At 68.1% G+C, this 115,343-nt stretch carries 98 protein-coding genes and 7 pseudogenes (2 of these 105 running past the window's edge); 62 read left to right on the top strand and 43 right to left on the bottom strand.

Annotated elements, in window-relative coordinates; translation table 11 throughout:
* From AB0M88_RS05440 to AB0M88_RS05420, 5 genes are all read left to right on the top strand, one after another.
* A protein-coding gene (locus AB0M88_RS05440; protein ID WP_364095726.1) for an FAD-dependent oxidoreductase crosses the window boundary here: on the top strand, positions 1 to 734 show its 3' portion. The gene continues 673 nt to the left of window position 1, outside the view; only the last 734 of its 1,407 coding nucleotides appear in the window; the start codon falls outside the window, past its left edge; it ends in the stop codon at positions 732 to 734.
* Positions 735 to 857: 123 nt separating this feature from the next.
* Positions 858 to 2,558 carry an AMP-binding protein gene (locus AB0M88_RS05435; protein WP_364095723.1) on the top strand — a complete coding sequence of 567 codons (1,701 nt, stop codon included), beginning with the start codon at positions 858 to 860 and terminating at the stop codon, positions 2,556 to 2,558.
* Positions 2,559 to 2,620: 62 nt separating this feature from the next.
* On the top strand, positions 2,621 to 2,962 hold the full coding sequence (locus AB0M88_RS05430; protein WP_364095720.1) for a DUF202 domain-containing protein: 342 nt from the start codon (positions 2,621 to 2,623) through the stop codon (positions 2,960 to 2,962).
* Positions 2,963 to 3,016: 54 nt separating this feature from the next.
* Positions 3,017 to 4,873 (top strand): sulfatase, encoded by a 1,857-nt coding sequence (locus tag AB0M88_RS05425; protein ID WP_364095718.1) that lies wholly within the window; start codon positions 3,017 to 3,019, stop codon positions 4,871 to 4,873.
* Complete coding sequence (locus AB0M88_RS05420) at positions 4,831 to 5,562, top strand: hypothetical protein (RefSeq protein WP_364095715.1); 732 nt, start codon at positions 4,831 to 4,833, stop codon at positions 5,560 to 5,562. Before AB0M88_RS05425 ends, AB0M88_RS05420 begins: the two co-directional genes overlap by 43 nt.
* Here the strand turns inward: AB0M88_RS05420 and AB0M88_RS05415 are convergent.
* The 5 genes from AB0M88_RS05415 to AB0M88_RS05395 all read right to left on the bottom strand — a co-directional run bounded on the left by AB0M88_RS05415 (position 5,547) and on the right by AB0M88_RS05395 (position 11,324).
* The gene (locus tag AB0M88_RS05415) at positions 5,547 to 7,085 is read right to left on the bottom strand and encodes a DUF4038 domain-containing protein (protein ID WP_364095712.1); all 1,539 of its coding nucleotides are present in this window, start codon (positions 7,083 to 7,085) and stop codon (positions 5,547 to 5,549) included. The two genes, AB0M88_RS05420 and AB0M88_RS05415, sit on opposite strands and share 16 nt — an antisense overlap.
* 222 nt (positions 7,086 to 7,307) lie before the next feature.
* Complete coding sequence (locus AB0M88_RS05410) at positions 7,308 to 8,201, bottom strand: carbohydrate ABC transporter permease (protein WP_364095709.1); 894 nt, start codon at positions 8,199 to 8,201, stop codon at positions 7,308 to 7,310.
* Positions 8,198 to 9,109 (bottom strand): sugar ABC transporter permease, encoded by a 912-nt coding sequence (locus AB0M88_RS05405; RefSeq protein WP_364095707.1) that lies wholly within the window; start codon positions 9,107 to 9,109, stop codon positions 8,198 to 8,200. The genes AB0M88_RS05410 and AB0M88_RS05405 overlap by 4 nt, the downstream gene beginning before the upstream one ends.
* An 8-nt stretch (positions 9,110 to 9,117) precedes the next feature.
* Positions 9,118 to 10,419, bottom strand: coding sequence for an extracellular solute-binding protein (locus AB0M88_RS05400; RefSeq protein WP_364095704.1), 1,302 nt, complete (start codon positions 10,417 to 10,419; stop codon positions 9,118 to 9,120).
* Entirely contained in the window at positions 10,416 to 11,324 is a 909-nt protein-coding gene (locus AB0M88_RS05395) for a nucleoside hydrolase (RefSeq protein WP_364095701.1), read from the bottom strand. Before AB0M88_RS05395 ends, AB0M88_RS05400 begins: the two co-directional genes overlap by 4 nt.
* Positions 11,325 to 11,600: 276 nt before the next feature.
* Here AB0M88_RS05395 and AB0M88_RS05390 point away from each other — a divergent pair, with 276 nt between their 5' ends.
* On the top strand, positions 11,601 to 12,635 hold the full coding sequence (locus AB0M88_RS05390; RefSeq protein ID WP_364095699.1) for a LacI family DNA-binding transcriptional regulator: 1,035 nt from the start codon (positions 11,601 to 11,603) through the stop codon (positions 12,633 to 12,635).
* Here the strand turns inward: AB0M88_RS05390 and AB0M88_RS05385 are convergent.
* The 3 genes and pseudogenes from AB0M88_RS05385 to AB0M88_RS05375 all read right to left on the bottom strand — a co-directional run.
* Positions 12,581 to 13,582 (bottom strand): sugar-binding transcriptional regulator, encoded by a 1,002-nt coding sequence (locus AB0M88_RS05385; RefSeq protein ID WP_364095696.1) that lies wholly within the window; start codon positions 13,580 to 13,582, stop codon positions 12,581 to 12,583. The genes AB0M88_RS05390 and AB0M88_RS05385 overlap by 55 nt on opposite strands.
* A 94-nt stretch (positions 13,583 to 13,676) precedes the next feature.
* A complete protein-coding gene (locus AB0M88_RS05380; protein WP_364095693.1) occupies positions 13,677 to 14,240 on the bottom strand; it encodes a nucleoside hydrolase-like domain-containing protein in 564 nt (187 codons plus the stop codon).
* A 72-nt stretch (positions 14,241 to 14,312) separates the two neighbouring features.
* Positions 14,313 to 14,685: pseudogene (locus tag AB0M88_RS05375) on the bottom strand (nucleoside hydrolase-like domain-containing protein); the annotation flags it as partial.
* 392 nt (positions 14,686 to 15,077) lie between these two features.
* Between AB0M88_RS05375 and AB0M88_RS05370 the strand changes: the two are divergent.
* The 14 genes from AB0M88_RS05370 (at position 15,078) to AB0M88_RS05305 (ending at position 34,918) form a co-directional block, all read left to right on the top strand.
* Complete coding sequence (locus AB0M88_RS05370; RefSeq protein WP_364095690.1) at positions 15,078 to 15,719, top strand: DUF2291 domain-containing protein; 642 nt, start codon at positions 15,078 to 15,080, stop codon at positions 15,717 to 15,719.
* Positions 15,716 to 17,230, top strand: a complete 1,515-nt coding sequence (locus tag AB0M88_RS05365; protein ID WP_364095687.1) for a sugar ABC transporter ATP-binding protein — start codon at positions 15,716 to 15,718, stop codon at positions 17,228 to 17,230. Before AB0M88_RS05370 ends, AB0M88_RS05365 begins: the two co-directional genes overlap by 4 nt.
* Positions 17,230 to 18,315 carry an ABC transporter permease gene (locus AB0M88_RS05360; RefSeq protein WP_364095684.1) on the top strand — a complete coding sequence of 362 codons (1,086 nt, stop codon included), beginning with the start codon at positions 17,230 to 17,232 and terminating at the stop codon, positions 18,313 to 18,315. Before AB0M88_RS05365 ends, AB0M88_RS05360 begins: the two co-directional genes overlap by 1 nt.
* Before the next feature lie 39 nt (positions 18,316 to 18,354).
* Positions 18,355 to 19,338: a D-ribose ABC transporter substrate-binding protein gene (locus AB0M88_RS05355; protein WP_364095682.1), complete on the top strand. Its 984-nt coding sequence runs from the start codon at positions 18,355 to 18,357 to the stop codon at positions 19,336 to 19,338.
* Positions 19,339 to 19,407: 69 nt separating this feature from the next.
* On the top strand, positions 19,408 to 20,289 hold the full coding sequence (locus tag AB0M88_RS05350; RefSeq protein WP_364095679.1) for a transketolase: 882 nt from the start codon (positions 19,408 to 19,410) through the stop codon (positions 20,287 to 20,289).
* Positions 20,286 to 21,248: a transketolase C-terminal domain-containing protein gene (locus AB0M88_RS05345; protein WP_364095676.1), complete on the top strand. Its 963-nt coding sequence runs from the start codon at positions 20,286 to 20,288 to the stop codon at positions 21,246 to 21,248. Before AB0M88_RS05350 ends, AB0M88_RS05345 begins: the two co-directional genes overlap by 4 nt.
* Complete coding sequence (locus tag AB0M88_RS05340) at positions 21,241 to 22,620, top strand: FGGY family carbohydrate kinase (RefSeq protein WP_364095673.1); 1,380 nt, start codon at positions 21,241 to 21,243, stop codon at positions 22,618 to 22,620. The genes AB0M88_RS05345 and AB0M88_RS05340 overlap by 8 nt, the downstream gene beginning before the upstream one ends.
* Position 22,621: 1 nt before the next feature.
* A complete protein-coding gene (locus tag AB0M88_RS05335; protein WP_364095670.1) occupies positions 22,622 to 23,605 on the top strand; it encodes a TIM barrel protein in 984 nt (327 codons plus the stop codon).
* The gene (locus AB0M88_RS05330; protein ID WP_364095667.1) at positions 23,602 to 25,227 is read left to right on the top strand and encodes a nucleoside hydrolase-like domain-containing protein; all 1,626 of its coding nucleotides are present in this window, start codon (positions 23,602 to 23,604) and stop codon (positions 25,225 to 25,227) included. Before AB0M88_RS05335 ends, AB0M88_RS05330 begins: the two co-directional genes overlap by 4 nt.
* Positions 25,228 to 25,363: 136 nt before the next feature.
* Positions 25,364 to 25,510, top strand: a complete 147-nt coding sequence (locus tag AB0M88_RS05325; RefSeq protein ID WP_364095664.1) for a zinc ribbon domain-containing protein — start codon at positions 25,364 to 25,366, stop codon at positions 25,508 to 25,510.
* On the top strand, positions 25,511 to 25,834 hold the full coding sequence (locus tag AB0M88_RS05320) for a hypothetical protein (RefSeq protein WP_364095661.1): 324 nt from the start codon (positions 25,511 to 25,513) through the stop codon (positions 25,832 to 25,834).
* A 1,074-nt stretch (positions 25,835 to 26,908) separates the two neighbouring features.
* Positions 26,909 to 29,611, top strand: coding sequence for a hypothetical protein (locus tag AB0M88_RS05315; RefSeq protein ID WP_364095659.1), 2,703 nt, complete (start codon positions 26,909 to 26,911; stop codon positions 29,609 to 29,611).
* Positions 29,612 to 30,163: 552 nt separating this feature from the next.
* Complete coding sequence (locus tag AB0M88_RS05310; RefSeq protein WP_364095656.1) at positions 30,164 to 34,000, top strand: hypothetical protein; 3,837 nt, start codon at positions 30,164 to 30,166, stop codon at positions 33,998 to 34,000.
* 183 nt (positions 34,001 to 34,183) lie between these two features.
* Positions 34,184 to 34,918 carry a hypothetical protein gene (locus tag AB0M88_RS05305; RefSeq protein ID WP_364095654.1) on the top strand — a complete coding sequence of 245 codons (735 nt, stop codon included), beginning with the start codon at positions 34,184 to 34,186 and terminating at the stop codon, positions 34,916 to 34,918.
* Between the two features lie 244 nt (positions 34,919 to 35,162).
* Here AB0M88_RS05305 and AB0M88_RS05300 read toward each other — a convergent pair whose 3' ends face one another.
* The 4 genes from AB0M88_RS05300 to AB0M88_RS05285 form a co-directional block, all read right to left on the bottom strand.
* Positions 35,163 to 36,281 (bottom strand): hypothetical protein, encoded by a 1,119-nt coding sequence (locus tag AB0M88_RS05300; RefSeq protein ID WP_364095651.1) that lies wholly within the window; start codon positions 36,279 to 36,281, stop codon positions 35,163 to 35,165.
* A 102-nt stretch (positions 36,282 to 36,383) separates the two neighbouring features.
* On the bottom strand, positions 36,384 to 40,322 hold the full coding sequence (locus tag AB0M88_RS05295; protein WP_364095648.1) for a restriction endonuclease: 3,939 nt from the start codon (positions 40,320 to 40,322) through the stop codon (positions 36,384 to 36,386).
* A 584-nt stretch (positions 40,323 to 40,906) separates the two neighbouring features.
* Entirely contained in the window at positions 40,907 to 41,743 is an 837-nt protein-coding gene (locus AB0M88_RS05290; protein WP_364095646.1) for a TIGR02391 family protein, read from the bottom strand.
* Positions 41,740 to 45,993 (bottom strand): AAA domain-containing protein, encoded by a 4,254-nt coding sequence (locus AB0M88_RS05285; protein WP_364095644.1) that lies wholly within the window; start codon positions 45,991 to 45,993, stop codon positions 41,740 to 41,742. Before AB0M88_RS05285 ends, AB0M88_RS05290 begins: the two co-directional genes overlap by 4 nt.
* 1,937 nt (positions 45,994 to 47,930) lie before the next feature.
* Between AB0M88_RS05285 and AB0M88_RS05280 the strand changes: the two genes are divergently transcribed.
* Together AB0M88_RS05280 and AB0M88_RS05275 are read left to right on the top strand one after the other, a co-directional pair.
* The gene (locus AB0M88_RS05280) at positions 47,931 to 48,107 is read left to right on the top strand and encodes a hypothetical protein (protein ID WP_364095749.1); all 177 of its coding nucleotides are present in this window, start codon (positions 47,931 to 47,933) and stop codon (positions 48,105 to 48,107) included.
* Between the two features lie 94 nt (positions 48,108 to 48,201).
* Positions 48,202 to 52,008 (top strand): hypothetical protein, encoded by a 3,807-nt coding sequence (locus AB0M88_RS05275; RefSeq protein ID WP_364095641.1) that lies wholly within the window; start codon positions 48,202 to 48,204, stop codon positions 52,006 to 52,008.
* Here AB0M88_RS05275 and AB0M88_RS05270 read toward each other — a convergent pair.
* Positions 52,005 to 52,586, bottom strand: a complete 582-nt coding sequence (locus AB0M88_RS05270) for a phosphoesterase PA-phosphatase (RefSeq protein ID WP_364095638.1) — start codon at positions 52,584 to 52,586, stop codon at positions 52,005 to 52,007. The genes AB0M88_RS05275 and AB0M88_RS05270 overlap by 4 nt on opposite strands.
* Positions 52,583 to 53,326 (bottom strand): polyprenyl diphosphate synthase, encoded by a 744-nt coding sequence (uppS, locus tag AB0M88_RS05265; RefSeq protein ID WP_364095635.1) that lies wholly within the window; start codon positions 53,324 to 53,326, stop codon positions 52,583 to 52,585. The genes AB0M88_RS05270 and uppS overlap by 4 nt, the downstream gene beginning before the upstream one ends.
* 237 nt (positions 53,327 to 53,563) lie before the next feature.
* Between uppS and AB0M88_RS05260 the strand changes: the two genes are divergently transcribed.
* Positions 53,564 to 54,019, top strand: coding sequence for a hypothetical protein (locus tag AB0M88_RS05260; protein ID WP_364095633.1), 456 nt, complete (start codon positions 53,564 to 53,566; stop codon positions 54,017 to 54,019).
* Between the two features lie 3 nt (positions 54,020 to 54,022).
* Positions 54,023 to 56,095, top strand: a complete 2,073-nt coding sequence (locus AB0M88_RS05255; protein ID WP_364095630.1) for an NACHT domain-containing protein — start codon at positions 54,023 to 54,025, stop codon at positions 56,093 to 56,095.
* 67 nt (positions 56,096 to 56,162) lie between these two features.
* On the opposite strand, the gene AB0M88_RS05250 is transcribed toward AB0M88_RS05255, so the two are convergent.
* Positions 56,163 to 56,300 carry a hypothetical protein gene (locus AB0M88_RS05250; protein ID WP_364095627.1) on the bottom strand — a complete coding sequence of 46 codons (138 nt, stop codon included), beginning with the start codon at positions 56,298 to 56,300 and terminating at the stop codon, positions 56,163 to 56,165.
* A gap of 82 nt (positions 56,301 to 56,382) precedes the next feature.
* Between AB0M88_RS05250 and AB0M88_RS05245 the strand changes: the two genes are divergently transcribed.
* Complete coding sequence (locus tag AB0M88_RS05245) at positions 56,383 to 58,002, top strand: recombinase family protein (RefSeq protein ID WP_364095625.1); 1,620 nt, start codon at positions 56,383 to 56,385, stop codon at positions 58,000 to 58,002.
* A gap of 268 nt (positions 58,003 to 58,270) precedes the next feature.
* On the opposite strand, the gene AB0M88_RS05240 is transcribed toward AB0M88_RS05245, so the two are convergent.
* Together AB0M88_RS05240 and AB0M88_RS05235 are read right to left on the bottom strand one after the other, a co-directional pair.
* Positions 58,271 to 61,483: a hypothetical protein gene (locus AB0M88_RS05240; protein ID WP_364095622.1), complete on the bottom strand. Its 3,213-nt coding sequence runs from the start codon at positions 61,481 to 61,483 to the stop codon at positions 58,271 to 58,273.
* A 292-nt stretch (positions 61,484 to 61,775) separates the two neighbouring features.
* A complete protein-coding gene (locus AB0M88_RS05235) occupies positions 61,776 to 62,195 on the bottom strand; it encodes a hypothetical protein (RefSeq protein ID WP_364095619.1) in 420 nt (139 codons plus the stop codon).
* Between the two features lie 66 nt (positions 62,196 to 62,261).
* Between AB0M88_RS05235 and AB0M88_RS05230 the strand changes: the two genes are divergently transcribed.
* On the top strand, positions 62,262 to 62,873 hold the full coding sequence (locus AB0M88_RS05230) for a TetR/AcrR family transcriptional regulator (protein ID WP_364095616.1): 612 nt from the start codon (positions 62,262 to 62,264) through the stop codon (positions 62,871 to 62,873).
* 308 nt (positions 62,874 to 63,181) lie between these two features.
* Positions 63,182 to 63,817 (top strand): hypothetical protein, encoded by a 636-nt coding sequence (locus tag AB0M88_RS05225; protein WP_364095614.1) that lies wholly within the window; start codon positions 63,182 to 63,184, stop codon positions 63,815 to 63,817.
* Positions 63,818 to 63,955: 138 nt separating this feature from the next.
* Here the strand turns inward: AB0M88_RS05225 and AB0M88_RS05220 are convergent, their stop codons facing one another.
* The 5 genes and pseudogenes from AB0M88_RS05220 to AB0M88_RS05200 form a co-directional block, all read right to left on the bottom strand.
* A complete protein-coding gene (locus tag AB0M88_RS05220) occupies positions 63,956 to 64,759 on the bottom strand; it encodes a hypothetical protein (RefSeq protein ID WP_364095611.1) in 804 nt (267 codons plus the stop codon).
* An 81-nt stretch (positions 64,760 to 64,840) separates the two neighbouring features.
* A complete protein-coding gene (locus tag AB0M88_RS05215) occupies positions 64,841 to 64,987 on the bottom strand; it encodes a hypothetical protein (protein WP_364095608.1) in 147 nt (48 codons plus the stop codon).
* A gap of 16 nt (positions 64,988 to 65,003) precedes the next feature.
* On the bottom strand, positions 65,004 to 65,774 hold the full coding sequence (locus AB0M88_RS05210; RefSeq protein ID WP_364095755.1) for a hypothetical protein: 771 nt from the start codon (positions 65,772 to 65,774) through the stop codon (positions 65,004 to 65,006).
* 184 nt (positions 65,775 to 65,958) lie between these two features.
* Positions 65,959 to 66,419, bottom strand: a pseudogene (locus AB0M88_RS05205) (MFS transporter); the annotation flags it as partial.
* Between the two features lie 71 nt (positions 66,420 to 66,490).
* Positions 66,491 to 66,643, bottom strand: a complete 153-nt coding sequence (locus tag AB0M88_RS05200; RefSeq protein ID WP_364095606.1) for a DUF4396 domain-containing protein — start codon at positions 66,641 to 66,643, stop codon at positions 66,491 to 66,493.
* Positions 66,644 to 66,731: 88 nt separating this feature from the next.
* Here AB0M88_RS05200 and AB0M88_RS05195 point away from each other — a divergent pair.
* Positions 66,732 to 67,016 (top strand): annotated as a pseudogene (locus tag AB0M88_RS05195) (NifU family protein); the annotation flags it as partial.
* Between the two features lie 263 nt (positions 67,017 to 67,279).
* Here the strand turns inward: AB0M88_RS05195 and AB0M88_RS05190 are convergent.
* The gene (locus tag AB0M88_RS05190) at positions 67,280 to 68,119 is read right to left on the bottom strand and encodes a M23 family metallopeptidase (protein WP_364095603.1); all 840 of its coding nucleotides are present in this window, start codon (positions 68,117 to 68,119) and stop codon (positions 67,280 to 67,282) included.
* On the opposite strand from AB0M88_RS05190, the gene AB0M88_RS05185 reads away from it, so the two are divergent.
* On the top strand, positions 68,118 to 68,708 hold the full coding sequence (locus AB0M88_RS05185) for a winged helix-turn-helix domain-containing protein (protein ID WP_364095600.1): 591 nt from the start codon (positions 68,118 to 68,120) through the stop codon (positions 68,706 to 68,708). The genes AB0M88_RS05190 and AB0M88_RS05185 overlap by 2 nt on opposite strands.
* A gap of 26 nt (positions 68,709 to 68,734) precedes the next feature.
* Here AB0M88_RS05185 and AB0M88_RS05180 read toward each other — a convergent pair whose 3' ends face one another.
* Entirely contained in the window at positions 68,735 to 69,022 is a 288-nt protein-coding gene (locus AB0M88_RS05180; protein ID WP_364095597.1) for a hypothetical protein, read from the bottom strand.
* 644 nt (positions 69,023 to 69,666) lie between these two features.
* On the opposite strand from AB0M88_RS05180, the gene AB0M88_RS05175 reads away from it, so the two are divergent.
* The 6 genes from AB0M88_RS05175 (at position 69,667) to AB0M88_RS05150 (ending at position 73,347) form a co-directional block, all read left to right on the top strand.
* Positions 69,667 to 69,987, top strand: a complete 321-nt coding sequence (locus tag AB0M88_RS05175; RefSeq protein ID WP_364095595.1) for an STAS domain-containing protein — start codon at positions 69,667 to 69,669, stop codon at positions 69,985 to 69,987.
* Complete coding sequence (locus tag AB0M88_RS05170) at positions 69,984 to 70,373, top strand: STAS domain-containing protein (protein ID WP_364095592.1); 390 nt, start codon at positions 69,984 to 69,986, stop codon at positions 70,371 to 70,373. Before AB0M88_RS05175 ends, AB0M88_RS05170 begins: the two co-directional genes overlap by 4 nt.
* Before the next feature lie 4 nt (positions 70,374 to 70,377).
* Entirely contained in the window at positions 70,378 to 70,680 is a 303-nt protein-coding gene (locus tag AB0M88_RS05165) for a hypothetical protein (RefSeq protein ID WP_364095589.1), read from the top strand.
* A 228-nt stretch (positions 70,681 to 70,908) separates the two neighbouring features.
* Positions 70,909 to 72,513, top strand: a complete 1,605-nt coding sequence (locus tag AB0M88_RS05160; RefSeq protein ID WP_364095587.1) for a chloride channel protein — start codon at positions 70,909 to 70,911, stop codon at positions 72,511 to 72,513.
* Positions 72,514 to 72,850: 337 nt separating this feature from the next.
* Positions 72,851 to 73,222, top strand: a complete 372-nt coding sequence (locus AB0M88_RS05155) for a MarR family transcriptional regulator (protein ID WP_364095585.1) — start codon at positions 72,851 to 72,853, stop codon at positions 73,220 to 73,222.
* Entirely contained in the window at positions 73,219 to 73,347 is a 129-nt protein-coding gene (locus AB0M88_RS05150; RefSeq protein WP_364095582.1) for a hypothetical protein, read from the top strand. The genes AB0M88_RS05155 and AB0M88_RS05150 overlap by 4 nt, the downstream gene beginning before the upstream one ends.
* A 36-nt stretch (positions 73,348 to 73,383) precedes the next feature.
* On the opposite strand, the gene AB0M88_RS05145 is transcribed toward AB0M88_RS05150, so the two are convergent.
* Positions 73,384 to 73,647 (bottom strand): hypothetical protein, encoded by a 264-nt coding sequence (locus AB0M88_RS05145; protein ID WP_364095579.1) that lies wholly within the window; start codon positions 73,645 to 73,647, stop codon positions 73,384 to 73,386.
* A 620-nt stretch (positions 73,648 to 74,267) separates the two neighbouring features.
* Here AB0M88_RS05145 and AB0M88_RS05140 point away from each other — a divergent pair.
* The gene (locus AB0M88_RS05140) at positions 74,268 to 74,651 is read left to right on the top strand and encodes a hypothetical protein (protein ID WP_364095576.1); all 384 of its coding nucleotides are present in this window, start codon (positions 74,268 to 74,270) and stop codon (positions 74,649 to 74,651) included.
* A gap of 235 nt (positions 74,652 to 74,886) precedes the next feature.
* Here the strand turns inward: AB0M88_RS05140 and gnd are convergent, their stop codons facing one another.
* The 3 genes from gnd to AB0M88_RS05125 all read right to left on the bottom strand — a co-directional run bounded on the left by gnd (position 74,887) and on the right by AB0M88_RS05125 (position 77,887).
* The gene (gnd, locus tag AB0M88_RS05135; RefSeq protein ID WP_364095574.1) at positions 74,887 to 75,906 is read right to left on the bottom strand and encodes a phosphogluconate dehydrogenase (NAD(+)-dependent, decarboxylating); all 1,020 of its coding nucleotides are present in this window, start codon (positions 75,904 to 75,906) and stop codon (positions 74,887 to 74,889) included.
* A gap of 105 nt (positions 75,907 to 76,011) precedes the next feature.
* A complete protein-coding gene (locus AB0M88_RS05130) occupies positions 76,012 to 77,229 on the bottom strand; it encodes a helix-turn-helix domain-containing protein (protein ID WP_364095572.1) in 1,218 nt (405 codons plus the stop codon).
* A 457-nt stretch (positions 77,230 to 77,686) separates the two neighbouring features.
* Positions 77,687 to 77,887 carry a hypothetical protein gene (locus AB0M88_RS05125; RefSeq protein WP_364095569.1) on the bottom strand — a complete coding sequence of 67 codons (201 nt, stop codon included), beginning with the start codon at positions 77,885 to 77,887 and terminating at the stop codon, positions 77,687 to 77,689.
* A gap of 280 nt (positions 77,888 to 78,167) precedes the next feature.
* Between AB0M88_RS05125 and AB0M88_RS05120 the strand changes: the two genes are divergently transcribed.
* From AB0M88_RS05120 to AB0M88_RS05100, 5 genes and pseudogenes are all read left to right on the top strand, one after another.
* A complete protein-coding gene (locus tag AB0M88_RS05120) occupies positions 78,168 to 78,506 on the top strand; it encodes an STAS domain-containing protein (RefSeq protein ID WP_364095566.1) in 339 nt (112 codons plus the stop codon).
* Between the two features lie 31 nt (positions 78,507 to 78,537).
* The gene (locus AB0M88_RS05115; protein ID WP_364095564.1) at positions 78,538 to 78,816 is read left to right on the top strand and encodes a hypothetical protein; all 279 of its coding nucleotides are present in this window, start codon (positions 78,538 to 78,540) and stop codon (positions 78,814 to 78,816) included.
* A gap of 231 nt (positions 78,817 to 79,047) precedes the next feature.
* Positions 79,048 to 79,353 (top strand): annotated as a pseudogene (locus AB0M88_RS05110) (ATP-binding cassette domain-containing protein); the annotation flags it as partial.
* Between the two features lie 38 nt (positions 79,354 to 79,391).
* Positions 79,392 to 79,667 carry a hypothetical protein gene (locus AB0M88_RS05105; protein ID WP_364095752.1) on the top strand — a complete coding sequence of 92 codons (276 nt, stop codon included), beginning with the start codon at positions 79,392 to 79,394 and terminating at the stop codon, positions 79,665 to 79,667.
* A gap of 75 nt (positions 79,668 to 79,742) precedes the next feature.
* Complete coding sequence (locus AB0M88_RS05100; RefSeq protein ID WP_364095561.1) at positions 79,743 to 80,045, top strand: hypothetical protein; 303 nt, start codon at positions 79,743 to 79,745, stop codon at positions 80,043 to 80,045.
* Between the two features lie 151 nt (positions 80,046 to 80,196).
* On the opposite strand, the gene AB0M88_RS05095 is transcribed toward AB0M88_RS05100, so the two are convergent.
* From AB0M88_RS05095 to AB0M88_RS05080, 4 genes are all read right to left on the bottom strand, one after another.
* On the bottom strand, positions 80,197 to 80,430 hold the full coding sequence (locus AB0M88_RS05095; protein WP_364095558.1) for an STAS domain-containing protein: 234 nt from the start codon (positions 80,428 to 80,430) through the stop codon (positions 80,197 to 80,199).
* On the bottom strand, positions 80,427 to 80,750 hold the full coding sequence (locus AB0M88_RS05090; protein ID WP_364095555.1) for an STAS domain-containing protein: 324 nt from the start codon (positions 80,748 to 80,750) through the stop codon (positions 80,427 to 80,429). Before AB0M88_RS05090 ends, AB0M88_RS05095 begins: the two co-directional genes overlap by 4 nt.
* 246 nt (positions 80,751 to 80,996) lie before the next feature.
* A complete protein-coding gene (nhaA, locus tag AB0M88_RS05085; protein ID WP_364095746.1) occupies positions 80,997 to 82,310 on the bottom strand; it encodes a Na+/H+ antiporter NhaA in 1,314 nt (437 codons plus the stop codon).
* 134 nt (positions 82,311 to 82,444) lie between these two features.
* On the bottom strand, positions 82,445 to 83,917 hold the full coding sequence (locus AB0M88_RS05080) for a serine/threonine-protein kinase (protein WP_364095552.1): 1,473 nt from the start codon (positions 83,915 to 83,917) through the stop codon (positions 82,445 to 82,447).
* 273 nt (positions 83,918 to 84,190) lie between these two features.
* Between AB0M88_RS05080 and AB0M88_RS05075 the strand changes: the two genes are divergently transcribed.
* The 3 genes from AB0M88_RS05075 (at position 84,191) to AB0M88_RS05065 (ending at position 86,460) form a co-directional block, all read left to right on the top strand.
* Entirely contained in the window at positions 84,191 to 84,724 is a 534-nt protein-coding gene (locus tag AB0M88_RS05075; RefSeq protein ID WP_364095549.1) for a BON domain-containing protein, read from the top strand.
* 107 nt (positions 84,725 to 84,831) lie between these two features.
* Positions 84,832 to 85,896, top strand: a complete 1,065-nt coding sequence (locus AB0M88_RS05070) for a permease (protein WP_364095546.1) — start codon at positions 84,832 to 84,834, stop codon at positions 85,894 to 85,896.
* A gap of 129 nt (positions 85,897 to 86,025) precedes the next feature.
* A complete protein-coding gene (locus AB0M88_RS05065) occupies positions 86,026 to 86,460 on the top strand; it encodes a hypothetical protein (RefSeq protein WP_364095543.1) in 435 nt (144 codons plus the stop codon).
* A gap of 350 nt (positions 86,461 to 86,810) precedes the next feature.
* Here AB0M88_RS05065 and AB0M88_RS05060 read toward each other — a convergent pair whose 3' ends face one another.
* Together AB0M88_RS05060 and AB0M88_RS05055 are read right to left on the bottom strand one after the other, a co-directional pair.
* The gene (locus AB0M88_RS05060; protein ID WP_364095540.1) at positions 86,811 to 87,101 is read right to left on the bottom strand and encodes a hypothetical protein; all 291 of its coding nucleotides are present in this window, start codon (positions 87,099 to 87,101) and stop codon (positions 86,811 to 86,813) included.
* Between the two features lie 30 nt (positions 87,102 to 87,131).
* Positions 87,132 to 87,542: a hypothetical protein gene (locus tag AB0M88_RS05055; protein ID WP_364095538.1), complete on the bottom strand. Its 411-nt coding sequence runs from the start codon at positions 87,540 to 87,542 to the stop codon at positions 87,132 to 87,134.
* A 78-nt stretch (positions 87,543 to 87,620) separates the two neighbouring features.
* On the opposite strand from AB0M88_RS05055, the gene AB0M88_RS05050 reads away from it, so the two are divergent.
* The 4 genes and pseudogenes from AB0M88_RS05050 to AB0M88_RS05035 all read left to right on the top strand — a co-directional run.
* On the top strand, positions 87,621 to 88,205 hold the full coding sequence (locus AB0M88_RS05050; protein ID WP_364095535.1) for a hypothetical protein: 585 nt from the start codon (positions 87,621 to 87,623) through the stop codon (positions 88,203 to 88,205).
* Positions 88,206 to 88,315: 110 nt separating this feature from the next.
* A complete protein-coding gene (locus tag AB0M88_RS05045; RefSeq protein ID WP_364095532.1) occupies positions 88,316 to 89,011 on the top strand; it encodes a hypothetical protein in 696 nt (231 codons plus the stop codon).
* Positions 89,012 to 89,035: 24 nt separating this feature from the next.
* Positions 89,036 to 91,318: an MMPL family transporter gene (locus AB0M88_RS05040; RefSeq protein ID WP_364095530.1), complete on the top strand. Its 2,283-nt coding sequence runs from the start codon at positions 89,036 to 89,038 to the stop codon at positions 91,316 to 91,318.
* 283 nt (positions 91,319 to 91,601) lie between these two features.
* A pseudogene (locus AB0M88_RS05035) lies at positions 91,602 to 92,687 on the top strand (sigma-70 family RNA polymerase sigma factor); the annotation flags it as partial.
* 207 nt (positions 92,688 to 92,894) lie between these two features.
* Here the strand turns inward: AB0M88_RS05035 and AB0M88_RS05030 are convergent.
* Positions 92,895 to 93,290: a hypothetical protein gene (locus AB0M88_RS05030; RefSeq protein ID WP_364095527.1), complete on the bottom strand. Its 396-nt coding sequence runs from the start codon at positions 93,288 to 93,290 to the stop codon at positions 92,895 to 92,897.
* A 139-nt stretch (positions 93,291 to 93,429) separates the two neighbouring features.
* Here AB0M88_RS05030 and AB0M88_RS05025 point away from each other — a divergent pair, with 139 nt between their 5' ends.
* Complete coding sequence (locus tag AB0M88_RS05025; RefSeq protein WP_364095524.1) at positions 93,430 to 93,708, top strand: BON domain-containing protein; 279 nt, start codon at positions 93,430 to 93,432, stop codon at positions 93,706 to 93,708.
* 34 nt (positions 93,709 to 93,742) lie between these two features.
* On the opposite strand, the gene AB0M88_RS05020 is transcribed toward AB0M88_RS05025, so the two are convergent.
* Both AB0M88_RS05020 and AB0M88_RS05015 read right to left on the bottom strand, forming a co-directional pair.
* The gene (locus AB0M88_RS05020) at positions 93,743 to 94,225 is read right to left on the bottom strand and encodes a hypothetical protein (RefSeq protein WP_364095522.1); all 483 of its coding nucleotides are present in this window, start codon (positions 94,223 to 94,225) and stop codon (positions 93,743 to 93,745) included.
* A 420-nt stretch (positions 94,226 to 94,645) separates the two neighbouring features.
* On the bottom strand, positions 94,646 to 94,843 hold the full coding sequence (locus AB0M88_RS05015; protein ID WP_364095520.1) for a hypothetical protein: 198 nt from the start codon (positions 94,841 to 94,843) through the stop codon (positions 94,646 to 94,648).
* A gap of 282 nt (positions 94,844 to 95,125) precedes the next feature.
* Here AB0M88_RS05015 and AB0M88_RS05010 point away from each other — a divergent pair, with 282 nt between their 5' ends.
* On the top strand, positions 95,126 to 95,704 hold the full coding sequence (locus tag AB0M88_RS05010) for a Rho termination factor N-terminal domain-containing protein (RefSeq protein WP_364095517.1): 579 nt from the start codon (positions 95,126 to 95,128) through the stop codon (positions 95,702 to 95,704).
* A gap of 18 nt (positions 95,705 to 95,722) precedes the next feature.
* On the opposite strand, the gene AB0M88_RS05005 is transcribed toward AB0M88_RS05010, so the two are convergent.
* Entirely contained in the window at positions 95,723 to 95,977 is a 255-nt protein-coding gene (locus AB0M88_RS05005) for a hypothetical protein (protein ID WP_364095514.1), read from the bottom strand.
* Positions 95,978 to 96,036: 59 nt separating this feature from the next.
* Here AB0M88_RS05005 and AB0M88_RS05000 point away from each other — a divergent pair, with 59 nt between their 5' ends.
* Positions 96,037 to 96,678: a sodium/calcium exchanger protein gene (locus AB0M88_RS05000; protein ID WP_364095511.1), complete on the top strand. Its 642-nt coding sequence runs from the start codon at positions 96,037 to 96,039 to the stop codon at positions 96,676 to 96,678.
* Between the two features lie 9 nt (positions 96,679 to 96,687).
* Complete coding sequence (locus AB0M88_RS04995; RefSeq protein WP_364095509.1) at positions 96,688 to 97,050, top strand: hypothetical protein; 363 nt, start codon at positions 96,688 to 96,690, stop codon at positions 97,048 to 97,050.
* Positions 97,051 to 97,061: 11 nt separating this feature from the next.
* Here the strand turns inward: AB0M88_RS04995 and AB0M88_RS04990 are convergent, their stop codons facing one another.
* Positions 97,062 to 98,450, bottom strand: a complete 1,389-nt coding sequence (locus tag AB0M88_RS04990; protein ID WP_364095506.1) for a sugar porter family MFS transporter — start codon at positions 98,448 to 98,450, stop codon at positions 97,062 to 97,064.
* A gap of 55 nt (positions 98,451 to 98,505) precedes the next feature.
* Positions 98,506 to 99,090 carry a copper chaperone PCu(A)C gene (locus AB0M88_RS04985; RefSeq protein ID WP_364095503.1) on the bottom strand — a complete coding sequence of 195 codons (585 nt, stop codon included), beginning with the start codon at positions 99,088 to 99,090 and terminating at the stop codon, positions 98,506 to 98,508.
* 105 nt (positions 99,091 to 99,195) lie between these two features.
* Here AB0M88_RS04985 and AB0M88_RS04980 point away from each other — a divergent pair, with 105 nt between their 5' ends.
* The 6 genes and pseudogenes from AB0M88_RS04980 to AB0M88_RS04955 all read left to right on the top strand — a co-directional run bounded on the left by AB0M88_RS04980 (position 99,196) and on the right by AB0M88_RS04955 (position 105,385).
* A complete protein-coding gene (locus tag AB0M88_RS04980) occupies positions 99,196 to 99,651 on the top strand; it encodes an SPW repeat protein (protein WP_364095500.1) in 456 nt (151 codons plus the stop codon).
* Positions 99,652 to 100,055: 404 nt separating this feature from the next.
* Positions 100,056 to 101,111: pseudogene (locus AB0M88_RS04975) on the top strand (SigB/SigF/SigG family RNA polymerase sigma factor); the annotation flags it as partial.
* Between the two features lie 97 nt (positions 101,112 to 101,208).
* Positions 101,209 to 102,582 carry a DUF2254 family protein gene (locus AB0M88_RS04970; protein ID WP_364095498.1) on the top strand — a complete coding sequence of 458 codons (1,374 nt, stop codon included), beginning with the start codon at positions 101,209 to 101,211 and terminating at the stop codon, positions 102,580 to 102,582.
* 13 nt (positions 102,583 to 102,595) lie between these two features.
* Positions 102,596 to 103,612: a trypsin-like peptidase domain-containing protein gene (locus AB0M88_RS04965; protein ID WP_364095495.1), complete on the top strand. Its 1,017-nt coding sequence runs from the start codon at positions 102,596 to 102,598 to the stop codon at positions 103,610 to 103,612.
* Positions 103,613 to 103,848: 236 nt separating this feature from the next.
* A pseudogene (locus AB0M88_RS04960) lies at positions 103,849 to 104,922 on the top strand (SigB/SigF/SigG family RNA polymerase sigma factor); the annotation flags it as partial.
* 94 nt (positions 104,923 to 105,016) lie between these two features.
* Positions 105,017 to 105,385, top strand: a complete 369-nt coding sequence (locus tag AB0M88_RS04955) for a hypothetical protein (RefSeq protein WP_364095492.1) — start codon at positions 105,017 to 105,019, stop codon at positions 105,383 to 105,385.
* Positions 105,386 to 105,406: 21 nt separating this feature from the next.
* Here the strand turns inward: AB0M88_RS04955 and AB0M88_RS04950 are convergent, their stop codons facing one another.
* The 3 genes from AB0M88_RS04950 to AB0M88_RS04940 are packed head-to-tail and all read right to left on the bottom strand — an operon-like array spanning position 105,407 to position 108,931.
* Positions 105,407 to 107,197, bottom strand: a complete 1,791-nt coding sequence (locus tag AB0M88_RS04950) for a glycoside hydrolase family 15 protein (protein ID WP_364095490.1) — start codon at positions 107,195 to 107,197, stop codon at positions 105,407 to 105,409.
* Positions 107,194 to 108,192: an SDR family oxidoreductase gene (locus AB0M88_RS04945; RefSeq protein WP_364095487.1), complete on the bottom strand. Its 999-nt coding sequence runs from the start codon at positions 108,190 to 108,192 to the stop codon at positions 107,194 to 107,196. The genes AB0M88_RS04950 and AB0M88_RS04945 overlap by 4 nt, the downstream gene beginning before the upstream one ends.
* Positions 108,193 to 108,244: 52 nt before the next feature.
* Positions 108,245 to 108,931: a DUF4396 domain-containing protein gene (locus AB0M88_RS04940; RefSeq protein ID WP_364095484.1), complete on the bottom strand. Its 687-nt coding sequence runs from the start codon at positions 108,929 to 108,931 to the stop codon at positions 108,245 to 108,247.
* 161 nt (positions 108,932 to 109,092) lie between these two features.
* Here AB0M88_RS04940 and AB0M88_RS04935 point away from each other — a divergent pair, with 161 nt between their 5' ends.
* The 4 genes from AB0M88_RS04935 to coxB all read left to right on the top strand — a co-directional run.
* Positions 109,093 to 110,856 carry a thiamine pyrophosphate-dependent enzyme gene (locus tag AB0M88_RS04935; protein ID WP_364095483.1) on the top strand — a complete coding sequence of 588 codons (1,764 nt, stop codon included), beginning with the start codon at positions 109,093 to 109,095 and terminating at the stop codon, positions 110,854 to 110,856.
* The gene (locus AB0M88_RS04930; RefSeq protein ID WP_364095480.1) at positions 110,853 to 113,939 is read left to right on the top strand and encodes an FAD-linked oxidase C-terminal domain-containing protein; all 3,087 of its coding nucleotides are present in this window, start codon (positions 110,853 to 110,855) and stop codon (positions 113,937 to 113,939) included. Before AB0M88_RS04935 ends, AB0M88_RS04930 begins: the two co-directional genes overlap by 4 nt.
* Positions 113,927 to 115,006 (top strand): enolase C-terminal domain-like protein, encoded by a 1,080-nt coding sequence (locus tag AB0M88_RS04925; protein ID WP_364095477.1) that lies wholly within the window; start codon positions 113,927 to 113,929, stop codon positions 115,004 to 115,006. Before AB0M88_RS04930 ends, AB0M88_RS04925 begins: the two co-directional genes overlap by 13 nt.
* 129 nt (positions 115,007 to 115,135) lie before the next feature.
* Positions 115,136 to 115,343: the 5' portion of a cytochrome c oxidase subunit II gene (coxB, locus tag AB0M88_RS04920; RefSeq protein WP_364095474.1), read on the top strand. 785 nt of this gene lie beyond the right edge of the window; the window shows 208 of its 993 coding nt (coding positions 1–208); the start codon lies at positions 115,136 to 115,138; the stop codon falls past the right edge of the window.

Raw genomic sequence — 115,343 nt, 5'->3', positions numbered from 1 at the left:
AGCCCGGCGTACCGCCCTGGAACGCGGTGCAAGCTCTCTGCAGCCCTGAGGCCGGCGGGGATCTCGGCGGGGCGGCGATGGTTGCGGTGGAGGACGACCGCTGGATCATCCTGATGGGCGGCTACGGCGACTGCCGTCCCGGTCACACGGCCGAGGACTTTCTGCGCCGCTGCCGGGAGGAGTTCCCGGAGCAGTTCGGCCGCGTCGCCGAGCAGGAACTGCTGGAGCTGAAGACCTATCACCAGGCGGACAGCCGGCGCCGCGATTTCTTCCGGACTCGTAAGTTCCCGGCCCGCCTGGTCGTGGTCGGTGACGCCGTCGCGTCCTTCAACCCGATCTACGGGCAAGGCATGTCGGTGGCGGCCCTGCACGCCTCGTGTCTGTCGATGTACCTGCGGTCCGGTCCGGCGCTCGACTCCCCGGCCCGGCACTTCTTCGAACTTCAGCGAGTCGTCGATGACGCCGCCTGGGACCTGTCCACCTCGGGCGACCTGGCCCGCAAATCGGTGCCCGGTCCCCGGCCCAGCGGTTTTCCGCTCATGCATTGGCTGTCCAACCGAATCACCTCGGCGATGGCCACGGACGCCGTGGTGGCCCGGGTCTTCTTCGAGGTCACCTTCATGACCCGGCATCCCGCCGAGCTCGCCCGGCCGGTGCTGCTAGCGCGCGCGTTGCGGGCCGGGCTGCGCCGGCGCCCGGCTCCCGCCCCAACGCTGGCCGACATGCCTGTATGACATCGCCGCCCGAAGTCATGACGAACGGTGAGCGGGAGGCCGGCGAAGCTCAGTAGTTACGTTCAAGCGAGGCCGCTTTGTTTCACGAATATGCGACAGCGGCCGTTCGCCCCTCTCACGCAAATGGTCGAGAAGGTCGAACATTCTTTTCGCGCCAAGACTGGAAGAATGGGGTTACGAGTGTTCCGGAATGCATTCGACGGTGTCCGTGCGCACGATTCGGCCATCACCCGGCACCGGCGTGAGGGTTCTTGGCGTGCTGGCAGTCTGCTGACCGACCTGTGGAAGTGGCGCGACCAGACGCCGAGTGCTCCGGCAATCGTGGCATACCGGTCCGGGGAGCGGGTCCAACTGTCCTATGCGGAGTTCGCTGAATGGGTGGAGCGGTTCGCTGCGGGCTTGGCGGAGCTTGGGGTAGGCCCGGGCACCGTGATTGCCATCCAGCTCCCGAACTGGTGGGAGGCCAACGCGTTGGTACTGGCGGCAATCCGCGTCGGCGCTGTCGTAGCACCTCTGGTTCCGACGCTTGGCGAGCGAGAGCAGGAACGGATCCTGCGGCGTATCGGCGCGGCCGTATGCGTGACGCCGGAGGAGTGGAACGGCACGGACTACGCCAGCCGGATGGCTGGGCTCGCGGCACGGCTGCCACAACTGAAGCAGCGGATGATATTCGGCCGGGCTCGACGGCCCGGCGAGATCAGCTTTGCCGACCATTTCGTGCACAGTGACTGGCGGCCCCGGCAGGCAACCACGTTGGCCGCGATCGACGTCGACCCGGACCGCGCGGCCGTGGTGCTGTTTACGTCGGGAACGACGGGCAACCCTCAAGGAGCCGTCCACTCGCTGAACACCCTGTATGCGCTCGGCGCTGATTTCGTGCGGGTTTGGGGACACGGCTGCGCCGACCGGTACTTCACGCCGCACTGGTCTCTTCACCTGGCCGGAATGGTCTGCGGCATCGTCTACCCACTGCTCGTCGGTGGCTGTTGCGTAATGATCGACGCCTGGACACCGGAGACGGCCCCGGCCATGCTGGCGGCCGAGGAGATCACCTACCTGGGCGGGGCGCCGGTCTTCTTGACCGCTCTGATGACCGAGCTGCACTGGCAGGAACGGGCGATCCCCAGCGTGCGGATCGTCTTCGCCTTCGGAACGACCGTCCCACCGCAGCTCGTGACCAAGGTGGCCGACACGTTCGGCGTAGCGCTGGGCGCGGCCTGGGGAATGACGGAGGCCGGCTACATTTTCACGCGTCCGTCTGATCCCGCCGACTGGGCAGCACACAGCGTTGGCCGTCCGAGCCTGGGCACGGAGATCCAACTGCGCGCGACCGAGCCGATCACCGAGACCCAGCCCGGGCGCCTGATGATCCGAGGCGCCGGGGTATGCGTGGCGATACTGGATCGGGACGAAGGAGGCATTACCCTCACCCGCGCCCGAAGCGACGGTTGGTACGACACCGGCGACCTCGCCATCCCCGACGGCCGCGGCGGAATCCGGCTGATGGGCCGCGCCGCTGACCGCATCGGCGGCGTGCTCATGGTCCCGGCCACCGATGTGGAGGCTGCGCTGCGCGACCATCCGGCAGTGGCCGACGTCGCGTTGGTCGGCGTGCCCGACCCGGACGGCACGGAACAGGTCTGCGCGGTCATCGTGCCGACCGGCGAGTCACCGCGACTCGGAGAACTGCGAGACTTCCTCACCGGAGTCGGCATGACCGAGTGGTATCTGCCCACCCGCTCGGTAACACGCACAGAACTGCCCTACAACGCCATGGGCAAGGTGAACAAGGTGCTCCTGAAGAAACAGCTGACGGCACCGTGACCCCTGCTATGGTTCGAAGCCCTGCGGGCCGCCGCGCAGCATCGCATCGATAGCCGCTCGTTGTGCCTCGGACATGGTCGAGGCGCAGTGGGCCGCCGAGCGCCGAGGCCGAGCGTACGACGCTCGCCTGGTCGCGCACCGCGCTGTCACTGGTCGGCCTCAACCTCATCGTGGCCCGCAGCCTCGCGGCTCAGTTCGGGGCGATCGTGGCTGTCGTCGCGCTTGCCGGGACCTTCCTGGCGATCGCGGCGATGCACAGAGCGCACCGGCGATACCGGCACTGGACGGTGACCACCGGTCGGCCGTACCGGCCCGGCGCCGGCAACGTCGCCATGACGGCGATCGTCGCCGCACTCGGTATCGCCGTCCTGACCACATTGGTCAGCGTCTTGACCGGCCGATGACCGGCCTGCCCATCGACCCTCGCGGTCGCCTACAGCGTAAGGAAGACAGCTTCGATGACCACAACCCACCGTCGGCCGAACATCGTCATGATCCTCACGGACGACCACGCGTCACACGCGATCAGCGCCTACGGATCAGTGGTCGACCGCACGCCCCGGATCGACGAGATCGGCACGGAAGGGTGGCGGTTCGACAACTGCTTCGCCATCAACTCGCTGTGTTCGCCCAGCCGCGCCTCGATCCTGACCGGCACGTACAGCCACATCAACGGCGTGACCACGCTGGTCACGCCGATCGACGCGACCCAGCCGACCTTCATCAGCCAGCTGAAGGCAGCCGGATACCGCACAGCGATGATCGGCAAGTGGCACATGGGCGACGGCGACGGACACAACCCGCAGGGATTCGACTACTGGGATGTCCTCATCGAACAGGGCGAATACTTCAACCCGAACTTCCTGTCCGAGGAAGGGCTACGCCAGGTACCCGGATACACCACCGACCTGATCACCGACATGGCCCTCAACTGGGTCGAGAGTCTTCCCGGCGACGACCCGTGGTGCGTCCTGATCTACCACAAGTCACCACACCGCCCGTGGCTGCCCGACGAGAAACACGCGGACATGTACCGCGATCCCATTCCCCTTCCCAAGACGTTCGACGACAACTACGAAACGCGGTCCTCCTCGGCGCGCCGGGCCGCCATGCGCATGGTCGAGAACCTCAACAGCGAAAATCTGAAGCAGACACCGCCCGAGAACCTCACGTACGAAGAGCTGGCGCTCTGGAAGTATCAGCGTTTCATGGAGGACTGCCTCGCCTGTGTCGCCTCCGTGGACGACAACGTCGGCCGGGTCATCGACTGGCTGCGCGAGCGCGGCGACTTCGACGACACGCTCCTGATGTACGCCTCCGACCAAGGCTTCTTTCTCGGCGACCACGGCTGGTTCGACAAACGTTTCATGTACGAGGAGTCGCTGCGCATGCCCCTGATGCTGAGCTATCCGCGCCGGCTCGCCGCCGGGAAGGCCTTCGACGCCATCGTGACCAATGTGGATCTCGCGCAGACCATCCTCGACGCCGCCGGCGTCGAGCACCACCCGCGGATGCAGGGCGCCAGCTTCTTCCCCGATCTGCTGGCCGGCACCGCCGACCCGCGCCCGGGCATGTACTACCGCTACTGGGAACACGACGATGTCTTCCACAAGGCGCCCGCGCACTACGGCTACCGCACCGACAGCCACAAAATCATCTACTTCTACAACGACGGCCTCGGAAGGACTGGTCCATGCGACACCGGCATAGCGGTCGCTCGAACCCGGTCGTCCTCGGCTACGACGAACGGGTTCATGGCCGGGCGCCGTCCGGGCCTGGCGCACAATATGAGTGTCACCCCGAAGTTCGCGCGGAGTTCGGCGAGCCGGACAAGTAGGTCATCGCCGAGATCCGTGGCTGGCTTCGCGGCCAGGGGGACCGCTGACCGCCGTCACGCAGCTCCTGCCAGCTCGGTTCGGCCATGGTGTCAGCGTCACAGGCCACTCACGAGAAAGACCCATCAGCGAGGGGTGAGCGCGCGACCAAGCCTCATCGGGCCCGACTTGTCCGGCGCAGAAGGTGACTGCAATCTGCGAGCGCTTCCCCGGTTGGAGCCCTCTCACCGAGACTTCGGACATCGATGCAATGCGATGTTTGGCAGTATGGGCGACGAACAAGGCGGTCCCGACGCGGGGCCCGCAGCGGCGGATCGGTGTCCGGACGTGACGCACGGCTGGCGAGGGTTGCCGATCGTGCTGTGGCGGCGGGTCTTGAGGCGTGGTGGACACAGTTCACAAATCCGGCGACGGGCCAGGGCGAGGGCTCGTACGGGATGCACATCTTTCTCCCGTCCGGGCAGCGTTCCCGCGGCGTAAGCCTCAACGGTGGCGATGAAGCCGACGTCCTGCTGAAGTTCCCGTTCGAGCGCTGGACGGCCCTGCAGGGCTACGAGGCGATCCTCGATCCCGACGAACAACGGATCCTCGCGGAGATCACCCTTCGGGGAACCAGCTTGAGCCGGATTCCCGGCGCGGTCGTCGGGCCGCCGGAGAAGGACGAGCCGATCGGTGACCATGCGGCCGGACTGCGCCTGACGTTCAAGCTCGGCCCCGCACCAGGGCCGAGCAGCCTCACCCTCGCCGGCGGCACGGGAGGGTTGACCGTTGAACTGCGCTCCCGGGCACCGGCCGAGATCAGAGCGTTGCACGGCTCATCGAGCAGCGGCGGAGCGACGTTGATCATCCACGGAGTGCCGACGTGCGGTCATGACGAGGCACGCACGTTGCTCGAGGATCTGTCGGCCGCGGTGTTCATCGAGCTTGACCGTAGTTACGGCCTGGCCGGCACACTTCACCGCAGCGTCGCCGATGACGTAATGAAGTCCGAATACGACCAGGAAGCCATCAGCAGCCGCCCGCCGCGGTTACCGGCAGCGCGATACGGGCGCGACGCGGCATCGCTGTATCTCTACGCGCGTAGCGTGCGGTCCCAAGCGCCGTTGCTGGAATATCTCGGCTACTACCAGGTCATCGAGTACGGCGCGGCGGCTCAGTCGTCGAAGTGAGTGAAGATGACGACGCGTGGGCGCCGTTCCGGGTCTTCCGGGATGACGTTGCCGGGGTTGAGCTGTCCACGCGCAGTGACCAGGCCGGTGGCCGGGTCGACGATGCGGTATGCCGGGGGAGTGCCGTTGTCGTGCATCATGCGCAGCAGCTGGCCGCGATCCTGGTAGGCGATGTGCAGCTTGCTCGGCACTCGGAGGCCACGGGGATTGATGAAGGTCTCCCAGTCCGGCTCCATATCGGTGATGGGTAGCCCGTCGAGAATTTTGCCGATCATGCCGATGTAGGTCGAGCCCTCGTAGGCGAGGGCCGTCTGCCAGTCGCCTTCGGGCGCGAGGAAGTACACGGCGTGGCCGGGTTCGCCGGCGCGCCGTACCCATTGCCAGATGTTGGCGGCGCCGTAGACGACGCCCATGGTGCCGCCGGCGCAGAGGTTGCTCCAGGCCTCGTGTCCTTGCCACCAGCCTGCGGCGAGGTCGGCTGTTCTGGTCTGCTCGTAGGACGGCTCGCCGTTGGCGACGGCCTTGACGGGCCGCTCCCGCCACATGTCGGCGACCCGTTCGGGCACGTGTTCGCCGCCGTGGCCGGTCTGGCACCACTGGAAGTCCAGCCAGTCGGCGCCCTGGTGGGCGTTGGCGCGGGCGTGGGGGCGGTAGTGGATGCCGGTGGGTTGTTGGTAGCAGTCCCAGGCGTGAACCTCGCGGCCGCCGGCCTCGATCTGGGGTTCGTCGCCGGATCCGTCTGCCCCGACTAGGTAGATGGCGGGGCGGGCGCCGTAGCGGGCGACGAGGTAGCGGCAGTAGCGGGCGTATTCGTCGGGCGGGACGACGGTGCCGGCGACATCGAGGCCTTTCCATCCGAAGCCTTGGAAGACCGGTTGCAGGACGGGCACCAGGCCGTGTTCGGCGAGGATGCCGAGCAGCCGGTCGAGGTACTGGAAGTAGCCGGGATTCAGGTCGTTGAGCCGGCCGACGGGCAGGTCCTCGAAACCGATGTCGAAGCCTTCGTCGGCTCGGCGGTCGCGTGGCCCGATAGCGTGCATGTCGGGTTGTACGGACATGAGCAGGACGGCGTTGAAACCCTTGGCCGCGCGGTCTCGGGCGTAGACGCGGACCTCTTCCTCGGTCGCCCGCCACGGCAGCGCCCACGCGGTGTCGGCGACGAGCAGTGCCGGCGTGTCGTCGGCGTGCACGAGGCTGCGGCCACCGGGGGACATGCGCCAGAACCCGTGCCGATGGAAGGGACCGGTGCCCTCGGCGGGCGCGCTGTCGATGCGGCCGGACACTGCGTGCAGACCCGGATCGGGCACATTGGCGACGGTGCGCCAGCGCCAGGTGCCGTGGCCGGTCGGGGAGGCGAAGCGGACGCGCCAGGTCCGGCCGCCGTCGTAGAACGCCGGCCGGCGCAGGACCATCCCGTCGGTGTGAGTGAATTCCGCCCACACCTCAATCGAGGTGTACGGGTCGGGAACGGCGGTCTCGGCGGTCAGCGTGAACTCGGCTTCCCGCCACGCACGGATCTTCATATCAGGAGGCCCTTATAAGGTCGCGGGGCGGCTTCAACGACGCCGCTCGGCGCCATGCCGTCGTGGTCGAGGAGGAAGCCCGCGACCGGTGGAGAGCGCCGGGGACAGGCCCCACGCTGAGGATGAGGCCACGGCAATGTGCGCGATCTGCTCGGCTCGACCGGCGTGCGCGCGCAGCCGCGCGAACACCGGCATGGTGATGTGATCAGCGGTCAGCATCGCTCAGCCCTTCGAGGCGCCGGCGGTGAGGCCGCCGACGATCCAGCGCTGCAGGAAGGTGTACGCGATAAGGATGGGCACGACGGCGATGAGGATGCCGGCGGCCAGTCCGGTGCTGTTGTTGGAGAATTGCCCCTGAAAGTTGAGGAGGCCGACCGGGATGGTCTTGTGCGCGTCGGAGTTGAGCAGGATCAGCGCGAACAGGAACTCGTTCCAGGTCGCGACGGCGTCGAGGATCAGGACCGTGACCAGGGCCGGCGCCGAGAGCGGCAGCACGATGGTGAGGAAGATCCGCCACGGTCCGGCGCCGTCGATCTTGGCGGCCTCGATGATCTCGTCCGGCAGTTGCCGGAAGAACGATTGCAGGACCAGCACTTCGAACGGGATGCCGAAGGCCAGGTAGGGGCCGACGAGTCCGAGCAGGTTGTCGGTGATGCCGAGGCTGCGGGCCATCACGAAGACCGGGACGATCGTGATGTAGATCGGGATGGTCAGGCCGAGGAAGACGGTGTACATGATGGCGGCGCCGAACCGGATGCGCAGCTTCGCCAGGGCGTAGGCGAGCATGGCGGAGATGAAGACGCCGACGGGCACTTTCATGATCAGCAGTAGCGCGCTGTTGCGGTAGGTGGTGGCGAAGTTGCCGATGTCCCAGGCGTCGGCGAAGTTCTTCCACGTGAAGGTGGCCGGCCACGACAGCGGGCCGTGCGAGACGAAGTCGGCCAGCGGTCGGAAGGCGGTGACGACGAGCAGCACCAGCGGGGAGATCCACAGCAGGGCGACCAGGGTCATCACCACGGTGGTGCCGATGCCGCCCTTGCGCTTGCTGCGGCCGGTCGGGGCGGTCCCGGCAATCGTCGCCGCGGGCAGCGCGGCGGTGGGAACGACGGAGGTCATACCGCATGCTCCTTCGTCTGGGAACGGACATAGGGGATGCTGACCAGGATGGCCACCACGGTGATCACCACCGCGATGGCGGTGCCGTAGCCGGCCTGGTTGTACTGGAAGACGTTGAAGTACATCCAGGTGCCGATGACCTGGGTGGCGGTGCCGGGGCCGCCGTACGTCATGGCGTAAATCAGGTCGAAGACCTTGAATGAATCGATCACGGACAGCGCGATGACGACGTAGTGCGCCGCTTTGAGGCCGGGCATCGTGATGTGCCAGAACTGCTGCCATCGGCTTGCACCGTCGACGGTTGCCGCCTCGTACAGGTCGGGGCTGATGCTTTGTAGCGCGGCCAGGTAGAGCAGCATCGGGAAGCCGATGCGCAGCCAGATCGCGGCCACCATGGTGGCGCCCAATGCGGTCGAGTTCTGCCCGAGCCATGGCTGGGCCAGGCTGTTCAGGCCGATGGCACGCAGGGCGGCGTTGATTGCGCCGTACTGCGGGTTGTAGAGCCAGCCCCAGATCGAGGCCACCGACACCAGTGGGAGCACCGCCGGGGTGTAGAAGATCAGCCGCAGGACGGGCCTGCCGCGCACCTTGCCGTTGAGCACCACGGCCAGGGCCAGGCCGAGTACGACGGGTAGCGCGACGGTGACCACGGCCCAGATCAGGTTGTTGACGGCGGCTTGCCGGACGACCGGGTCGCTGACCATGTTCTTGTAGTTTTCGAGGCCGACCACCTGGTAGGCGGCGCTGAGCCCGTCCCAGTTGGTGAAGCTGAACCACAGTGACGACAACGCCGGGTAGACCAGGAACACGATGTAGACGATGAGTGCCGGTAGGGCGAAGACCCAGGCCATCGGGCCGCCGTGCCGGGCTTTGCGGGGGCGTAGGGCCGCGCGGCTCGCTGTGCTCATCGCGCGGCTCAGCTCTTGTTCCAGGCCTTGATGACGTCCTGCATCTTCTTGGCCGCGTCGGCCGGCGACGTCTTGCCCTGCAGCACGTCGCTCTGGATCGCGAAGTACTGGTCGGCTTGCTTCTTGGGCAAGGCCTGGTCCTGGATGGTGTAGAACGGCTGCTTGCCGGGTCCCTGCGACCATGCGTACGACAGCGGCAGCGTGGCCTGGTCGGGTTCCGCGCCAGCGATGACGGAGGAGGTCACCTTCATGGCCTTCTGGCTCTCTGGCTTGACCAGGAAGTCGATCAGCGCCGCCGCCATGTCGGGGTTGCCAGCCTTCGCGTTGATCATGTAGCCCTCGACGAAGCCGGAGTGCCGCACCGGATTCTGCCCGGTGGGCGCGGCGAAGACGCCGAAGTCGGCGGACTTCTTGTTGCCGGCCTGGATGCCCTGCGCCTCGGTCCATTGTCCGGTGAGCGTGTAGGCGGCCTTGCCCTGCACGTACCAGAGCTCCACGTCGGCCGGGTCGAGGCCGACCGCGCCGTCCGGCAGCCACTTCTGGTCCTGCCACTTCTTGAAGTTGGTGAACGCGGTGACGACCTCGGGCCGGTTCCAGTTCTCGGCCCCGGTGAGCAGCTTGTCGTGCAGGTCGGGGCCGGCGCTGGTCTCCAGCAGGTACTCGAACAGGCGCATGATGTCCCACCCGTATTTGCCCCCCAGGCCAGCCGGGGTGATGCCGGCCTTCACCAGCTTGGCGTTGGCCTCCTCGAGCTCCGCGTACGACGTGGGCGGAGCGGCGATCCCGGCCTTGGTGAACGCGGCCTTGCTGTACCAGATGCCGATGCCGGAGTTGATGTACGGCACCCCGCTCTTGACGCCGTCGAAGGTCATGCCCTGGATCGCGGCCGGGCTGATCTTGGAGTCCCAGCCGTACTTCTGGTAGTACCGGCTCAGGTCCATGGCCTGCTTGGCCTTGACGAACGGCGCGCCGATCTGGCCGCCCCAGATCCGCCAGACGTCCGGACCGCTGCCGCCGAGCAGCTCGGTGCGCAGCTTGTCGGGATAGACCGCGGCACCGGAGCCGGGCAGCGAGTCGACCGTGGTGGTCGTGCCGTTCTGGGTGTCGAACTGCTTGACCGTGGCCTTGACCAGATCGATGGTCGAGTTGTCTTCGTAGGTGAACAGCCGCAACGTCTTCGAGCCGTTGCCGGAGCCGCCGGTCGAGGTGGTATTCGAGCTGGTGCCGGTGCAGGCGGCCAGCCCGGCGGCGAGAGCGGCTCCGCCGCCCAGGGTGAAGAATCGGCGTCGGCTGAGGGAGTAGTCGGTCATCTCGTCTCCTTGGTCGGCTGTTTCCCGCCGAAGCGGCGGATCTTGGCGAACATGTCCTCGAGAAGGAACCGGACGTCGACATGCTCGACGACCCGGATGGGGTTGCCGGTGCCCGGCAGGTAGTGACCGTCCGGCCCGAAGCGCGCAGCCGGCACGATGCGGAACTGGGCGCCACGGGGGTAGAGCATCAGTGAGATGGCGGGCGAGTCGCCCAGCGATCGGGACTCGATCGGTTCGGGGTGGTGGGTGGCGTTCCACTCGATCAGCTGCCGGATCAGGTAATCGGCGAGCGGTGACGTGCCGCCGATCTTCTCCTCGAGCTCGGCGTAGCCCACCGAGACCTGGGAGTAGACGTTGGAGGGCACCTGCCAGACCGTCATTCCCGAGCCGAAGACCACGTTGGCGGCGGCGACGTCGTTGCCCAGGTTGAACTCCAGGCCCGGGGACGCCAGGGCGACGTCCCCGTAGCCGACGCCGCCGATCCAGATCACCACGACGTCGCGGTGGACGATCTCGGGGTCGAGCAGGATGGCCGACGCCATGTCGGTCAACGGCCCGAGGAACGCGACATAGAGCTTGTCGCCTCCGGACGCGAGCTTGCTCTCGTCGATGATCAGTCGAGCGCCGGGGCTGTCTCGGGGTGTCGACTCATCGGTGATCGCTAGAGCCGCTCCGTTGGCCACGACGACATCGGAGCCGAGGTCGAGATAGCGCAGGAGAAGGTCGATCTCCTCGCGGGACTCCGCCATGCTGCGGTCGCTGCGACGGTCACCGAAGTGCGCCGCGACGAGTCCTCGGACGTCCAACGTCGGCGAGAGGAGGGCGTGCACGACGGCGAACTGATCGTCCGCCTCGTTCTTCGCGTCGGTATCGATGATGACCCGACGCCGGGCAACAGCGGACATCAGCACTCCTCAACTGATCAGACTCGCGTAGGTGATGGCCATGCGCGAATGCATATCTATTCATCGGTTGGCTGCACGTCGGCCAAGGTCTAGATCGTGGACCCGGCCGGCCGCTGATGGGGAGCGACAAATCACCGAGTGTGTTATCGATAACCTACGCGAGAGGTTATCGATAACATGGGTGGATGAACAGAGACTTGCATGTAACACCTTGGTAACGAGAAGTACTCAAGTTGGCCTGCGTTACTCATGCGTTCAGGACGGAAGAGGGGTCGCATGTCAGAGACCGGAGCGCGGCCCAAGATGGTGGACGTCGGTCGCCTGGCCGGCGTATCGGCGCAGACCGTCTCGCGGTACTTCACCGGCAAGGGGTATGTCGGCGCCGAGACGCGCCGGCGGATCGAGTTCGCGATCGCCCAGCTCAACTATCAGTTCAACGGGTCGGCGAGAAACTTGAGGGTGAACGCGACCCGGACCATCGGGGTCCTCACCACCGGTCCGTCGGTCTACGGCACCTGGTCGGTCATTCAGGGCCTGAACGAGGCGGCCCACGACGCCGGCTACGCACTGTTCACGAGCTGGGTCGAGTTCGACCCGAGCGACGCGAGCACCACCCAGGAGATCCACGAGGCGCTCAACCGGTTCCTCTCGGCCCGGGTCGACGGCATCCTCGTCTCCACGCCCCACCTGGGCATCGAGGACACCCTGGAGCGGGTCTGGGAGACGGTGCCGGTCGTCATCCTTTCCGGACGGGCCTGGCCCAACGCGGACTCGGCGACGGTGGACTCCTACGAGGCCGGACTCCTGGCGACCAGACACTTGATCGAGCTCGGGCACCGGCGCATCCTGCACGTCGCCGGGCCTGAGCAGTTCAACGAGGCGCACGAGCGCGAACGCGGCTACCGGCAGGCCATGGCCGAAGCGGGCGCCCCGCCCCTTCCGGTCCGGCGCGGAGACTGGTCCGCTCAGTCCGGTTACGACGTCGGCCTCAGCGTCGACGTCCACGAATTCTCCGCCGTGTTCAGTGGCAACGATCAGATGGCCCTGGGCTTCATGAACGCGCTACGCAGCCGCGGTATGGCCGCGCCGGCCGACTACTCGATCGCGGGAGTGGACGACATGCCCGACGCACGCCATTTCGCGCCGCCGCTGACCTCGGTGTGGATGGACTTCGTCGAGCTCGGCCGGATCGGCTTCCGCATGCTGACCGAACGGGTCGCGACCGGCGAACGCGTCGCGCGGCAGGTGATCCACCCCTACCTCGTGCCGCGCGAGTCGACCGGGCCGGCGACTAGGCTGCGGGCAACCTGAAGATCGGTGATCAGGGTGTTGACCCAGCCGCCGAGCAGGGCGGCCCGGATCGCGGTGGTCTTGCGGGCGCCGCCGGCGACTGCGACCCGGCGGGGGATCGCCCGCAGCGTGTCGGCGCTGATGCCGAGCACCCGGTCGTCGAAGGCCGAGTCGATGTGTGTGCCGGCCTGGTCGAAGAAGCGGATGCACACGTCGCCGACCGCGCCGGCCGCGCTCAGAGCTGGCAGCTCGGTCTCGGCGACCGCGTTGCCGCTCTCGCGCAGTAGTGGTGACGGCTCGATGCTGCCGATGCCGACCAACGCCATGGTGAGGTCGTCACAGGCGCGCAGCACCGGCTCGATGTTGGGGTCGGCGACGAACATCTGCCGCATGTCGGCCGAGGCGAGCAGCCCGGGCGCGGGCAGATAGAGCGCTTCGGCGCCGGTCAACGCGGCCAGCCGGCCGGTGATCCTGGTCGCCTGAGTCTGCGCGGTCACGTTGCCGACCCCGCCGATCATCTGCACGACCTGCTCCGCGACCGGCGTCGGCCGCGGATGCATCGCCTCGACCGTGGCCAGAATCGTCGAGCTCCAGGAGGAGACGCCGATGCGTTCGCCGCCCATCAGGGTGGTCTCCAGATAGACCGCCGCCGCCGCACCCAGCGCACGCATGATGTCGGCCTCATCCGCGTGGTCGTCGGTGTCGGCGACGATCACCTCGGTCAGCCCGTAGGCCTGCTCGATCTCCTCCTCGAGCTCGGCGTAGACGCCACGCGGCGCAATCACGGTGGTGCGGACGATGCCGAGCTCGACCGCCCGCTTGAGCAGGCGGGAGACGCGGGGCTGGGAGATGTGCAGCTGCTCGGCGATCTGCGGCTGGCGCATGCCCCGCTCGTGGTACATGCGGGCGACCTTGGTGAGCAGCCGGATCTGGTCGCTGGCGATCTCCGCCACATAACTGTTGCTCACTGAGGTCCTCCCGTGCGTTAGTCGCCACCAGGAAGAATATCCATTCAACCACTGGTACGGAGGGACGGCCGGTCCGGACCGCCCCTCCAGCGGGCTACTTCACGGTGAGGATGACTCGCTGATAGTGCTTGAGCGGGGGCGTGCCGTTGTCGGTGACTTCCAGGATCAGGTGGATGGTGTCGCCGGGCTTCGCGTCGGTGGGGATCCTGAACGACGTGGTCGGTGTGGTCGTGCTGGTCATGGCCACGGTTCCGGCGTAGGTGTACTCCCACCAGCGGTAGGTGAGCTGGTTGCCGTCCGGGTCCCAGCCGCGCCCGTGCAGGGTGACGGCCTGGGCCGCCTTCGCTCGCAGGTTCAGGCCCTCCCGTACGGAAGCTGTGGGGTTGTGGTTGGCGTCGCGGTAGCGGGGGGTGACTCCCCATTGTGCGCGGGCGGCGAAGTCGTTCTGCAGGTCGGCGACCCAGCGGGTCTGCGGGTACGCCCGGTCGGCGGCGCCGGTGTCCGGATTGACGTCGGTGGTGTCGATCCAGCCGGTGGCGTTGGGGGTGAACCGGCCGCCCCAGCCGCCGTAGGTCGGGTTCTCGGCCGAGCGCAGGCCGTTGAAGTTGAGCAGGTAAAGGAAGGAGGGGGAGTCGCCCTCCGAGATGAAGTCGTGCACCGCGTAGGCTGATCTTCTGCTGGATCGCCGGCCATCTCCCGCTGCCCTGATACCGGTCCTGGATGGACTTCAGTGCGCGGGCGGTGGTGTTCAGGCCGCCCCAGGACTGGATATAGAGCGGGCGGGGATCGTCGTCGAGGATGACCTTCTTGATCCAGTCGGAACCGGCGGTGTCGTGGTCCATCTCGCTGACGTTGTCGACGTTCCCGATCTTGTACAGCGAGCGCAGCCTCGCGGGCGAGGGGTAGCCGTTCGCGTGCTGGCGCAGGTTGGGGTAGATCTTCGAGTACAGGTCGATGTAGTGGGAGAGCCACTGGGTGCCGGTCCAGCGGAACGGCGCGACGTCGGTGCCGTTGCCGGCGTAGTGGAACTGGGAGCTCGAGTAGATGATGCCTTGGATGTCGAACTCGTTGGAGTAGTACAGGAAGCGGATGAACGAGTCCATGTCGTCCACCTCGCCGTCCTGCGACACGATGATGCGCGGCTGGTCGTTGCGGCTTGCGTGAGCGTCAGCCGGGTGGCGGCGACCACCGACATGACGACGGCCAGCGCGGCACCGAGTAACGCGCGGCGGATTGTCCGGAATTGCATCGTATTTCCTTCCGGGACTAGGGCAGCATCGAATCGGCCTGTGGAGTGCAGGCCGTGGCCGGATTGCTACGAGAGGAGGTGACGACCGAGCGCAGAAGGCGAATATATATTCGTACTTGCATGTTTACCGTGCGACGACGGTAAACACTCAGGCATCTGACAGTCAAGGACGCCAACCCGTTGACAACAACGACACCGACCGTTCACAGTGACTGCATGACCAATCGCCTGTGAATGGATATTCTGATGATGGTGTTCGCACGTCGGGCGGCAGCCCTCCTCCTCGCGGCAACGCTGATCGCAGCCTGCTCCAAGGTGCCGGGCGTCTATGTGTACGAGAAGAACGGTCAGGCCGCGGCGGCCGAGCCGGGTGCGACCGACCCGAAGACCTATGTGGCTGACAACTGGTCGACCAAGATCGTGCCGACCGTGCACGCGAAGGCCGTCGAGGTGACCACGGTGGCCGCGGCGATCGCCAAGGACCCGGCGGCCGCCGGTAAGCAGTACGGCCACCAGGCGGGGACGGGCAGCCCGTACGCGTACATGGTCAAGGGAACCGGCACGGTGACCGACGTCGACACCTCGGTCCCCACCGGCCCGGTGACCGTCCAGGTGGGCAGAACGAAGGTCACCATCGCGACCGGCCCGGTCATCGCCGGCACCGCGATCCGCGACGCGGTCGGCTTCATCTCCTTCGGTGACTTCACCAACCAGATCGACTACGCCGACGTCGCCAACCAGATCAACGCCAAGGTGAAGACCGAGGTGATCGCCAAGATCGACCTCAAGAGCCTCAAAGGCAAGAAGGTCGACTTCTACGGTGCCTTCTCCGCGCTGGCACCCGGCAGCGTCTTCGTCGTCCCGACCGAGCTGACGGTGGCGCCATGACCGCGGAGATCTTGGAAGCCCGCAACGTCAGCAAGAACTACGGCGGCGTACGCGCACTCAAGGACGTCACGTTCACCGCCTACCGGGGCAAGGTCAACGTCCTGGTCGGGGAGAACGGCGCCGGCAAGTCCACGCTGATGAAGATCCTCTCCGGTTCGGAGCAGCCCACCAGCGGCGAGATCCTGCTCGACGGGGAACCGGTGACCCTGTCGAGCCCGCGCGAGGCGCAGGCCCGCGGCATCGGAATCATCCACCAGGAACTCAGCCTGTTCCCGAACCTGTCGATCGCCGAGAACATGTTCGCCGGCCGCGAGCTGCGCAAGGGCGGTCGCTTCGTCGACACCGCGCAGCAGCGCCGCCGGACCCGCGAGGTTCTCGAACGGCTCGGCCAGGGCCGGCTCGATCCGAACCGCTCGGTGGGCGACCTGCCGATCGGACAACAGCAGCTGGTCGAGATCGGCCGGGCGCTGCTCGAGGACGTCCGGGTGCTCATCATGGACGAGCCCACCTCGGCGCTGTCCAACCACGAGGTCGACGTGCTGTTCGAGGTGATGGCCGACCTGCGCGCGCAGGACGTCACGGTCATCTACATCTCGCACAAGCTGGACGAGTTTCGCCGCATCGGGGACTGGGTCACCGTCTTCCGCGACGGCAATCTGGTCGCCCACGAGTCGATGAGCCGCACCGACACCGGGTGGATCGTCCGGCAGATGGTCGGCCGCGACCCCGACTCCCTCTATGTGCGTAACAGCTCCGAGGTCGGCGACGTCCTTCTGGACGTACGAAATCTGAGCGTCCCGGGAAGCGTGCCCGTCCACGACGCCTCGCTGCAGGTGCGGGCCGGCGAGGTGGTCGGCATCTATGGCCTGATGGGAGCCGGCCGCACCGAGCTCGTCGAGTGCCTGATGGGCATGCGCAAGGCCGCCGCCGGCGAGGTCCACGTCAAGGGCGAGCTCGAGCCCGACGGCACAGTTCAGGCGCGGATGGCAGCCGGCCTGGCGCTTGTCCCGGAGGACCGGCAGCGCGACGGGCTCGTGCAGACCATGTCGGTGCGGGACAACATCGTGCTCGCCATCGTGTCCCGGCTGACCCGCGGGGGCCTGCTTTCCGGCGGCGCCGAGCAACGCACCGCGGCCGACAAGGTCAAGGACCTGGCCATCAAGATCCCAGGCCTGTCGGCGACGGTCACCGCGCTTTCCGGCGGTAACCAGCAGAAGGTGGTGCTCGCCCGGGCGTTGCTGACCGAGCCGGTCGTGCTGCTGCTCGACGAGCCCACACGCGGCGTCGACGTCGGCGCGAAGTCGCAGATCGCCGCGTTGATGGCCGACCTGGCCGCACAGGGCTTCGGGGTGCTGTTCATCTCCTCCGAGCTGGCCGAGGTCATCGCCATGGCCGACCGGGTCCTGGTCATGGCCCGCGGCCGCATCACCGCCGAGTTCACCGCCGAGAACGTCACCGAGGAGGCCCTCGTCACCGCCTCCGCATCCGACCGCGTCCTGGAGGCCTCCTGATGACCGACACGCACGTCGCCGCTCCCCAGCAGTCCGCGGCGGCGCCCGAGCCCGGTGGGCCGGGGCGCAACCCGGCTCTCGCCAAAGCCGCGCTCCTGCTGCTGCGCGGGCGGACCCTGGTCGTACTCGTTCTTCTCATCATCTTCTTCAGCGCGATCTCGTCGGAGTATCTGACCCAGAGCAACCTGATCCTGATGACCAAGCACGTGGCCATCAACGCGATCCTCGCTATCGGGGTCACCTTCGTGATCCTCACCGGCGGCATCGACCTGTCGGTCGGCTCGATCGCCGGACTGGCCAGCATGGTCGCCGGCGGCCTGCTCTTCAAGGGGCTGCAAGTGCCCGGCGGCACGCTGTTCTTCTCGGTCGCCGTGGTGATCCTGATCGGGATCGTGGTCGGTGCGCTGGTCGGCGCCGTCAACGGCCTGCTGGTGACCCGGTTCAAGGTCGCGCCGTTCATCGCCACGCTCGGCATGCTGTACGTCGCCCGCGGGCTCGCCCAGCTGCACAGCAACGGCGGCACCTACCCCGACCTGGCCGGCTCCTCGGCCCGGGGCAACACCGGGTTCCACTTCATCGGCGTCGACAGCCTGCTCGGCATCCCGGTCGCCGTCTGGATCATGATCGCGGTCGCGGTCGCGGCCATCGTGGTCACCACCAAGACCCCGTTCGGGCGGCGCATCTTCGCGGTCGGCGGCAACGAGCGCGCCGCGGTCCTGTCCGGCATCCGGGTCAATCGGGTCAAGATCGCGGTGTACGTCATCTCCGGTGCCTGCGCCGCACTCGCCGGTCTGCTGCTCACCTCCGAGCTCGGCGCCGCCTACCCGGACACCGCCACCACTTACGAGCTGAACGCGATCGCCGCCGCGGTGCTCGGCGGCACCGCGCTCAGCGGTGGCCGCGGCACCATCATCGGCACCGTCATGGGCGCCTTCGTCATCGGCTTCCTCAGCGACGGCCTGGTCCTGGTCGGCGTCTCCACCTTCTGGCAGTCCGTGGTGAAGGGCGCCGTGATCGTCCTGGCGGTCATCACCGAACAGGCGCAGCAGCGCCTGCAGTCCGGCCTCGCCAAGCGCACCGCCTGACGCTTCTCCTGCTCGTCGATCTCGAAAGGAAGTCCCCCTATGTTCAAACGAAGCCTGATAGCCGTCGGGGCCGCCACCGTCGTGGCCCTGTCCGCCTGCGGCAGCAACGACTCCTCGTCCAAGACGTCAGGCGACTCCGGAACGGCCGCCGCCTCCAAGCTCATCGTGATCATCACGCCGTCGCCGGACAACGTGTTCTTCAAGGCCGAGCAGGACGCCTCGTCGGCCGAGGCTAAAAAGCTCGGCTACACCACGCTGGTGCTCAGCCACGACGACGACCCGACCAAGCAGAGCCAGGAGATCGACACCGCGATCTCGCGCAAGGCGGCCGCGATCATCCTCGACAACGCGGGCGCCGACTCGTCCGAGGCCGCCATCCAGCGGGCCAAGGACGCCAAGATCCCGACCTTCCTGATCGATCGTGAGATCAACAAGACCGGCATCGCAGTCGCCCAGATCGTCTCCAACAACGCTCAGGGCGCTGGCCTCGGAGGCCAGGAATTCGCCAAGCTGATGGGCAACAAGGGCAGCTACGCCGAGCTCACCGGCAAGGCCACCGACACCAACGCCGGTGTGCGGTCGCAGGGCTACCACGGCATCCTCGACCAGTTCCCGGACCTGAAGATGGTCGCCCAGCAGAGCGCGAACTGGGACCAGGCCGAGGCGCTCAGCAAGACCCAGACGATCCTGCAGGCACACCCCGACATCAAGGGCATCATCGCCGGCAACGACACGATGGCGCTCGGGGCGTACGCGGCGGTGCAGGCCAGCAGCCACAAGAACATCATCGTCACCGGCTTCGACGGCAGCCCCGACGTCGTCAGCTCGATCCTCAAGGGCGGCATCAAGGCGACCGTCCTGCAGCCGGCCAGCAAGATTTCCGAGATGGCGGTCGATCAGGCCGACGCGTACATCAAGGCCGGCGGCAAGGCGTCGCAGCCGGAGAAGCAGTCGGTGGACTGCGTGCTGGTCAACGCCGACAACGCCAAGCAGGTCTCGAACTTCGCGGTCGCGAGCTCCTGACCCGACCGGGTGGGCCGGTTCCGGCCGGCCCGCCCGTACAGAAACAACTGATTCAATGAAAGGAACCCGATGCTGGTCGCCGACCCCCGTACCGCCGCCTCGTGGCGTCATCTCCGCCAGGAGATCGCCGACGCCGCGCCGGATCGACGCCGCGAGCTGCTGCGGGAGCGGGCCAACCGGTCCCGCACCGTCGACCTGGGCATGATCGGCCGGGCCGGTCTGGGCCACGTGGGCGGTGACCTGTCCGTCCTCGACATCCTCACCACGCTGTTCTTCGCGGTCCTGCGGGTCGACCCGGAGAAGCCCGACTGGCCGGACCGCGACCGGTTCGTCCTGAGCAAGGGCCACACCGCCGGGGCGCTGTACACGACCCTGGCGGCGGCCGGATTCTTCGCCTCGGCCGAGCTCGAGACCTTCGCCGCGCCGCTGTCGGCGCTCAACGGTCACCCCAACCGGGTCAAGGTCCCCGGTGTCGAGACCAATACCGGGCCGCTCGGCCACGGGCTGCCGGTCGCGGTCGGCATGGCGGTCGCCGCGCGGCTCGCCCGCTCGGAACGCCGCGTGTACGTGGTCCTCGGCGACGGCGAACTGCAAGAGGGCAGCAACTGGGAGGCCGCCATGACCGCCGGGCACCGCGGCCTGGCCAACCTCACCGCGGTCGTCGACCGCAACCGCCTGCAGCAGGGCGCCCGCACCGAGGAGACCAACACCCTGGACCCGCTGGACGACAAGTTCCGGGCTTTCGGCTGGGACGTGCGTGTCGTCGACGGGCATGATCACCTGGAGTTGCTGGACGCGTTCACGGCGCCGCGCGGCGACCGCCCGACCTGCGTCATCGCCAACACGATCAAGGGACGAGGCGTCTCGTTCATGGAGGACCGCGTCGAGTGGCACCACAAGGTGCCCTCGCCCGAGCAGATCACCGCGGCGACCGCGGAGCTGGCCCGATGAGCGCCCCGGTCGTCTCATCCCCGGAGACCTTCGACTGCCGGGTCGCCTTCGCCGAGGAGCTCATCGCGCTCGCGCACTCCGACGAGCGGATCGTCGCGGTCTGCAACGACTCGGTCGGCTCCAGCAACCTCGTCGCCTTCCAGAAACAGTTCCCCGACCGGCTGATCAACGTCGGCATCGCCGAGCAGGACATGGTCGGCGTCGGCGCCGGCCTCGCGCTCAGCGGGTACGTGCCGTTCGTGTGCGGCGCGTCCCCGTTCCTGACCGGGCGGGCGCTCGAGCAGATCAAGGCCGACGTCGCGTACTCGCAGTCGCCGGTCGTCCTCTGCGGGATGAGCCCCGGCATGGCGTACGGCGAGCTCGGGCCCACCCACCACTCGATCGAGGACCTGTCCTGGCTACGGGCGATCGCCGGACTCGGCATCGTCGTGCCCGCCGACCCGCAGGAGACGCGCGAGGCGGTGCGCTGGGCGGCGGCCGCCCAGACCCCGGTCTTCCTGCGGGTAGGCCGGTTCAAGGTCCCCGCGGTCACCGGCGACCGCCCCTTCACCTTCGGCTCCGCCACCCGCCTGCGCGACGGCTCCGACGTCACCGTGGTCGCCACCGGCACCATGGTCTCCCGCGCCCTGCAAGCCGCCGAGGAAGCCACCGGCCACGGCGTCTCGGTGCGGGTGCTGAACATGTCGACGATCGCACCGCTCGACGAGGAGGCGATCCGCGAGGCGATGCGGGAGACCGGGGCGATCGTCACGGCGGAGGAAGCCACCACGACCGGCGGCCTGGGCGCCGCGGTGGCCGCCGTCGTCGTCGCCGAACGGACGCCGGTGCCGATGCGGATCCTCGGCGTGCCCCGCGAGTTCGCACCGACCGGCAGCACCGCCTTCCTGCTCGAACACTTCGGCCTCACTGCCGGCGACATCCGGCGGGCCGCGATCGGGCTGGTCCGCGACGATGCCTGATCGCCTCGTCCTCGCCGTCGACCAAGGCACCTCGTCGACCAAGTGCCTGCTGGTCGACGAGTCCGGGGCGGTCGTGCGAGAGGCGAGCACGCCGGTACCGATCCGCTATCCCCGGCCGGGCTGGGTCGAGCAGGACGCGGGGGAGATCCTTGACAGCGTCCGTACTGCCGCGGCAGCGTGTCTCGACGGCGTGCCCCGCGGCGCGGTGACTGCGGTTGGCTTCAGCACCCAGCGCGAGTCGGCGATGGTCTGGGACCGGCACACCGGCCTTCCGGCCGGGCCGGTGCTGGGCTGGCAGGACCAGCGGACCCGCGCCTACTGCGACGGGTTGCGGGAGAAGGGGGAGGCCGACCGGGTACGCGCGATCAGCGGCCTTCCGCTCGACCCGATGTTCAGCGCGGCCAAACTGCGGTGGCTGCTCGATCGCGCCCCGGACGCTGTCGTCGGCACCGTCGACTCCTGGCTCGTGTACGCGCTGACCGGCCGTCACCAGATCGAGGTGGGCAACGCCTCCCGCACCCAGCTGGTCGACGTGCGGGCCGGCGACTGGAGTGCCGAGCTGCTCGACCTGTTCGAGATCCCGACGTCCGCGCTGCCGTCGATCACCGCATCGGCCGGGGAGCTGGGCCGGATCGGCGAGCACGGCGGCGTCCTCGCCGGTCTGCCGATCACCGCGGTACTCGGGGACTCGCACGCCGCCCTCTACGCGCACGGTACGTCGACCGAGGACGGCGTCAAAGTCACGTACGGCACCGGTTCCTCCGTCATGCGCCTCGGCGCGGTCGTCGGCGACGCCGTCTGTCTCACGGTCGCGTGGAACGACCGGCTGGCCGCCGAGGGCAACATCCGGTCGAGCGGCGCGACGGTCGCCTGGCTCGCCGATCTGCTCGGCGTCACCGCCGAGCGGATCGGGCAGATGGCCGCGACGGCTTCCAGCGACGGTGTGCATCTGGTGCCGGGCTTCGGTGGGCTGGCCGCGCCGTGGTGGGACGACACCGCAGTCGGCCTGATCAGCGGCCTCACCCTGGGCACCAAGCCGGCCCAGCTCGCCCGCGCCGCCATCGAGTCGATCGCCCACCAGGTCGCCGACGTCGTCGACGCGATGGGACCGGTCGGGGCCGTACTGGCCGACGGCGGGGCCACCGGCAACGACGTACTCATGCAGATCCAGGCCGACCTGCTCGGCGTACCCGTCAAGCGCGCCCGCACCGCCAACCTCTCCGCCCTCGGCGCCGCCTTCCTGGCGTCCGGCTTCCCCGCGCCACCCCTGTCCTACGACGAATTCCGTCCACAACCCGGCGATCCGGCGCCGCTGCGCGCCGCGTGGCGCGCAGCAGTCGCCCGGGCCCGCACGCCCACCGATGGGAGCTGACATGACCGACTATCCCCGCTTCGGCGCCGGCCTCTGGCACTTCGCCACCTACGTCGACCGGTACGCCACCGACGGCTACGGCCCGGCCCGCACCACGCTCGAGGCGATCGAGCTGGCCGGTCAGGTCGAAGACCTGTCGGTGGTCGACCTCAACTACCCGTTCACACCCGGTGTCCAGCTCAGCGAGGTCAAAGACGCCCTGGCCGCGCAGAACCTGACCGCGATCGGCATCACGCCCGAGATCTACCTGCGCAAGTTCAGCCGCGGAGCCTTCACCAACCCCGACCCGGGCGCCCGCAAGGCCGCGCTCGACCTGATGCACGAGGCAGCCGGGATCGTCCGCGAACTCGGCGCCAACTACGTCAAGATCTGGCCGGGCCAGGACGGCTGGGACTACCCCTGGCAGGTCGACCATCGCACGCTCTGGAAACTCGCCGTCGATGGCATGCGCGAGCTGGCCGGCGCCCACCCCGACCTGAAGTTCGCCATCGAGTACAAGCCGCGAGAGCCCCGGGTCAAGATGACGTGGGACTCGGCCGCCCGGTCACTGCTGGGTATCCAGGAGATCGGCCTCGACAACGTCGGCATCCTGCTCGACTTCGGCCACAGCCTCTACGGCGGTGAATCGCCGGCCGACGCGGCCCAGCTGATCATCGACCACGGCCGCCTCTACGGCATGGACGTCAACGACAACCTGCGCGGCTGGGACGACGACCTCGTGGTCGGCACCGTCCACACCAGCGAGATCTTCGAGTTCTTCCACGTCCTGCGCAAGAACAACTGGGACGGCGTCTGGCAGCTCGACCAGTTCCCGTTCCGCGAGGACTCGGTCGACGCCGCCCGTACCTCCATCACCTTCCTCAAGCGCATCCACCGGGCCCTCGACCGGCTCGACGAAGCCGCGCTGGCCGAGGCACAGGAGCGGCAGGACGCAATGGCGACCCAGCGCATCGTGCAGAACGCGCTGTTCGGGGAAGCCGAGTGAAGCCCCGCGGCCACGGCGCTGCCGCATTGTTCACGGCCACCGCCCTCGCCGTCGCCGTCCTCGCCGCGCCCGGTACGTCTCAGGCCAGCTCCGGCCATTTCCCGCACGACAGCCGGGCCTCGTTGCCTCGCACCATCGTGACCACCGACGGCGAAGCCGACGACACCAACTCGATGAGGCGCTTCCTGTACTACACCGACGAGATCGACGTCGCCGGACTCGTCTACTCCTCGTCGGTGCATCACTGGAAGGGCGACGGCGTACACAGCCTCACCCAGGCCAAGGACGCCGGCATCATCACCAGCTTCGCCGGGGAGACCGCGGGAACCCCCGAGAAGTCGGCCGACGCCAAGATCTGGCGGTGGAATCCCGACCCGTGGATCGAGCAGGAGATCACCCAGTACGACAAGATCCTCCCGAACCTGCGCAAGCACGATCCCCGCTACCCCTCCGCACAAGAGCTCCGCTCAAAGGTCGCCGTCGGCAACGTCGACTTCGAAGACGACTTCTCGTCCGACACTCCCGGCTCCAACCTGATCAAGGCCGCCCTGCTCGACAACGACCGGCGCGATCTCTGGCTACAGGCATGGGGCGGCCAGAACACCATCGCCCGCGCCCTGAAGTCGATCGAAGACCAGTACCAAGGCTCACCTCGGTGGACCGCCATCCGCGCCAAAGTCGCTCACAAAGCCGTGATCGCCACCATCGGCAACCAAGACAACGCCTACACCGACTACATCGGCAGGGCCTGGCCGGACATCAGGGTCTACAACTGGGGCTTCTCCTTCACCGCATGGACCGGCGGGAAAACCACCGCCGCGATCCCCGAGAACCTCAAGCCCTACTACAAGAACACATTCTGGAAACCGAACATCAAGTTCGGCCACGGTCCGCTTCTCGACGGCTATCACCTGATCGGCGACGGCCAACACCTCAAAGGCGAATCGGAAGCGCCGGGCTGGCAACCGGGCCTGGCCGGCGTCAAGTACGACCTCGCCACCTGGCGGCTGTACGACTTCCTGGGCCCGTTCGAACGCTACGACTTCCTCTCCGAGGGCGACACCCCGGCATTCCTGGCCCTGATCGACAACGGCTTGCGCTTCCTCGACGACCCGACTCTGGGCAGCTGGGGCGGCCGGTTCGCCAGCAAAGCGACCGCGCCCAACCAGTTCACCCCTCAAGGCGACGTCAACCCCGTCACCGGGGTGGCCGAGCCGGCCTACTCGCTCTACCGCTGGGTCGCCGACGCGGACGATGACTTCGCCGCCCGCGCCGACTGGGGAACCACTTCGCGGTACAGCCGGGCGAACCATGCTCCGACCGTACGGATCCCGAAGCAGGACCTGACCGCCAAGCCCGGCCAAGTGGTCGACGTACGGGCGCAGGTCACCGACCCTGACGGCGACCACGTCGTCAGCACCTGGGCACCGTACACAGAGGCCGGCACGACCAGCGCAGCTCCGGCCGTTCGCGCGATGAGCCACGGCAGCGACCAGACCGCCCGCGTCACGGTTCCGGTCGACGCCACGACAGGCCAGCGAATCGTCATCAACCTGACCGCCACCGACGACGCCCGGCACAGCCTCACCAGGTACGGCCAAGTCGTGATCAACGTTTGCTGAGAACGCCCGGCGGGGTGTAAGCCGACGCGGGGCTGGAACCCGCGGGACCAGTGGGTGATCTCCGCGCCCGGCGCGCATCTCGGCGCTGGTCAGCGAGGACAGCTTTCTGCGGGCCCAGCAGATCAGCGCGCTCGCGGTGCCGGACGATGCGAACCTTGACCGCTACCAGCTGACCGGTCTGGTGATCTGCGGACTCTGCGGCCGCCGAGCGGAGGGCCATCGGGCGCACGGGCGGGCTCGGTATCGGTGCCGGCATGGTCGAACCAGCGCGAGCGACGTCTAGGTGGAGCATCCCCGGACGTTGGTCGTGCGCCAGGATTGGCTGATCGAGCAGGCCACGATCCAGCTGGCCCACCTGATCGACGTCGATGCTGCCAGCATCAGCGTCCGAGAACTTGCTCGTCAGCTGCGGGGGCGGGGCATCACGATCGTGTGCACACCGGTCGCCATCACCCTGGACACCGGAGCCGCGGAACCAGAATCCGAGCCGACCCCGACCGCACAACCCGGCGGTCAGTTCCTGCTGCCGATCCCGCAGCCGCGGCGGCCACCGAAGAACCCCCACCAAAACCATCCAGCAAACCTGAATGACTTTGGTGGGGGTTGACGTGTCCGGAGGGGGATCTTGGCACAATACCTGGTCACTCATGAGTTGCATGAGTGTCATGCAGTGATCTTACCGCATTTGCTTGATGCTTATCCAGATCGGTAGTGGGTCTCGAACGGGTGACCGAATTAGAACGACGCTGGCCGAGCTGGCAGGAGTCCCGTGATTGACTACGATCGGTGGTGACGTGCCCCCATCGGACCGGCCCTAATTAGCAGCGTTCTGCCCGCTTGTGCACGCCTTGGTCCTGGAATTCGTATGCCTGGCTCGGCGGTGCCGGGGAGCATCAGTTCGATCAGCTCGGGCAGACTCGGGCGGCATCCTCGCCCGTGACCTGCTCGACGTGGACGCAGGTGCCAGCTTCAACTGCGGCCAAAGGTTGAGCACAGCAAGTTCCCTTGATCGAGTAGTCGGGAATCAACTGAGACACCGTGACAGTGACGCTCTGCCGCAGAGCGGGACCGGCACAAATGTGCATGCTGGCGGTCGCGGGCCATCCCCTCGAAGATGTGCTTGGTCCACTCCGCCCGCCCGGGCATCCGGATCAGCCGATGATAATGCGTCGACGAAAAGCGCGGTTGGCGCGAGCCTTCGGTGGTCTTCGCAACCAATTATTCAACCTTTTGGTCTCGATTCTGCTCGAGTGTGGCGTGCATCTGCTCGGCGGTTCGCAGTAGTTCTGCGAAAGCGATCGAGTGTCTTTCAGTCGTTTCCGCGGCATTCTGATGGCCGTAGATGGCGTTTCCAGCGCCTCGTCATGCTTTGCTGGATGGTTTGAGCGAGAGGTTGCAGACACCAGTAGAACGCGGGCGAGGTCGGGTTCGTGGGGGCCCGGTTCGCGGTGGCGCGGGAACGGCCGGCCATTGCGGACGCCGCAGTGGTCTTCGCCGCGAGATCGGTAGTCAGGCGTGAGGGCTTCGGCGGGGTGGGTGCCCACGCGGTGGAGCGCTTAGCGATGACACTGATCGTGCGGCGGCTGCTTCCGATTGCTGCTGACGGACGCGCATCGCCCTTTGCGTAGGGCCGGTGTGACAATCGTTGGAGACCGACCAACCGATTCCTCGAGGAGGCCGCGTGGTCAAGCCGCTTAGCTACGCCGACGCCGCCTCCCTGCTTCGCGGCCCCGCCGAACGCTGGGCTGACGCATTCGGCAAGCTCACAGCGACGGGGATGCTCGGGTCGCTGGTCGAGTTTCCCGATGTGGTGGGCTGGTTCGACGCGCATGCCGAGTTCGCCCGCCTCGCTCGCGAGGTGGCCCGCCACCTGCCTCGTCGGTGGCAGGGGGCGAGCGGCACGGAACGCCTGACGCGCCTGGACGCCGCGCACAGGGTGATCGTGATCGCCGCATACTTCGAGGTGCTCGGCGAGATCCTGCCGGCCGAGTTCGGTCTCAGCCGGGAGGAGTCGCGGACCGTCGCGGCCGGGCGATCTCCCCGAGAGGGTCGGGCCGCGTCGGCCGTGTTGGAGTCGGTTCTCGCTCCGGTGCCCTCCGATCGGGAGTACATCGAGCTGCGGGCGTGGTACGCGGCGTTGTCCGAGCGGGTACTTGCGTTTTACGAGGGACTGGCGGCCTGGGAAAAACTCGCCGTGACCGACCGCGCCGCGATCGCCCGGGCGGTGCGCGATGACCTGCCGGGCGCTGCCGTCCGCCGCTACCGCGGGGAAATCATCCGACTCACTACGGAATTCCCTGAGGTCGCTGCCTGGCTGGACCAGGAAGGGCGGTCGCAGACGCTTGACCGGGTGACCGTGCTGTCGCCCGAAGTGGCGCTGCTGAGCCGCCACCAGCGCGCGGCGCTCGACCGGCCGGTCCTCGGCGGACCCGACGTGCCGGGCGGCCTGACCCTGCCGACGCTGCGGCAGGCGTACATGGAGCCGGCCTTCCGTACCGACGGTGGCGACCCGCTGGCCTTCTACCTCGACGGTGCCGTACTCCGGTCGGACCTGGTCACATACCTGACCGGCAGGGTTGTCGGGCAGCCTGCACACCGGGCGCCGCTCGTCGTGCTCGGCCAGCCAGGAGCCGGGAAGTCGATGCTGACCCGAGTCCTGGCGGCCCGCCTGGCCGAGACGGATGAACTGATCGCGGTGCGGGTGTCACTGAGAGACGTGCCCTTCGACGCAGACGTGCAAGGACACATCGAGCACGCCATCAGACAGGCGACCGGCGAACAGGTGAGCTGGCCGCAGTTTCTGCGCTCGACCGGCCGCCGACGGCCGGTCGTCATCTTCGATGGACTGGACGAGATGATGTCCGCTGCCGGGCACCAGGAGAGCGACTACCTCATGCGTGTGGCCGAGTTCCAGCTACGAGAACTCGATCTCGGCCGGCCGGTCGCGACGATCGTCACCGGGCGCACAGGCGTGCACCACCGCCTGCTGATCCCGGGCGGCGCAGAGGAGCTGCACATGCAGCCGTTCACGCCGAAGCAGGTGAGCGCGTGGCTGACGGTGTGGAACACCACGAACCGGCGGTACTTCGCCGAGCACGCCTTGGAGCCGCTCAGCCGCGACGTGGTCCTGCGCCAGCCAGAGCTAGCAGAGCAGCCCCTGCTGCTGCTCATGCTCGCGCTGTACGACGCCCAGGCCAACGAGTTGACCAGGGCCGACGAGCGTATCGGCGGCGCCGAGCTTTACGAGCGTCTGATGATCTCGTTCGCCGAGCGGGAGGCGCGGCGTGAGCATCCCCGGCTTGCCGGAGCAGCGCTGGCCGAGCAGGTCGAACACGACCTCGGGAGGCTGTCTGTCGCCGCGTTGGCCATGCTCAACCGCGGCCTCCAATCGGTGTCCGAGGCCGATTTAGACGCCGACCTCGTCGCGCTCAGGGTCGCGTCGCCCATCGACGGCGGCCCTACCCCGGCACAAGAGACGATCGGCGGGTTCTTCTTCGTCGCCGAAAACCGGGCCTGGACAGGCCCGTCGCAGCTGCGGTCGTTCGAGTTTCTGCACGCTACCTTCGGCGAGTACCTGGCCGCGCGGATGATCGCGGCCGAGCTGCACGCGTTGGCCACCGAGACCGGACACACTGACGACCTCCTGCACGCGCTGCTGTCTTTCGGACTCGTGCTGGCCGAACATCAGGAGGTGCTTGCGTTCGTCCGGGGCCGGCTGGCCGTCGACCCCTACGACACGCTCGTCGCGGCTCTGCGCACTGCCCATGATCTCCGCCCCCACGATGGATTCACCACGTACCGGCCGATGGTGCTAAATGTGCCCAAGCGCGCCGCCACCTACAGCCTCAACCTCGTTCTGCTGCTGACGCTCAACCGCGACAACCTTGGCGTGCGCGCGCTCTTCCCGCACGTGGCCGACCCGCTCGGCGCGTGGGAGCGCCACAGCTCGCTGTGGCACTCCTGCCTGAACTTCCACGCCGTCGTCTCCGTCCTGCGCGGACGACGTATTCGCGAAAGCCGCGACGTGGTCATCGCCCGCGAGGACGGCTCGCCCGTCAGCGTGAACGAGAGCATCGGCTTGCACGTCTACCCGGACACCGAATTGTTCGATCACCAGTGCGAGCCGGCGCCAGACCTCACGGTGGAGGCGGCCAGCCCGGCCGGCCAGCAGCTGCGCGCCGCCTCCCTGCTGCTGGACGCCGAGCGCGACGGTCTGCTGGATGCCCTCGTCCCGCTGATCCGGGTCAAAGGCGATCTGTCGATCGATCGCGGTTGGGATACCGACCTGACCGACGCTCGCATCGAGCTTGAGCAACTGCTGGCTGGGAAACCGCCTGCCCCACCGGTAAGGCTCGTCACTCCGCCCCCACCTCCTCATGCCTGACCTGCGGCTCGCGTGTGAGATCGCGGTCGAGGAACTCGAGCAAGCCATCGCGTTGTACCAGCAGGGGGAGCATCCTGTCGGCCATGCCATCAGGCCGGGCTCGGGCTCGCGGACTAGCAACACGCCTTCGCTGTCTGGTTGTCGCGGCTGGCTACCGAAACCGGTCACAGGCACGGCCGGTGGTGGCAGTACCCCCTTTCCGCGGCTGCTGAACAACGGGTCGCCTGGCATGTTCGGCGCCCCACGGGGCTGAGAGCATCGCAAGGCCAGCATGGTTAGCGGTCGCCGGAAGCACCTTGTTACACCGGCGAGAAGGTCGTCGACTCTTACATGCTCGCCAAGCAGAGCCGGCTGTGTCGGCGGGCTCGTCACGCTGTCATCCGTAGCGGTGCGGGTGCTGCGCCCGCTCATGTGATCCGTATCGTCAAGGTCGGTGACCGTCACCCAGTCAAGTAGCCGCTGCTGGAGCACCAACGGACTTTCGGTAGTTCACCAGGTTGCCGTGCCGACAGCCGATAAATGTGTCGGGAATCCGGGCCCGTCCACGAGACGATGGACACCGTGCATTCTGGGAACGACTACAGCGGCGGCCAGTTCGACCGTGTCGAAGGTATGGGGCCTGACGATTGGGCGGCGATCGACGAGGCGCTGGGCAGGTTCACGGCTGCGTCCGTGATTCCGCTGCTGGGCGCCGCGATCGACGCCCCGTGGTCGCGGCCGTGGCAGCACCACCTGACGCTGCTGTGGCTCCGGGCTGTGGGCGTACCACCGGACGGGAACCGAACGGCCACAGACCCGGACCTGGCCGTGCTGGTGAATGCCGCCGTGGAGGTCGCCCGTTACCCCGTGCTGCCCCCGGGCGTGTCGAATGATCCGCGGCACGCGGTCGGATTCATGGTCGCCGGTCGCCGGTGGCGGATCCATCCTGGCGACTATCTCTACCCACTGGTGCTGCTGCGGCGGCTTGCCGCCACAGCACAGGCCGTCGATCCCACGTTGCTCGACGCCGTCGGGTTCACCTTGACCGATGTGATCGAGGTGGTGCTGGCGCACGGCGATGACGCCCTCAAGGGCCTAGCCGAGGCGTGGAGCGCCTCGGCCGACGACACGACAGGTACCGGCGCCGGTACTACCTCCGTGTCGATGGCCGAGGTCGACGCAGTCCGGCAATCTATGGCGAGGCTGGGCGACCCACGCCGCACCATCAACCGGTGCAGCCGCCCCGAACGCGCCGCCCAGGCCCTGACCTGGCTCACCCGCGACGCCGTCCAGACAACCCTCGCCGATACACCGGGGCTCCCGACGCTCGGACCCGTCCTCCGGGTGCGTTCGGGCGACGACGTGTTTCCGGTTCCGGCCAGTCTGACGCTCGACGCGTTGAACGCGGCCGCGGACGCCCTCCTTCGACGTTCTGAGATCGGCGACGCCGACGCCGTCCGTCTCCAGGCGCTGACGTGCGGCCACGCCTTCGCCACTTTCAACAAGCGCCTGGTCACACGATCGGCGCCGATGGAAATCGACCTCGACATCCCGCCGATCATCATCGGCCCACGAACGGTGGCGACGGTCGTCAGCGCCTTTAGTCCGGACATGTTCACCGCGGCGATCGAGCGCGCCACCGACTTCCTCGATCGGCGGCAGGTCGAGACCGACACGTGGCACTTATTGGGCGATCTCCCTGCCTCGGCAACCGCCTCTATCAGCGTTGATCACCTCGCCAAGGTGATCGTGTACGGGGGCCCACTGGTCATCAATTGGCATAAGCTCCGGGATGTCATCCTGCTCCACATCGAAGAGCTCGTCGAACTCGTTGACGCGGCCGGTGGCGACTGGGCCACCGTCGAATGCTTCCTTCAGGATCTCGGCGAACACGCCGGGCATGATGTCGTCTTCTTTCAGGACATCCTGGACGTGTGGGCGGCCTGGCGGGACTGGGGGCGCATCGGCCCTCCCGCCGACCAGGCCGACACCGGCCCGGCCGACGAGACGCGGCCGGGCGAAGACGCGGGTGAGGACGCCGACGAGCAGACAGCGCTGCACGTCGTGGCGGCCGAATACGACGCCACCTGGGTTCAGGCCGTCGGCTGGGAGGCTATCGACGCAATTCTGGCTGCCGCAGGCTTGCCGGAGCATCGCGACTGGCCGATCGCAACCATCGACGCCGATGGCACCGCGAACCTGTTCACCACGCCTCGCGGGGAAATGGCTCTGGTCAACACTGACCCGGCGTTGGTCATCCTCATCGACGGCTCGGACGCCGCGATACTAAACCTCGATGCGGACATGTACTTCCAGTTCGCCGACGCCGTCCGCTACTGCATCACCCGCCGGGACGACATCGCATCCCACTTCCGGCTCCACGACACTCCCCTCACCATCCTGCTTGGGCTCACCGATGACCCGGCCCCCGATCCGAGCCGCGGATACGGCCTGCGGGTCGCCTGCGCGGCGGAGCGAGCCGTGCTGAGTGTCATCATCGGACCCGACGTCCTCGAACTTCTCCACACAGACCCGATGACCGGCCATGACGTGCTCGGCGGCACCCTGCACGAACTCGTCCGTCGTATCCGCGTAGACCGGGACGAGGATCCTGGAACATCGGCGGAGACGTTCCTCGATGCGTGGGAGCAGGTCGGGCCGCTGATGACGCTGCACGCTATCGCGGGCGGCCGTCCGGCGGCGGCTCCAGTCGACACCCTGCCGCGGACGCCGGCGATTCGGGCGCGGGCGCTGCGCGCCGTGGCCGATGGCCTTCGCCGCCGTGTCGCCCCTGGTATCTACAGCGACGCGCACGCGCACACCATCTGCCAGGACACGATCCTGCCCACGATCGAGGAGACGCTCAGCGAACGGATCACCGCGTGCGACCCGTCCTTGCTGCACAAGCTCGCGGTCCGGCTCAACGCCGCCTACGCCACCTACCTGCACCGAAACCACCAGATCATGCACTCGCTCGCCGGGCCGTGGGCGGTCAACTGGCACGACACCGCCCGCGACGGCGACCGTTCCGCCACCATGACTTCCCTGAAGACGCTGTTCGAGGCAGCACTGGCCGACCCGCCCGCTGGAACCCGAACCGTCGACGCGCTCGACCTCGGGGAACTCGCCGCCCTCGCCGAACTGCTCTCCCTCACCGCCGCCGCCGACTACGGATACGAACGGGACCTACACGGTCTCCAGGTCGACATCAACGACGACGGCGTGTTCGTCGTGCAGGGCATGCCTGTGATCGCCGACCAACGAGACGACAGCAGCGACCCGCCCCTGGACATCGACCTCGCTGCCTACCACCGCGCCCAGCTCGACCACCTCATCGCGGTGGCCGCCAAAGACCCGTGGACGATCGACGATCTCGCCCAACAGGCCAGCGAAGAGGGCTCCCGGCTTCCCCACGCCGCCCAACAGCGCGACCGCGTCCCCTTTCAGCGGCTGGCCACGTTCGCCGAGCCATCGCTGCTCCAGGCCGACACGTTACTCGTCCGCGGATGGGGCACCGGGCTCGACGGCCTCGCGGCCGTACTCGGCACCGCCGCCGACTGGCCAACCGACGAGGACGGCATCGCCACTGTCAACCCGGACGACCTGATCCGTGAGGCCACCGACTGGTCCACCCTCCCCGATGCCCAGATCCGCGCTGCCCTGCAGCTACTCCAGATCGACCCTGTCGAACTCCAGCAAGGTGGTGCCCGACGGTTCCTCAACGTCGAGCAGCGGTCCCATCGCCTGCTGACACGGCCTCTGCCGATGATCGACGGCCGGATCCTGGTGATGCCGTGGCTGATCCATGCCGCCCTCCAACTCCACAACAACTACCTCGCAGCGGCCCGACTACCGCATCCGGCCAACGTGCTGCCTCCGGGCGTCGCTGACGCGATGAACAAGCACCGTAAGAGCCGCAACGACGAGTTGGAGACCACGGTCCGCGACGTCGCGGCGGACCTCCGTCTGCCGCATCGATTCCAGTTCAATCAAGGCGAACAGGCCCGTCTTGGCATCCGACAGCCGGTTGGTGAGATCGATGTGCTGATCGCCGATGCTGTCAACTCGCGACTGTGGATCTGCGAAGTCAAGGACCTCGCGACGCCCCACAGCGTCGCGGCAATGCGACACCACGTCCGAGAGTTCACCCATGGAAAGCGGTTCGTGCCCAAGCTCCTTGAGAAAGCCGAACAGATTCAGCGGCACGCCCACGCCGTCGCACTCGCCTGCGGTGTTACCGAAGGGCATCCTTGGCGGGTGATTCCATTGATCGTGACCCGTCACGTCGAGCCTGCGGCTTACGTCCAGAATCCGAAGGTCGCGTTCACCCTGCCGTATCAACTCTTTGAGGTCCTCCAAAATTCGATTGACCCGGTAGAGGGCCCTGCACCCGCGAGCCATCCCTCGTAGCCAACAGGTTCCTTCGGGTGCGGAACAGGGCGAGGCCCTGACTAGGGTTTTCCCTATTCAGGGCCTCGCCGCTAACTTTGCGGCTTGAACTTGTTCACGAGAAGCCTCGGATACCGCCTGGCGGGGGTCACCGTCGAGCATTGGTTCTGCGTCGATGTCGGTGGTCCCCGCCATACTTGCTGCATGACCGATCTCGCGTACATGGTTCGAGAGGACTGGGCTCAGCAGGGCACGGCGATGGTTTCAAGTAGCGCTCGCATCCGCGATTGGCTCGGCGACGGACCCGTGGTCTTTGCGGTCACTGACAAGAGGAAGTTCAACGGCGCCCACAGCGCCGATCTTGAGGCGGCAGAGTACATCGTTGGGGGCCGTGCGCGGCACGACGTCGTCGACATTGCTGACCTTACGCGTCTCGCAGATGATGACCGACTGGTCAAAATCGCGGTCGTGGTGCTGCATCCGTTCGAGCAGCGGGACTGCGAGGCCCTCAGCGAGATAATCGGATCTGAAGCGGCCAGCCGCGTGTTTGTTCTGATCTGGTCTCCACGAGACATCATCCGAGCTTGGCTGGACGGACACGGTGCTGTCGACCTGCACACCGGAGCGCCGTTGGCTGCGCCGGACCCACTCCAGGTGGCCGCCGGCAAGCTGATGGTTGACCAGCAGTACAACGGGCTGAGTTCCGGTCGTGGTAAGGACGCAGTCGTCCAGCTGCTGCGGGCCTTCACTGGCTCGGGGTATCCGCTCGATGGGGACGCCTGGCTCCGGGCGTTCTTCGCTGCGGGCGGCGCCTTCCGTCACGCTGACTCGGTGGTGAAGTTCGTCAAGGAGATGAAGGCCGGCACCAAGCACCGCGTCACGCCTCGGTTTCGCGATGACATCCTCGACGTCCTGCGAGAGCGGGTGACATCGCCGTAGGGACACGCGCGCCAGTTGGTTGCGGTGAGCCGCGTTGCTGCCGCCGGCCTCGGCGAGAGCAGCGTGCGGTGATCGTGGTGGCCGAGCCGGATCAGGTCGATACCGACCTATTCGCCCCGAGCGTACTCGCCTGCCCCGCTGCGACGGTGTTCTGCGCCGGTGGGCGTACGCGGCCAGCCGGCTGGCATTGCCCTGCGCTGACCATGAGGCGGCGAATCACTGCTCCATCAAGCGAGGACTCGTTTCAGGTTCGCCGGTCGGCAGCGATGTTTGGGTCGCCCATTATTGACGCGGAAGGTCGTTGATCAATGGTCCGGGCGAATTCAGCTGCGCTACGTTTATGGACGGAAGAACCCAGGAAATGCTGGCCTAGTTCCTCCTCCCAAGCGGCGACGTGCTTGGATTTAAATCCGTGGTAGTTCGTGAGCAACGTGACGCTGGAGTAGAAGGATTGGGCGCCGAGGCGAGCAACCTTGGTTACTCGAACGGGGTCAATCACGCGGGTAAACCGAGTTCCGTCTTCAGGGTCTTGTATTAGACCTACGGTGGCGGCGTACCCCTGCGGATGGGCGAGTATCGAGAGCTGGTCATACATCGCGCCGCCCGACACGCCGGTCTTCTCGGCGTCAGTCCACCGGTCGGCAGCATCCGTCCAAGTCGAATAGCGCGTACCCTCGATCGTCCACTTCAGCGGGTCGCCATCAGGCGCACCCTCCACTGAGGCGAAGAGTTTTCGCAGACGTTCCTTTTGCGCCTTCGCATTGGCGCGAAACTTAATTCGAGTTACACGAGGTTCTGGTGTATCCGGGAGCTTACTGGCCGCCCGGCGCGTCATCTCAGTGCTAACCACCTCGGCTAGCGCTGCTCGGGCGCAACGCTCACGATGCGAAACTGATGGGTCAAGCACCCAGAATGCCCGGATGGCAAACTCGAAGCCCGTCCTCAATACTGAATGCAGCGGCTCGGAGACCTCGCCAGCTTCGATTAGCAGCGCAGCGCCAGCACATAGATCCGCCTGCTGACGGACAAGCTTTGCGGAGAGGTACCGCGGAAGCTGGTTGAACTCTGCCGGCCATTCGCCGGCGGGGCCGACTTCGGTTGCGGCGAAGTCCCGGGCGGCAGCCGACCCGGGCTGCGCGGTGAGCAGCCCTTCGCCGTAGATGGATAAGAATACCTCACGGCACGACTTTAGCGCCCAAAATGCCATTGGCAAGCGCTCCGATTCATCTTCCGCCGCCTTGGCCGAGTTATCCATATCGGCAACTCTAGGAGGCGACGGCCGGAAGCGGCAAACGCTTAACCTCGGCCTTTTGATTGCATCGGCGAGACCACGAGCGCCGAAATCGGCCAGCTTCAGCGCCACCAGCCGAGACCAATGTCGCTGAGATCGAGCGCTACCGCCAACAGCGGCGGCCATGCGGCCTGAGCGCGATGAGTTGGGCGCCAGTGCATGACGGGTGAGAGGTCACTCCTCGTCGTCGTCATCTGCGGCCAGCAGGAGGGCGGCCTGCGCCGTGGCCCACTTCTCCGCCTGACGAAACGCTGCCTTGAGCTCTGGATCTCGCTCGGTCTCAGCCGCCTCGGCTGCGGCCGCTCGAGCCTGGTTGAGCTCCGTGGACACGCCACCCATGAATCCCCAGTGACCAGGGAACATGGCGCGTGAGATGGCCGCCAGGGCCTCGTTAGCGTTGTCGTCGCTCAGTGTCCGGGCCCTGGCGAGCAGCCGGCTCGCGAGACCGGGATGGTGGAGTGGCCAGGTGCCGGCGTCTTGAAGCGCCGCGACAAGGCCTGGAAGTGAGCTGCTATCGAGATCATCCACCGCACCGGTGAGACTTTGTGCCTGTGCCGGCGTCATGTGGGAGTGCATGGCAATCGAGACCGCCCTGGATGCTTCCTCGCCTTCACCCCGTCGTGCCCGAGTGACCACCCAGTTGGCCAGGGCCTCGGCGTTCTCGTCGAAGGTTTCCGCGAAGCCCTCGACATCCAGGGGAAGGCGGCCACCTTCGCGACATAGCGTCTCGAGGTGGTCGAGAACCATGTCGGGGCGCGTCCGGGCTATGCCGGCCGCGATCTGCTGAGCGGTGTGGTCCTCCCAGCCGGCGTGATCGATGAGATCCAGGACCGCGTTGGCGTCCTCGCGGCTGAGACTTCGACCCCACGGCAGCCCGTCGTAGGCGCAAGCGCCCTCGAGCGCGCGTATCGCTGCGAAAGGCGATGCACCTTCACGAACCAGCAGCTGCGCCGTCGATGCCGGTTCGAGAGCCAGCAGCTTGTGGGTGCCGATCATGAAACGATCTCTGAGCTCCGGGTCCGAATCCGCTATTCCGCGCCGGTGGAGCTCGACGAACGGCGTGCCGCGGTCTGTCCAGCTGTAGTTGGCGAAGGCATTCGCGATCGCCAGGCGCACGCCGATGCGGAGTTCGGATTCGAGGGTTAGCCAGACCAGCAGACCGGCTTCGTCATGGGCGGCCCAGGCGTCTAGGAGTTGATCCAGGTTCTTGTCGATGGCGCCGGCGGGCCCCTTTGCGATCTCTTGCACCACCTTCGGCAAGAGGTCGGGTCGTGCGAGAGCGAGTCCCCGCCAGAGACCCCACAAGGCAGGAGTCTTCCGAGGTGCAGCAGCCTCGACCTCCGCTGCGCATTGCCGCACGGCCTCGACCAGCTCAGTGACGGTCCCGGAGGTGAGCTGCTCGACGACTTCGGCTATGTGCTGCTCCTGCAGCATCCTCCGATTGTCGACGGTCTCCCGAACGCGTTCGTTGCGTGCGGCCTCAAGCTGCTCGTGCGTCGCCCCGGCCTCCTCGGCAGCTCGTGCCATGGCCGCAGCTTGCAGTTCCGCCAGGGTCGGTAACGCCAGGCCCCGCCGGGTCGGCTTTCCTCGGCCGTAAACGCTCAGAAGAGCTTCCGCCAGATCGTCCTCGCGCTCGTCGAGCTCCGTGACGAGAGTCAGAGCGGCATGGCGACTGCGGATCGACCGGGCATGCTCGGACGTCCACGCGACCTCCATCCGGATCAGCCGACGGATCACCGAGCTGGTGGTCTCCGCCGCGGCGCTTCGAAGTGTTGCGAGCGTGGCCAGGTCGTCGTCCTCCCAGCCCAGGATCTCTTCGATGGTGACCGTCCGTCCGACCAAGCCCGCGGGTTGACGAAGCGCGGTGCAGAGAAGCTCGACGGCCTCGCCGGCTCGGCGGAAGTCCGTTCCGCTCGCCTGCCGGTGAAGAACGGAGCGAATCGCATCCCGAACCGGACGTGCCCAGGCCGCGGAGATGGCGTACGGCCGGAATGAGATTCGGCGCCGGGTCTCCGTGACCGTGTGAGTGCCCTCCTTCGCCAGCAGCGGCCGGAGGGCGAACATCGGCGTCGCCGGCCCCGGTTCGGACAGACGGTTGTCGACCCATCCGGCGATCCGAAGCGGGAATGTAGGGTCGATTAGCTGGCCGACATTGGCGAGCCGGTCTTCGATGACGCGCTCGGGATGTCCGGGGAACTGGTTCGGCGGGCGGGAATCATCGCGGCGCAGCGCCCACAGCGCGTCGAGAACAACCTCCAAGAGCTCTGGAGCTCCGGCCCCGCACTGTCCGTACATCTCCGGGAGCAGTGCAAGGACAGCATGGTGGTCCTCGGCGTTGTTCCCTTGGAGCCTTAGCCGGACCTCTTCGAGCACCTCCACGAACGGTGCCGGCAGAGTTGACGCAAGATTGGCGAGACCGCGGAGGGCGCGGCTCAGTCCCTCGGGGTCCGCGCTGCCGACCCGGTGCCGTACGGCGGCCCAGATCGGGCTGATGATCGAAGGTCCCCCGCGCCGGGCGAGGCGCCAGTCCAGCTCGGCCAGGGTAACAATGAGCCGGTCATCCTCGGGGCTGCCGAAGGTACCCCAGAGTTGCTCCGCGAAGCCTGTGGCGTGAGCGCCGACCGCGGCCTCCGTCTCCAGTAGTTCGTCGGCGAGCACATCGGGCACTACACGGATCAGCCCGTCTCGGGTGACAAGTACGCCGCGGTCCTGCAGACCTTGGCAGAGTCGGAGCAGGTCGATGACCCCAAGACCGCAGAAGGTCGCGATTCTCGAACGGAGTGCGGTGTCGGAGTCATCGACCGGACTGAGAGCCGCGTATACGGCGAATACACGGCGCACAGTTGTAGCTGCGATCCCGTCTACCGGGCCGGTCGCGACTTCCTGATAGCGCGCGAGAACTTGTTGCCGAAGGGCGGTGTCCACGACCGGCGGGGAGGTCAACTCGCCGCGGCGTATCAGGTTGATGGCGATGACCGCCACGTGCGGGGAATCGGTAGCCTGGCCGATGAAGTACTCCCGAGCAGCGAAGGTGAGCTCAAGGCCTTCGGCAAGACCATTTACCAACGCTCGCGCCTCTTGCCTGCTCAGCTGGTCAACGGAGATCGTTTCGACCTGGGCCGGTGCGTACCGGGAAAGTGCGATCTCGGACTGTAAGGAGTTGACGCCCGAGCCTCGCGAGCCGAGGACGAGCTGGGTGCCGTCAGTCAGACGGGCATAGGCCAGCAGCGGCGAAAGGGCGGCCGGGTCCTTGTGTGCGTCGTCGATCATGACGATGGCGGGCGTACTGGGGAGTTCATCCATCGCGGCCTGGTCGAGGACGCGGCCGGGAGAGAGGCAGATAACGGGGATCCCCGGGTGAGCATCCTGGAAACCGCCGAGTGCTTCGGTCAGGAGACGAGTTTTACCGCGCCCGCCAGGCCCTGTCACGACGACAACCTGGGGCCAGTCACTCGCTCGATCAAGCGCGTTGCGTAAAGCGGCGAGTTCCGCTTCGCGGCCGATACGAGGGCCCCGGTCATTGAGAAGGGTGTCTGGGTCGACCCTGTCCGCCGCGAAGGTTTCGATGCTCAGGAAGGCATCCGAGCCGGGTGTCTCGAGCAGGAACTGCCGCGTCTGCTTTCCCCATGTCGCGTCCAGGACGTCTCGGCGCTTGTGAAGTGGGAGGTCGTCGAGGAGCCGGCCCAGACCGCGACGATCCAGGAGCTGCCAGCGAGGATGTTTCTTGATCTCGTTCTGCGCGTTGCGAGATGCCTCGCCGGAGAAGACCAGGTAGTACTCGTCGGCCTCGAACGTGCAGGCGCTCACGGCGGCACGAATATCGGCCGGGGGCAGCTTGTCATAGCGCTTGCATTGCCACGCGGCGGTCGCGCCGTCGCTGAACTCACCCTCGAAGTCGATGCCGTCCTGGGCATCGCCCCGGCGGCCCCGCCGCTCGAGTCGGATGACCCGTCGCACCGGGTCTGGACTAAACCGATGTGCGCTGAGCAGCCTTTCGGTAAAGTCCTCGAACTCGTCCGGCGACAGGTTCGGCGTCGGCGGCAATGTCGGATTCTTCCCGGACAGCGGATCACTCGCCTGCTCCGAGGATCGGTCTACCGAGACGGCGCTCACCCTTTCCGGATACGGAGATGTTGGAGCCCACTCGGCAGGGTATCCCTGGGGCTGCCCAGCGCGCCGCGACGCGCAGTTCCGGCGGGCCCGACATGGACTAGTTCTTCGGGCGGCGGAGCATGCCGGGTCCCGGGAAGATCACCACGGGTGGGCCGGCAGTACGCCGCCGGCCCGCTCTCCCACCGGCTGGCCGCCCGCCGCGTCAACCCGTCGACCTGCCCGGTTCGAATCCGTTCACCGGGCTGGCCGAGCGCTACCCCCGCGCGTGGGCGTGCCTGGACGCGCTTACCGACACCTTCGCCGACGGCGGCCGCGGCCCGCTACGGCTGCCCGCGGCATCGGTACCGGATCTGCCGTCCGACGTCCGCGACAGCGTCCTCGAGCGAGCACAGAATGGACGGCTCGCCGCCGTGGTACATGACCATGATGTGGCTGTGGCCGCCCAACGACGTCCGGCGGCATCGGGGGAGGAAGCCGGCATCCACGGTCTCCGGAATGACCACCTGTGGCTGGGCACCACGGGCCAGTCGATGTGGCTCCCGGTTCAGCTGTAACGGAGGCTGTTGCTGTTTTGGCCGGAGCCGTTACTTCTCGGCGCGGGCCTGATCGAGGCACCGGTGGACGAACGACAGCATCGAGAAGAGGTCGAGTGTGTCCGCCTCGGTGGGGTTCCACAGCAAGCTCGCACGCGTGGTGTGCGCGGCAGGATTTCTGAACGTGCCGAATATTCCTTTGACGAGGTTGACGAATCCTCTTTGTTCACTCTGATCCGATTCTGTTGTATAGGCGTTGATTCGCAGGAGGGGACCGCTGGCAGGTCCGAAGCACGCTTCAAGGAGTTGTGCTCCGTCTCCCGGCAGCCCGCTCATTTGCCGGAGTCGTTCGGATACCCCTTTGGTGGCCTCAAAGATGGCATGGTAGAGCGATTGCCGAATCAGCTCCTGGTCGCAGTAGCGGATCACCTCGGTATGTACGCCGCGGCGTTTCAGTTCGTAACGGAGGCGACCGGTGATGCGGGCTACGTCGTCAAGCGTTGTGGCCGTGTCGATGGCAGGGCCGAGGCGTCCCTGCGCGGTGATCTCCAGACCGAGCAGGGACAGGGGCGGGGCCAACGCTTTGCGAAGCTCCTCGAATCGGGCGGGGTCGCGTAGATAGCGAGCGGGGGTCATCGCCTCGGTCAGGAACCGGCTAATGGCGTCGTTGGTGCCGTCCTGCTGTTGCTGGTGGAGAAGTGCGGTGCAAAGGCGGCTGCGCTTATTGGACGCGTCCAGGACGTCAGGGATACTCAGGGCCGCCAGGAGCTGCTCTATCTCGTTGTTGCTTAGGCCCGGCCACTTGGTACTGGCCAGCGCTTCGGTAACGGACTGGACCACGGCGGGTGGCCAGGCGGTGTTGTCTGGAGTTCGGCCGGTGGCGTTCATGGCTCCTGGCTGTCGTCAGGTCCTTCTTCGTTGGTGGACAGGGGTGCGGCCTCCCAGATGGGGGCGGTCCGGTCGACGTACGGAAGGTTCCGCGGGTCGATGCCTCGGCTTCGGAGCGCGGCCCAGAGTGGACGCAGGGCGGCTTCGGGATCGGTGAGGTATTCGCTGTGTTTGATACGGACGAATTGCCAGTCGGCTCGGCCGAGTTCTTGGTCCCGTTTTAGCTGTTCGTGGATCTGCTCGGGTGTGGCGGGCCGGTCGGGGGTTTCGCACTCGACGGCGAGGCGGCCATTATTGCCGATGACGACCAGGTCGATCGTGGAGCCGCTGATCGGGTATTCGGCGATGACGGCGTAGTTGCGTTCGCGGAGGTCGAGGAAGACGTGTTGCTGCAGGAGGGTGGCGAATCCGTGGTGTAGTTCGTCGCGGCCGGCCTGGTCCAGTTGCGGGTCGATGGCCATCAGGGTCGGCGGGTGTTGCAACCAGGTGAGCAGCGAGTGGCGCATGTCATCGGCATGGAGGTGGACGGCGTCGATGGAGGTGAACAGCCAGAGTTGGTCGCGGGCACGGGAGGCAGCGACGTTGAAACGGCGTTCGTTGACTCGGCCGGTCTGCGGTGGGCGAGGCCGGGCGATCGTCATGGAAAGGAAGATGACGTCGCGTTCGTCGCCTTGGAAGTCCGGCGGCTCCCCGACTCGTATGTCGCGACGCTGGATTTCACTCGAGTCGACCCTGCTGCGGATCATCCGGTCGATCAGGGTGGCTTGGGCACGGCTTTGCAGGACGACGACTCCGATGGACTTGTTCTGATAGTTGGGGTCGATGATCAGCTTCTGGATCTGGTCGACGATTGCTTCGGCTTCGGCTGGGTTCTTGGGGTTCGTGGAGGCGCCTTCTTCGATGGCGTTGGCGACCGGGATGACCTCGGTGGGTTTGAGCCGGTCGGCGCCGAACTGCCGGAGCGGTATGAGGCTGTCGCGGTAGAATTGGCGGGATGACCATCCGATGATCTCGGGCATGCAGCGGAAGTGTTCTTTGAGCCGGATGACGCCGGGGAACCTTGCGGAGAGCAGTTCGTAGAGGTTCGAGACGGGGTTGAAGCTTTCGCGGACGTGCTCGCTCAGGGCGTTGAGGTGGTGGTCGATCGATTCGTGGACGGTAGCCAGTTCGGTGCGCAGGCCGGGTGCGCATTGCCGGTCGTCGCCGACGATGATCACTCGTGGGGCGAGGCAGAGCAGGAACAGGGCGTCGATGCCGGCCTGGCTGGCCTCGTCGACGATGACCACGTCGAAGCTGCCGGGCTGGATGTCGATGGTTTCGATGACGTTGCTCAGCGGCATGATCCATGCCGGGACCGCGGCTTGGGCGTCGTGCATGGCGCTGCGTGCGGCGTTCAGGCGGCGTTCCGCGTGTTTGCTCTTTCCCCGGCCGTAGGAGCTCATCGCGGTTCGATAGTCCTGCAGAGCTGCGCGCTGTTCCTCGGTGACGTTGGTCAGGCAGTGCAGCAGCGCCCGGCCACCGGCGAGTTGTGCGGTGACGTCGGCCAGTTGGGTGTCGAGATCGCGCAGACGGCGTTCGGTGTCGTCGCTGCCGGCGGAGGTGATCAGGCGCTGATATCGGACGGCGGTGGACCAGGCCCAGGCGGCGCTCAGCCGGGCGAGCTGGGAGTCCCAGGCCGGGTGATGCGGGTCTTGGGTCAGCCGGGCCGCGAGGTCGGGGTGCCGGGTGCGCAGTCGACCGGTGAGCTCGGTGCAGTGGTGCTCCCGGGCGTGGTCGAGGGCAGCCTTGCCGGCTTTGGCGCGCAGGGATGCGTAGCTGGTGATGTCGCGGTCGCGCAATGCGGCGATTAGTTGCAGTACTTCGGGTGCGGCGTCCGGGTCGTAGCTGACCGTGGTGAGCCGGCCCTGGATGGCGTCGAGGGTGTCTTGTTCGGTGCGGGCGCGGGCGATCAGCGGGGCCGCCTGGATGGCGCGGACGGTCCGGTCCCACTGTTGTGGTGTGCGGATCGGGAAGCGGATCCCGTGCCGGCGCAGGTGGTGTTCGATGTGGTCGCGGATCCCGGCGAGGGCGTCAATCGTGGCTGCGCCGCGTTCGATGTCGCGCAGCTGAGCCAGTCGGCCGCTGAGTCGTGGCGCGGGTGCCGCGTTCCCGGTCGGCCAGGCCCGTAGCGCGGTGTCGACGGTTGTCGTGGCGTGCAGGTAGGTGATGGCTACCTCGAGCGCGTCGACGGTGTCCGGCGGGGCTTGTTCGACGGTGCACGCGGTCAGTAGTTCGGCCGCTTCGAGCTCGGCGGGGTGGGCGGGCAGGTAGCGGTGGATCCAGTGGCGTTGTTTCAGGTAGGCGCGCAGTCGCCGGGCCTGGCCGAGCAGCCGGACCGGGTCGGCGGCCGGATCCACGCTGACCCTGGTGTCCGCCGCGGCGACGCGGACCGTGGTATCGGTGATGACGGCCCGCAGTTCGGTGCGCCCGGTGGCCCAGTATTCGGGGTTCTGCCGGGCGAGCCTGTCTCGGGCGGCGTGCAGCCGCCAATCGTCGCTGCCCCAGTGCGCGGTCAGTTCGGAGAGGCCTACCTCGGCGAGGCTGTCCGCGGCTTGGTGGATGAGCTGAACGACGTCGGTGAGCGGCTGCCGGTCCAGGTTCAGCAGCGGCGCTACCTCGGTGCGGTCGGCGCCGAGGAGATCGTCGACCCGGTTGAGGTGGGCGAAGGCGGTGTTGATCTCCAGCGGTTCCGGCAACGAATCGATGTCGGGCAGGCGTTGCCGGCCGCGGACGGCTCGTTCCGGGGTCGTGGTGCGAAGCAGGTCGAGCAGCGCGACTGCTTCGCTGTCAGTCAAGGCCGGGGTGTCGGTGGCGGTCGGCGGGAGTTCGCCGATCCATTCGTACGCGGGCCGGTCGGCCTCGATCGCGCGGACGATGTCCACGAGGGTGCCGCTGTATCGACCGGCGCCATGCCGGTGGACCGAGTACTGGTCCTCGCGGACGATCTGCAGGTCCAGCAGGGCGGCTTTACGTCGCTGCAGCAGGTCCTGTCGCCGGTCGGTGAGCCGTTCCACCGTGCGTGCCAGTTGCGCCGTGTCGGTGCCGGTCTGCAGCTCGGACAGGGCGGTGATGCTGCGGTCGAGGGAGTCGTCGGCGCCGCGCCGCAGCCCGGTCGCGAGCACGCACAGGTCGCGTACGTCCTCCGGGATTTTGTCCTTCAGGACCCGGAGCGCCTGGCCTTTCTCGCTGGTGACCAGCACCCGCTGCCCGTCGGCGAGCAGGGCGCAGATGAGGTTCGCGATCGTGTGGGTCTTGCCCGTGCCGGGCGGCCCCTGGATCACCGCGGCCGTGTCGCAGCGCAGCACCTTGAGGATGCGCCGCTGTTCGGCGTTGCTCGACAGGGGAAGCAGGGGATCCGCGTCGTCCAGAAAGCTCGCCCGCGCGGTCTGCGCAAGCCACTGCTGCTTCTGCTCACGCTCGAACGGGACGACCAGTTGAGCCAGGCCGAGCGGCGCCGCGGCACCGGGTTGCTGCAGGTCGGCCGCGAGGCGGCCGTAGAACTCGATAAGCCGGCTACGGGTGCGCGGCCGCAGCAGCAAAGCCGGCGACAGGGTGAGCGCCGACTCACCGGGTTCCTCGATCGGCGTCCAGGTGTGCGGATCGACCCGCAGCGGCTCGGGCCAGCAGCGCCGCTTCCATTCCATGAGCCAGCCGGCCACCTGCGCAGATAGCGGCGTGAGATCGGCGGCTTGGTCGACCAGCATAGCGCTGATTTCCCGTTCCGCTGTGAAACCGTCCTCGGCGCTGAGGAAGTCGCGATCCTCCAGCCGGAAACCGGTCGTCAGCGAGGGCAGCAGGCGCACCGTTTCGGCGATGACGTCCACGGACAGCTCGACCGGACAGGTCAGCAGATGCCGCCGTACTGGACGCTGGGCCGCTGGGATTCTCAGCAGCCCGATACCGAACAGCAGCTCGTGAGTATCGCTCAGCTCGACGGCTCGACGACCCAGCGCCTCGAGCCGGCGGTACCTGTCAATGACCGGCCCGGCCTGCTGGGGAGGCTCGGAAACCGGCGGGCAGCGGATCTCCAGCAGTTCGCCCGCGCCCTCGCCGGCGAGGTGCTCTCGGTAGTCGTCAAGCCAGATCGTGCCGTCGTCCGCGGTGTCACGGACCTGCCCGGAAGACTGCTCCACCAGCTCCTTAAGGTAAGCGACCAGCCCGCTCGTGCGCTGCACCACGTACTCGTCGGTCAACGAGAGCGAAGACAACACGCCTCACAGCTTGCATCCATCACGTTACATCCAGCAACAGCGCTGCGGATGAATGAATGCCATTCGGCGACAGCCCACCGGACGACTGGCGACATAGCTACCTCAACACTGTCGTAGGTGGGCAGCGACGCACACAAGCGGACTGTCGCGCAGCGCTTTAGCCATGGGACGTTACGGGCGAATCTCTTTCACTTCGAGTGAATCCGGTCATGACGGTCTGGTAAATCCACTCGGTCGCCGGGTTCCCGATACCACGATGAAACGGTGAGCGAGGCGCGACATGACCAGAGACCCGACTGCAGGGGCAGGGCTCAGGGAAGGTAATGGATTGCCCGGTGAGCGTCTTGGGTGGACACTCCTGATCTTGGTGGTATGAGGCCGGGTGCGTCCTTTCAATGATCATTCAGGTGTCGAAACTGAAAGTTGATCGATCGAGGACCGCGCCCGTTGGGATCGTCATCGCTGATCGGTGTGCTGGCTGTGCACGCGGATCAGGACCCCGTGTCGCTGCCCGCGTCGTGCCGGGAGAGTCTGGTCAAGGCGTTGGCCAGGGTGCCGGATCGGCGTGATCGGTGGGTGTGGTGCATCCGCTGGCCGGGGTCCTGGCCACCGCGGTTGCTGCGGTACTGGCCAAAGCCCGATCGGCTGCTGCGGTCGCGGAGTGGGCGGGCGACCTCCGCAGCAGGTCCTGGCCGGGCTAGAGGTGTGGCGCGATCCGCTCACCGGGGTCCATCGGGCGCCGGACGAGTCAACCTTCCGCAGGATTGTGGCCGGTGTCGACGCCGACGCCCTGGACGACATGGCTGGCCGTGGGTCGTCGCATCCCGGCCCGTGGGTACCGGCCGGCGCGTGTACAGCGTGGACGGGCGAACTTGACGCGGTTGCGGCCCGACCGGTGCTCAGATACATCTGCTCGCCGTGCTGGACCAACACACCGGCACCGTCCTCGGTCTGGGCACGCCACGCGCACCGGCCGAGGCTGTGACGTTACGGCGGGCCCGGGGAGCGTCCGCCGCGACGCCAACCATCTCGCGGTATGCTAAGGCGCCTCAGGGCATTTGGGCACCGATGCCTGATTCGCGATCAGCGACGAGTGAATGTACCCGTAGCGCGGAGACGAGATCCGGAACCAACGGTTCGACGGGTAGTTAGAGTTCGGCGGGTAGACGACGGTGCCGGTGTCGTACCAGCAGGTCATCACGACGGCTGTTCCGTTTGGGTAGTAGCCGTACGACGTGCATGATACGTCGGGGCAGCCGCGGACATTCGCTCCGCCTGAATTGGAGTTGATGTACGCACAGCAGGACCACGACGCGACCGCCGTACCGACGGCAGGCGACGCAGCGATCGCTGGTCCGCTCGTCATCAACAGGCCTCCTGCGAGCGCGGCGACGACCATCGACAGTCTCTTCAGACTTCGAATCAGCCTTGGAATGGGCACTAGCTTCCTCCTCTGATCTTGCTCGGGTACGTGGCCAGCGCTATGCAGAAGGGGCCTGCCGACGCTGGCGGACGAACCTTCGCATCCGCCGGACAGGCTGGTCGATGTTTGCGGCGGCAGCCCGTACACATCCGTACAGTCCTCCAAGGCACTAGAGTTCCCTCTGAGCTCCCAGAGGCGATTACGTTGCTGACCGACTTCGCTCGAGAACTGTCGCTATTACGAGGAGGCCGCCGATTCGTCCGTCCGGCAGCTTGCCGCGCGCATCGCAGTCGTCGGTGCGCACGGCACAATCGACGACGGTTCGCTGGTCGTTTCGTGCCGTCGGCTTCTTCCGAGCCGCTGTTTGTAGACGTCATGCGGCGCCACTAACGACGCCGACATCGGACTATGGCTAGACGCATGGCGGTAACAACCGGCGGCACGGGCCCAAGCCGTACCGAGGAGTGTCATCGTTCAGACGAGCTACGCCGAATGGTTCTTCAGCTAGCAGGAACTGACCGCGACTCTCGTGGCCCGGGCAACCGCGTTGCGCGACAGCGGCGGCGTGCAACTGGTGGTCGGCGCGTCCGGCTCGGGTAAGTCGTCGCTCCTAAGTGCCGATCTCCTCCATCGGTTGCGGTGGCGAGTGGCTGCGTCACCGCCTCGAATGCAGGAGTCGCGAACAGCCTAAGGTCGACACTCCGTACAGACTCCGTACAGCCAGCGGGCCCGTTACTGTCGCATTATCGACTCCTGCATCGACCGGTCGGCGATACCTTCCTGTCATGGATCAGGTCGAGGTAGCCGATCCGGCCGAGATCAGAACCCGCGGTGACTTCGCTCGAGAGTTGACGGTCCTTCGGACGCAGGCCGGTCTTACGGTCCGGCAGGTGTCGGCGAAGGCGGAGGCGTTCGGCGCGCACAGCACTATCGGAGACTGGTTCGCCGGGCGCGGTCTGCCGTCAGGCTCCTCCCAGGAATTGTTCGTCCGGGTGCTCTCGGCGTGCGGCGCCGGAGAAGAGAGTTCTATCGGTACGTGGCTCGACGCCTTGAATCGGGTCAGACGTGTTACAAAGCGGCATGGCCGTGGCCCAGCCCCCTATCGGGGCCTGGCGAGCTTTCAGCTCGAGCATGCTGGCTGGTTCTTCGGCCGTCGCGCTCTGGCCGAGCGGCTGACCCGCCAACTGGCCGAACTCCGCGATACCGGTGGCGGCATTCAACTCGTCATCGGCGCCTCCGGAGCGGGAAAGTCGTCGCTGCTGCGAGCGGGTGTGATGGCCGTGGACCGAGAAGGGCCGTTGAGCGATTGCGAGATGCGGCTCATGACGCCCGGCGCTCGCCCGTTGCATGAGCTGACGAAGACCACCGAGGATTTGCCGCCGCGTGCTCTGCTCATCGTTGACCAATTCGAGGAGGCCTTCACGGCCTGCCCGGATCCGGACGAACGACGAGCGTTCGTCACCGCTCTTGCTTTGCTCGCGGATGGACCTGCCGGCGCTGTGGTGGTTCTTGGTCTCCGGGCCGACTTCTATGCTCAGGCGCTCGGTGAACCCGCGCTCTACGAGCCGCTCGCTGAACGGTCGTTCACCGTCGGTCCGATGGCTGACCGTGAGCTGCGCGAAGCCATCGTCGAACCGGCGAGGGCGGCGGGCGTCGATCTCGAAGATGGACTTGTCGAGCTGCTGCTGCGCGACGCGGTCTCGCGTCGTGCCGAGTCGACGGGGGTGTTGCCGCTGCTGTCGCACGCGCTTTTCGCGACCTGGTCCCACGGTGACGGCCATCGTATGACGATCAACGACTATCGCGAGATCGGTGGGCTCGACCAAGCCGTGGCCGCGACGGCGGACACGGTCCTCGCCGGGCTCACCGAGACGCAGCGCGACGACGCACGGAGACTGTTCCTGAACCTGGTCCGGGTCTCGACCGATACCGCGGACACCCGGCGACGTATGTCCCGCGATCGCCTGATCGAAGCAGTCGACGCCACCCGCAGCCTCGAGGTGAGCGAGATCCTCGACCGGTTCGTCGTCGACCGTCTGATCACAGTCGACGACGAGGGCGTGCAGATCAGCCACGAAGCGCTGCTGGCCGCCTGGCCGACACTATGCGGCTGGCTTGCCGCCGACCGAGACGGCCTGCTGCTTGAGCAACGACTGTCGGAGGCAGCGGCCGACTGGCGAGCAGCCAGCCATGATCGCGGACTGCTCTATCGCGGCCTACGGCTGACTACCGCACAGCAGTGGGCGGAGAGCCGGTCCGCTGCGTTGCCGTCACCCGCCCGCGAATTCCTGGAGACCAGCATCCGGCACGACCATCGCCGGGTTCGTCGCCTCGTCCAGGTCTTCGCCGCGCTGCTCGTCCTGGTTCTGACGTCGGCTCTGCTCGCTGCCTATGCCTTCGACCAACGTACCGTTGTCACCGGCCAGCGGCGTGAGGCGGTCGATCAGCGCAACCAGGCCATCTCCCAGTTGGTCGCGACCAGGGCTGACCGGCTACGCAGCAGTGACCCGTCGCTTGCCTATCAGCTCAGTCTCGCCGCGTATCGGACTTCGCCGACCGTCGAGGCCCGGTCGAGCCTGCTCAGCTCCTCGGTCGGCCCTCAGGTCGCCCGCCTTCTCGGAGCGGGCAGCCCCGTGCAGGCGCTGGCATATCGCTCCGACCACCGCGTGCTCGCTGCCGCGAGCGTCGACGGCAGAGTGCGCCTTTGGGACTCCTCTGATCCGAACGTCAGCCCAGTTCCGCTCGGTGGACCACTCACCGGAGCCACCGGTGATCTGTACGGACTGGCGTTCAGCTCGGATGGCCGTCTACTGGCCGCGGCCGGCGCCGACCGGCGTGTATATCTGTGGGACACGGCGGATCCACGGCACCCGAACGTGTTGCCAGTACCGCTGGCCGGTCCAGCCTCCACCGTGTACGCCGTCACTTTCGACCCGTCTGGGCACGTCCTCGCGGCGGCCGCTGCCGACGGCAAAATCTGGCGCTGGGATCTGACCGATCCGCACCGGCCGCACCGTCTTACCTCGCTGACCGGATTCACCGGCGCTGTACAGGCGGTGACGTTCGCGCCGGATGGCCGGCGCCTCGCAGCCGGCGGCGCGGACGGGACCGTACGTCTGTGGCGCACCACGGCGCCCGGCTCTGCCCAGCCAGTTGCAACGATCCGCGCCGGGCAGTTCAAGGTGTACGCCGTCGCGTTCAGCCCGGACGGATCCACGCTCGCGGCCGGGGGCGGCGACAAGATTATCCGGCTGTGGCAGGTCACCGGCACATCGGCACCCCGCCCCGAGCCGGCTGCGTTCACCGGCCCGACCAGCTGGATCAACGCTATCCAGTTCAGCCCGGACGGCCGCAGCATCGCCGCCGGCAGCTCCGACAAGCGCGCCACCGTATGGGACCTCCGCACCGGACGTGTGACCGATACCCTTCCGGTTCCTTCCCCGGTCACCGCACTCACCTACGGCACCGACGCCCAAACGATCATCGCTGCCGCCACCGACGGCGCCGTCCGCATCTGGCATCTTCGCGGACCGTTGCTCGCCGGGCACTCCGACGCCGTTTTCAACGCCGTCTACATGCCCGGCCCATCGGCGATCCTGGCGACCGCCAGCCGCGATCAAACCGTGCGACTGTGGAATGTGACCGACCGCCGGCGCCCTCAGCCGCTCGGCGTACCCCTGCACCGGGCCGGACTCAGCGCCAGCATCGCCCTCAGCCCGGACGGACACACCTTGGCTGCCGGCACCCGGACTGGCCAGGTCGACCTCTGGAACATCAGCGACCTGCGGCATCCCAGCCAACAGCCCGTCCCACTGACCGGATCCGCCGCGCTGGTCGAGTCGGTGGCCTTCAGCCCGGACGGTCAGCTGCTCGCCGCAGGCTCCGACGACGGCACCGTCCGGGTCTGGAACCTGGCGACGGCCGCGGCGACGCCGGTCGCCACCGTCGCTGCCGACGATGCGTCGATGATCCTCTTCGTGACCTTCAGCCCCGACAGCCGCACTCTCGTCTCGACCACCACCGCCGGGACCGCAAGCCTCTGGGACGTCACCGATCCGGACCGCCCATCGGCGCTCGGCCCACCACTGGGCGGCTTCTCGGGCTACGCCTACAGCGCCGCGTTCAGTCCGGACGGCAAAACCTTGGCCGTGAGCAGCGCCGACCGCACCACCCGACTGTGGAACCTCGGCGACCCGCATCGACCGCGGGCACTCGGCCCAGCACTAACCGGACCGGCCAGCTACGCCTACTGGGCCACCTTTTCTCCGGACGGCCGCTCGCTGGCAGTCGCCTCTACCGACGACGCCGTCTGGATCTGGAATGTCGCCGACCCGAGCCGGCCAACCCCCTGGGCGACTTTGACCGGCGCCACTGACGCCCTCTACACCGCGCAGTACAGCCCTGACGGGCGGACCCTCGCAGCTGCCGGTGCCGCTGCCACCACGCTGCTGTGGGACACCGACGTCGATCGCGTCAGCGGGTGGGTCTGCGCGACCAGCGGAGATTGGATCACAGCAGCCGAGTGGCATCAATACGTCCCTGGTGTGCCGTACACCCCTCCATGCGCCCCAGCCCGCAAAACGCCCGGTTAGCCGTTGAGCATGGTCAGGACGACACCGGTGGTCAGCGCTCCGACAGCCGCACCCGCAACGACCTGGGCGACCGTGTGCTCCCGGAGCACGACGCGGGACCATCCGATAACGACCAGGATCGGGAATGCCGGCAGCGCGGCGACGCCGAACGTCATAGCGAGGACGGTGGTGCAACCAGACGCGGCACCCGTGTGGATCGAGATCTTCCACCAGTGCGTGACGGCGATCGTGATAACGATGCCTGCGACACCTGCGATCATCACCGCGAGCAGCTGACGGGGGGCGTGCAGAACCGTCAAGAGCGCGAACCCCAGCATCACGGATAACAACGAAACCAGGAGCGGCACCGCGCGGTCGGCACGGTTCCGGACGTGGTGATCGGAAAGACGCCCCGAGCGGGTCCGTCGGAGCACGAAGACGAACGGAACGACTGCCGAGAAGACCGAAGCGAGCAGACCCAGCCAGAGGCCACGATATCCGCCGCTCTCATAGCCGATCAGCGGTAGCAGGAGTCCGACCAGCAACGTCGGTGTACTCGCCTCGGTCACGACCCGCGCGAGGACGCGGAGGGCCTTCACACCCGACCAGGTTCCGTTTGCACCGCGAGCTCGTCGGCCAGACCGCCGAACCGTCGGGTCCGGCGTTGGAAGGCCCGAACTGCCTCGCGTAGGTGTTCGGCCCGGAAGTCGGGCCACAACACGTCGGTGAACATGAGCTCCGAATAGGCCAGCCGCCAGAGCAGGAAGTTGGACAGGCGCTGCTCGCCCGCTGTGCGGATGACCAGGTCGGGGTCGGGCATGTCGGGCCTTTCGAGGTACGCGGCGACGGTGCGAGAGTCGATCTGGTCAGCGGGTACGCCCTGGCGCACAATCGTCTGCACGGCGTCGGCGATCTCCGAACGGCCACCGTGGTTAAAGGCGAGCGTAAGGGTCATCCGGCGGTTTTCGGCGGTCAACTCCTCGATCTCAGTCATCTCGGTGCTCAGCGACGCGGGTACAGGCTCGCGCCGCGCGCCGAGGTAGCGGACCCGGATGCCGCGCTGGTGGAAGTATGCGCCGTGCCGCCGGATCACTGCGCTGTTAAACGCCATGAGGAAGGCGACCTCGGCTGCGGGACGTGACCAGTTCTCGGTCGAGAAGGCGAACAACGTGATCCACGGGATGCCCATGTCCAGGGCGGCGTCGACGAAGGCGAGAATCGCCGCCTCGCCGGCCGCGTGGCCGTCGATACGTTCGAGGCCGCGCCGGGTAGCCCAGCGACCGTTTCCGTCCATGATGCAGGCCACATGCGTGGGTACGGGTCCCTCAGCGCTAATCATCGGCTCCGCTCCTTCCTCTGCGGTCTTGTGTCCAGGAAAGGGTCCGATTGGCACGCTGGAGAAGCAGTTCGCGGATTCCCGTACAGGTCCGTACAGGCTCTGAGGTGGCGATCTCATGATCGGCTGAGTCCGATAGGATCCATGCCCACGTCCGGTGGGTCCGACATCTTGGCGCGTCGACCGGGAGGTGCCGTGCGAGGACGAAGCTGGCTCCGGCTAACCACCACGATGATCTTGATGGTGGTGCTCGCCGGATCGATCACCGTGCTCGCGATCTACAACGCTCAGGGCAACGACCCGGTTGTCGCGGTTGCCGGTGATCAGGAAGACGCTTGGGTGACGGTGCAAAACAAGGTGCTCGGATCCGCCTCCGACTTCAAGGAAGACCGTCACCTCCTCTACCTTTCGACTCGCCGGATCTCCTACTGCGCATACAAGGGCTGCTCAGTCGCCGGGTTCACGGCCGGCAGTGGTGTCAAACTCCTGGCGCTGTGCTTCGCCGCCGGCAGCGCTATGACTAATGTCAACCTGTGGTCCCTGTCCGCCCGTCGTAACCCCCATCGCGCGTCCTCCGACCTGTGGTACTACGTGCGGGCCGGCGCCGTCGAGGGGTGGGTCAACGAGGTCTACCTGACCCCCGCGTCGCGGGGAGGGCTCGGCCTGCGGCACTGCGACCCGAGCCTCACGCGGTAGGCAATGGGTCGCCGACGTCGTACCTGGGTACTGATCCCGGCCGGGATCGGCATCCTCGGGCTGGCGTTGATTCCTGTCCGCATCGCGTACCACGCCGGCGACGGAACCTTCACCCGCGTCACCGGTTGGGCCAACATCCTGGCCCTCTCGGTCAGCCTCGTCGCCCTAGCCCTGCCGGTCGCCACGATCGTAGCTGAACGCCTCCGACCGGTCTCTGCCGACGATCTTGCCGCCGCAGAAAAAGACATCGCCTCCTCGCTTCTGAAATCCGAGGGAAAATTCTTTCGGCTGCTGATCGGAACCGAACGCCCGGACATACGCCGCATCGACGTGAGATTCCATCGGCGACCCGGTCAGTACCGGACGGCTGGCGGAGACGCGACTGGCTCTCTTGAGAAGGTTCTTGAGTTTTACCAGTCGCTCAATCCGGGGCGTATGGCGGTTGTCGGCAGTCCAGGAGCCGGAAAGACCGTCCTAGTCACATACCTGCTGATCCGCATGCTACAAACCCGCCGAGAGGACGAGCCGATACCGCTCAGGCTCAGCTTAGCATCGCTGCAGCCCGAAGAACCCATCGAGGCCTGGCTCATACGACAGGTATCGGTATCGTTTCCTGATTGGCGGCGGGCCATTCCGGAACTGATTCGGCGCCACCGGATCCTGCCCGTTCTCGACGGTTTGGATGAGATGGACAACGGCCCTGGCCCTGCCGCGCGCGCGGAGCAAACCGTGGCCAAACTGAACGACCATTTCGCCGACATCGAAGCGGCCCCGTTCATCATCACCTGCCGGACCGGGGCCTACGACAGTTTGCCTGTCGGACCCGACGAGACCACCGTCGTGGAGATCGATCCGCTAGTCGGCGACGAGATCGCCGCGTACCTGACGCGCCAATTCAAGAGCGCGGACGACGACGTGGCATGGTTGGACGTACTAGCACCGTTACAACTGCATACGGACACCGAGTTGTCTCGACGCATCACCAGCGAGCTCTCCACGCCGTGGGCACTGACCTTGGCCGTGAGCGCATACCGGAACAACATCAGCCCGGTCGACCTGGGGCTAGCGGACCCGTCGACCGACGGCAGCACCCGCGACGCGCTGCTCGCCCAATTTGTGCCTTCGATCACCGCATTGCATCGTTCCTACAATGCGGAGGAGGTCCGACGCTGGTTGAATACACTCATCCAACATCTGGAGAACAGCGGATCAAGGACCGATATCGTTCTTCACGAGGCGTGGCCGCTGGCCGGCCAGAGACGTCCGCGAGTTCTCCATGCCGTCCTGGCGGGCGGCGCGACGATCGCCGCCATCCTATCGACCGCAATTAGCATTCCCGATCCGCGATTCCTCGCACCTTCGGCCTTCGGCCGTTACCTGCGTGCGTTTCCTCATATCGAGCCGACCTTCGTCGGTGCCGTGTTGGTCGTGCTGCTCGGCGCCGTCACGCTGCCCGCGGCCGCCGCGCTCACCGTCGCCCGTCGAGAGCTCGAGCCCGCCGACCTGCGATGGGCTCAACTGTGGAGTGCCGTAGGTCTGCGCAGAATAGTCTGGGGCTTCGCTGTCGGCGCGGCTGCCGGAACTGCCGTCGGCGCCGCCCTCGGGCTGACCTCCAGCCTGCCGGTGGGCTGGAGGATCGGGGTGCCGGCTGGCGCCGCGGTCGGCGCCGCTGCCGGCCTCGCACTCGGGATGGTCGCCGGCGCCGATCCGATGGGCGCTTACCTGCGCGACCCGCGCGACGTACTGCGCGGCGATCTGGCACACGGTCTGACGTACGGCTCCGGCCTCGGGTTGGTCGGCGGCATTGCCGGCACCATCTCAGTGAGCCCCGCCTACGGTTCCGTCATCGCATTGTCCGTTGCGACGGCCTACGGCCTACTGGTGGGCCCAGCTGCCACGGTCCGATACGCCATTGCCATCGCCCTGGCATCCCGACGCGGCCGCCTGCCGCTACGCCTGGGCAGATTCTTGGACTGGGGAGTCTCGGCCGGGCTCTTTCGTACCTCCGGCGTCGCCTATCAGTTCCGCCACGAGGAGTTGCGACTATGGCTAAAAGAGCAGGCCGTAAAAGTATAGGCGGCGCGGCCCGCGGGCCACGCTGACCCCGGTAGTCGATAGGCGGGCGTTCGTCAGCGGTCACTGCTCATCTGCTGCGCTCGGTGACCAGATCATCGGCGGCGCGCACCGCCGTCGCGTTCAACCTTTCAACGGAAGCGCTCGAGCTCAAGGTCGGCTTTTCCCGCTCGCGCGCGATCTTGGCCTGTACAGCGTGGCCGTCCATCTTCAGGGTGATCGATCCCGCGAGCCAAGCGTTGTCCGGGTGACCGGTTGCGTTACCGGAGGCGACTTGGTGCTAGCTCTGGGTGAGCGGCGTATTGCCCTGGCCGAATGAGTTGATCGCCATGCCGAGTCCTGCACCCACCCGTACCGGCGCCCTGAGCGACGGCGCCCTCACTGCCTGGCTGCAGGCGCCAGGCGCACGACGGGTGCGGGGCCGTGACCGGCCGGTGCCGTCGGGTGGTACTCGGTTCGCGTTCTATGGCCGGATTTCGACCGCTCGGTTTCAGGATCCGGTGTCGTCGCGGGCGTGGCAGTTGGAGGCGGCTGGCCGGTTGGTCGCCGGGCGCGGCCACATTGTGGTCGAGTTTTTCGATACGGCGGCGTCGCGGAGTCTGCCGTGGGTGCGGCGTCCTGAGGCGGCGGCGTTGTTGGTGGCTGCGGCGGACCCGGATCGCGAGTTTGACGCGGTGGTGGTGGCTGAGTTCGAGCGTGCGTTCGCCGCCGGTCAGGCCCAGCCGGTGATCGCCCAGTTGAACGCGTACGGGGTGCAGGTGTGGCTGCCGGAAGCGCGCGGCCCGGTGGATCTGGGTGAACCGGAGCATCGGGCGTTGCTGATGATGCTGGGTCATCAGTCGGAGCGGGAGGTGCTGCGTAATCGGTCGCGGACGACGGCGGCGATGGCGGCTCAGGTTCGTGAGCAGGGCCGGATGCTGGGTGGCCGGCCGCCGTACGGCTATCAGCTGGTGGACGCGGGTCCGCACCCGAATCTGGTGCACGCGATGTGGGGCCGCAGGCAGCGGCGACTAAATCTCGATCCGGTGACGGCCCCACACGTGCGGTGGATCTTCGCCCGCCGCTTGGAAGGCTTCAGCCAGGCCGCGATCGCGCGGATGCTCAACGAGCGCCGAGTACCGTCACCTGGGGCGTATGACCGGATCCGCAATCCGCATCGGCAGCAGACGGTGTGGACGTTGCGGACGGTGGCGGCGCTGTTGGCGAATCCGCGCTACACCGGTCGGCAGGTGTGGAACCGGCAGTACACCGATCATCGGGAGGCGGTGCCGGGGGACAAGCGGTCGAGTCTGGGTCCGGTGCGGGTATGGAGCGACCGCAGCGACTGGGTCGTCTCGAACGAGTACACGCACCCCGCGCTGGTCAGTGACGAGGATTTCGCCGTGGCGCAGCAGATCACCGCGATCGGACTGCCGGACGATGGCACGTCGCGCCGGTACGCGCTGACCGGGCTGCTGGTCTGTGCGGTGTGCGAGCGCCGGCTGGAGGGGCATTGGGTGCACGGCAATCCGGGATATCGGTGCCGGCACGGCAGCACCTCGGCGCATCGGGCGGGCGTTGGCCCGAAGTGGGTGTACTGGTCGCAGGTCCGGCTGTTCCGCACGCTTCGCGAGGCTCACCGCGACGTTGCCCTACTCGGCGGCCCGGAGGACTTGGCGGCCTATTTGAGAGCCGGCGATCTGCTCGTCGTTTGCGGCGGACCAGGGACCTTGGTGATCGAGGCTACGGCGCCTGTCGAAGACGAGTCCGAACCTGTGTTGGACGAGCCAGACAACGAGACCCCGCAGCAGTTGCCGCTACCGCCGCGGCCTCGGAGGAGTACCGGCCGGTCAACCTGGGAGGCGGCGCGGTTCCCGCGGCAGGTCATGAACGACAAAACCCCCGCCAGGCATCACGTGAAACGTGAATGACCCGTGGGGGTTAACGTGTCCGGATCTTGGCACAATACCTGGTCACTCATGAGCGGCATGAGTGTCATGCCGTCTATTGTACCCAATTTCTGTGCGCGCGGCATCGTCCTCGAGTGTTGGCTTACTGAGGCCGAATTCGATCGTATTAGTGCCCGCGAAACCGCTGGGTATTGAGCCGTGGTTGGCGGGGAGAAAGCCGAGGAGTTTACCTGCCCGACGGGTGGGACGTGGTTACTTGGGATATCCCCAGGTGTGCGACCTCTGGCATCTACGATGGGCGTTGCCACTGTGCTGTTGTGCGCACGCTGTGTCGAACGTCGTCTTTCAGGATCTCGAGGATCTCTCCTGCCGCTAGAGGGTCGTCGTCTCGCGCGCGGACGGCACAGTCCGCCAGGACCTGCCGTACGCGAGGGCTCTTGTCTCGGGCCAGGTGCTTGCAAACCGTGTCGTATTGGCGTGGCCGTCGCATGCAGAGAATGGCGCCGAGCTGGCGGATGTTTACGTGTTCATGTGCGGCCAACACGCCTGCGTCGAGATTTTCTGTGATCTCGTGAGGTAAATGCGCGAGCGTGGAGCTCGCGAGATTGGTGGTGGTGTTTTCGTCGTTGCTTAGGAGATTTACTGCCTGGTCGCGTATCCAACGAAGGTCGGTGTCGTCGCGGGCGGATAGTCGGGCGAGGCGCAGGGCGTGTCCGCGCAGTGTCGATGCCGGCCCATCGATCCGGAAGCGGCTTAGTGGGTGTGAGGCGCCAGTTAGTTGGTCGTCGTATGCACTCCCGTCGCGGGCGCCGGTCACAAAGGGTATGACGCGGGGAAATACCCCGGCGTGGAGGCGCGCATTGGCGCTGATGAGGAGGTTGGCGGCGCCAACGAGTGCGTCCTGCCGGTGACCGGCGGTTTCGTTCGAATCTTCGGCAATGCTCAGCAACTTTTCGAGGCAGGCGGCTTGGTCGCTTTCGTCGAGCGTCGTAGCCAGGTAGGAGTCGGGCACGATCGTGGATCCAGACTCGACTCGGGCAGGGCTGGGCTTCGGACGAGACAGAATGCGATCGCGTGCTTCCTTCGCCAGGCGTTGAGTGGAGGGCTCCTCAGGGGCCAGTGCGGCGGGTAATACCGCGCTCAGGTAGGAGGTGCCGGCGCCGGGTATGAGGGCTTGGGCCTTCAGGAGGTCCCGTTCTTCTTTGGGGAGGAGCGGCAGCAACGGCCCGTCGTTGCCAGGGTTTCCGCGAATCAGGCCGATGACGCGCTCGTCGATGCTCAACTTTGCGGCGTGTTGTACGCCGTATCTTGTGAGTTCGAGCAGGCGGCGAAGGCCGGGTAGGGCTATATCGGGATGCGCAATGGAAATCTCGACGCACGCGGCGGCGTGCGCGTTGTCGCTGGGACGGAACTGGCGGGGCCCTCGGACGACGTCGGCGGCGAGCAGGTCGAGAACCGCGGCCGCCTGCTCGGAGGTACCGCGGTGAGCAAGTGCGCACATGCCTTCGACGGCCCGCTCGGTCAGGCTGCCGCGGCCAGGCGGCTCCGCGAACTCTCCGGCACGTCCTCGTATTGTGATGTCGGTGAGGATCTCGAGGAGATTGGCTGCGGCTTGGTCGGGGATCAGATCGGCTTGTGTTGTCGCGAACGCGATCTTCGCGTCGGTCACCCACCACGGTTCTGCCCGATTAATTTCGATCTGGATGAGTTCGTCACCAACTCGTTCGGCCAGTTCGGTCAGCTTCTGGGCGCTGCCGGATCTCGCGAGGAAGTCGGCCGCCAGAGCGGGTTCCGCGTTGTCGCGGTAGAGCTCACCGAGGAATCGTGTCGCCTCCATTTCGACCGCCCAGCTGCCGGTGACGACAGCGTCGGTGAGCCATTGGCGGGCGGCCAATATCGCTTCGATCGGGTTTCCTGCCAGCAAGGCCGTTCGGGCGTGGTCACTGGGGAGCCGACTGCGCTGGAGCAGGCGATCCGTGCCGGTGTTCCGTAGGGCCTGTGCGAGGTGGTGTTCGTCGTCGATCCCCGAGGACCAGGAGCCGAGACGGCCGTTGGCCGAGCGAATCGCGTAGAGCCAGTCGGCGGCATCGTCCGCGAGGCCATCATGGATGGCATCGGAGATGGCGTCACGCCAGGCGTCGACCGCCTCTTCGAGTCGGCTTTCCATCGAGCAGCGCCGGGCCTCGCGTGCGTTGATGAGCGCCGCGAGACGACCCAAAACATGATGTCGGCCGGCGAGAGTATTGAGTGCTTCGCGTTCGTGCTGGTCGTACTCGGCGACGAGGAGCCTGAGCCTGATTTCGGTCTCATGCCAGCGGGGAAGGTCGAGGTGATCGAGGGCGGATCGGAGAAGGCGGTCGAACTCGGCGATCCGAGACGGGTGGCTGGCCAGGACTCCCTCGGCGAGAAGTCGTACCAGCCGCCCGTGGTGTGGCAGTATCTCGGTTCCCGGCTCGGACAGGGCTGCCAGGAGTTCGTCGGGGCGGCAGAGCGGGTCGCCGAGATAGTCGATCGCAAGGCTCGCGAGCGAGGCGGCGCGGTGGTGTCGAAGGGTGGCTGCGTCTGCGTGGTCGCCGGGGTTCTCGAGCAGTCTGCTGGCTTGGTGTCGTAGTCGGCGAGCCTCTTCAAAGCCTGCTCGGTCGAGGGCGTCAACGATGAGTCGTGCGGTGAGGGCGAGTGCGCCGCCCGAGTCACCGGCGGCTTGAAGCGCGGTCACTTGACGGTCGCGTATTACGGCTCCGTGGCCGTGGTAGCCCGCCGTTTCGAGGCGGGCGGCCAGCTCGGCATAGAGTTTGGCGGCCTCGCGGGGTTCGTCGGCGCGCTTGGCGTCGGCTTGATGAAGCTTGAGTGGTGTGTCTTCGGAGTTGAGGGGACCTACCAGAATGCGTTCGGCTTGGAGTCGTCGGTCAGGCGGTGGGGTAGGTATTCCCGGCGGTGGCGCGGAGGTGCAGAAAACGGCTGCGGTTTCGCGGGTCCAGAATTGGGCGACTACGTCGGCCAGGGCTCGAAGGGATTGGTTGAGCTGTTCGGCTCCCCACAGGTCGATGGTCAGGTGCGGGTAGGCGTCGCTGAGGCTGGCGAGCTCGTCGAACAGCTGGGTTTGCTCGGTCGAGGCCGAGGTCGTCACGATGAAGTGCACGGCGTCGAACGGCAGCCGACCCGACATGAAGGTTCTGACTGCCTTGCGGAGTGTCGCGGGAGTGAAGGATTTGTTGTCCTTGCACTGGATGACGACGTACTTTCCATCGGGCTTGCGTCCGGCCAGGTCGATGCCCTGCTGGCGCTGTCCCTGGATGCCGTAGCGCCGGAATTGGATGCCTCGGAGTCCGAGTGTGCGCTTGGCAATACGCAGTACGAGCTTTTCGAATCGGTCCCAGCCTATGTGGAGGTCGAGGTCTTCGCCGGCCGGCCGGGTGCCGGGCGTCCCGGGTGCCGGCTGAGTCGACAGGTTCTCGTCGGTCTCGCAGCGTGCCCAGGGACGTGGCTGGCTTCGTGCCGTCATCCGGTCAGTCTGCTACGAATGCCGACCGTGCTTCGTTCGGACTGTCTGGGTGGGTGACGAGCGGTTGGCCCGAAGAAGTGCGGCACCTTTCTTGCGAGCCGGTTCGTGTCGAGGTGTCGGCGTACGCCTTGGAGTGCAGAGCTGCGTACGTGAGGAAGTACACAGAAGCCATCGACGTCGGTACGCCTGCCGGAACAAGCCGGGAGCGTCCGTCGACTACAGTAAGTCACCCTAGCCGGGGGGCGCGGTACGGCGGATCTGCCGATGTCCGGATACGGGCCTCGGCTCTTCTTTACGCCGGTTGCTCTGCGCTGCCCGAGTTCTTCGGCGAGACGTCCCGCGATAGTTGCTCCACGCTGCGGAGGCGGCCATCTGGGTCAAGTTGACCGAACATGTGGATCTCGGTCGCGATCACCTGGCCGCGGCGCATTGTGGCGGTCAGCGTGTAACGAGCGGCGACCTGGGCGCCGGACATCAGCGCATCGTGCACCTCGACATTGATCTGCGTAGCGTTTCGGCGGCCGGCCTTGACATGGGCAAGTAGCCGCATCTTGTCGAGGAGGATGCCATCGTTGCGGAGCACGAAGTCGTCGATGTGATAGCGACCGAAAACGGCCGCTGGGTCCTGGTGTCCGAACGTGAGTTCCTGCGGGTACCGAGTCAGGTAGCCGATCAGATCGGCGCCGGGCGTACCGGAGAGGTGCTGACTCATAGCGACTCCTCCATTTAAATTGGACATGTGTGTCCAAGATAAGCCGAACGCTTAAGCTTGGCAATCGTGGCCGAACCTATTGCTCAGCGAGGCCGTAAGCGGCGGCTCGATGCGGAGCGGAGCCGCGCTGCAGTGCTGGACGCGGCGATCGCCGTGCTGGGTCAGCAGGCTGACGCCAGCATCGAAGACATCGCCGCAGCGGCCGGAGTGGTACGGCAGACGGTCTACGCGCACTTCCCGTCCCGCACGGCCCTACTTGGCGCCGTGGTCGACCACCTCACTGCCGAAACGGCGAGCGCGCTGGATGCACTCGACTTGACGACACCGCCCCCAGGCGAGGCGCTGCGTCGCTGGCTGGAGGCGAGCTGGGCCATCGTGCAGCGTTACCCGGTCCTACTCAGCCCGGTCATCGCAGTGGCTGCACCACCGGCCGACGAGCACGACCGACACCGACCTGTCTCCACCCAGCTCAGCGAGCTGGTCCGCCGCGGCTGCCAGGCCGGCGTGTTCGAAGCACGCCATTCCGAAGCCTGGATCATCAGCGCCACTATCGTCCTCGGCCACGCCGCCGGCCAACAGGTCACAGCCGGTCGGCTGAGCCCCGAGGAGGCCGGAGCGGCGTATCGCGACAGCGTCTTGCGACTCGTTCTCAGGCAATCGATCAGAGACGACGGCTGACGTCCAAGCCCATCCCGCGATACGCACCGACCTCAGCTGATCGATCAGCCTCACTGTTCCGACATCCGGATCTCCCGCGATCCGCGCTTCACGTCAGATTGACCTCAGTCAGCTGAGCTGATTAGTTACAGCGCGTGGATCCGGAAACCGGTCTGGCATTGATCCACCTTCCGGACCGCGCTGGCCGCAGTCGATGAGTCGGATCGGTGCGGCGTGCCCCCCGGCAAACGGAGCGTTTTACGGCGGTTGCCTGCCGGCAACTGGGCGGTAGATGACAGACCTGAGACCGGCCGGGGGCAGGGGGACCGGTGGTGATCGGGACACCCGTCGTCTCGTTCGGCTACGCCGGGATCGGGGCGGTGGCCGTGTTGGCCGGGTCGATAGTGTCCACGCGGTTCGCCCTGTCGGCCCGGGTGCGAGCTTTAGTGCAGCATGCGGCCGCCGGGACCGTCCTCGCGGGCCTGGTCGTCGACGTGTTGGACAAGTTGCTGCACCGCGCCGGACAACTGGTGGCCGCTGTGGCCGCTGTGGCCGGCATGGTGGCCGGTTTAGTCGCCATGCTGGCGATCCGGGCGTGGGCCGACGGCGCCGGTGTCGGAACGTTCGTGGTGACGGCCGCCGTGGACATCCTCGTCGATGGTGTGTTGATCGGTCTGTCAGCGGCGTTGGGAGCGGGGACCGGTCTGCTGTTCGCTGTGGCGCTCGCTCCGGAGGTGGGTCTGCTGGGTGTGAGCGCCGCAGCGGCGCTTCGGAAGCGTCGGCCGTCCGGACGTGTGGTCGCAGCCGCTGCCGGTATCGGGGCCGCGATCAGGGCCGCGGGCAGTTTGGGCTGGGTGATCGCCCAGTCCGGCTCGTTCGCTGCTACGGCCGTGCTGGGCCTGGGCGCCAGTGTGATCATCTATCTGGGTTCTCGAGGAGCTACTTCGGGAAGCGCACGAGACTGACACCGGGCCGTGGGAGGTGGCGGTGCTGTTCACCGGTTTCCTGCCGTTCTTTCTTATCGGCATCGCCGCCGGCTGAGCCATCGTGACCCTGCGCCGCCGCAAACCTCTGCCTGAGGCCACCGCGAAGACTGAGCCAGTTCACGGTCGCAGGGCGAAGGCGGCGTTGATCAGGGCGAGGTGGCTGAGGGCTTGGGGTAGGTTGCCGAGCATGCTGCGGTCGGCGGGGTTGATCTGTTCGGCGAGCAGCCCGAGATCGGTGGTGAGCGTGACAGCGGCCTTCATCTGGGCTGCGGCTTGCTGGTGCCGGCCGAGGCTGGTGAGGGCGGAGACAAGCCAGAACGAGCAGGCCAGGAAGGTGCCTTCCTCTTTCCGCATGCCGGTGTAGCGGTAAAGCAGTGGCCCGTCGGCGAGTTCGTTGCGGATGGCGGCGATGGTGCCGGCGAGGCGTTCGCCGCGGTCGAAGCCGGTCTGTCCGGCCAGCAGGGTGGCGGCGTCGAGGTCGTCAGTCCCGGCGTAAAAGGGTGATCGTCTCGGGGTAGCGGCGACCGTTGAACGGGTCGTGGCGCATGAAGTCCGGAGCGTCGATGCGCACGGTGACACTGTACGGTCCGGCGCCGGAATTTGGGCGTTGGTGCCGTAGTGGTAGAGGAACGGGTGCCACAGGAACGGCAGGTCGGTGCGGATCAGTGTCCGGCCGTCCTGCTCGACCTCAATGTGGACAGTCAGGCCGGCGACGAAGTGGCCGGCGGCGCCGTCGGCCACCGCGACCTCGAGGTGCATCGTGGCCTGCGGTGCTGCCTCACGCCAGACGAGCCGGTCGCCGTCGCGTTCGTACTTGCCTTCGGCTTCCTCGTCGACGAAGGCGATCAGGTAAGCCGGCGCGGGCGAGCACGGCGCCGTCCTCGTCGGCCATGGCCTTGAGCGCGTCGCCGTAGGCGTCACCCTGCGTGCGAGCGACAGCAAGCTGATCGCCGGTCGCCTCGTTGCTGGCCCGCGCGGGCGGGTCGGTGGCCGGCGACGCCGTTACTGGTCCTCCTTCTTGTCCTGGTCGGCTTCCTGTTCCCGCTGGCGAGCTTCGTTGTCCCTCTGGATCTGCTCGGGTGACATGTTGGCGCGCGGGGTGTCGACGATGCTGCCGCCGGCGTGCTCGCCGTCCCGGTCGTTCGGCATGGTGATGACTCCTGAGTCAGAAGGCGACATCGATCATGTGTCGTTGCCTGTCGTTGAGGACCGCGTACCCGTGGTTCGGTCGGCTACGCCGATGCGGTCGACGTTTCTCGGCGCCTGTCAGTGCACCCGCCAGACCAGCACAGCGCCAGTGAGACACAGAACGGCGGCGAGCAGGTAGCAGACGAGATAGCCGGTGAAGGTGGGTGACGCGGACAACGAGGCGGCGAAGGAGGCGAGCAGGATGGTGTTGGTCTGCCCGCCGACCCCGCCGGCCAGCCGGCGGATGGGTGCTGTTCGCCGCTGTGGAAGCGGCGGCTACCTCCGGCGCGACCCCGTTGGTCGCGGTCGAGCTTCCGGCCTGCAGGCCGGCGCCCGCTCCAGCACCCAGCAGTAGCACAGCGACCCCGACGAGGATCGCGGATTGCCGTGCCAGGCACAGCAGGCCCATGCCGCACGCCACCAGCAGCAGCCCAGCGGCGAAGATGCCGCGCGCCGGCAGACGCCGCTCGAGCAGACCGCCCAGCGGCGACGCGGCGGTCTGGCCGACCGCCAGCGGCACCAGCAGCAGCCCGATCGTGGCGGTGGAGGCGGACAGCCCGTAGCCGGTGGTGCCCGGGTCGGCGCGGATCATCTGCGGGACGAGCAGATAGCTGCCGAACAGGGCCCAGCCGAGCCCGACGGTGGCTAAGTTGCCCGCGCTCACATGCCGGTTGGCGAAGATGCCAAGATCGATCAGCGGGTTGTCGGTGCGGCGTTCGTGCCGCAGCCACCAGGCAGCGGCGACCACGGCGACCGCGAGCGGGCCGAGGGTGATCGGTGATCGCCGGCCCTGGACGACGACGATGGTCAGGCCGCTGAGCAGCGCGACCGCCGCGACGGTCAGGCAGCGTGCCGACCACGTCGTAGCCGCCGGCGGCCCGGTCCTGATGGGCGGGTGTCATCCGCCAGGCGTGCACCATCCCGGCGGCGACCAGCACAGCGCCACCGGCGAAGATCCACCGCCACGACGCGTACTGCGCCACCAGGCCGCCGCCGGCGAAACCGATCGCCGTGCCGATGCCGAACGCCGCGGCGAGCGCGGAGACCACCCGCCCGGTCAGCTTCTCGGGTACCGCGTCGCGGGGAGCACGAGCGCGACCGGGTAGACCGAGCCGCCGACCCCCTGCACGGCTCGGCACACCAGCAGCACGGCCAGGTTCGGTGCGGCCGTGGCGGCCAGAGACGCGACCGCGAACACGCCCAGGCCGATCAGTAGCATCCGGCGGCGTCCGTACAGGTCACCGAGCCGCCCCATTGCCGGGGTCGCCGCCGTCGCCACGATCAGGTAAACGGTGACCAGCCACGACGACCACTCCTGGCTGCCGTGCAACGCGGTCTCGATGGTATGCACGGCGGGCACGACGGAGGTCTGCTGCACCGCGAAGGCGATCACCGCGACGACCAGGGACGGCACCACCGGCTGGGTGCCCTGCCGTGACCGTGCGGTGCCGGTGGATTGCTGGGTCACATGGCTTCCTTGATGCCGCGCCGGATCAGCCACGCGTTGACCGGATAGGCCGTCAGGAAGCCCAGGGCCATGCCGATCTGCATGAGGAACCAGTAGGCGGCGGTGTCCGGAGCACGGCACCGAGAATGCCCGCGTTCACCGTGAGCCACAGCGCCGAGATCTCGGGGTCATCACCCCGAACAGCACGAGCAACCAACCGACCAGCGCGCCGACGATGAGCCCGGAGACGGCCCCGCGGTGGAAACCACACTCAGGCCGCGCCGCGATTGGGCCCACGAGGGCGCGCGAGTGCGTACGGCCCTGCGCGCCGCCCTGGCCGACCGGGGCGGCTGGTCCCCGGTCTCTGGCTCGAACTGCGCCGCTGCAGAGGCCGCTGCAGCGGCCGCGGACGAGTCGCTGCGCTCGGCCGTCCGGGATCTGCTCGGCGGCGGCCTCGGCCGGTTCGCCGCTTCGCACGGCGGCGACATCCAGTTGGTCGACGTCCGCGAGGGTGTCGTGACCGTACGCCTCGAGGGCGCCTGCCACGGCTGCCCGCCGGCCGTCATACCCGGGGTCGCCGGTTCTCCGACCAGCGGTGAAGTGATCGAGGCGTCGGCCGCCGGGCACGGCTACAACGTGGGTTCGCTCAATGCGCCGATGGCCGGTGCCGATGACGGCGTCGAACGTCAGGACCTCATCGTGGTGGAGGTCCGGACCTTACTTTCTCTGTGTGAGCGGGTGGACACGGCATGCACACCGGTGTCCGCAAGACCGAGGGGAGATCGAGCTGTGGATTCCGTTGGGACTCAGGGTCGTGCCTGCTGTCGGATGCCGGGGGTGGCCGCCGTCCGTCCGGCAGCGTCCACGGCCAGGAACTCGCCGGTGTGCGGAGCAGGCTGTGCGGTCCCGTCGCGGTCGGTGAACCGGAATGGTAGCCCGGCGGCGAAGGTGGGTCGTGACCGGTCCATGACCTGGAAGTGCAAGTGTGGCTCGCTGGAGTTGCCGGAATTGCCGCAGCGGGCGATCTGCTGGCCGGCGGTGACGAACTCGCCGGCCCGTATCGTGGCGGAATGTCGTTGCAGGTGGGCGTACAACAGGTACCGGTTCGCGCCCATGTCGATCACGATGTGGTTGCCGACCACCCGGCCGGCTCCTAGAACCTCCCGGACCATGCCCTCAACCAGCAGGTAGATCAGGCCCGGCACCGAGTTGCGACTCCAATGGTCGCGCTGGCCCTGCCGCACCCGTACAACCCGGCCTCCAGAGGCGGAGTAGACGGGCTGCCCGAACCCGGCGAAGTCGCTCGCCGGCCTGGCGAGCGGGCGCCACCCAAGCCGGGGAGGCGGGCTGCCGGGTGGCTGAAACACCAGGTCGACGGCGTACGTCTGACCGTATGCGTGGACGCCGTGGCTGGGGACCCGGGTGGTGGGACTGTTGACTGCCCGCCACCTCCCGCGCACCGGCGGGTCCATCGGCACCGGCGCAGCGCGTACCCGGCCCACCCACGCGTACAACGCGAAGGCGCCACCCAGCGCGACACAGGCCAGCCACCAGGGCGGGCGAAGACCTGACCAGGGTTGGGTCAGGAGGACGAGCAGGACCGACAGCAACAACGGCACCCGGATACGGGCTGCTAGGTGGGCCATGATTTACCCCTCCGATACGCTGGACTTCGTAAGTACGCATTTCCAAAGTAACGGAGGTTTGCCCGTGAACCAACCGGGAGACGACGAGCTGATCGCCCGGCTGACGCAGATCGAAGAGCGTCTCGCGGCGCTGGAGACCCGTGCCGCCGCTCCGATCGCCGGTCACGCTCCGATCGCGGACGATGAGGACACCTACTGGGCCTTGCGGCGGCTGCGCGAGCTGGCTCCCGAGGCAGGAGCGGTGTTGTTCACCGGGACCGTTGAGGTTTCCGATGGTGAGCGCTACGAATGGCAGCAGACGTTGCCGGTCGAGGGGATCGTCGAGTCCGACTGGACACTCGGGACGCCGGTCCTGGCGGCGCTCGCTCATCCGGCCCGGTTGCAGATCGTCCGCGCCGTCATGCGCGGCCGCCGGTCCGCCGCCGAGCTGCAAACCATCGACGGCATCGAGAGCACGGGCCAGCTCTACCACCATGTCCGGCAATTGGTCGCAGCCGGCTGGCTGCGGACAGCAGCTCGCGCAAGGTACGCGGTGCCACCCGAACGGGTCGTGCCACTACTGGTGGTCATGGCTTGTGTCCAGCATTGAGTGCTGGCGCAGCAGACCGCCGAATCTCAGTGCGAGGCCCGGTGCAAAACGAACTGCGTGCGGCCCGTGCCGTTGCGCCTGGCGTCGAAGGTCTTGCCGTGGATCCGCTCGGCGACTTCCGCGGCGACGTAGAGGAAAGCACCGTCGCCGGCATCGTACTTGAGATCCCCGACCATGGGTTCCGACGCCAGGAAGACGCTCAGTCGCTGATGATCCGGGGCGTACTGGACGCGCACGCCGCCCTCCGGCGGAACGCCGGGAACTCGGAGCATGGTGTGAATGGCTTCGGAAGCGGCGTTGGAGATGGTTAGCATATTGACCTCCCTGACTTGTCTGAGCCAGCTTGGAACTCGTTCTCCGAACCTTGCTCGGTGATATGGAGATTTTCCAACCGCGCTATGAAAGTTCGATGACAGCAGCCGACAACCTTGCGGGTGCCGAAAACGCCATCCGAGCTGGTCGCTGCTTGCGCGCGTACGTGAACTGCATCGCGTCGGCGTAGACGCTCAGTTGCTGCTCGTAGCGCCTGGCTTGGGCGGTATTCCGCGCGGCGAATCGGCCCTGCAGGACCGGGGAGAGAACCCGACGGTGGTGGTGGCGAAAAGTCCCGCGATCGAGACAACGACGGTGGCGTTCACGGCGCTGCAGCCTAAGCAGTGGACCGGGGGATCGGCGCGGCGCGGTCCGCTCTACCTCTCCTCACCAGCGCCGGTTAGGCGGCCGGAGAGCCCGGGGTCACTGTCGTCGAACACGCTGGGAGATGTTCGCCCGGCTCTCACTCTCGAATGTCGATGCGGTGGGCATGAACCCAGCCTGGATCCGGCCCGGTGTCGCGGCCAATGCGACAACCCGCACGGATCGGACTGTCATGCAACTGTCACGTCGCCGGAGAACTGTCGCGACATGATCCCGCAAAGGTGTATTCGCACGGCAGGACCGGTCCGGGGAGGAGATGCCGATGGTGGACGGCTCGAACGACGACGTCGTGATCGTCATCGGATCGTTTGAAGGGTCCGCGGTCGACGCATGGGGACGGGCGATAGCCGAGGCGGTGGCATTGCAGTCACCGCGCCTCGTGATCGATCTGCGGCACTGCCCGGTCGTGGACGCCGCCGGGATCGCGGTCCTCCTGCAGGCCCATCGGGCCATGATGCACGCCGGGGGACGCATGGTGCTGCGGACGCCCACCGATCGGGTGCGTCGCACGCTGCGCCTGGCCGGACTCGTCCAGGTATTCGAGATCGAACAATCGGACGGCGTCGGGACGGAGACGGCATGATCGAGCCGAGCATCTTTGATGACGGCGTTGTCGTCCGGGTGGACGGCGATATCGAGGCATCGCCGGTATCACGTCTGCGTGACGTGTTGTCCTGGGCCGCGGATCATCACAGCGGCGTCCTCGTCGATCTTGCGGATGTGTCCACCATAAGTCCGGCCGCCCTCGGTGTGCTGCTGATCCGGGCCCATACCCGGTCGCGATCTCGGGGCGGCGTGTTGTGCCTGGTGGCGCCATCGCGTTATGTGCTGACCGTATTGCACACCATGCACGTCGACGGAGTGTTCCCGACATTCGCGGACCAGGCGGTGGCCTTCTCCTGGTTGCGTCATGGTGACCTCAATTCGACGCCGGGCTTGGAGCAGGTCTTGGCCTCGACGACGAGCTGACGACGTGCGTCTTTCCGGACCGCCGCCCGACGGTGACGACGATCTCGTCGACGACTGGGATGACCCCGACGAACAACTGGTCGACCGAACGGCCCAAACACTGCTTGGCGATCCTCGTCTCTCCGGGCGGCTCCTGCATGTCATGGTGCACAACATGCGCGAATCCGCGCTGAGGGAGATGAAGGTCAACGAGGTCAGTGGCCGGCCGTCCGAAGAGGGAACGGCATCGCCGTCGGCCGACAGCGAGGAGGAAGTCGTCGACACCATCTCTGAAGCGTGCCGATCGATCGATCCCCTTAATCGGTAGGTCCTTGCGGCACTCAGCCGAGACGAACGCCCTCCCTTCTCGGCCGCCGTCTCGCGACGTGGGCGGCCGGGGGAGGACGCGGACCGCCGAAAAGGCGAGTGGAATGATGTACATGTGCACCAAAAAATTTGGAAGTGGCTCCATGGCAGTACAGCCGGCCTACAGGCGCTCGCGGTGGTGGTCGGCCTGGGATCGGGACTGGGCGCGGCGGCGTTTCGCTGGCTGATCATGACTGCGACCCGGCTGTTCACCGGTCACGACGACTATTCGGCGGCGGCCGGCGCAGCGAACCCCCACCTGCCGGGGCTCGGCCGCTGGTTCGTGCTGTTCATGCCAGTGGTGGCCGGGTTCGTCTACGGGCCGCTGGTCTACCGCTTCGCGCGTGAGGCGCGGGGGCATGGCGTACCGGAGGTGATGTATGCCGTCGCGGAACGCGGCGGCCGGATCCGCCCGCAAGTTGCCGTGGTCAAGGCGCTGGCCAGTGCGTTGTGTATCGGCGGCGGAGGCTCGGTGGGCCGCGAGGGCCCGATCGTGCAGATCGGCTCGGCTCTCGGCTCGAGCCTCGGCCAGCTGGTGCGTTTGCCCGAGTCGCGGCTGCGGATCTTGGTGGCCTGCGGCGCGGCCGGTGGGATCGCGGCGACGTTCAACACGCCGATCGCCGGGGTGTTCTTCGCATTGGAGCTGATCCTGGCCGATTTCGCGGTTGAGTCGTTCGCCGCGGTGGTGCTGGCCGCGGTCGCGGCGTCGGCGCTGAGCCGAGCGGTCTTCGGCGATCACCCGTTTCTGACGCTACCGACCTTCACGATCGGGTCGATGGGCGAGTACGTGGCGTACGCCGTTCTCGGTCTGCTGGCCGCCGGTGTCGGAGTCGGCTGGTCGCGCGCCCTCTACTTCATCGAGGATCTCTGCGACCGGCTCTGGCGCGGACCGGAGTGGCTGCGGCCCGCGGCCGGTGGCCTGTTGCTCGGCGGAATCCTGCTGGCTCTGCCCCAGATGTACGGCGTCGGGTACCCCGTGCTGGGCCGGGCCGTCGGCGGCGGCTACGCGATCGGGTTCGTCCTGCTGCTGCTGGTCGGCAAAATCTTCGCGACCAGCCTCACGATCGGCATCGGCGGTTCGGGCGGCGTGTTCGCCCCCTCGCTGTTCGTGGGCGCGATGCTGGGTGAGGCGTTCGGCCTTCTGCTGCACTCCGCGGACCCTGCGCTGGCGCCGTCGCCGGGAGCGTTCGCGCTGATCGGTATGGGTGCCGTCTTCGCCGGGGCGGCCCGAACCCCGATCACCGCCGTGCTCATCATGTTCGAGCTGACCGGCGAGTACCGGATCATCCTGCCGCTGATGCTGGCGATCGCCCTCGCCGCCGGCGTGTCCAAGCTGATCAGCCGGGACACCATCTACACCCGGAAGCTGCTGCGTCGCGGTATCGATCTGCAGGCTCCCGACCGGGCTCTGGCCCGGATCCCGGTGGCCGCCGCGGCCGGCTCGCTCCCGGCGCCGTTGAGGCCTGGCGCCACGCTGACCGATCTGGCCGCCCGGTTCGCCATGGACGGCAGTACCGCGTTGCCCGTGGTGGACGACACCGGTCGCCTGCTCGGCGTGGTGCCGGCGCTGGAGGTCGAACGGGCGGTCCAGGACGCCGCCGAAGAAGTGACCGCCGCCGACCTGGCCCACGTCGTGCCGGTCCTCACCGGCGACGAATCGCTGGAGGACGCGCTCGCCGAGCTGACCCGTCACGGCGGCGCCGGGCTCCCGGTCGGGTCCGGTGGTGTCGCGTCCGGATGGCTGACCCACCGTGACCTGTTACGCGCGGCGGTCGGAGGCAGGCAGCGGATATAGACGGACTGCCGCTCTCGGAGGTCGGACGCGGAGACCACGACCTGCTGGCCGATCGGGTGCAGCCGAAGCGGCGGCGTCGACGCGTCGACGCGCGGAACGCACCGTGAGTTCAGCGGCTTTCACGAATCTCTGGCTCGCCTCCGCTGCCGGCGTCTCGGCTTGGTCGTCGCGGCGCAGGCGCTGCTGTTTTGTCGGTCGGATCTCTGTCGACCGGACTTCCCGGCGCACCTGCGGTCGAGCCTACACACGCGTGGCGTTAGGTGCAGGATTGAACCTATATGTCGCCACTGGCGGCCCACGGGATCAGCCCGTACGACGGACGTGCCACAGTAGGCCGGTGACATCAGAGACGACGTTGTCGGCGGGCGAGGACGAGGTGGTCGGAGCGCTGTTGGCGCTCAGCCGTGCTTTCGTGGGTGTTGCGGCCCGCTCGCTCGGTGGTCTGGACGAGGACGTGACGCTGCCGCAGTTCCGTACCCTGGTCGTGCTGGTCTCGCGCGGCCCGCAACGGGTGGTCGATCTGGCCCAGGAGCTGACCGTCACGTCCTCGACGGCGGTGCGCATGTGTAATCGCCTGGTTCGTAAGGGCTTGGTCGCGCGCCAGGAACGCCCGGACGATCGGCGCGCCGCCTGGATCACTCTGACACCGGCTGGCCGGGCGCTGGTCGGTGAGGTGTGCGTCGCCGGCGTGAGGCTCTGTCGGAGGTGATCGCCGAGTTGGCTCTTACCCGTCCGCTGGCGTTCGCCTCGGTCCTCAACGCCTTGGTCGAGGCGGTTGGTGAGTTGCCGGATCCGCAGTGGTGGCAGCAGTGGGAGACCTCTTCCTCTTCGTGAACATGTGCACGGCTGTACCGCAAGGGGCTGCGAGGATCACCGAGGCTTGCGCTTCGGGATGCCATCGGCGGTTTCCGCGACGATGACACCGATGGCCCCGAAGAACAGCGGGGCGAGCAGTGCGGCGGGCATCGAGGACGGCGTCCCCAGGAGGTCGGATGCGGCCGTGCCCAGCACTGCAGCGGCGATGCCGACGATCGTCGTCAACCACCAGGCAAGCCTTGTTCGTGCCGGGCGAACGGCCCGTGCGACCAATCCGACAAGCAGGCCGACGGCGGCCGCCAGCAAGAGATTCGTCATTGTCGGCGCGCTTCCCTCATTCGTAGAATGCTATGCGTCGCCGGCAAGATCTCGCCGTGCCGGTCACTCCGACGGCGACGTTTCGATATCCCGGTTCGGCGGGCGAGGACGCGGTCGAACCCGGGGGTGGACTGTCGCCATGCCGCCCGTGCGCTTTCGCCTCGGGGTAGCGACGATCGAGTGAGATGTGGTCAGTGAGCATCGCTGACCATGGTCGGTCGTGAATGCCGCGGACCATCGGCAGTCCCGTGACGGTTGAACAACGTCTGCATATGTCAACCTCCAGCGCGGCCACCGAGCCTGCGTGCAGCTTGTTTCGAGCGGTGTCATCCCGTCGTCATGTGAGCTGCTTCCCCTGTCCGCCGACACGCCGTGGGCGCCGGACTGCTGCACGGGTAGCGCCGGCCTGCTGGCGGGCTCGGTCGGTTGCGCTTCCACGTCGGGTTGGCGGCGTGCCCACACATGCCGAACCGGCGCTCGTGCAGGCATGTCAGTGCTCGTGGTCGCCGGAACCACCTGTCGCATTCGGACCTCGACGTCAGGGGAGCGACCGCGAGCGATGCCGACGGCATCGCAACCCTGTTCGACGACGTGTACGGCGGCGGCTATCCGGCTGTTGAATGCGCGACGCGTACGGATTCCTCTACCCGATCGTCGGCGAGGTTCACTCGGCCACCCGCAGCCCGGTGATCCGCCGGCTGGTCGACCAGGCCAACGTCTCCGTCCTGGGTTACATGCAGGTCCTCGAGAACACCGGACTGGTGCAGTACCAGAAGCTGGCAGCAGCGGCGATCCCGCCAGCGCAGGATCTCCGCGATGGGCATGGCCCAGGCCAACGCCGGCATCTCACCGCCGGCCTCACCAGCATTGCTGTGGCTGCTCGCGATCGGGGCATCGGCGATCGCGGCGTTCACCGCCGTCCGTATCCGGCGCGCCCGGCGGTCGGCGGCCGACCCGCGCAACGTGGGCCGCCGGGCGTAGGCGTATGCCGGTCGCAGGGGTGAGGATCGCCCCACAGGTCCGGTCGTACCTGGAGGGAGGGGGTAAAACCGGCCCGTCACGCAGCTGTCAAATCGCTGCCGAGCCGTCGCCGCGTCGCCCGGTAAAGGCTGCAGCCGACTCACCGTATCGGCGACCGGCGACGACATCCGGCGACCGGTCCCGCGCGGTCCGCGTGGTGACGGTGCCCTCGGGCGGGTGTACCGCCGTTTGGACCTCAACGGCGCCGCTGCGGCCGAATCACCCGGCCGGCTTCTCGGCGTGGCCGCCGAATTGCTGCCGCATGGCCGACAGCGTCTGGCTGGCGAAGTGGTCGAGGCCGCGCGAACTGAACCGCGAGGTGAGCGCGGTCAGCAGGACCGGTGCGGGCACGCCTTCCTCGATTGCGGCGATCGCGGTCCAGCGGCCCTCCCCGGAGTCGGACACGCGCCCGGAGTACTCGTGCAGATCCGGTGACTCCAGCAGAGCAGCGGCGGTGAGATCAAGCAGCCAGGAGGAGACGACGCTGCCGCGGCGCCACACCTCGGCTACAGCGGGGATGTCGAGGTTGTAGCGGTAGTACTCGGGCTGGGCCAGCGGTGCGGTCTCGGCGTCGGCCTGTTGCTCGGTGTTGCCGATACCGGCGTTGCGCAGGATGTTGAGACCCTCGGCGTAGGCGGCCATCATGCCGTATTCGATGCCGTTGTGGACCATCTTGACGAAATGCCCCGCGCCGGCCGGGCCGCAGTGCAGGTAGCCGTACTCGGCCTGGGCCGGCTCCGACCCCTGGCCGGGAGTGCGCGGTGCGGCGTCGACACCGGGAGCGATCGCCTGGAACAGCGGTGACAGCCGCTGCACGGTGGGAGCGTCCCCGCCGATCATGAGACAGTAGCCCCGCTCACGTCCCCAGACACCGCCGCTCGTACCGGCGTCGAGGTAGTGGATTCCTTTCTCGGAGAGCGCGGCGGCGCGGGCGATGTCGTCGCGGTAGTAGGAGTTGCCACCGTCGATGACCATGTCGCCCCGCTCGAGTCGTGCCGCCAGGGCGGTGACGACGGCCTCGGTGGGCGCGCCCGCGGGCACCATGATCCATACGGCTCGTGGCTGTTCGAGCTTGTCTACCAGGTCGTCGAGCGACTTGCAGCCGACCGCGCCTTCACGGGCGAGTTCCTCGACGGCGGTGGAGTCGGTGTCGAAGACGACACACTGGTGGCCGGCGGCCATCAGACGGCGTACGAGGTTGGCGCCCATGCGCCCGAGCCCCACCATTGCCAGTTGCATTGTCGTGTCCCCTCGATCGCGTGGTCGTGAGATCAGGCTTACCCAGTACGGCCGGGGCAAACGCCGATGGCCGGATCACCGCCTGGCGACGCGCTACGACGTTGCTCACCTCACCACACTGCCGTGCTTTTCCTCTGAGCACGCTGGACCGTCCCAGGCCAGGGCCAGAGTGAGTCGGCTGCGGGCGGCCGGGTCGTCGAGTGCCGGCCCGAACGCGTCGTGCAGCTGGGTCATGCGGTAGCGGACGGTCTGCGGGTGGATGTGCAGTTCGGCGGCGACCGCCTGCCGGTCGCCCATGTGCCGCAGCCAGGCGCCGAGCGTCTCGCCGAGACGTTCCCGCTGGGTCGGGCCGAGCACGGCGAGCGGTGCGAGGGCCTGTTCGCGCAACGCCTGCAGCAGCGTGGCGTCGCGGTGCACGATCAGCGCGTCGAGGTGGTCCTCGACGAACACCACGTCGTCGGTCAGGATGCCGGACGCCCGCAGCCGCGCGGACAGCTCGGCGAACTGCACGCTCACCGGCAGCTGCTCGACCGGCACCGGATGGCCGACGACCGCGGCCGTGCCGGCCAGCAGGGTCGTCAGCCGCTGCCGGCGCCCGGGGCGCACCGGGTCGGGGACGATCGCGCCGAGCAGCGTGCGCCGCCGGATCAGCAGGCAGGAGCGGTCGAGCCGGTTGAGCACGTCGTGGCCCATCGGATTGTGGACTGAGAGCAGGATGACCGCCGCCTCGCGGGGGACGGTCCAGCCGGCGCGGGCGGCGGCGGCGCGTACGGCCACACTGTTGGACCGGTCGGAGAGCAGCAGCTCGACCAGTTCGTCGCGCAGCATTTCCCGCTCGGCCACGCTCTGCGACTGTTCCATGACATAGCCGTGGGCGGACGCCGAGGACAGCTGGTCGACGAACGCGAACACGCCCTCGGCCAACGCGGCCAGCGTCTGCGGCTCGACCTCGGCCTGCAGCGCGGCACCGGAGACGTATCGCCACGCGACCCGCGCGCCGACCTGATAGGCCGAGAGCAGCGTGGAGATCTCGCGGCCCTCGCGCCACTGCACGCGCCCGATCTCCTGGAACAGCTCCAGCCGATTGCCGACCGGGCCCTGCCGCGGACGGTTGACGCCGTGCTCGACCGTGTCGATGAGCCAGAGCATGAAGGCCTCGGCGGCGCCGGTGACCTCGGCCTGCTCCTCGGCCAGGAACTCGGCGTAGTCCGGCCACCCGGTGGTCAGCATGACCCGGACCTCGTCGAGCATGTCCGGCAGTCGTTCGAGCAGCAGCGCCAACATCGCCCGTTGCTGCGTCGAAGTCTCAACCTGCGAAGTCACTGCCGCCGCCTACCCGGCGACCTGCGCCCTATTCGCGCCGGGTCCCGTCTTTGCCCGCGTGTTGCCGGGGACCGTCGTGTCCGCGACTCCTCTGCGCGCGGGCCTTCCGCTTTCGAGGCGCGACCGGGCCTTCTGCGATCGGCCACCTGGCGTTTTGGCGGCCCTCAGTGCGGCTTTTCGGCGCCGAGATCGCATTGGAGTTCGCGAAGCCACGGGACGTCTATCCGTCGTAGGTGTGGTGGCCCGGAGTCCCGGGCGTGTACGGTCCGCCGCCGGCGGAGCCGATCCTTTCCCGCCTGCACGGTGCGGGAACGTCGGGATCGGCCGCGTCGGCGGGAGCGGGAACGCCGTCCGGGTTGTCCGGTGAGGAGGCAGGGGCCTCCTCACCGGGCACCCCGCGGTCGCGTAGGTCAGGTTCTCGATCTTGATCCTGTTCCACGTGCGGCCTCCCCGCCGGTCAATGCCGAGCCGTCGTGCCACGTCGGCCGAGGAGCCAAGCCAACGCCACGGCGGCGACCGTCAGCAGGAAGGCCGGCTTGGCGGCTTTCGATGTCAGCTTGTTCAGTCCGGCCTTCGGATCGACGACCGTCCCGGCAGCCGAACTGGCGAGACCGGTCGCCTTGTTGCCGATGACGTCCAGGGCTTTCTGCTTGTTCATGACGAACCTCCTCTGATGCGCAAACCCCCGAATCGGCCGGTGGTCAGCGGCGCCTGCCTACCCGAAACCCCGGTCGTCAACCAATCTCCGGGTCCTGAGGCCAGGATTCACGGTGTGGGTCCGTCGTTGCGATTACAGGTCGCGTGATCGTGAACAAGAAAGATCGAACCTGTCACGCGAGTGCAGACGTGCTGATTGCTGATCGTCATAGACCCGGGGAACGGTCGGTGGTGTCGAGTCATGGCGCCGTCCAACGGCGCAGAGTGGAAGGGGACAGACGATGAGCCTGCTGATCAACACCCACCGGATTCCCGAACAAGCGATGACGATTGCCATCGAGCCGCAGGGGGCGATCGGGCCGGAGGACGCGTCTCTGCTGAGCGATCGGTTCATCATGGTGCTCGCCGCCACGGAGCCGGACCGCATCGTGGTTGATCTCAGCGCGGTGCCGGCGATCTCGGACGCGGGACTCGAGGCTCTGCAGTCCGGCTGCCGCAAGGCCACTGCCAATGACGCCACCGTGGTGGTCGTCGATGCCGCGCCGCAGGTGGAGCAGCAGCTTCGGCGCCACGGTCTCAACGGCTTGGTCGGTGGCGGCCACGCCTCGGATGGCCGGTGAACACTGCGGGGTAAAAGGAGGTACCCGGGCTATGAGCGAGCCGCTTGGCGGCGTGTGGCGCGACGAACGCTCGTTGCCGCTGTCGGAGCTTACCCGGGCGATGGCGAGTAACGCCCAGGATGGGCAGATCGATGATCTGACCGGCGAGGACGCCGGCGCTGAGCGCGAGTACGGACACGGCGCGCACGCCGAGGACCGCGCCATCGAGCAGGGGGAGGGGAGAGATCCCCGTCCGACATCCGAGGCAGGCAGTAGCCTGCGCCCGTCGCCGGACGGCACATCGCCCTTCGGCCGCTCAGGACCGAACTGAAGCCTCCAGCACCCGACCGGACGACGAGCGTCACGAGGAGGAAGTCGCCTGGCTCCTCGCCATCCTTGTTGTACGGGCGGGGACCGCCGCGGCTGGATGCTGCTGGCGGTCTCTGGCAGGCGATCTCCCTTGGATGATCTACTTCGACACGCCGCCCCCACGTGACGCTCAACAAGCGCTCGGAGCAACACCCCACATGGCGTCAGTCCAGGGGCATGGTTCCGGGCGCTCGTGACGGGCTGGCGTACGGTGAGGGCAGGTGTGCCGGGAAGCCTGGTCGGCAGTGGTGTTCCGCTGTCTCTCCGGGAGGCTCTGACGGTCCTTGCCGTGCGCACCGAGGGTTTGTCGAAGCGGTACGGGAGAGTGCTCGCCCTCGATCACCTCGACCTGGCTGTGCGGCCGGGTGAAGTGTTCGGACTGTTGGGCCCGAACGGAGCGGGCAAGTCCACCACGATTCGGTTGTTGCTCGGCCTGGCCCGGCCGACGGCCGGCCGGGCGTGGATCTTCGAGACCGGCGCCGGTGACGTCTCGGCGTCTCATCTGTTGCTGGCCTACGTGCCGGCCGAGGTGGCGTTGTGGCCGCGGCTGAACGGTGCCGAGATCCCGGACTGCGGCGACTGCATCACAGCGAGGTGCGGGTGTCGTTCGCCGGTGTGGCACCGGATCTGTCCGGCGTCCCCGGCGTTGACGGGGTCGACGTCCTCGGCCCGGACCGGGTGCGGTTCCGGCTGTCTGGACCGCCGGGGCCGGCGTTGAGCGTATTGGCGGCAGCGGATGTCCACACGGTCGCGATCCGGGAGCCGAGTCTCGAGGAGATCTTCCTCGGCTACTACGGGCAGGCCGTGCGATGACCGGCCCGGCTGGCCGCGCGGTCAGGGGCCCGGGGGAGGCTGTCGCTCGGGGCGGCATTGGCCGGGGCGCTGAATGTGTTGCCGGTCGTGGCGTTGTGCCTCGGGACCTCCGTGCTCGCGATGGGTTTCGCCCCGCGATCCGTACCGGTGCTCGGCGCACTACCGGCGGTCGGCGGCTTCCTGCTACTGGTCCTCGGACAAAGCGTCTCGGCTCCGGACTGGGTGCTGAACCTGTCGCCGTACCGTCACCTTGGGGCCGTCCCCGACGCCGCCCCGGACTGGTCCGGGACGGTGGGCATGCTGACCGCCGCCGCGGTGCTTCTGCTCTCGGGACTGTTCGGCTACCGGCGCCGAGACCTCGACGAAAGCAGCCGATGAGGCGGAACGGCCGCGGCATGCGATGCCGCGGCCGGCCGGCGACTTTTCTCGCGGGGGACGAGCGCAGCCGTGCACGGCCGCGGCATCTGAAGCCCATGCTTCCCGGTCGATTGAACCGGATGGCCGCGAATCTATGACAGTCGCACGACAGTCAGCCGGGACCGAGCCTGGCCGACGTCCCTTGCGCCGGCCACCGATCTCGCTCACGGAACCACGCGAGGGCCGACGAGCGGCCGGCGAAGGTCGGGAAGGCCTGGTCGAGCTGTACGGTCCGCAGCACGGTGACGACGAAGGGCGGGGGTTCGACCAGGCACAGCACGCCGTCACGACTGCGGGCACGCCGGCGAGCACGGAGCAGCACGGCGAGGCCGACCGGATCGATCATGAACGATTCCTTTCCGTCGTCTCGGCACCTTCCACCTCGAACACTTCCTCGACTCGAGCCACCCGCAGCATCCGGCGGACCCGGTCGCCCGGGCGGCGCAGGACGAGGCGGCCGCCGGCCTGCACCATCGCCCGGTGCGCCTGGAGGAGAATCGCGATGGCGGCCGCGCCTACGGTCGGGGTGTCGCCCAGGTCGATGATCAGCCGCCGGGGCTGCAGCGCCACCGCCTCGGTCATCACCACGCCCCATCGATCCACCTCGGGGCCCTCGAACGCCCCGCTGATCACGACGACCGTCTCCGACCTCGCCTCGTCCGGCACCGGAATCCTCCTCCTCTGGGGCCAGCCGTTTCCGCCTAATACGGTCTCGGCACTGTGTGGCGGCTGTTCCGCGGCCGTACGACGGTTCCGTGACAGACGACGGAGGCAGGGTTTCATTCGCGTATGCCGGACCGCCGACGGGGGCGTCCCCGCCGCGGCCAGGTCGGTGGTTTCCGCGGAAGTGCGCCGTGGATCGGAGGATCTTCGCAGGGATTCGTCGTTCGTACTGATCGATAGCGCCCGGGACTACATCTGGTAGACGTCGGGGACGTTGTCGCGATCACGGTCGACCCGCTCGGCCGCACGCAAACGTCGATAGGTGCGGTTGCGTACTCGGAGGACTGCCGCCGCCAGGGCGGCCGCCGCCAGCGAACCCGCGAGTACCGCGATCTTGACGTGACCGTCGCGTTCACTGCCGAGACCGAAGGCAAGTTCGCCGATGAGCAGAGACACTGTGAACCCGATGCCGCCGAGCAGCGCCAGGCCCACCACGTCGATCCAGGCCAGCCCGGAGTCGAGTTGGCCGCGCGTGAACCGCGCCGTGAGCCAGGTCGCTGCCACGATCCCCACCGGCTTCCCGACGACCAGGCCCGCCATGATGCCGACCACGACCGGGTCGGTCAACGCGGAGCCGAGTCCGTCGAAACCGCCGATCGTGACCCCCGCCGACAGGAATGCGAAGATCGGCACCGCCATCCCCGCCGAGAGCGGCCGGAACCGGTGCTCGAGATGCTCAGCCAAGCCCGGTCCGTGCGCATCGGGGCCGCGCAGCACCGGAACGGCGAAGCCCAGGAGAACACCCGCCACGGTGGCGTGCACCCCGGAGGCGTGCATCAGCGCCCACGTGGCGAACGCCAACGGCATCAGCAGCCACCAGTTGCGCACCTGTCGCTGGACCAACAGCGTGAACACCCCGAGCGGCGCCAACGACGCCAGCAGCGGCCACACCGACAGATGGGCGGTGTAGAACACCGCGATGATCAGAATCGCCAGCAGATCGTCGACGACAGCCAAGGTAAGCAGGAACGTTCGCAGCGCGGTCGGCAGGCTGCGGCCGACCACCGCGAGCACGGCCAGTGCGAATGCGATGTCCGTGGCGGTCGGCACCGCCCAGCCCTCGGTCGCCTCACCCGAGTTGACGACTACATAGAGGATCGCCGGCACAGCCACCCCGCCGATCGCGGCCGCGACCGGAACGGCGGCGCGACGTGGATCCCGCAGATCACCGGCGACGAACTCGCGCTTGAGTTCGAGCCCCGCGACGAAGAAGAAGATAGCCAGCAGGCCGTCGGCCGCCCACTTCGCCAGGGAGAGGTGGAGGTGAAGCGCCCCGGGGCCGACGGTGAACCCGAGCAGCGCTTCATAGTGCTGCGACCACGGCGAATTGGCCCAGATGAGCGCGACCAGAGCCCCGGCGAGGAGCAGCGCTCCACCTATGGTCTCCTCGCGCAACACTTCAGCAATTCGTCGCGCTTCGGGCCAAGACCCCCGGTCGAAGATTCGATAGATCCGTTTAGGTCTCTGTGTCACAAGAGGCGTCTCTTCCGGGAGTCGGGTCATCATGTTGCCGACCAGACTTCCCGGCGCACCGTTGCCCACTCTACCGGCTGCTGCAGCTGTCAGCGATGTGGTGCCGCTGCGTGCGGGCTGTCGGCCATCGCACCGGAGCTCTCGCGGAGAGCCGGCGTCGCTGCTCAGCGGAGTCGGCGAGCCTCATGAGGGCGGCCGGCCTTCGGCGTGGGCGTGCCGATCGCCGCCGAGGACTGCGGATCCGCCGGCGAGGCGGACGTGGTCGACGGTGCCGCCGTGGTCGTCGCCGAGCTGCTGGGTGCGGGACCGGGCGTACTGGTGCTCGGTGCTGGAGTCGTCGGCTCGGTCGACGGTTCGTGCGACGGTGGTGACGGCGAGTCGCTGCTGATGCCGCCGTCGTGAGTGGTGGCGGACGCGACTCCGGAGGTTTGCGGAGGCGGTGGCGTCGCCGGCGTGGCCGACTGGTGGACCGGTTGGTGGAAGGGGCGGTTCGTCCGGTCCGATTCGTGTGCTGCTCGAAGAGTCAAGTCTCTGTGCGGCTCGGACGACGGAGTTGTGCCGGGCGAGGCGGATGACCGTTGGCCGTGGAGGTTGTGCCCGCACGGAAGACTTCCGGCACCGCCCAGCTCCGGCATCGGGCGGCAAGACGGTTGGGGTGTCACGACCGCGTTGTTCGGCTGTTCCGCTCCGGCGGAGTCGTTCGGGCCGAAGGCTTCGACGAGTCCCGCGGCGGCGATGACGATGAGGCCGGCCGTGACCAGACCGGCAGGCCGGGCGAATCGGTGCCGCCGCGGCGCGGACGAATCCGCAGTCGGCCGGGTCCGGTACGGCTCGGTGTCGCCGAGCGGTGGGGTCAGCGTACGCAGGTCGGCCGCGACGTTCGCTGCGCTGGGCCGTTCGTTCGGATCTGGGAGGAGGCACCGGCGAACCAGTTCCCGCAGGGGCACCGGCGAGTCGGGAGCCAGCTGATGAAGGACGTCCGGGGCGACCGGTTGACCCTCGGGCCGGTGAAGTCGCTGCCCGGTCAAGCAGTGCACGATCAGCAGCCCGAGCGCATAGACGTCGGCGGCGGGTGTGGCGACCCGGTCCCGGATGCTTTCCGGTGGCAGGCAGCCGGGGGTGCCCCAGACATGGCCGCTGGTGTCGGCGAGGTCGTCGCCGACTTCCGTCGCCACACCGAAGTCGACGACCTTCACGCCGGCGCTGCCTTCCAGGATGTTCCCCGCTTTGACGTCGCGGTGGACCAGGCCGTGCGCGTGCGCGGCGGCTAGGGCGTCGGCCACCGAGGCGCACAGAGCCGCGGTACGCGGCCACGACATCGGACCATCGGCGAGCAGCGCCGCTACGCTGGCGCCGTCCACGAACTCGAGCACCAGGTAGGGCAGGGGGTTGCCGTCCGGGTCCTGCTCCTCGCCGTAGTCGTAGACCCGGGCGATGTGTGGATGGCTCAGCCTTCCGGCCGCTATCGCCTCGGCGAGGATGCGCCGTCGCACCCAGCCGTTGCCCGGCAGATGCGGATGCAGCACTTTGACCGCGACGGTGCGTTTCAGGATCATGTCGTCGGCCCGCCACACCACGGCCATGCCGCCGCGGCCCACGGGGTACCGCAGCCGATAGCGTCCACTGAGTGTCTTCACGCCGATTCTCCGGTCGTCGGTGCTCGTCTCTTTGCCCCCAAGCCTCACTCGGCGGCGATACCCCGTTGACCGCCGGGAAATCGACTCGGAAGCGGGTGGCGCGCGATGTCACGAAGTCTTCACGAGACCGCGTCCGGCTCGTTGTGATTCCCGGGCGGCTGTCATGGAATCGTCAAAGGACTGCGGGGCGTTCGCCACGGTCCCCGTCCACCATTGCCTCGGAGTCGGCGTCCGTTGACGGCGGGCGCCTGCCCTCGGGGAGGAGGGACGGCCGTGCAGCCGTTGCCAGACGATGATTTCTCTACGCAACATGACGGCTGGCCATGCAATCTGGAGGACCGCGATGCCCGCTTGGTGCTGGCGGCGGTGCTCGACCTGACCGACGACGCGCGGACCAGACACGAACCGGTTCGGGTGAGTGCGCAGAACGACGTCGTGATCCTGCTGGGAACCGTGGCGTCGTGGGAGGCCCGGGACGCAGCGGCCGCAGTGGCGCGGGGCACGCCCGGCGCTCGAGATCTCTGCAACGCCCTTCGGGTGGCCGACGATGCGGGCGACCGGGCGGATGTCGACGAGTTCGACCGCCTGGTCGCCACGATGGACCGCCCGCTCGCCGAGGATGAGATGCCGGCACGGCCGCTGCGCGGCCGTCGAGACCGCTGGACCGTCCCGGTGACGGCGTCCGCATGGGGTGCTCTGCCGTTGGCCATCGGCGCCGGCCACCTTCCCGCTCTGCCAGTCTTGCTGGTCGTGCTGGCAGTGACTTTCACAGTGTTCTCAATCAAGGCCCGCAGCTTGCTCCGCTGAGCTCCGCCGCCGACGGGACCGCACGCCGGTCCGGTGCCCAGCACCAGCCGTTCTCGTCCGGACCGCGACCCACGTTTACCTCGCAGCGGGCGGGGTACCGGCGCGCGATGGCCGAGTCTCTTCCGGAAGTCACGACGTCCCGCCGAGCCCGCACCGCGGGTCTGCTCAGCGCTACGGTCATCGCAGTGGTGGTCCTGCTGTGGGCCAAATGGCTTCCGTACGCCGGCAAGCTGCCGGGACTGGCCGGGAAGCACCTCTGGCCCGGCTCGAGCGTCCTGACCGCCGGTGATGTCCACCCGGGCGCCGCGCCGTCCTGGGCCGCGGCGGTCAGTTTCGCTTCGGCATATCTGAATGCCGTGTTGCGGGCCCTGGTGGCGGCCCTGATGATCGCGGCCGCGTTGCAGACCCTCGTACCGCGGCAGTGGCTGCTGCGGCTTCTGAACCGGCGCGGCCGCTTGTCCTCCGCCGTCGCGGGCGGCTTGGCCGGCACGCCGTCGATGATGTGTACCTGCTGCACGGCGCCGGTCGTGGTGAGCTTGAAGCGCAATGGGGTGTCGACTGCGGCCGCGGTCGCCTACTGGCTGGGTAATCCGCTGCTGAACCCTGCCGTGATCGTATTCCTGCTGCTGGTCGCTCCGTGGCAGTGGACGGCGGTGCGGCTGGTCGTCGGAGCGCTGATCGTGGTGGCCGGGGCGGTCGTGGTGGCGTGGCTCGCCGACGGCCGGCCGGATTCCGTGCCCGCGACACCGGCGGCCCACGAAGGTCCACCGCCGTCTCTTCGCCGCTATCTCGCCGCGCTGCTCCGCCTGGCATTGACGCTCGTACCGGAGTATGTCGTTGTCGTCCTGCTCATCGGCGCGTTCCGCGGATGGCTGTTCCCGTTCGACGGCCGCTTCGGCCCGGTCGCGGTGACCGTGATCGTCGCCGCCGTCGCCGGCACCGCGCTGGTCATCCCGACCGCGGGCGAGATTCCGATCCTGCAGGGTCTCGCGGTGGCCGGCCTGGCCACCGGCGCGGTGGGCGCGTTGCTGGTCACGCTGCCCGCGGTGAGCATCCCGGGGATGGTGCTGGTCTGGCGCACCCTGGGCCGCCGGGCCACGGTGGCGACCGCGGCCGTCGTCATGGCGGGCGGCCTGGTGGCGGCGGCCGCGCTGACTCTGCTCGCCCGGTAGCGATCGTGAAGCGGGCGTCACGACATCGACACAGGACCGTGTGGTTGCCGCTCTACCGTCGTGGCGGTTGTCCTGGCTACCGTCACGGCAGAACCTTCGGCCAACTTCGACCTCGGACGGGTGAGCTCGATGTCATCGCAACGACGGGCAGCCGTGCTGATCGCCACCGCGGTCCTGTCCTGTCTCCCGGCCGCAGCGGCCGGCTGCGCCTCCGCGAGCGCCCATGGTTCCCCTTCGCCGGCGACCTCCTCGGCCGGCCCGTCGGACACCGTGTCGCGCGCCGGCATCGGCGCGACGCTCACCGTCACCGCCACCGTCGAGCGGGTCATCACCGTGAACGCGTTCGTCGTCGGCGACGACGACCTTCCCGACCGGGGGCTTCTGGTGTTCGGGGTAGCCCGGCGGCCCCTGCGGCCCACCGATCTCGTAACCGTGCGGGGCACGGTCGAACAATTCCGCTTCAGCACGTTCGCCCCGCGTTTCGCGATGTCCGACGCCGGGCGTTACCAGCCGTTCGACGGTCACCGGGTGTTGATCGCCGAGGAGATCAGGTCGGACGCGTGATGGGTGTGCTCCGCAACGTGCTGATGCGACTCTGTCGAGTGTTGACAGTCCGGCCCGCGGAGGCCGCAGACAGTCCGGCGGTCACCGGACAGGACGTTGCACCGGCGGGGCCGACTACCCGGCCGGGCCGTCGGTGTACCCCGCCGGTGCCGGTATGGCTGGGGTGGCGGGTGTTCTCGACCCGGCTGCCGCGTCATCCCCTCACCCCGGTGCGGCCTCGCCGAGCGGTCAGGGTCGGCGGCTGCCGGCCCCGACGGTAGCCCTCCCGGAGAGCTTGCCCGGCGTGGCGTCCGCGCCGGCCATCCGCTGGGGCCCGACGCGGCGGTCGCCCCGGAAACGGTGGACGGTGCTCAGGCCTCGTCGAGATCACCGCGCTGCTGCAGGATGAACAGCAACGCCACCGCGGGAATGACGGCCAACAGCGCTGCCGCGGCCACGATCGTGAGCGCCCACAGGGTCGGTGCCGGAGCTGCGGCGGCCGCGATCGTCAGGTGCGTGCCGAGCAGGAACGGATATTGGGCGATGCCCCAACCGAGGACCACCGTTCCGGCCCGCGCCGACGGCCAACGCCTGCAGCAGGCGAGGCCCGCCCGGCGCACCAGCGCCAGACAGAGGACGCCACATGCGGCCGAGACCACCATCAAAGGGACTCCGCGGGTGGCCGGATGCCATCAGTTGGTGGCGCGTGCCTCCGTCCGGCACTGGTCGGCCAGCCGGTTCACGTCTTGTTGCGCGGTCTGAAGCCGGCCCAGTCCGTCGGCGAGCCGGGCGGCGTCGAGGTGCCGCAAGGCCTTGACCGTGTCGTCGACGGTGGACAGGGCGCGCCGGGCCCGTTCGAGTCCTTGCTCACAGCTCCGGGGAACGGTGATCGTCAGATCGCCCGGGGCGGTGGGCGAGGCGGTCGCCGTGGCGGACGGTGGACCCGTAGGCGCCGTGGCACCGTCCGTGCCTCCGCCTTTCGTGTTGAAAGCGCTGCCGCCCACCAACCCGACGCCGAAAGTCAGGGCGGGAACGATCCAGAACCACGGGCGCGGCCCGGAACTGCCGGTCGCCGTGGTCGGCCGGGAATCGGATGACGGCATGACGCACTCCTTCCGAACGGGTCCGATCGCCCTACCCGTCGGCGAGGTAGCGAAAGCGTATCGGGGTAGGCGGACCGCATGGCTGAACTGATTCGTCGCGCGGACGCGAGATGGCTGAACGTGGTCGACAGCGTCGTCCTGTTCTGGTTGGTGCTGTGGACAGCTGTCGGCTGCTGGGTGGGGTTCTCGTTGTGGCACCTGGCGGGCGTGGGGGACACCCTGGTGCAGTCGGGTCAGACTCTGGACACCGCGGGCCAGGCGCTGCAGCGGGTCGGCGACATTCCCCTGATCGGGCAGTGGCCCGACCGGCTCGGCGCGGAAGTGCGGGCCACCGCGGTGGAGATCATCGGCCGGGGGAGGGAGACCGCCCTCTACGGTCAGCGGCTGGCCGTACTGCTGGGCCTGACGGTCGGGCTGGTGGCGATCGTGCCGATCCTGGCGCCGTACCTGCCGGCGCGGATCACCCGGCGCCGGGAGGTCGCAGCGATCCGGCGCATGGCCGGCGATCCAAGTCGTCGCCCGCTGCTCGACTTCTACCTCGCCCATCGGGCGATGGGCTCCATGCCTCTGCATCGGCTGGAGCGGATGGCCGGTCATGCGGGCGCGCTCAGCGAGGAACGGCTGGCCGAGGCGGAACTCGGCCGCCTCGGCCTGCATCGATGAAGGTCGACGGTAGCCCACCGTCATCAAATCGCCACGAAGTCTCGGGAGTTCGGCCACACACGGCGGGCACGTGAGGCGAAAGATCCCACGTATTCGAGAGGACCACAGTGATGAAAGGAACGACGAGCGTTCTGCTGACCGGTCTGCTGGTCGCCGCGGCAACGGCTGGTTGCGGCGCCGACACGACTTCCGGCGCGCCGCCGGCCTCCACCACCGCGACAGCGGCCGGAAGCCCGCCACCTTCCAGCCCGGAGGCCTCCTCCGGTCCGACGGCGGCTCCCACCTCCTCGGCGCCGCCGTGCGTGGCGGGTGCGTGGCGAAGCACGGGTGTCAGCGGCCGGCTCGGCAGTGCCGCAGGCCGGATAGCCGGAGGCACCGGGACGACCATGACCGTGGGCGCGGACGGCACGACCGAGGTCGGCTTCACCGGCTCTCAACCGGTCTCCTTCTCGGCTCAAGCGGCAGGCCACACGATCCGGGGGCAGATCCAATACACCGGAAGTCTTCGAGCGGCAGTCCGCTTCCAACCCCGCGGCGCCGGTGCCGGGGCATGGCAGCCGCAGGACGACGCCCGGCAGAACGATCTGCGGGCCACCGTGAAGCTGAGCGAACCTTTCTCGGTGACGCTGCTGGACAACGCCAGCATCGGCACGTTGACCGGCAAGCAGGTCCCCGGCGCCGGGGACGCCCTGGACACCCTGCCGATCCTTCGCGGAGGCACGTACACCTGCTCCGGGAACACGCTGCGAGTGCGCACCGAACAGAACGGGCCCCAGCTCGACTGGACCTTCACCCGGGCTTCCTGAGCCCCCACCCGCCGGATGGTGCCCGTGACGTCTGCAAACCAGGAAGCCCCTGCCCGGCCGGCTCGGACGGGCGGCCTCGCCGACCGGTACGCGAGGGCGATCGTCCGGGCCCGGTGGGCCGTGGTCATCGCCTGGTTGTTGCTCGCCGCCGGCACCGTGCTGTACACCCCGCCCAGCACGGAGGCGGGACTCTCCGGTCTCGTGTCCCCGGACAGCCCGCCGGTGCAGACCGAGATCCAGTCCTTCGAGCGGTTCGGGTTCCCCCTGCTCAGCCGCGTGGCGGTCGTTCAGCGTGATCCGTCCGGGCTGTCCCCGCTGGTGCAAGCCGCGGCCGTGGCCCGCGCAGCGGCGACCACGCAGCAGCGGTACGACGATCTCGGTCCGATCCTCGGTGCCATCCCGGTCACCAACACCGGCGGTCTGTTCCCCGGGGCTCGCGAGAGCGGGACGACCATTATCACCTTGTTGTTCATGCCGCCGACGGTGGGACTCAACACCCAGTACGCGGCCGCCCAACGGTTCGTCGCCCACCACTTCGGTCCTCAGGACCACGTCGTGGGAGTGACCGGAACGATTCCGGCGCGGGTCGCCCAGGGGAAGGTGGTCAAGCGCTGGATCGAAACCGTGGAGCTGGCCACCCTGGGTGCGGTTCTGCTCGTGGTGGCCTTCGCTTTCCGCTCGGTGGTGGCCCCGCTCGTCGCGCTCGCCACCGCTGGGATCGCGGCCCAGGTCATGCTCGATCTGGTGGGCACGCTCGGCTGGTTGTTGAACGTGCCGGTGCCGACTGAGGTCGGACCGCTGCTGGTCGCTCTGTTGCTCGGCGTAGTCACCGACTATGTGGTGTTCTACCTCTTCGCGCTGCGTCGCCAGTTGGCCGCCGGCCACGACAGGCCGATGGCGGTCCGGCGCGCGACCCGGAACACCACCTCGATCGTGGCGGTCGCCGGATTGACCGTCGCGGCGGGCACGGGGGTGCTCCTCGTCGCCAAGTCGCAGCTGTTCCACGCCTTCGGCCCCGGAATGGCGCTGGCCGTCCTCGTCGGTCTGGCCGTGGCGGTGACGCTCGTCCCCGCCCTGCTCGCGATCCTCGGCCGGTACGCGTTCTGGCCGAGCCACCCGGACCAGCCGCTCGGCGCGAGGGCCTCGACGGTATCGGCCCGGCGCGACCGGCGTACCCGATGGCTGGTCCGCCGTAAGCCGGCGGCCGTTGTGCTCACCCTCGGCGTGCTCGGTCTCTGCCTGGCCGCGCTGCCGGTGCGGGGCCTGAGCCTGGGGCTCTCGTTCGTCCCCTCCCTGCCCGCGGAGGACCAGGTGCGCCAGGCCGCGGCCGCCGCCCGCGACGGCTTCGCCGACGGCATCGTCTCGCCCACCGTTTTGCTCGTACAGGGCGAGCACATCACCAGCAAGCGCACCGAGTTGTCCAAGCTGCAGCATCTGCTGGCCGGCCGGCCCGGCGTGGCCGGTGTGGTCGGCCCGGCCGATCAACCGATCCCCGACGCACTCGGCCTCGTGCTGTCCCGCGACGGATCGGCGGCACGCTACCTGCTCGTCCTCGACAAGCAGCCGCTGGGCGGCTCGGGCATCGATGTGATCTCCGCCCTCCAGGACGACCTGCCCGGTTTGCTGGCCGAGGCCGGACTGCCCGGGGCGCGGACCGGTCTCGCCGGGGACACCGTCCTGGCTGCCGGTATCGTCCGGCAGACGACCGCCGATCTTCGGCGCATCGTCGTGGCGACGCTTGCGGTCAATCTGCTGATGCTGGTGCTGTTCCTGCGGGCGCTTCCCGCACCGGCGTGCCTGCTGGCGCTGAATCTGCTCGCCCTCGGCGCGACGCTCGGCATAGCGACATTCCTGTTCGACACGGTCCTGGGACACGACGGGCTGACCTTCTATGTGCCGTTCGCCGTCGCGGTCCTGCTCGTCGCGCTCGGCTCGGACTACAACATCTTCACGGTCGGCCGGGTGTGGCGCGAGGCGCGCGAGCGGCCGATGCGCGAGGCGCTGATCGTCGCGATGCCCGGATCCGCCCGGGCGGTCGGCACCGCAGCCGTCGTTTTGGCCACCAGCTTCGGGCTGCTCGCCCTGGTGCCGCTGAGACCGTTCGCCGAGATCGCGTTCACGATGTCAATCGGTGTGCTCCTGGACGCGCTGCTGGTCCGGTCCCTGCTCATGCCGGCGCTACTCGCCCTGCTCGGCGACACCAGCGGGTGGCCGAGCAGGCGGCTGCGTCGCGCGACCGTCCCTGCCGGCCGGCACGACGCATCCGAACCGGGTGACCTCGCCGGCACCGCAAGCCCGGCGACCTGACCCGGCCGGTTTCCTCCGACGGCTCGGGACTCCGCCGTTCATATCGTGACAGTCGGATGACAGTACGACGTCCGGCGTTTCGGTCCGTCCGGCGCGGGCACGCCGAAACCGAGGCTTGCACCGCGGCGTCCAGCAAAGGGCGCCAGGGTCCTTCGGGCCGCCGGACGGGCGAGCCGGCCCGCCGCGCCCCGGCTTGATCGGGCCTGTCGCGGTGGTTCCCATCTCTCTGACCTGATCCGGCAGGTCTTGCCCCTGTCGGGCTGTCCTCCGGGGGGCGTCCGCGATGCTTCAGCACACCGTTGTCCTTTGCTCACCACCACCGGCGACCGGCGAGGAGGCCGATGCGGCCACCGCCGTACTGTTCCGCCGCCTGCACGACCCGTCGACCGGGGAACCAGATTGTCTCCACATCCGCAACGAGATCATCCGTATCAACTTGCCTTTCGTGGCCCGCCTCGCCGGCCGCTACCGGCAGCGTGGACAGCCGTCCGAGGATCTGCGTCAGGTCGCCGCTCTGGCTCTGGTGAAGGCGGTCGACGGCTTCGACCCGCGGCGAGGCAAACCGTTCTTCGGCTATCTGGTGCCGACCGTGCTCGGCGAGCTCAAGAAGCACTTCCGCGACCGGTGCTGGGGCCTGCACGTCTCGCGCCGTCTGCAGGAGGCTCATCTGGAGACCGCCCGGGCCGGCGTGGCCCTCGCTCAACGACTCGGACGCCCGCCGACCGACGCCGAACTGGGCCAGGCACTGGGCCGCACCGAGGAGGACGTGCGGACGGCTCGGGCCGCCGGCACGGCGTACGCGGTCGGCTCGCTGAACGCGACCGTCGGGGGCGACGACGACTCCGGGGAACGGATCGAACTGATCGGTGCCACCGATCCGGCTCTGGACTCGGCCAGCGACCGCCTGGCGGTGCGGGAGCTGCTGCGTCGGCTCCCGCACCGCGAGCAGTACGTCATCGCGCGCTACTTCTTCGGCGACGTCACCCAGGACGAGATCGCCCGGTCGCTCGGCATGTCCCAAATGAACGTGTCGCGATTGCTGCGTCGCGTTCTGCGCGAGCTTCGCGAAGGCCTCGTCGACGACGAGTCCGGAAGCGGGCGGACCGAGATGCCGCCGGCCGCCAGCGGAGCGGCGATCCGGGCCCACACGTCCGGTGCGAGCGCAACGGTGATCGGGGTCCGGGGCGACATGGAGGAGGCGGATGCGGCACGACTTCGTGAGGTCCTGGTCGACGCGGCCGTCCGGGACCGGCCGCGGCGGCTGATCGTCGACCTTCGGCACGTCGGCGCCGCGGGGGCCGCCACGGCGCGTGCCCTGGTCGACGGTTATCGGGCCGGCGGGCACAGCGGCACGGTCCTGCTTGCCGTCAACGTGCCCGGGCCGCTGCTGGCCCTGCTGCGACGGCTCGGCGTCGCCCGGCTGTTCTCGTGCAGTGGCCCGGTATCCCACGCGCCGGAATCGCCGGTGAACCCGGTTCCGGTCGGTCAACCTCGCGAGTCCCGTTGTCCGGAGCCGGCAACTGCTCGATCGGGAGATCCCCAGTGGACGGACGTCGACGGTAACCGCGATCTCGACTCAGCCCACCGCCGCGGTGGCCTGGTGACAGCGGTCGGTCGTGGCATCGAGCTGCCGGCGCGCCTTCTCCAGCTCGTCGAGCAGTCGCTGCAGTCGTCCGGTCTGCAGGTGGCGCACGGCGTCGACCGCTTCCTGAGCTGTGGACACGGCCGTCTTGGCCTGCTCAAGAGCTTGCCTGCAGCTGGCCGGAAGAACCACCCGCTGCGCCGGGGACGACGGGGTGGGATCGGCGGTGGCAGCGCCCCGACCGGCCGTTTCCGGACCGTAACCGGCGATGGTCATCAGCCCGGCACCCAGAAGGATGCCGAGCAGGAATGTCGTGGCCGGAATGGTCCACCACCAATGCGGGCGTCGCCCTGTCGCGGAGGACGGCGCCGCCGACTCGAGACTCGACATGATCGCTCCATGGCCGGCGGGTCGCGGCTCGGGCCGCGGTTGACTCCCGGAATCCATGCTTACCCACTGCGCGGCCGCCCATCAGACTGCCCGGCTCCCGGCGGGGTACGGACCGCGTCATCCCACGGAGGTGTGGTCGATGATCCCATTCTCTCCCGGACCGCCGGACGAACCCGTCCCGGGCGCAGCCGGCGCCACCGTCACCGACGACCGGCTTCTCCGGCGAGCGGCCGTCTGCCTGCTCGCAGTTCTCGGCCGGCGAGGATACGAAATCACCGTACGCGTGCAGAACGGTGTCGTGATGCTGTGCGGGTCCGTGGTCACCGAGGAGCTACGTCTGCTGGCGCACCGGATCGCGTGGTCGGTGCCGGACGTCCGCGACGTCAGCAACAGGTTGGTCGTCGACGCGAACCGGTGACGAGTTGTCGGTCAACGGCTGTCGAGCCCGCTGGTCATCGCCAGGAATGCACGTCGTCGGCAAGCATGATCTTGTGATCGGTGAATCGGTCGTACCGGCGGGGATCCTGAAGTCCGTACCTGTCGGCAAACCGATCGAATTCAAATCGATCAATCACTCCGGAAACCGTGACGAGGCTCGATTCCCGTACGCCTCCGGGCGGCCCGCCCAGGACCAGGAGTCCTCGGTCCGGCAGGTCGGCGTCGCCGATGACGAACGCGCGGAGTGCCAGGACCGATGTCACCGCGGCGGTCGTGGTGAGCCGGTCGCCGACTCGCCGCGCCGCGATCGTGTCCACGAGGACGCCGGACGGTCCCGGTGCCGACGGAAGGTGCGGAGACGGGGGTTCGGGCGAGGAGTGACAACCGGCCGTCGCCAGGCAGCCGATCAGCGCCATGAGGACGAACCGCCGACCTGAATCGGGGAAGCGTTGTTTATCATGCATCAGCGCCACCTCCGCATCCGCGTGTTGCGCCACCTGCCCTGATGATTGACCGCTTTCGCGGCCGCTACGCCTCAAGTTACGAGCTTGGCACGAGACCGTTGGGCGTTTGTGAAGAATCGGCCGACCGCCCGGTGGGCGACGGGGTCAGTAGACGGATGCGGCGGTCCGGGCGACGAGGCCGCCCGGGCCGCTGTCGCCGGGATCCCAGACACGTACGGACGGCAGTTCAGCCGGCGGTGGGAGCGTCGGCGCCGCGCAGACGGGCGTCCGGGCTCGGCTTGCGTCCGTTCGCGAACGTCACCTTCTCGAAGGAGGCGGTCCATCAGTCATCTCGACGTGGACGTCGAGAGCCGGGACGAACCGGCCGTCGACGGCGTCGGCCACGGCTACCTCGAGGTGCGAATTGGCGTCCTCGGCGTCCTCTCGCCAGACCAACCAGTCGTGCTCGAGGGCCTACATTCCCTCGGCCTCCTCGTTGACGAAGGCCACGAGGTATTCGCCGGCGGGGCGGACCGCTGCACCGTCCTCGTCCGCCATCGCCTGCAGCGCCTGGCCGTAGGCATCGCCCTGGCGCCGGGCGAGGGCAAGCTGCTCGTCGGTGGCCTCATCGCTGCCCTCCTGCGGCGGTGTGCTGGGTGGTGTCGTCACCATCTGTTCTCCTCGCCAAGAAGCGTCGGTCTTGCTCCCACATCCGCGTCGCCTACTCCCTGTTCCGCCACGCAGTAGCCGCGTCACGGCCGCCGGCGCGCGAAACCCGGGCCGGGCGATCCCGACTCGCTTGCGGGACCGCAAGACGGCGACGGGGCGTTCGGCCCGGGCCGACGAATCTCCCTGTGGCCGGCGTCGCCTGCGGTCCCCGGGAGGGGACACGGTGTGCGGCGGCCTGATCCGGGTACGCAAGCCGCCGGGTAAACGTGATCAACGGAGGGTGACATGTCGAACGAGACGCCGGACACGCCCGACCTGAGCGAGACCGAACTGCGGGAGATGAAGGTCGGTGAATTGCGGGATCGAGCCCGTGCGGAGGGCGTCCCCGCGCCGTCGGGCAAGCGCAAGGAGGAACTCGTCGACGCCATCTCGGAGGCGCACCGCTCGTCTGCGGACGAGCAACGGCAGCAGACCGGCGACGACGGGCCGGACGGCGGGCGCGCCCGCACCGGCGAGCAGACTTCGAAGTCCGTCAAGTATTCCCAGGAGGTGACGTCGACCGACGCGGAGCCGGAGCGGCCGGGGCGCAGCCTGGTCACGACGAGCCACGCGGTGATCCGCGAGTGGGCCGAGGAGCGTGGCGGCGTACCGGCCACGGTGGAGGGAACTGAACACGGCGACCACTTGGGAGTGCTGCGGTTCGACTTCGGCGGTGACGCCGACCGGTTGCGCCACGTCAGCTGGGAGGACTGGTTCGCGACGTTCGACGCCCGCCGACTGAACTTCCTGTACCAGCAGGAGCGCTCCGATGGCCGGCCGAGCACGTTCTTCCGGCTCGAGAGCCCGGACCGCGAGGACGCCTGATCCGGCTCGACACCATCATCAAGGAGATTTCATGTCAGGACTTGGCGTGCCGTGGCTGGTGTTGATCTTCATCGCCGCGGTGGCCGGCAATGTCGGCGTGGCGTCGGCAACATCCTCGGCGGCATCGCCATCCACACCGTCGTCCTGGTGGTTCTGGACGCCTTCGGCGTGCGCGGTGGCAAGCCGCTGACCTATCGCGCGGCGTCCCTGGTGCTGGTGCTGGGGGCAGGACTGGTTGTCGCCGTGCTCAGCGTGGTGGTCGCCGGGGCGCAACTCCCGACCTGGCTGATCACCCTGCGCCTGACACCCGGCCCGGTGTTGATCACACTGTTGTGGTCGGCGCCCTCCTGCTGCTGCGCCGCGCGGGCCGGTCGTTACCCTGGCACGAGTCGGGCGAAGCGCCGGACAATCAGGACCCGCCGCGCGGCCACAGTCGGCAGAACCGCGAGCAGGAAGCAACCCAGCACGGCACCAGCACCGGGAAGTCGGCGGCGATCTTCGGCGCGGCAGCATTGGTCACGCTGGTTGCGGGCGTGTTTCTCGAGCGAAGTGGCGACGCGATCGCCAGCCATATCGGTCTGTCCGGCGTGCTGTTCGGCGCCACTGTTCTCGCCGCCGCCACTTCGCTGCCCGAGGTCTCGACCGGCCTCGCTTCGGTCCGTAACGGCGACTATCAGCTGGCCATGAGCGACATCTTCGGCGGCAACGCGTTTCTGCCCGTGCTCTTCCTGGTGGCGACGTTGCTCTCCGGGAAGCCCGTGCTTCCGCAGGCGCAGATCACCGACATCTACCTCACCGCGGTCGCCGTTCTGCTCACCCTGGTCTACGCGGCTGGACTGTTGTTCCGTCCACAACGCCGGATCTCTACCTGGTCGCCGTGGCCGGATCGCGATCGCGAAGAGCTGACCGGGGCCGAGCCGTTCCGGTCGTGCCGCCCGAGGCGGCACGGTGTCGGTCCGGGCCCGCCGGGGTAGGGGGCCGGCATGACGGAGAAGAACGCGGATGAGTTGTGGGATCTCGAGCTCCGAGGCTGGGCGGCTCTCAGCGAGGGCCGAGGCCGGGAGTTCTATGGTGAGTTGCTCGCCGACAACGCCGTGGTGGTAGTGCCCGGCGCGGTGCTCGACCGGGAGCAGACGCTCACGTCCTGGGACGGCGTGCCTGCCTGGCAGTGGTACGACCTGGTAAGACGCCGCGTCGTGCACCTCGACGGCGCCGTGGCGCTGATCTACGACGTCACCGCACAGCGTGCCCTGGAGCCGCGCTACCGTGCGACTGTCTCCAGCATCTACTGCCTTCGGCCCGAGGGCCGGCGGCTCGTGATCCATCAGCAGACGCCGTCCGATTGACCGGAGCCCGGTCAAGAGGAACTCGCGGCGGGCTCGTCGTGGCCGCCGACGTCGCGCTGGATCTCTTCCAGGGACCGTCCTTTGGTCTCGGGCACCCGCCAGGCGAAGAAGGCGACGGCGGCCGCCGCCATGGCGGCGTACAGGACGAAGATGCCCTGCTGGGTGATGGCCCCGGCCAGGGTCAGGAAGGTCGCCGAGACGGCGAAGTTGGCGAGCCAGTTGGCGATCGTGGTGACGCTCATGGCCCGGCTGCGGAGCCGCTGCGGAAAGACCTCGCTGATCATGAGCCAGAAGACGGGGCCGAGGCCGATGGCGTAGCCGGCGATGAACAGCAGGAGACTGCCGAGGGCGAGCCAGGGCGCGTGGTCGCGCAGCGTGCCGAAGCCGAAGTAGGCGGCCAGCCCGAGGAGGGCGATGCCGGCGACGACGGTGCCGCTGATCAGCAGTGGCCGGCGTCCGACGCGGTCGAGCAGCAGGATCGCGGCGATGGTGAAGATGACGTTGGTCAGGCCGACCGTGAGAGTCTGGGTGATCGCGTTGCCGGCGCCCAGGCCGGTCTCCTGCAGGATGGTGGGCGCGTAGTAGATGACGGTGTTGACGCCGACGATCTGTTGGAAGACCGCCAGGCCGAGTCCGACGACCAGGAGCTTACGGACCGGAGAAGCGACCAGGTCGCGGATCGACGTCTGATTCGCCTCCTGGGAACTGGTGCGGATCTTGTCCAGTTCCTCGTCCGGATCGGTGTCGGTGCCCGACCGCAGAACGTGTAGTGCCTTACGGGCGTCGTCATCCTGTCCCTGCTCGAGCAGCCACCGGGGGGTGCGGGGCACGGTCAGCATGCCGACCGCGAGGGCAGCGCCCGGAACGACGGCGATGCCGAGCATCCAGCGCCAGTCCCCGGTGACTCCTTTGAAGGCGTAGTCGACCAGATAGGCCACTGCGATTCCGGTGGTGACGGCCAGTTGGTTGAAGGAGGTCAGTCCGCCGCGGGCTTTGGGCGGGGCGACTTCGGAGATGTACATGGGGCTGACGAACGAGGCGGTGCCGACGGCGAACCCGAGCAGTGCCCGGAACCCGATGAGCATCGGCGCGTTAACCGCGAAGGCGCAGCCGAGTGCCCCGATGACGTACACCGAGCCGGAGATCACTTTGGTGTACTTGCGGCCGATCCGGTCGGCCAGCCAGCCTGAGAGCAGCGCCCCGGCGGCGGCGCCGATGAGCAGGACCGAGACGATGGCTTCCTGCTCGAGCGGACCGGCGTGGAAGTCGCGTTTGATGTAGAGCAGGGCGCCGGAGATGATGCCGGTGTCGTAGCCGAACAGGAAGCCGCCGATCGCCGCGATGGCTGCTACCCGGGTGACGACCGCGTTGGTGCGTAGCTCGCGCAGGAACTCCAGCATGGGTCCGTCCCCCTCCGCTGCGGAAATAGACGGTTCCTGCCCCGGTGCTCGGACGTCAAACGCCCGGCCGAGCGGTGCTCGAGGGCCCCGGCACGCAACGGGTGCTGGGTTCGGCCCGCGGCACACTGGGCTGTACGGGGACGTTCACCGTGACCGATCCGGCCCGCTGGAAGCGGAAGGTGATCGGGACGGTGGTGCCGGCGAGCACCTGACGCTGGAGGTCGACGAGCCGCAGCCGATAGGCGTCGAACACCGGGACCGCGGAGGGGCCTGGTTCGTGCAGCGGAACGGCTGGCTGCAGAATCAGCTGACCGACGGTGGTGTAGCGCCCGTCGCAGTTGTCGTCCCATCGGATCTCGGTCTTGCCGGCGACCGGGCTGGTGACGGAGTCGAGCGTGTCGGGCTGGTCGGCCCCGTTGCGGAGCGTCAGCCAGACCACCGCGTCGGCACCGGCCGCATAGGTGGAATCCGGTGGCGCGTCGACGTGCACGCTGAGCAGCTGCACTGCGCCGGCGCGGGCGTTGGTGCCCAGCACGCCGGCGTGATAGCTGCTCGGGTTCGGATGAGAAGCGCATCCCGCCAGGGCGGCCGGGCCGAGAAGCCCGATGAAGGTGATCGTGATTCGTCGGTTATTCCTCATGACACTGGCCGTACCCGGTTTCTCAGGGCGTAGCGATCGGCGACTGCTAACTCGCGGCCCGCTGGGTACGCCAGCTTCGTCCTATCCTCACAGGAGGTGAGAAAGATGACTGAAACATCTCGTTTCGCGATGGCGAATCATCCTGATCTCATGGAGATGCAGGAGCGCTACGAGCGAGCATCGGCCAGTGGGCCGGCTGTGATCACCGACGGCCTGGTGCTGCTCGCCGGGCTGTGGCTGGCGATCTCGCCCTGGGTGATCCACTTCAACGTCACCGCCCCGGACGTGATGCTCAACGATCTCATCCTGGGCATCGCCGTCGCCGTGGTCGCCCTCGGGCTGACCCTGATGCCGGCCCGGATGGTCCGGCTGAGCTGGGCGACGGCGGCGATCGGCGCCTGGATCGTGGTGTCGCAGTGGGTGATCCAGCAGACGGACAGCAGTGTCGGCATCGTGCTCAACAACGTCATCACCGGTGGCGTGATCGCGTTGCTCGGCATCGCCGCCGCGGCGATTCTCACGGCCGGCTCTCGGGACCCGTCGGCCCGTCGCGGTCGCTGAATCACATCAGGAAGGTCCGCGACGGCTCGTCGTCGCGGACCTTCCGCGTGTCCGTCGCCAGTGATCGATGCAACACGGCAAGGAGTTTCGCCGTCGTCGAGGCGGGCAGGTCCCTCCCGAGCTTCCATCGCGGCGTCCAGAACCCGGCGCCCGGGCCGACGAAACCCACCTGACGACGGAGCTCGGACGTCCCGCTGAGCCCCGGGCGCAGGTCGCCCGGCGAGCCGCCGGATCGTCCCTTCCCGTTCTGATCCGCATGAGCGCCCCGCTAATGCAGCGGGCGCCGTTCGTGCTGTTGTGGCTTGGAGGCGGTAGTGGCATCTCAGCATGCTCGCGTCGCGGAGACGCGGGCCGCCGGGCCGGCCGTCACCCACCCGGTGGACGAGACCGAGCGGATCAGCGCGATGCTGCTCGCAGCGATGCACGACCCGTCCACCCCACCGCGGGACCGGCGCCGGATGAGAACAGAGGTCGTCGAGCGCAATCTGCCCTTCGCGACCCGGCTCGCCCGCCGCTATCGGCACCGCGGGCAGGACGACGACGACCTCGCCCAGGTCGCCGCCCTGGGCCTGATCAAGGCGGTGGACGGTTACGATCCCGCGCTGGGAAAACCGTTCTTCGGTTATCTCCTGCCGACCGTGCTGGGCGAGCTCCGGCGGCACTTCCGGGACAAGGGCTGGACGATGCACGTCGGCCGGCGTCTGCAGGAGCGACATCTGCAGGTCGCCGGCGCCACGACCGAGTTGACCCAGCGCCTGGGCCGTTCGCCGCGGACCGGCGAGGTTGCCGCCGTCCTGCGGTGGAGCGAGGACGAGGTCATCGAGGCGTGGGCGGCCGGAACCGCGTACGACGTCGGATCGCTCAACGCGAGCGTCGGCGGGGCGGACGACGGCGTCGAGCGCCAGGATCTCATCGTCGCCGACGACCCGGACCTCGCCTCCCTGTGCGACCGGCTGGCCCTGCGCGATCTGCTCGCCCGGCTGCCGGACCGCGATCTCCGCATCGTCACCCGGTATTTCTACGGCGGCGCGACCCAGGAGGAGATCGCCGGCGAACTCGGCATGTCGCAGATGAACGTCTCTCGACTGCTGCGACGAATCGTCCGCGACCTGCGCGCCGATCTCGACGGCCGGACCGTCGCGGCGCCGCCGGATGCCGACCGGTGCCCGGGGGTCATCGTTCACACCGGCCGGGCGGGAGCGCGGGTCGCGGTGAGCGGCGACCTCGACCGGAACGCTGCTCACGTCCTGCGCGACCACCTGGTGGACGCGGCAGTCCGGTGGGACGCCCCGCGGGTCGAGGTCGATCTGCGCGGCCTCGGATCGGCGGACACCCACGTCATCCGGGCACTGGTAGACGGCTACCGGGCCGCGGGACACGCCGGGGCGACGTTCCTGGTGACGGGAGTTCCGGACACCTTCTTCCGGCTGTTACGCCGTCTGGGGGTCACCCGCCTGTTCCCCTGCTGCCCGGCTGAAATCGCCGATGTCGCGCCGCCGGCGGCCCACGCTCACCGTTCGGCGGGTGCCGACGTCTCGATGATGGAGGTCGATTGCCGTGGCGAGAAGCGGTCCGGACGCGGGCGCCGACACGCCGACACTCCGTGCCCGGCGCCGTCTGCGGCAGGCGCTGCGCGAGTTCGCGGCCGTGCCCCTGCTGGTGATCTCCTTATTTCTGGCGCTCGCGATCGGATCCATCCTGATCGACCAGAGCCACGCCGGATCGCTGAAGGGAATGCGGCACGGCTTGGAGCACTTCGTCGGTCAGCAGGCAGCCACCAATACCTTGCAGGCGATCGCCACCGGGCTGGTGACCGTCACCTCGATCACCTTCTCGGTACTCCTGCTCGCCGTCCAGCAGACCGCCAGCACCCTGTCCCCGGTCGTCTTCGACCAGTTCATGCGACGCCGGTCCAATCAGGCCTTCTTCGGCTTCTTCCTGGGCCTGACGCTCTATGCGTACGTGGTGCTGGTGGCGGTGCAGAGCGACACGCCACCGGTTCTCGGCGCGGCTCTGGCGACCCTGCTCACCGCCGGAGCGCTGGCCTGCCTGCTCGCCCTCGTCTATTCGACCGTCAGTCAGATGCGACCGGAGAACGTGCTGCGCCAGATCCACGACCGCGCAATGGCCGGACGATCCCGCGAGGCCGAGATCATCTGTCGCACCCGCCGTACGGAGCGGAGCGTTCACCCGGTTTCGGCGAGCTACCGGGCGAAGACCACCGGATACGTGGTAGGTATCGATCTGTCGCGGCTCACCGACGCGCTGCGGCAGATCCCCAGCGCGGAGATCCAGCTCTGGGTTCCGCTCGGACACCCGGTGGCCTTCGGCGACCGGATAGCCACCGTCCGCGACGACGATCCCGAGGACGCGCGCCGCCTCGCCGACGAGGTTCGTGCGGCGGTCCTGATCGGCCCAGAGCCCGACGTGGGCAGCGAAGCCGGCACCGGCATCGCGGAGATCGGCAACATCGCCTGGACGAGCGCGTCGACCGCCAAGCAGAACCCGGAGATCGCGCGGCGGGCGCTGCATGTCCTTCGCGACCTGGTGGGACGCCTGATCGACGAGGCGCCGCCGGGATCCGGCGACGTGCCTCTGGCGATCGTCTACCCGGACACCGACCTCGACCAGGCCCTCGACGTGCTGTACGCGATCCTCGGCGCGGCCCATGAATCCCAGCAGCACATGACGGCTGCGGCCGTCCTGGACACCTACCGCGACCTGCTGGAGCGCACGAGCGGGCCCGTGCAGCGGCGGCTGCGCTCGGACCTCGCGGAGGCCCGTCGGCTGGCCGGTGAGATGCCGCCCGCTCCAATCCTTCGCACTCGTCGCCGATGGCTGCGGGAGTTCGGATCCACCGCCGACGAGCCCACCACCTCGGCCAGCCGTTTGCCGCCTCGCCAGACGGCTAAGGAGCTGCCAAAACACTAGGGGAGGACGAGACATGAAGATCGCCGGCCCGGCCGCGTGCGCGGCCATGGTGGCTGTCCTTGCCGGGGGTTGCACGCACCAGACGGCGTCCGAGACCGGGGCGCCGGCAGGCTCCTCGAACCCCACGGCTACGGCGGCCGACCCGATCGTCGACGTCGTCGCCCGCCTCGAGCCCTCAGTGGTCACCATCCAGACCAGCGAAGGCCTGGGTAGTGGCGTGGTCTATCGCAGTGACGGGGTGCTCGTCACCAACGCCCACGTCGTCGGCACCGCAAAACAGGTGCAGGTCTCGTTCGCGGACGGCACGAAGGTGCCCGGTCAGGTCACCGGTTCCGACGATCTCACCGACCTAGCGGTGGTCAAGGTGCAGCGCAGCGGCCTGCCGGCCGTGACCGTACGACCCGACCTGCCCAGTGCCGGCGAGACTGCCCTGGCCATCGGCAGCCCACTGGGCTTCGAGAACACCGTCACCGAGGGCATCATCTCCGGCGTCAGCCGGCAGATCCCCGCCTCGACCACCGGCGGCCGGCCCCTGGTCGACCTGATCCAGACCGACGCCGCTATCTCCCCGGGTAACTCCGGCGGTGCGCTGATCGACCGGCAGGGGCGCCTGGTCGGCCTCAACGAGGCGTACATCCCGCCGTCCGCGGGTGCCGTCTCGATCGGCTTCGCCATCCCCGCCAGCACTGTCACGGACGTCGCCGGCCAGTTGCTGCGAAACGGCACGGTGGCTCATCCGTTCCTGGGTGTCACGCTGACGACGCTGACCGCTCAGGTCGCGCAGGAACTGGGAATGAAAGTGACCTCGGGGGCGCTGGTCCGGCAGGTCCAGTCCGGGAGCCCGGCGGCGACCGCCGGGGTGCAGTCCGGAGACGTGATCGTGTCCTTCAACGGCAGCCCGGTGCAATCGGTGGGCGACGTTTATGCCGCGTTGCGCAAGGCCAAGCCGGGCGACAAGGTGTCCGTGGGGGTCAATCGGGGCGGGAAGGTCTCCACGGTCTCCGTCACCCTCGGCACGCTGTCCCGATAGTCGCCCAAGAAATGTGGCGAGCGAGGTTTGGCCCGGCCTCGGCGGGGCACTCGGGCCCCGGCTACTCGCACGCGGCGTCGATACGACGGCGCCTCGGGTTCGACGAACCCACCTGACGGGCGAGCAGGAGAGAGCCGGCGGGGCCGGCTCGGCAGTCATTGCGATCTTCTGCATGGCGCGGCCCTTGCCGGCGAGGCAAGAGCGGTCGCGCCCCACGACGCCGTTCTGGGGGACTTGTGACCACCAACTATGCCGTCCGGGAGCCGAAAAGGATCCCCGTTGATGCCACGGAGGTGGCGACCGCTGAGCTGTTCGCCGCGCTGGACGACAGCAGCGGGCCCGCCCAGGCGGACCGACTCCGGGCCCGAATAGTCGAGATCAATCTGCCGTTCGCGACCCGCCTGGCGAATCGCTACCGCAACCGGGGGCAATCCGGCGAAGACCTGGCTCAGGTCGCGGCGATGGCCCTGGTCAAGGCGGTCGACGGATACGACCGAAACGTCGGCAGGCCGTTCTTCGCCTATCTCATTCCCACGGTGCTGGGCGAGGTCAGGAAACACTTCCGCGACCACGGGTGGGCGGTCCACGTCGACCGTGGCCTGCAGGAGCGGCATCTCGAGTTGGCCCGGGCCCGAGTGGCACTGGTCCAGCGGCTCCAGCGCCCTCCGACCGTGGAGGATCTCGCCGCCGAGCTGAGGGTCAGTTCGGCGGACGTGCATGAGGCGTGGGCGGCCGGCAACGCTTACGACTACGACTCGCTCAACGCGCCGGTGTCGCCGGGCGAGGAGGGCACCGAGCGCCTGGACTTCCTCGGCGGCGAGGATCCCGCGCTCGCCTCGGCGGCCGACCGTCTGGCGGTGCGCAGCCTGGTGAACCGGTTGCCCGACCGGGAGCGGCACATCCTGAACCGCTACTTCTTCGGCGGGGCGAGCCAGCATCAGATCGCCGCCGAGGTCGGCATGTCGCAGATGAACGTCTCGCGGCTGCTCCGGCGGACGCTCGAATCGCTGCGGCAACAGCTCGACGGCGAGGCCGGGTGCCTTCCCTCGCCCCCCGGGACGGCGACGATCACGACCCAGGTGGCGCGGGGGCACGCCGTGGTCACCGTCACCGGTGATGTGGACGACCACTCGGTCGCCCGGCTCCGCGACGTCATGGTCGATACGGCCGTACGGGAACGCCCCCGACGCCTTACCGTCGACCTGGACGGCGTCGGCACCGTCGGTGGCCGCCTCGTCCGCGCCCTGGTGGACGCCTATCGAGCGGGCGGGCACAGCGGCACGACACTCGTTGCCATCAACGTTCCGGCACCTCTTCTGACCCTGCTCACCCGGCTCGGCGTGACCCGGCTGTTCCCCTGCCGGGGCGCCGTCCGGACCACCGACGGAAGGACACCATCCACCGATGGACCGATCGACGCTCACGCTGACTCGAGCGGCGGCCCTGGCCCGCTCGGCGTGGGGCGGCGCTCTGCTGCTCGACGGCCGGACGATGCTCTCCGCCTTCGGCGATCGACCGACGAAGAGCTCGCTGATCGTCGCGCGGGTGCTGGGCGCCCGGCAGGTCGCTCAGGGCGGGATCACCGCGGTCACCTCCTCGCCGCGGGTCCTGGTTGCCGGCGCGGTGGTCGACGTCCTGCACGCGACGACCGCTGTCGGGCTGGCCCTGGTCGCGCGTCGCTGGCGCTCGGTTGCCCTCACCGACGCCGCCGTCGCCGCCACGCTGGCCGGGACGGGGTATTGGCTCGCGATTCGCGCCCGCCGCCGATCCTGACTGCGCCCGGAGCGGGCCCGATCACCGTTTCCCGGCCAGACCGCCGGACCGCTCCGGCGCGAGGGCGAACGCCGCGTTGACCAGTGCCAGGTGACTGAGGGCCTGCGGCAGGTTGCCGAGAAATTCTCCGGTCGCCGGATCCATCTCCTCGGTCAGCAGACCGAGGCCGGTGGCGAGCCCGACCGCCGCGGTCATCTGGTTCGTCGCCTCGTCGTGGCGTCCGAGAGCGGCCAGCGCCGACACCAGCCAGAAGGAACAGGCCAGAAAGGCGCCCTCGGCCTTCCGCATGCCGGTGTAGCGGTAGACCAGTGCGCCGTCGGCCAGCTCACGACGGATGGCGGCCACGGTCCCGGCGAGCCGGTCTCCGCGGTCGAAGCCGATCTGTCCGGCCAGCAGCGTGGCCGCGTCGAGGTCGTCGCTGCCGGCGTAGAAGGTGTACGACTGTTTGTCGGGCGACCAGCAGTTCCGGTCGACCCAGTCGTGCACGGCGTCGCGTTCCTCGCGCCATCGCTGCGGGTGGGTCACCGGAATCTGGCCCGCCTCGTGCAGCCGTACCGCCCGGTCGAGCGCCACCCAGCAGCCCATCTTCGAGATCGTGTAGTGCCGGTTGACGTGCAGCTCCCACAGGCCGGCGTCCTCGTTGCGCCACAGGTCGCAGCACCGGTCGGCCAGGTCGGCCAGGAGCCGTCCCGACGCCGGGTCGAGGACGTGACCGGCCTGTACGTAGCGCCAGACCGAGTCGAACAGGTCGCCGAACGTGCCCAGCTGAGTCTGTTCCGCGGCGGCGTTACCGGACCGGACCGGCCGGCTGTCCCGATACCCGGCCGCGTTGAGGGTGGCCTGAGTGTCAGGTGTGCCGCCCCGCAACGAGTAGAAGACTTTCAGGTCGGGATCCGTGGCCCGGGCACACCGCAGCAGGAACGTCACGGCGGCATGGACCTCCTGGTGCAGGTCGAGCCGCAGCAGCGCGTCGATGGTGTAGGCGGCATCCCGCACCCACATGTAGCGGTAGTCGTAGTTGCGATCGCCGCCGATACGCTCGGGAAGCGAGGTCGTCGCCGCCGCGGCGAGCGCCCCGGTCGGCTGGTATTGCAACAGTTTCAGCGCGAGCGCCGAGCGCCGGACGGCAGCGCGCCACGGGCCCTCGTAGGTGAGGTCCCGGGCCCAGGCGCGCCACCAGGCGATGGTGGCTTCGAGGTGTTCGTCGAGGTGACGAAGCCGCGGTAGATAGACCGGCCCATCGTCGTTGGCCGCGAACGCCAGCGTGGACCTGCTCCCGGGGCCGGTGCGGAACTCACCGCTGATGTCGTACGGTCCGATCCGTGGCTCTCCGACGTCGAAGCACAGAACGGCCATGTGCTGGTCGCCGCAGTGTGCGAGCAGCGCGTCCTCGCGCTGCTCGATCCACGGTTGCGCGGTCTCGAACCGGCTGCCGGGACGAACCGTCCACGCCATGTCGACCTCGCCGGACGCACCATCGACCCGTCGGACCAGTTCCGTCCACGGCAGTTCCCCGGTCCGGCCGACGGTCAGCGCGTCGGTCACCCGCACTTCGCCGCTCGCGGTGCGGAACGTTGTCTCCAGTACGTTGGTGTCCTCGAGGTAGCGACGCTTTACGGTGAACGGAGACCGGGGAGCCAACTCGACATAGCCGCCCCGCTCGGGGTCGAGCAGGGCGGCGAACGCCGGTGGCGCGTCCAGCGCAGGTAACGGCCACCAGTCGATGCGGCCGTCACCGGCGATCAAGGCGACCGTCCGTCCGTTGCCGATCACGCCGTATTCGCCGAGGGGTGCCCAGGGACCGGACCTCATCGGCGCCGGGCCCGGCGTATCAGGACCAGGCCGGCCGCGACGGCCGCAGCTGCCGAGGCGACCGCGTCGCGGTGCATGGAGATCCAGGACCACGGGTCCCGGCCGGTGGCCTTGTCGTCGAACATGCCGTGCGACCCGCGGTCCGCCCGGGCGTCCTTCGGCGTGTACACGTTCGACCCGAAGCGGGGACCATCGGATTCGGAGAGCTGGCCCTGCACTCCGGTGCGGGCCAGGTACCAGTCCAAAAACCAGGGAGCGACCCGGTTGCCGAGGATGGTGTAGGCGGTCGAGTAGCCGACCCACATGTTGCGGCGTGGGTGGTCGGCCAGGAACCGGACGGCGCGGGCCGGCAGTTCGGGCTGGAAGATGGGGGCGACCGGTTGCGGGTGCTGGTCGAACTCGTCGGCGTTCCAGTCGAACTGAACCGTGTTGACCCCCGGCAGTTGCACCATACAGACACGCACGGCGCTCTTCGTGTGCTTCAACTCGGTGATCACCGACTCGGTGAAACCCTTGACCGCGTGTTTGGCGCCGCAATACGCGGATTGCAAGGGGATGCCGCGGAAACCGAGAGCGGAGCCGATCTGCACGACGACGCCCCGGTCGCGCGGACGCATCCGTTCCAGCGCCACCATCGTGCCGTACACCTGGCCGAAGTAGGTCACCTCGGTGATCCGGCGGTACTCCTCGGGCGGGGTGTCCCAGAAGTAACGCAGGTTGCCGCTGAACGCATCGTTGACCCAGAGGTCGATCGGACCGAGTTCCTTCTCCGTCCGGTCGGCTGCCGCCCGCACCTGATCCAGGTCGGCGACGTCGGTGGCGATGCCGACCCCTCGGCCGCCGGCCGTCTCCACGTCGCGGACGGCACCGTCCAGGCCGGCCTCCCCACGGGCGAGCACGGCGACATCCCATCCGTGGGAGGCGAGTTCCCGCACCACGGCTCGGCCGACCCCCGCGGTTCCGCCGGTCACCACGGCCACTCGGCGTTTACTCATACTTCTCTCCTTTCGCCGTCCCCGCCCTACCCACTCTGGGCCCCGCCAGCAGTCACATCGCCTCCTTGATGCCGCGACGGATCAGCCACGCGTTGACCGGGTAGGCGGTCAGGAAGCCGACAGCCATGCCGATCTGCATGAGAAACCAGTACGCCGGGCTGTCCGGGTGCAGGTGCGGACCGGGGAAGAAGACGAACGCCATCAACGCCATCCACCCGAACAGGCCCACTTCGAAGGCGCTCAGCGACAGCACGTCCGCCTTGGCGGCCTCGATCAGACCTTTGCCGGGCGACAGTCCCCGCATCGGCGCGATGGCGAAGTACTGGAAGACGATGCCCAGGGCGAGGGCCAACGCGTAGTCGCCGATGAACTCGACCCAGATCGCCTCACCGGCGATCGTGAGACCGAGCAGGAAGATGCCGGTCTCGGCGATGATGTCGCCGAGCGTGCAGCCGGCGCCGCAGTGCATGACTCCGATGGTCGTGGTAGCCCAGCCGGGCTTGGGCGGCGGGTCACCGCGGTCGCGTTGCCACCGCTCAGTCTGGGGCCGGCCGAACCGGACGTACGCCCATATCGCGAGCGGACCGAGATACAACGCGTTGACCGGCCAGACCGCTTCCATGATGCGCATGCGCTGCCGGTAGCCGTTGGCGTAGATGTCGATCAGGATGGCGGCCGCGCAGAGCCCGCCCAGAGCCAGAGCCACCCAAGCGAGCGCGGTGAGCCAGGTCGGTGCCATCGTCGTCCCTTCCGCAGCGGTGTCGGACAGCTGAACCACCTACCCGGCTGGTCAACATCGACTCGCATCGGGGCTCTGGCGTATCGGGTGGGCCGACCGTTTCGCCGATCGGGCGCCGGGTAGGGACCGCCACGACCCACCGACAGCGAAGGGACGTGACAATGCCGGAGATTGTGGGCGAGAGCCTGGCCAAGCGCTTGATCGCTTGGGGGGTGGACACCGTTTTCGGGCTGCCCGGCGACGGCATCAACGGGCTGATGGAGGGATTCCGACGGCACGCCGACCGGCTTCGCTTCGTGCTGGTGCACCACGAGGAGGCGGCGGCCTTCATGGCCGCCGGGTACGCGAAAGCGACCGGGCGGCTGGGCGTGTGCGCGGCCACGTCCGGGCCCGGAGCGATTCATCTGCTCAACGGGTTGTACGACGCGAAGCTCGACCACGCGCCGGTGCTGGCCATCACCGGCATGCAGGAGACCTCGGTGCTCGGCACCCACTACCAGCAGGAGGTGCACCTCGACCGGCTGTACTCCGACGTGGCCGAGTACAACCTGATGATCACCAACCCTCAGCAGGTGCCGGCCGTCGTCGATCTGGCGATCCGCAACGCACTGGCCAACAAGACGGTCTGCCATCTGACCTTTCCGACCGACATCCAGGTGGCGGCGGTCGGTGAGGACCCCTACCGGCATGTCGGCCCGGGCCGCCCACCGGCGAGCATGCCGGCGATCGATCGCGCTCAGCTGCCGCCGGGAGAGCCGGAGTTGCGCGCCGCGGCCGAGGTGCTCAATGCCGCGAGCAAGCCCGTGATCCTGGTCGGTGCCGGCGCGCTGCACGCCCGCGACGAGGTGATCGCGGTGGCCGAGAAGCTGGGTGCGCCGGTGGTCAAGACGCTGCCCGGCAAGGCGGTGGTGCCCGACGACCACCCGGTCACTACGGGTGGCCTGGGCCTGCTCGGCACGAAGCCGAGCGAGGAGGCGATGGAGGAGTGCGACACCCTGCTGATGGTCGGCACCTCGTTCCCGTACGGGAAGTACCTGCCGGAGCCGGGCAAGGCCCGGGTCGTGCAGATCGACTCGGATCCGACGCTGATCGGGCTGCGGATGCCGGTGGAAGCGCCGATCACCGCGGACGCGAAGAAGGGCCTACAGGGGCTGCTGCCGCTGCTCAACGGCTCGGACGGGTCGTTTCTGGGCAAGTACCGCAAGGAGATGGACTCCTGGCGGGCCGACATGAAGGCGCTGCAGGACGAGACCCGCGATCCGATCGCCCCCCAGTACGTGGCGGGGGTGATCGACGAGCTGGCCGCCGACGACGCGATCATGACCTGCGACTCCGGCACGATCGCGACCTGGGCGGCACGGCATTTCACGATCCGCGGCGACCGGCAGTTCTACCTGTCGGGCAACCTGGCCACGATGGCGCCCGGGCTGCCGTACGCGATCGCCATGCAGCACGCCTTCCCCGGCCGGCAGGTCATCGCCTACGTGGGCGACGGCGGTTTCGCGATGCTGATGGCGGAATTTCTGACCGCGGTCCGCAACGGCCTGCCGATCAAGGTGGTCGTCAACAACAACAACTCGTACGGGCAGATCCTGTGGGAGCAGATCATCCTCGGCTATCCCGAGTACGCGGTGCGGCACAAGCAACCGGAGTCCGACTTCTCCAGCTGGGCGCGGGGCTGCGGAGCGTACGGCGTGAAGATCACCAAGCCCGGTGACGTGCGCGGCGCCATCGCCGACGCACTCGCGTACGACGGCCCGGCGCTGGTGGACGTGGACGTCAACCCGAACGAGCCACCGATGCCTGGCAAGATCAAGTACGACCAGGCCAAGCACTTCACCGAGGCGTTCCTGCGCGGGCAGCCGCACAAGGTCGCGACGGTAGCGACGGTGGTCCGCGACAAGATCAACGAGCTGCGCGCATGACCGCCGTGAAGCTTCCGGACCCCGTCGTGCATGTTCCGGACACCGGCGCCGTCGACGTCGCCGGTCTGGCCCGCGACCTGGCGGCCGAGGTGGACGGTGAAGTCCGCTTCGACGCCGGGTCGCGGAGCGCCTACTCCACCGACGGCTCGAACTACCGCCAGGTACCGATCGGCGTGGTCGTACCGCGTACGGTCGAGGCCGGAGTCGCGGCGGTGGCCGTGTGCCGCCGCTACGGTGCGCCGGTCACCTCGCGCGGCGGCGGCACGAGCCTCGCGGGGGAGTGCACCAACGTCGCGGTGATCATCGACTGGTCGAAGTACTGCCACCGGCTTCTCGAGGTCAACGCCGACCGGCGTACCTGCCTGGTCGAGCCCGGCATCGTGCTCGACCTGCTCAACGACCAGCTCCGTGACACCGGCCTGGAGTACGGACCCGAGCCGGCCACCCACAACCACTGCACGCTCGGCGGCATGATTGGCAACAACTCCTGCGGCGCCACCGCCCAGCGCACCGGCAAGGTGGTCGACAACATCGTCGAGCTGGAGGTGCTCCTCTACGACGGCACGCGACTCTGGGTCGGGGAGACACCCGACGACGAGTACGAGAAGATCCTCGAGGCCGGTGGCCGCAAGGCCGAGATCTACCGGCAGCTGCGGCAGCTGCGTGACGACTACCTGGCCCAGATCCGTACCCGGTATCCGAAGATCCCGCGCCGGGTGTCCGGTTACAACCTGGACAGCCTGCTGCCGGAGAAGAACTTCCACGTCGCCCAAGCCCTGGTCGGCACCGAGGGCACGTGCGTGACGGTGCTGCGGGCACGGCTCAGGCTGGTCCCGATCGTGCAGGCTCGAACCGTCGCGATGCTGGTCTATCCGGACATCGCCACGGCGGCCGACGACGTGCCGAGGATTCTCCCGCACCTTCCGATCGCTCTCGAGGGCATGGACCACAAGCTGATCCACTTCCAGGAGCGCAAACACCTCAACCCGAAAGCGCTGAAGCTCCTGCCCGAAGAGGGATCCTACCTGCTGGTGCAGATGGGCGGCTCGAACAAGGACGAAGCCGACGCGACCACCGACGCGATGCTGGCCGCCCTCGGCCGCGGGCGCGACGACGACAACGTGGTGTTCTTCGACGACGAGGAACACGAGAAGGAGATCTGGGAGATCCGCGAGTCCGGTCTCGGCGCCACCGCCCGTATTCCGGGGATGGCCGACACCTGGCCGGGCTGGGAGGACTCGGCCGTCTCGCCGGACGACCTGGGCGACTACCTGCGCGACCTGCAAGGTCTGTACGACGAGTACGGCTATCAGCAGGCTTCGTTGTACGGGCACTTCGGCCAGGGCTGCGTGCACACCCGCATTCCGTTCGACCTGACCGGTGCGGATGGGATCGCGAAGTTCCGCTCCTTCGTGGAGGAGGCGGCCGATCTGGTGGTGCGCTACGGCGGCTCGTTCTCCGGGGAGCACGGCGACGGCCAGGCCCGCGGTGAGCTGCTGCCGAAGATGTTCGGCGACGACCTCATCCGCGCGTTCGGCCAGTTCAAGGCCATCTTCGACCCGGACAACCGGATGAATCCCGGCAAGGTGACCGCGCCCAACCCGCTCGACGGCCAGCTGCGGCTGGGCGCCGACTACAACCACGGCGACGTCGCGACCCACTTCAAGTTTCCGAACGACGACGGCAGCTTCGGCCGCGCGGTGCTGCGCTGCGTCGGCGTCGGCAAGTGCCGCCGGCACGAAGGACCCGGGGTCATGTGCCCGTCCTACATGGCCACCGAGGAAGAGGAACACTCCACGCGTGGCCGGGCCCGGTTGCTGTTCGAGATGCTCGATGGCACCATCCGCGGCGGGGCGATCGCCGACGGCTGGCGCTCCGACGCCGTCAAGGACGCCCTCGACCTCTGCCTGGCCTGCAAGGGCTGCAAGGCCGACTGCCCGGTCAACGTCGACATGGCCACCTACAAGGCCGAGTTCCTGTCACACCATTACGAAGGCCGCCTCCGTCCGCGGGCGCACTACTCCATGGGTTGGCTGCCTCTCGCCGCGGCGGCCGTCGCGGCGACGGCGCCCCGCTTGGTCAACTCGTTGGCCCACGCTCCGGGACTGTCCTGGTTGGCCAAAAAAGTCGCCGGGGTGGACACCCGGCGCGAGGTGCCGGTGTTCGCCGGTCAGACCTTCCAGCAGTGGTTCGCCGAACACATTCCGGGCGGCAGCGGCCATCGCGGCGAGGTAGTGCTCTGGCCGGATACGTTCAACAACCATTTCAATCCGGGCATCGCCCGCGCGGCGGTGGAGGTGGTCGAGCACGCGGGCTGGCGCGTCGTGGTTCCCGATCAGAAGGTGTGCTGCGGGCTGACCTGGATCTCCACCGGCCAGCTCGACGTCGCCAAGCGCGTCCTGATGCGTACGGTCGAAATCCTGCGCCCGCACCTGCGGGCCGGCACCCTGATCCTGGGTCTGGAGCCGAGTTGCACCGCGGTGTTCCGGAGCGACGCGGAAGAACTCTTCCCCGACGACCAGGACGTCGAACGGCTCCGCCGGCAGACGGTCACCCTGGCCGAACTGCTGACGGAGCACACGCCAGGATGGCGGCCTCCCCGCATCTCCCGGACCGCGCACATCCAGACCCACTGCCATCATCACGCGATCATGGGCTACGAGGCGGACCGCAAATTGCTCTCCAGCGCCGGCGTACAGGCGGACGTCCTCGACTCCGGTTGCTGTGGGCTGGCCGGCAACTTCGGCTTCGAGGAGGGCCATTACGAAGTCTCCGAGGCCTGCGCGGAGCGGGTGTTGCTCCCGGCGGTGCGCGACGCGGAATCGACGGATGTGATCATGGCGGACGGGTTCAGCTGCCGCACCCAGGTCGAGCAGAGCGACTCCGGCGGCCGCCGCGGCGTTCACCTGGCCGAGCTGCTGCGCGCCGGTCTGCACGGCGACGACGGCCAAGGCGCCCTCGAACAACGGTGGGCCGACCGCCCGCAACCGCCGTCGCCGACGGCCCGCGCACTGACCACCGGCCTGGTGGCGGGCGCCGCACTCGCAGCTGCCGGATGGGGTGTGCGCCGATGGTTGCGCTGAGCGCGTCGGCCTACACCATCCCGACCGACGCGCCCGAGGCCGACGGAACCCTCGCCTGGTCGAGCACGACTCTCGTGCTGGTCGAGGCGAGCGCGGACGGGCACACCGGCATCGGCTGGACGTACGGGCCGGCGGCCACGGTGCGCGTGGTCGCCGACCTGCTGGCCGATGTCGTCGAGAACGTGGACCCGAACGACGTCCCGGGAGCCTGGGTCGCGATGCAGCGGCGCCTGCGCAACGCCGGTCGCCCGGGCATCGGAGGACTGGCTCTGTCCGCGGCGGACAACGCGATCTGGGATCTCAAGGCGCGTCGCTGGGGCAAGCCGCTCACCGCCCTGCTCGGAACGGTCCGGACCGCCGTGCCGGTCTACGGCAGCGGCGGCTTCACCACCTACGACGGCAAGCGCCAGGACGCGCAGCTCGCCGGTTGGGTGCACGAGCAGGGCATACCCCGCGTAAAAATCAAGATCGGGGAGTCCTGGGGCACCGACGTCGGACGCGACCTGGCGCGTATGGCCGCGGCCCGGATGACCATCGGTGAGGCGGCCGAGCTCTACGTCGACGCCAACGGGGCTTATCAGCGTAAGCAGGCCATCCGGGTGATGCGGGCCGCGGCCGAGGCAGACGTGCGCTGGTTCGAGGAACCGGTCAGCTCGGACGACCTGGCCGGGCTCGGCGAGGTCCGGGACGCGGTGCGACCGGACGTGGCGGCCGGCGAGTACGGCTACGACCTGGTCTATTTCGAGCGGATGGCGCCGTACGTCGACTGTCTGCAGGTCGACGTGACCCGGTGCGGCGGGATCACCGAGTTCCAGCGGGCGGCCGCGGTGGCCGCCGCGCACGGGCTCGAGGTGTCCGGGCACTGCGCTCCGCATCAGCATCTTGCCGTCGCGGCCGCCACCGCGAACCTGCGGCATCTGGAGTGGTTCCACGACCACGCCCGGATCGAGGCGATGCTCTTCGAGGGTGCGGTCGATCCGATCGGCGGCACCGCGCCCGTGGGCGGGGGAGCGGGCAATGGCCTCAGCTTTCGCGGCACCGACGCGGCTCAGTGGCGGGTCGGCTGAGGTTGACCGCCCTCGGGTTCGGCTTCTCCGCAAATGATCGATCCGCGAGTCGTTTAGCCCGAACCGGGACGGGAAAGCGCGCCTCGCAACCGAAGGGGAGAGTTGATGCGACGACGTCCGGTTCGTTCCGTGCGCCGGTCTTACCGGCGCGTTCCGGCCGTGCTGCTCCTGCTCCTGCTGGCGGGGTGCTCGGGTGGGTCGCAGTCGACCCTGCATGCCTCCGGCTTCGGGGCGCAGCGCACCGAAGGCCTGTGGTGGCTCTTCTTCTGGATCTCGGTCGCCGTCTTCGCTGAGGTCATGGCGCTGCTGGGCTGGGCGGTGTGGCGGCGGCGACGCC

This window comes from Actinoplanes sp. NPDC051411 (assembly GCF_040682075.1).
GTDB lineage: Bacteria > Actinomycetota > Actinomycetes > Mycobacteriales > Micromonosporaceae > Actinoplanes.
Note: the sequence above shows the minus strand (reverse complement) of the source record. Positions and strands in the feature narration are given on the sequence as shown.

Bases quoted from the DNA above. Each gene is read 5' to 3' on its own strand.
- AB0M88_RS05255 (WP_364095630.1), top strand. From the start codon at position 54,023: ATGGGTCGCCGACGTCGTACCTGGGTACTGATCCCGGCCGGGATCGGC.
- AB0M88_RS05420 (WP_364095715.1), top strand. From the start codon at position 4,831: ATGCACATCTTTCTCCCGTCCGGGCAGCGTTCCCGCGGCGTAAGCCTC.
- AB0M88_RS05060 (WP_364095540.1), bottom strand. From the start codon at position 87,101: ATGGTGGTCTCGGCCGCATGTGGCGTCCTCTGTCTGGCGCTGGTGCGC.
- AB0M88_RS05350 (WP_364095679.1), top strand. From the start codon at position 19,408: ATGCTGGTCGCCGACCCCCGTACCGCCGCCTCGTGGCGTCATCTCCGC.
- AB0M88_RS05400 (WP_364095704.1), bottom strand. From the start codon at position 10,419: ATGACCGACTACTCCCTCAGCCGACGCCGATTCTTCACCCTGGGCGGC.
- AB0M88_RS05180 (WP_364095597.1), bottom strand. From the start codon at position 69,022: ATGCTAACCATCTCCAACGCCGCTTCCGAAGCCATTCACACCATGCTC.
- AB0M88_RS05145 (WP_364095579.1), bottom strand. From the start codon at position 73,647: ATGACGAATCTCTTGCTGGCGGCCGCCGTCGGCCTGCTTGTCGGATTG.
- AB0M88_RS05410 (WP_364095709.1), bottom strand. From the start codon at position 8,201: ATGACCTCCGTCGTTCCCACCGCCGCGCTGCCCGCGGCGACGATTGCC.
- AB0M88_RS05055 (WP_364095538.1), bottom strand. From the start codon at position 87,542: ATGCCGTCATCCGATTCCCGGCCGACCACGGCGACCGGCAGTTCCGGG.
- AB0M88_RS04935 (WP_364095483.1), top strand. From the start codon at position 109,093: ATGCCGGAGATTGTGGGCGAGAGCCTGGCCAAGCGCTTGATCGCTTGG.
- AB0M88_RS05260 (WP_364095633.1), top strand. From the start codon at position 53,564: ATGGTGGTGCTCGCCGGATCGATCACCGTGCTCGCGATCTACAACGCT.
- AB0M88_RS05070 (WP_364095546.1), top strand. From the start codon at position 84,832: ATGGCCGAGTCTCTTCCGGAAGTCACGACGTCCCGCCGAGCCCGCACC.
- gnd (WP_364095574.1), bottom strand. From the start codon at position 75,906: ATGCAACTGGCAATGGTGGGGCTCGGGCGCATGGGCGCCAACCTCGTA.
- nhaA (WP_364095746.1), bottom strand. From the start codon at position 82,310: ATGACCCGACTCCCGGAAGAGACGCCTCTTGTGACACAGAGACCTAAA.
- AB0M88_RS05370 (WP_364095690.1), top strand. From the start codon at position 15,078: ATGATGGTGTTCGCACGTCGGGCGGCAGCCCTCCTCCTCGCGGCAACG.
- AB0M88_RS05095 (WP_364095558.1), bottom strand. From the start codon at position 80,430: ATGATCGATCCGGTCGGCCTCGCCGTGCTGCTCCGTGCTCGCCGGCGT.
- AB0M88_RS05140 (WP_364095576.1), top strand. From the start codon at position 74,268: ATGCGCGACGCGTACGGATTCCTCTACCCGATCGTCGGCGAGGTTCAC.
- AB0M88_RS05240 (WP_364095622.1), bottom strand. From the start codon at position 61,483: ATGACGGCACGAAGCCAGCCACGTCCCTGGGCACGCTGCGAGACCGAC.
- AB0M88_RS05415 (WP_364095712.1), bottom strand. From the start codon at position 7,085: ATGAAGATCCGTGCGTGGCGGGAAGCCGAGTTCACGCTGACCGCCGAG.
- AB0M88_RS05335 (WP_364095670.1), top strand. From the start codon at position 22,622: ATGACCGACTATCCCCGCTTCGGCGCCGGCCTCTGGCACTTCGCCACC.
- AB0M88_RS05160 (WP_364095587.1), top strand. From the start codon at position 70,909: ATGACTGCGACCCGGCTGTTCACCGGTCACGACGACTATTCGGCGGCG.
- AB0M88_RS05190 (WP_364095603.1), bottom strand. From the start codon at position 68,119: ATGGCCCACCTAGCAGCCCGTATCCGGGTGCCGTTGTTGCTGTCGGTC.
- AB0M88_RS05010 (WP_364095517.1), top strand. From the start codon at position 95,126: ATGTCGAACGAGACGCCGGACACGCCCGACCTGAGCGAGACCGAACTG.
- AB0M88_RS05340 (WP_364095673.1), top strand. From the start codon at position 21,241: ATGCCTGATCGCCTCGTCCTCGCCGTCGACCAAGGCACCTCGTCGACC.
- AB0M88_RS05275 (WP_364095641.1), top strand. From the start codon at position 48,202: ATGGATCAGGTCGAGGTAGCCGATCCGGCCGAGATCAGAACCCGCGGT.
- AB0M88_RS05065 (WP_364095543.1), top strand. From the start codon at position 86,026: ATGTCATCGCAACGACGGGCAGCCGTGCTGATCGCCACCGCGGTCCTG.
- AB0M88_RS04990 (WP_364095506.1), bottom strand. From the start codon at position 98,450: ATGCTGGAGTTCCTGCGCGAGCTACGCACCAACGCGGTCGTCACCCGG.
- AB0M88_RS04925 (WP_364095477.1), top strand. From the start codon at position 113,927: ATGGTTGCGCTGAGCGCGTCGGCCTACACCATCCCGACCGACGCGCCC.
- AB0M88_RS05395 (WP_364095701.1), bottom strand. From the start codon at position 11,324: ATGTCCGCTGTTGCCCGGCGTCGGGTCATCATCGATACCGACGCGAAG.
- AB0M88_RS04930 (WP_364095480.1), top strand. From the start codon at position 110,853: ATGACCGCCGTGAAGCTTCCGGACCCCGTCGTGCATGTTCCGGACACC.
- AB0M88_RS05365 (WP_364095687.1), top strand. From the start codon at position 15,716: ATGACCGCGGAGATCTTGGAAGCCCGCAACGTCAGCAAGAACTACGGC.
- AB0M88_RS05025 (WP_364095524.1), top strand. From the start codon at position 93,430: ATGATCCCATTCTCTCCCGGACCGCCGGACGAACCCGTCCCGGGCGCA.
- AB0M88_RS05050 (WP_364095535.1), top strand. From the start codon at position 87,621: ATGGCTGAACTGATTCGTCGCGCGGACGCGAGATGGCTGAACGTGGTC.
- AB0M88_RS05250 (WP_364095627.1), bottom strand. From the start codon at position 56,300: ATGGACGGCCACGCTGTACAGGCCAAGATCGCGCGCGAGCGGGAAAAG.
- AB0M88_RS05045 (WP_364095532.1), top strand. From the start codon at position 88,316: ATGAAAGGAACGACGAGCGTTCTGCTGACCGGTCTGCTGGTCGCCGCG.
- AB0M88_RS05310 (WP_364095656.1), top strand. From the start codon at position 30,164: ATGGACACCGTGCATTCTGGGAACGACTACAGCGGCGGCCAGTTCGAC.
- AB0M88_RS05305 (WP_364095654.1), top strand. From the start codon at position 34,184: ATGACCGATCTCGCGTACATGGTTCGAGAGGACTGGGCTCAGCAGGGC.
- AB0M88_RS04940 (WP_364095484.1), bottom strand. From the start codon at position 108,931: ATGGCACCGACCTGGCTCACCGCGCTCGCTTGGGTGGCTCTGGCTCTG.
- AB0M88_RS04985 (WP_364095503.1), bottom strand. From the start codon at position 99,090: ATGAGGAATAACCGACGAATCACGATCACCTTCATCGGGCTTCTCGGC.
- AB0M88_RS05290 (WP_364095646.1), bottom strand. From the start codon at position 41,743: ATGAACGCCACCGGCCGAACTCCAGACAACACCGCCTGGCCACCCGCC.
- AB0M88_RS05355 (WP_364095682.1), top strand. From the start codon at position 18,355: ATGTTCAAACGAAGCCTGATAGCCGTCGGGGCCGCCACCGTCGTGGCC.
- AB0M88_RS05015 (WP_364095520.1), bottom strand. From the start codon at position 94,843: ATGGTGACGACACCACCCAGCACACCGCCGCAGGAGGGCAGCGATGAG.
- AB0M88_RS05405 (WP_364095707.1), bottom strand. From the start codon at position 9,109: ATGAGCACAGCGAGCCGCGCGGCCCTACGCCCCCGCAAAGCCCGGCAC.
- AB0M88_RS05175 (WP_364095595.1), top strand. From the start codon at position 69,667: ATGGTGGACGGCTCGAACGACGACGTCGTGATCGTCATCGGATCGTTT.
- AB0M88_RS05345 (WP_364095676.1), top strand. From the start codon at position 20,286: ATGAGCGCCCCGGTCGTCTCATCCCCGGAGACCTTCGACTGCCGGGTC.
- AB0M88_RS05215 (WP_364095608.1), bottom strand. From the start codon at position 64,987: ATGCCGAACGACCGGGACGGCGAGCACGCCGGCGGCAGCATCGTCGAC.
- uppS (WP_364095635.1), bottom strand. From the start codon at position 53,326: ATGATTAGCGCTGAGGGACCCGTACCCACGCATGTGGCCTGCATCATG.
- AB0M88_RS05170 (WP_364095592.1), top strand. From the start codon at position 69,984: ATGATCGAGCCGAGCATCTTTGATGACGGCGTTGTCGTCCGGGTGGAC.
- AB0M88_RS05390 (WP_364095699.1), top strand. From the start codon at position 11,601: ATGTCAGAGACCGGAGCGCGGCCCAAGATGGTGGACGTCGGTCGCCTG.
- AB0M88_RS05235 (WP_364095619.1), bottom strand. From the start codon at position 62,195: ATGAGTCAGCACCTCTCCGGTACGCCCGGCGCCGATCTGATCGGCTAC.
- AB0M88_RS04980 (WP_364095500.1), top strand. From the start codon at position 99,196: ATGACTGAAACATCTCGTTTCGCGATGGCGAATCATCCTGATCTCATG.
- AB0M88_RS05185 (WP_364095600.1), top strand. From the start codon at position 68,118: ATGATTTACCCCTCCGATACGCTGGACTTCGTAAGTACGCATTTCCAA.
- AB0M88_RS04995 (WP_364095509.1), top strand. From the start codon at position 96,688: ATGACGGAGAAGAACGCGGATGAGTTGTGGGATCTCGAGCTCCGAGGC.
- AB0M88_RS05030 (WP_364095527.1), bottom strand. From the start codon at position 93,290: ATGTCGAGTCTCGAGTCGGCGGCGCCGTCCTCCGCGACAGGGCGACGC.
- AB0M88_RS05115 (WP_364095564.1), top strand. From the start codon at position 78,538: ATGAGCGAGCCGCTTGGCGGCGTGTGGCGCGACGAACGCTCGTTGCCG.
- AB0M88_RS05360 (WP_364095684.1), top strand. From the start codon at position 17,230: ATGACCGACACGCACGTCGCCGCTCCCCAGCAGTCCGCGGCGGCGCCC.
- AB0M88_RS04945 (WP_364095487.1), bottom strand. From the start codon at position 108,192: ATGAGTAAACGCCGAGTGGCCGTGGTGACCGGCGGAACCGCGGGGGTC.
- AB0M88_RS05120 (WP_364095566.1), top strand. From the start codon at position 78,168: ATGAGCCTGCTGATCAACACCCACCGGATTCCCGAACAAGCGATGACG.
- AB0M88_RS04955 (WP_364095492.1), top strand. From the start codon at position 105,017: ATGGACCGATCGACGCTCACGCTGACTCGAGCGGCGGCCCTGGCCCGC.
- AB0M88_RS05435 (WP_364095723.1), top strand. From the start codon at position 858: ATGGTCGAGAAGGTCGAACATTCTTTTCGCGCCAAGACTGGAAGAATG.
- AB0M88_RS05125 (WP_364095569.1), bottom strand. From the start codon at position 77,887: ATGAACAAGCAGAAAGCCCTGGACGTCATCGGCAACAAGGCGACCGGT.
- AB0M88_RS04950 (WP_364095490.1), bottom strand. From the start codon at position 107,197: ATGAGGTCCGGTCCCTGGGCACCCCTCGGCGAATACGGCGTGATCGGC.
- AB0M88_RS05425 (WP_364095718.1), top strand. From the start codon at position 3,017: ATGACCACAACCCACCGTCGGCCGAACATCGTCATGATCCTCACGGAC.
- AB0M88_RS04965 (WP_364095495.1), top strand. From the start codon at position 102,596: ATGAAGATCGCCGGCCCGGCCGCGTGCGCGGCCATGGTGGCTGTCCTT.